Below are 115,343 nucleotides of genomic sequence, written 5' to 3'. Positions count from 1 at the left end.
ATGCGATGGTGCGCTCCGAGCAGGAGCGTGCACAGGTCTGGTGAGGTGGGCGTTCGGCAGTGTGGCGGCCGCGCAGGCCGCCGTGCTGCGTTGACTGTCTGCCGGGGTGTGCCCGGTGACGCACCGGGCTGCTGCAGCTGCGCAGGCGGTGCCTGCTGCACGGCCGTACACTCGGCGCGCGCCGGGCTTACTCGAGTGGCCTGGGCGAGGGACGCTGATAATTGGAAAACGTCTTGTAGAGCGCTGCGGCGCGCTCGTCGGCAACGGCGTTTTCGACGCCGCTCAGCCCTTTCGCTGCGATGGCGCGCGAAGCTTTGCCATCACCTACCAGATACGCCAGGCGCAGGTAGGCCAGGCTGTCGACCAGGTTCTTGTGCTGCGTGTCGCTGGCATACACCTCCGACAGGCCGTAGTAGGCATAGAGGTTGCCGGCCAGTGCGGCCCGCCGCAGGATGCCAATGCCGGTGGAGAAGCGGCCGGCTGCTGCGGTCCTGACGCCGTAGACCACCGTGGCGGCCTGGTTGCCTGCTTGCGACGCTGCGCTGAGCTGGTCCAGGTGCAAGGTATCCAGGCGTGCGCGCTCGCGCTCGGTGGGGTAGCCGTGGGTGAGCAGCCACTGTGCTTCTGCTTCGGAGTCGGCCACCAATGGCCCACTGGCCTTGCACGCGCCCGGACCCTGCGGGCACAGGTAGCGCCGTGCCTGCTGGCTCGCGCCCTGGGTGAGGGCGGTTATTCGATCCGGCGACGGTGCTGCTGCGCCGGGGCCTGCCGTGGGCGTGGGCGCTGCAGGCGCAGCCAGTGATGCCCGATCGATAGGCGCTGGCCGCTCTGTGCAGGCGGCCAGCGCACTGGACAGGGCGGCCAAAGCCAGGATGTGGGTTGTGCGCATGGGTTCCTCCATTCCGTTGAAGACTGTGGCGATGGTGCGCGATGTCGGCGCGCCATGCGACTGCGGCCTGCGGCGGTGGGCAGCGGAAGGCACTGGCCCACGGGGAGGTCGCGGCAAGCTCCCTGCCGTAGGCCCCCTCGCTCAGGCACCTGCCCCGTTGATCGCCCACTGCGCCGCAAAGGCGCGCTGGTAGGCCGGGCGCCGTTCGGCACGGGTGACATAGGCCAGCAGCTCGGGGAAGTCGTCCAGCAGGCCGAAGTGCCCGATGCGCAGCAGCACCGACGCCATCAGCAGGTCGCCGACGCTGAAGTCGCCATCGAGCCAGGCGTTGCTGCCCAGGTGCGCGGTGAGGTGCTGCAGGCGCCGGCGGATGCGCTTTTGCAGCAGCGGCATGCGCTCTGCGGTCCAGGGCTTGTCGGCTTCCAGCAGCGTGGCGGTGGCCAGCTCCAGGCTGGGCGGCTCCACCGTGTTGAGCGCGGCAAACATCCAGGCGATGGCACGGGCGCGGGCGTTGGGGTCGGCCGGCAGCAGGCCGGGGTAACGCTCGGCGATGTGCAGGACGATGGCGCCGGTTTCGAACAGCACCAGCGCGCCCTGTTCGAAGGTGGGGATCTGGCCGAACGGGTGCAGGGCCAGATGCGCCGGTTGCTTCAGCGCGGCAAAGGGCAGCAGGCGCACCTGGTAGGGCTGGCCCACCTCTTCCAGTGCCCAGCGCACGCGCAGATCGCGCACCAGGCCCTTGCCGCCGTCGGGCGAGCGTTCGAAGGCGGTGATGGTGATGGTCATGCAGACGGCTCCCTTGGGGTTAGAGCGGACTACGTTGCCGGTTGCGGCCGGTGCGTGCAAAGGGCCCACCGGGCCACGCAGCACGCGCCCGGTGGCCGGAGCGGTCACGCCCCGACCCGGCGGCGCAGCGGACCGGGCCTTGCCCGGCCCCGGGCGGCCCCATCCGGTGGCCCGGCCGCCGGGGTGGAGGCCACCGGCCTGGGGATGGAAGCGGACTGATTCAGGCAGGCAGGCGGATTGAAACAAATTGCTCCCCTGGTCTCGCCTTTTGCGTATATCGTGCGCTACGTCACAATAAAATGTGACTTGTGTCGCACTTTATTAGCGGATCAAGGATTCCGACATGACCGACAACATGCTGGCGCTCACCACGCCGTTGGCGAGCGGGCGCGGTGCGCCAGCGCAAGGATGGTTGACCCTGCCGCCGCCGTTGATGGCCTCGTTCGACGAGCGCTGCGCGGCCCCGGTGCCGCTACCGGCACCGCCCTCGGACATGCCCAGCCTCAAGCGCCTGCTGCGCAAGGGCGCGCGCGGCCTGCTGCGCACCCTGCCGTGGCGGCACCAGGACCGGCTGTACTACCTGCACACGTTCGGGCGGCTGCCGGACCTGTATGCGCCCAAGTGCTTCAACGAGAAGACCCTCTACCGCAAGTGCGTGCACGGCGACTACCCGTTGTACCGGCGGCTGGCGGACAAGTTCGCGGTGCGCGCGTACGTGGCGGCCCGGATCGGCGAGGCATACCTGATCCCGCTGCTGCTGGACAGCACCGACCCGCAGGAGTTGTTGCGCCTGCCGCAGTGGCGGCAGACCGTGATCAAGGCCAACCATGGCGCGGCGATGGTGGAGGTGGTGCGCGAGGAGCCGGACGCGGTGCAGAAACGCCGCATCATCGAGCGCTGCGGCCAGTGGCTGCGCACCGACTTCTCCGACATGGTGCGCGAGATCCATTACCGCGATATTCCGCCGCGGATCCTGGTGGAGCAGTACATCGGCGATGCGCAGCAGGTGCCGGTGGACTACAAGTTCCACATGTTCCGGCAGGTGGACGGCAGTTTTCAGTACGTGCTGCAGGTGATCTACGGGCGCTTCGAGACGCCAAAGCTGGCGATGACCTTCTTCGTGAACAACCTGCACACGGCCTTCCACCGCATCCGCGACGACGGGCGCACGCCGCCCAGCCCGCCGGCGCTGCTGGAACAGGCGCTGGAACTGAGCAAGCAGCTGGCGGGCGATGTCGACTACGTGCGGGTGGACTGGTACATCCAGCGCGGGCAGATCTACTTCGGCGAGCTGACCTTCACCCCGGGCGCAGGGCTGGTGACCGGCCTGGACCGCGGGCTGGACCGGATGATGGGCGACATGTGGGTGCAGCGGCGTGCGCCGCTGGCCCCGTGCCTTGCGACGGACGGCATCCGGGTGCGGCTGCCGACCAGGTGAGCTTGCCACCCTGCAGCAGCCTGGCTGCACGCTCACCGTGCAGGTCCGGGGCACGCTGCATTCGGTGATCGTGCTCTCCGACCGCATCGCGCCGGACGCGGCCTTGGAGGCGGTGTTGAAGACCAAGTTGTAGGGGGGCTGTCAGCGCGAAAGACGATTTCTCCGGAGTAAGCGCTCCGAGCGCATCACGTGAACCACGACGACGCGCTGCCCATCCACACGGTAGAACACGCGGCACGGTGGTTCGACGATTTGACGGTAGCGGGAGCGCTTGAGCTCCTGCGGGCGGCTCCCGCTCTCCGGGTGCTCGGCCAATTGCTCGACATGCGCAACCACCCGTCTCACCAGTGCCGCTGCGGCGGCTGCGTCCTCAAGTGCAATGTAGTCGGCAATCGCGTCCAGGTCGGCCACCGCCGGCTCCGACCAGACTATTTCAGCCATCGCGCCAGGCGTTGCTTGGCCTGCTCGTGGCTCAGGCTGCGGCCTTCCGCTACCGCCATTTCACCACGGGCGATGCCTTCGAGGATCGCCATCCGCTGCTGCAGGCGCTCATAGCTGGTGACATCGACCAGATATGCGCTGGGCAGACCATGCTGGGTAATCAGGATCGGCTCCTTGTCGCGCTCGACATCAGCGAGGAGTTCGGTGGCCTGACGCTTGAGCGTGGTGACAAGTTCCGTGCGCATGGAGTGACACTAAAGTATCACTCAGGGTGAGGCAAGTCGGCTGCGCCGGGCGAGGCGGCCGACCTGGCTACACCCCACCCAACGGCCGCAGGCACAACCAGATGGCGCACCAGTGCGACAGCGCGCCGCCCAGCACGTGGGCGTGCCAGATGGCGCGGTTGTAGACCAGCGACTTGCGCACGTAGAAGGTGACGCCCACGGTGTAGAACGCGCCGCCGGCGGCGATCAGCCAGAGCACGGTGCTGTCCAGGCCGGCGACGAACGGCTTGATCACCACGATGCCGGCCCAGCCCAGCAGCAGGTAGATCGCCACCCAGAAGCCCTTGGCGATGCCGGGCAAAAACAGCTTGGCAAACACGCCGAACAGGGCCACGCCCCACACGCCCAGGATCATCGCCCAGCGCCAGGTGCCGTCCAGGGCAACCAGCAGGAACGGCGTGTAGGAGCCGGCAATCATGACGAAGATGCCGGCGTGATCGAACTTGCGCAGCATCGGCTGGCGCTGCGGCGGGGCGAAGTTGTAGGCCGCCGAACAGCCGAACATCACCAGCAGCCCCAGCGCGTACACGCAGGTGGCCAGCAGCATGGTCTGGTTGGCGTGGGCGCGCCAGACCATCCAGGCACCGCCGACGATGGCCAGGAACAGGCCGGCGGCATGCACGATCACATCGGCACGGCGAGCGGAGCGGGTCTTGTAGTGCGGGGCGGTGAGGCTGGGGGAAACGGGCACGGCGGTTCTTCGAGAGGGGGGAACCCGCCGTGCAGGCAACGGTGACGCGGCGGGGCCACCAGAATACCCGGCTTGCTGAATCCGCTCAGTGACACAGGCTCGCCGGTTTGGCCGCGGTCTCATACCCTGAGACACCTCCCCTGTCTCATGCCCCTCTTTGGGAGCCGCCGTATGCCTCCGTTTGCCCTCGCTCCCCGCACCGAAACCGCCGAACGCGCGCTGGCCACCACCGATGGCCGGCCCAGCCGCGATGGCGCACTGCTCACGCAGCGCCTGGAACGGCGTTACCACGACCGCATCACCGGCAGCTTCACCCTGCCCGGCCGCGAGGGCCGCTATGCGCCGATCCCCGACGACGTGCCGGCCGCGCTGGCCGACGCCTTGCGCGCGCGCGGCATCAGCCAGCTCTACAGCCACCAGGCCGACGCCTGGGCGGCCACCCAGCGCGGCGAGCATGTGGCGATCGTGACGCCCACCGCCTCGGGCAAGTCGCTGTGCTACACGTTGCCGGTGGTGAGCGCGGCGATGACTTCCGGGGCCAAGGCGCTGTACCTGTTCCCGACCAAGGCGCTGGCGCAGGACCAGGTGGCCGAGCTGCTGGAGTTGAACCGCGCCGGCGCGCTGGGGGTGAAGGCCTTCACTTTCGACGGCGACACGCCGGGCGATGCGCGCCAGGCGATCCGCCTGCATGGCGACATCGTGGTGAGCAACCCGGACATGCTGCACCAGGCGATCCTGCCGCATCACACCAAGTGGGCGCAGTTCTTCGAGAACCTGCGCTATGTGGTGATCGACGAGATCCACACCTACCGCGGGGTGTTCGGCAGCCACGTCACCAACGTGCTGCGCCGGCTCAAGCGCATCTGCGCGTTCTACGGTGCCAACCCGCAGTTCATCCTGTGCTCGGCCACCATCGGCAACCCGCATGCGCACGCGCAGGCCTTGATCGAGGAACAGGTGCATGCGATCACCGAGTCCGGCGCGCCCACCGGCGACAAGCACGTGCTGCTGTGGAACCCGCCGGTGGTCAATGCGGACCTGGGCCTGCGCGCGTCGGCACGTTCGCAGAGCAACCGCATCGCGCGCATCGCGATCAAGAGCGGGCTGAAGACGCTGGTGTTCGCGCAGACGCGGCTGATGGTGGAAGTGCTGACCAAGTACCTGAAGGACATCTTCGACCACGACCCGCGCAAGCCGCCACGCATCCGTGCCTACCGCGGCGGCTACCTGCCCACCGAGCGGCGCGAGGTGGAGCGCGCGATGCGCGCCGGCAACATCGACGGCATCGTCTCCACCTCGGCACTGGAGCTGGGCGTGGATATCGGCGCGCTGGACGTGGTGATCCTCAACGGCTACCCCGGCAGCGTGGCGGCGACCTGGCAGCGCTTCGGCCGTGCCGGGCGGCGCCAGCAACCGGCGCTGGGCGTGCTGGTGGCCAGCTCGCAACCGCTGGACCAGTACGTGGTGCGGCACCCGGATTTCTTTGCCGATGCCTCGCCCGAGCATGCGCGCATTGCGCCGGACCAGCCGCTGATCCTGTTCGACCACATCCGCTGCGCGGCGTTCGAATTGCCGTTCATTGCCAGCGAGCCGTTCGGGCCGATCGACCCGCTGGTGTTCCTGGAAGCGCTGGCCGAGAGCGAAGTGATCCACCAGGAAGGCGACCGCTGGGAGTGGATCGCCGACAGCTACCCGGCCAATGCGGTGAGCCTGCGCTCGGTGGCCGACGGCAACTTCGTGGTGGTGGACAAGAGCGACGGCAAGCAGCAGATCATTGCCGAGGTGGATTACTCGGCCGCGGCGCTGACCTTGTACGAAGGCGCCATCCACATGGTGCAGAGCACGCCGTACCAGGTGGAGCGGCTGGACTGGGAAGGCCGCAAGGCCTATGTCACGCGCACCCACGTGGACTACTACACCGACAGCATCGACTACACCAAGCTCAAGGTGCTGGACCGCTTCGACGGCGGCGTGGCCGGGCGTGGCGACTCGCATCATGGCGAGGTGCATGTGGTGCGGCGCGTGTCCGGCTACAAGAAGATCCGCTATTACACGCACGAGAACATCGGTTATGGCCCGGTCAACCTGCCCGACCAGGAACTGCACACCACCGCGGTGTGGTGGCAGCTGCCGCAGGCCACGCTGGGCAAGGCGTTCGCGTCCAAGCAGGATGCGCTGGATGGATTCCTGGGCGCCGCCTACGCGCTGCACGTGGTGGCCACGGTGGCGGTGATGGCCGATGCGCGCGACCTGCAAAAAGCCGTGGGCAATGGCGACGGTGCGTGGTTTGCGGTGGCCGACCAGACCGGGCGCGGGCAGCTGCGCGGCGTGGACGAAGGCGAAGAAGGCGCGGTGGAGTTGCAGCAGGCATTCGTGCCCACGGTGTACCTGTACGACAACTTCCCCGGCGGCGTGGGCCTGAGCGAGCCGCTGTGGCTGCGCCAGGCCGAGCTGCTGCAGCGCGCCGACGAGCTGGTGCGGCGGTGCGATTGCAGCGCCGGCTGCCCGGCTTGCGTGGGCCCGGTGCTGGCCGCGCATGAGGAATGCAAGGGCGAGTCGCCCAAGTCGCTGGCGTTGACGGTGCTGGCGCTGCTGTTCGATGCGGATGCGCCGTTGCGGCATGCCACCCAGGTGGACGAGGACCTGGCGCTGGACGTGCTTGCATGCGTGTGAGTGCGGACCGGCTGCGGCTGTTGCGGCGCCAGGCCGGGCACGCCGAGGTGCGTGCACCGGTGGCGGCTGCGCAGGGCGTGGAGCCGCTGCCTGCGATGGATGCGGGTGGCGACGGTGTGGGCGGCGTGTCGCCATCGCACCCCGGTGCCGGCGCGCGTGGCGTGCCGCAGGCGACGGCACGGCAAGGCGCGCAGCGCATTCCTGCCGAGGATGCCGCGCCGGCGGGAATGGGTGCATCGCGGTTGCAGGGTGCAGGGCGCAGCGGCCTCGCGCCGCCCTGCGCTGCACCGACAAGCGCGCGCGGCGGCCTGGACGATGACCCCTCCGCGGTGGCGAGCGACGACGCCGCGCGTTCGTCTGCGCAGCCGCTGCGCTCCGCGGTGGTCACGCGTAGGCCGGGTGATGCGGCCAGCGTGAGCACCGTTGCAGGCAGCGCGCGCACGGGCGCCGCCACCGCGATGGCTGCAGCGGCAGCGCCGCCGCAAGACCCGGCAACGCCAGTGCCTGCCAACGGCCCTGGCGTCAGCGCAGAACGCCTGCGCTTGCTGCGTCGTCAGGTGGGTGGCATGACACCTGCGCCGCGCAAGGACGATGCAGTGATGCCCACGCGGGCGCAACGTCAGCCTGCGCCGGGTGCCGCCTCGCCCGGGTGGCGCCCGGCAGTGCGCGCCGACACCGCACGGCATGCACAGGCAAGCGCCGCAGACACGGCGCAGGCCCCGCACACGCAGGACATCGCAGCGGCCATGACGCGCCGCAGCTTGCAGGCGCCGGTTGCCGCACCGCCTGCGCGCGATGCCTCGGCGTTTGCCTGGGTGGAGCACGAGGTGCGCCACAGGCCGGCAGGCGCGGCGGCCGATGCGGCCGCGCGCATGCCGGCGGTGCGCGCGACACCTGCTGCGCCCGCCGCACCGCCGGCACCGCAGCGACGCACCGATAGCGCCGGCCTGCGCAGGATGATCGGCCTGCGCGAGCGCGCGGTCCCGGCGCATGCGCCGCTGCGTGTGGCCTCCACCGATCGGCAGCTGCCCGGCAACGAGATCGCGCCCGGCCTGCACCTGATCGAAGCCTTCCTGCCGCAGCCGATCCCACACGACGCATTGTCGCTGGCCTTTGCCAAGCGCGAGGACGCGGTGGACCCGATGGATCTATTGTTCTTCGACACCGAAACCACCGGCCTGGCCGGCGGCACCGGCACGCGCGCCTTCATGATCGGCGTGGCCGACTGGCACATCGACGCTGCGCAGGGCAGCGGGCTGCGCGTGCGCCAGCTGATGATGTCCACGATGGCGGCCGAAAGCGCGATGCTGGACCTGTTCCGCAGCTGGCTGGCGCCGCAGACGGTGCTGTCCAGCTACAACGGCCGCTGCTACGACGCGCCGCTGTTGAAGACGCGCTACCGGCTGGCGCGCCGCGGCGACCCGATCTCCGCGCTGGACCATGTGGACCTGCTGTTCCCCACGCGCCGGCGTTATCGCGGCACCTGGGAGAACTGCAAGCTGGCCACCATCGAACGGCAACTGCTGCGCGTGGTGCGCGAGGACGACCTGCCCGGCTCCGAGGCCCCGGCCGCCTGGCTGAGCTACCTGCGCGGCGGCAGCGCGCGCAACCTGCGCCGGGTGGCCGAGCACAACCACCAGGACGTGGTGACCTTGTCGCTGCTGCTGCAGCGCCTGGTGGCGGTGGAGGCGCAGGACCGCGAGGTGATTCCGTTGATGGACGCACCTTGAGGTCGATGCGGGGGGCATTGTTTGCCGCGTTGCTTGGTGAACGAAGGCTGGACGCGGCGTCAGTCCCGCGCCGCACATGGTTGCTGGTGCACTTCCGATACCGCAGTCGTCATCTGCCACGCGGCAAACGCCTGCTCGAATTCGGCCAGCGACAACAGGCCCATGCAGGCATGCGCGCCGATCGGCAACGCCTGCCCTGCGGCCAGCTTGCGCACCAGCAGGATCGCGGCGAAACAGGGAATTTCCGGGCCGTGCAGCATCGGGGCAGTGAGGTCCCACTGCAGCAGTAGCGGCTGGCGATCGCTGAGGTGGCCGTGGCCGGTGCCTCGCAGCTCCACGCGCATGCCACCGAGGTCGGTGCCGACGCGATCGAACCAGCGTGCAGCACGTGCAAACACGTCGGCCAGACGCGCCATCGGCAGTGGCACGCCGTGCTGGCGTAGCCAGGCGATGCCAGCAAGGCAGCGCTGCAGGAATCCCACCTCCAACGCTGCGCGGAATTGCACGGTCTGCACGCCTGGATAGCGCTGCGGCAATAAATCGTGATCGGGCACATCGCACGCGGACGCAAGCCGCGGCGCGAGCTGGGCGAACTGCACGCGCCTGGGTCTGGCCCAGCCCACCACCGTTTGCCAGCGGCCCTCATGCAGCCATGTGAACGGCGTGCCGCAGTACGACAGCACCGCACGCACGGTGGCCAGGCCCAACGGGGTGCCCTGTGCGGGCGCGATGACCATGCGGATATCGCGCAGGGCAGAAAAACGCGGCAGCAAGGCATCGATGACGGCGCTCGACAGCGCCGGCAAGGTGCTGGCGCCGCTGATGGCCACGCGCTGCGCCTGCCTTGCCACTGCATCCAGTGCCGCGGGGAAATCGCGGACGAAGGTGCGGCCGTCGGCCAGGTCGATGTAGTGCATGCCGGCCTGCAGGCAGGTGCGCGCCACGGCGTAGTCCTGGCCCTGGAACGGGCCTGCGGTATGCACCACTGCATCGGCGGCAGTGGCCGCCAGTTGCGCGGCAAAATCGCTTGCCGCGGTGTCCAGTCGGCAGGCGGTGATGCGGCCGGGTGCGACACCCGGCCACGTGGTCGCCACATCGCCGGGGTGCCGCCCGGCCGCGATCACCTGGATCTGCGCCGTGGCCGCCAGCGCCCGCACGATGCGCGCGCCGAAATGCCCGAAGCCACCCACCACCACCACCCGGTACGTCATCGCCTGCCCGCCGTCTGCGCCTGCTGCACAGTATCGGCGAGCAGCGGCACAAGCGAATCAACCATCACTGCCTGTCGCCGGCCCTGCGTGCTTGCAGGGCGCATGCGGCGCGGAGCTGGTTTGACGCAGTCACTGCAGCCGGCCGGATGGCGTTGTCTGCTCGCCGCCTGCGTGTGCACGGCTTCGGCGCGCAGCCTGCGCCGATCAGCCCTCGATCTGCGTGGCCAGCCCCTGTGCGATCGCCTCGCGCATGATGCGCCGGGCTTGCTGGTCGGCGCGGACGCTGGCAGCGGCCTGCTGGCTGGCCAGATCTGCCTGCTCGGTGGCCAGCGCCGCCTGCTGCCTGGCCCGTGCCTGCATCCGCTGTTGGGCGCCGCTGCGCTGCATGGCCTGTTCGGCCTGACGGACTGCGCGTTCTGCTGCCTGCGCCGCACGCTCGGCGGCCTGTTGCGTGTGCGCATCGGTATCGCGCAGGGATGCATTGACGCGCTTTGCGGCAGCATCGGCAGCACGTGCACCCAGCTCACCCATCTGTGCACCCAACTCGCCCTGCTGTTTGCCGAGCTTGCCCTGGCGCTCGCCCAGCGCGCCCTGCGCCTGGCCCAACGCGGTGATTGGCGCATACACCGCATTGATGCGCTTGAAGGTGTCGGGATCGCGCACGAGGTACTGCTTGCCATCCTTGCGGAACCACATCAGCTGAGCATCCTTGCCGGCCAGACGACGCACATGCTTGAGATCGTCCACCGAGCCATTCATGACGCTGTCGTTGCCCTGCAGCAGCACGTAGGCATCGCGGTCGGGGTCATGCGACAGGTTGATCTGGCCGTGCGTGGACGTGGTGGTGAAGGTCTGGCTTGCCGATGACGCCCCTGCAGCCGGTGCGGCGGCGTTTGCCGGTGCGGCGTTCGCTGCCGTAGCAGCCGGTGCGGCGGCCGCCGCGGTGGCCGGTGCAACCGTGCCGGACCTGACCGCAGCGGGCCTGGCGGATGTGGTCGTTGATGCGGCAGCAGCAGCCGGCGCGGTGGGCATCGCCACCAGGCGCAGCGGCAGCACGCCGGTGATGGCCACCGCGCCCAGGATCAGCGCCGCGCCAAACCGCGGGAACGAGGTCGGGTTCTGCAACATGAGCAATCTCCGTTTGAGGCTGAGGAAGGATGGCGAGGCGCTGGCCACGCCACCATGCGGGCGCGGTGCCACGCCCAGTTGCAGCAACAGCCGGCCATAGTCGTGGCGGCAATGCCGATGGCCTGCGACCACCGCGGCATCGCAGGCGGCCTCGCGGGCGGTGGCGTATTCGCGCGCGGCCAGATGCACCAGCGGGTGGAAGAAGAACAGGTGTTGCGCCAGCGACGGCAGCAGGCCCCACCACAGATCGCGCCGGCGCAGATGGATCAGTTCATGGGTCAGCGCCATGTCCAGATCGTCGTCGGCCATCTGCGGCAGGCGTGCGGCGGGCAGCAGCAGTACCGGGCGCCAGGGGCCGATCAACTGCGGCGAGGCGATCTGCTGCGACAGACGGATGTCCGGCGGCTGCGGCAGGCCGTGTGCCTCTGCGGCCATGCGCAGTGCGGCCACCAGCGCACGATCGGTACACGGTGCGGCAGCGCGGACCAGGGCGCGGCTGCGACGGTAGGCGCGCAGGGTGCCGAGCGCCATCACCGCAACGCCGGCAACCCACAACACGGCCAGCCACAGCGCCCAGGACGGACCGCTTGCACCCTGCAGCACGTCTGCGGCAGTCGCGTTGGCGACCGCACTCGCACCGGAGGCAGTGGCATTGGCCATCACCATCGGCGCCAGGCTGTCGCCGGCCATCAAGGCAGGCGTGGGCGTGGCGGCGGGCAACACCGGCAACTGCAGCGGCGCGTTCCACAGCAGGCCGACCACCGCCTGCACTCCCACCAGCCACCACAACCAGGTTTGCGTGGCGGCCGGCAGGCGCTGCACGCCGCGGCACAGCACCCACACCACCAACGCCAGCACGGCGGTCTGCACGCTGGTGGCGCCGAGCTTCCATAACAGCGATTCGATCAGTGGCGACATGCTCAATCCTCCTTGCGCTGCGATTGCAGCTTGGCGACCAGGGCTTCGAGCTCGGCCAGCTCGCTGTCGCTGACCTCGGCGCGCTGCGACATCCACGCCACGAACGGCGACACCGAGCCCTGCAGGGTCTTTTCCACGAACTGCCCCACGGCCGAACGCACGACTGCGTCCTGCCCGCTGGTGGCGCTGTAGCGGTACATGCCATGCACCTGCTTGCGGCGCAGAAAGCCCTTGGCACGCAGCCGCTCCATCATGGTCAGCACGGTCGAGCGCGCCAGCCCGCGCGGCTCACCGAACGCGGCCGCCACCTCACCGACACTGGCGTGCCGGTGTTCTTCGATGTGTTGCAGCAGGGCCAGCTCCTGGTCCCCGATGGTCTTGCCGCGCATGCCGCTCTCCATGACTACAGTTGTCGCTACCGTAGGCGTGACGACAGGTGTAGTCAATAGGTCGGATGGCAGGGGGCGGGCTGCCGAAGCAACACCCGGTGGACGGACTGGCGAACTGCGTCGGCTATCGCAGCGATGGCGATGGCGATGGCGATGCAACGCGACGCGACGCGACGCGCGGCGATAGCCGCTACTGCATCACGCGTTGCGGTCGCCCTGGTGCTGCTGTTGCCGTGGGTTTCGTGCAGCCGTGCTGTCTTACGTGTCTGCGCGTGCGATGCCACCACGCACACGCGCCATGCCGCGCTGCATGTCCCCTGCGCAGCACGCCGATGCACCACGGCACCGCTGCAAGCGCAGCGTTGGTGTACCTCTGCTGCCCCGCACGCGCGGCCTGCCTTCACATGCGCCACCGGGCCAGCGCGCATGATCACAACCTCTAGCGGCGCACCTGCTGCACAGGTCATGTCTCGATGCCGCCACAGCGGAAGGCTTCTGCGTTCTCCCTCTGGTGGCAGTCGATCACGCAGCCAGCCGCAACATTGCAACCGTCCCCGGTCGCTCCAGCGCCGCAAGGCGCGGCCCTGTTTGGCGACGAACAGATGCAAGCGCTGGGACAGGCGCTGGCGCAAGCCCATGTGCTGCATACCGGGCCCACGCGCGAGCTGCTGCTGGCGCAACTCAAATCCAACCAGCGCTCGCTTGGCAGCACTGCTGCGCGGTTGAGCGAAATGGCGGCCGACGGCGTGCAGTTGCACCCGGCCGCCGAATGGTTGCTGGACAATTACTACCTGGTCGAAGAACAGATGCGCCTGGCGCGCCAGCATCTTCCGCCCGGCTACAGCCGGCAATTGCCGCGCCTGCGCACGCCCACCTCGGTGGGCCTGCCGCGCGTGTATGAGCTGGGCCTGCAGGTGGTGGCGCATGGCGACGGGCGCGTGGATGTCATCACGCTGAGCCGTTTCATCGCCGCCTACCAACAAGTGGTGCCGCTCAAGCTCGGCGAGTTGTGGGCGATTCCGATCATGTTGCGGCTGGCGCTGATCGACAACCTGCGCCGCATTGCCGACGACATCATGCACGATGGACGCGACAGCCGCCTGGCGGCGCATTGGGCGGCATTGCTCAACGCCACTGCCGCCACCCAGCCCAAGGATGTGGTGGTGGTGGTGGCCGACCTGGCGCGCTCGCAGCCGCCGGCCAGCGGTGCATTCGTGGCCGAGCTGACGCGTGGCATCCAGGGCCGCGGGCCGGTGTTGTCGATGGCCAGCGCCTGGGTGGAGCAATGGCTGGCAAGCGAGGGCCACAGCGTGGAAGCGCTGGTGCACGCCGAAAGCCAGCGCCAGGCAGCCGAGCAGGTGGCGATCAGCAACAGCATCGGTAGCCTGCGGTTCCTGGACGAAATGGATTGGCGCGACTTCGTCGAGGCCATGAGCGTGGTCGATCAGACCTTGCGCAAGGATCCGGCCGACGTCTACGCACGCATGGATTTCCATACCCGCGATAGCTACCGGCATGTGGTGGAACAGCTGGCGCAGCGCCTGCAGCGCGACGAGCCGGGCGTGGCCGAGGCGGTGCTGCAGCTGGCCGCGCACGCCGATGCCGCCACGCCGGTGGCCAGCCACGTCGGCTATTACCTGGTGGATGCGGGCTTGCCGCAGCTGCGTGCCGCGCTGCGCGACCCCGCCGCGTCAGGCGCACCGGCACCGCCGCGCCCGCGCGCGCGTCGCGTTGCGCTGCCGGTCTACCTGTTGCCGATCGCAGCGATCGCGCTGCTGTGGAGCGGCGTGCTGCTGCAGGGCGTGAGCGCACTGCCGCCGACGCTGTGGTGGATCACCGCCGGCATTGCGCTGCTGGCCGCCAGCGAGCTGGGCATTGCGTTGGTCAACTGGGTGGCAACGCTGTGGGTGCGCCCGCATCCGTTGCCGCGCATGGACCTGCGTGCCGGCATCACGCCCGACTGCCGCACCCTGGTGGTGATGCCGAGCATGCTGGCCAACCACGAGGCCATCGACGAGCTGGTCGGTGCGCTGGAGGTGCACTACCTGGCCAACCGCGACGCGCAGCTGTACTTCGCGCTGCTCACCGATTTCCTCGATGCCGGGCAGGCAGTGCTGCCCACGGACATGGCGCTGGTGGCGCATGCGGCGCAGCACATCGACCGGCTCAACGCGGCCTATGCCGATGCGCACGGCGATCGCTTCTTCCTGCTGCACCGCGCACGCCAGTGGAACGCCGGCGAGGGCTGCTGGATGGGCGCAGAGCGCAAGCGCGGCAAGCTCGAAGCACTCAACCGCCTGCTCTGCGCCGACGACACGCGGCTGCAGGCAGCCAGCGAATTCCTGCAGGTGCAAGGCGATGTGGCCGCGCTGGTGCAGGTGCGCTATGTGATCACGCTCGACAGCGACACCCACTTGCCACGCGATGCGGCACGCGCGCTGGTCGGGGCGATGTCGCATCCGTTGAATGTGCCGCGCATGGATGCATCCGGGCAGATCGTCCAGGCCGGTTACGGCATCCTGCAGCCCGGCCTGGGCACCGGCATGAGCGAGGGCGGCGAATCGCGGTTTGCGCGCATGTTCGGCATCGAGCCGGGCATCGACCCGTACACCCGCGTGGTGTCGGACGTGTATCAGGATCTGTTCGGCGAAGGCTCCTTCATCGGCAAGGGCATCTATGCGGTGGCCACCTTCGAGCAGGTGCTGGCCGGCCGCTTCCCCGACAACCGTGTGCTCAGCCATGACCTGCTGGAAGGCTGCTACGTGCGCGCCGGCTTGCTCAGCGACGTGCGGTTGTACGAACGGCATCCGCAACGCTATGCCACCGATGCCAAGCGGCGCGCACGCTGGGTGCGTGGCGACTGGCAGTTGTTGCCATGGCTGTTGCCGTGGGTGCCCGACCGTGGCGGCCGACGCGCGCGCAATCCGCTGTCGTGGTTGTCGCGCGGCAAGTTGCTGGACAACCTGCGCCGCAGCCTGGTGGCACCGGCCGCCTTGGGCCTGTTGGTGATCGGCTGGCTGGCCTCGCCCACCCCGTTGCGCTGGACGCTGTGGCTGCTGGTGCTGTGGCTGCTGCCGGGGCTGTGTTCGGCGCTGTATGCGCTGGCGCATCCGCCCGAGGGCCTGGGACTGCGCCATCACGCGCGCCAGGTCGGGATGGGGCTGCGTCAGCACCTGCTGCGTACCGGCGTGGTGCTGGCCTGCCTGCCATTCGAGGCGGGGCTGCAGCTGTCGGCAATCGCCCGCACGCTGGTGCGGATGGCGATCACCCGACGCCACCTGTTGCAGTGGGCGCCCTCCAGCGAAGTGGAGCGCAGCGCGCGCAGCGGCAATGCCGAGCAACAGCTGATGGCCGGCGCCGCCTGCAGTGCGGCCTTGGTGATCGCCGCGGTGGCCTGGTGGTCGCCGCTGGCCCTGTGGGCGGCATTGCCGCTGGGGCTGGCGTGGATGGGCGCGCCCTGGCTGATGGCCTGGCTGGGCGAGCAGCCCGCCGCGCCGGTGGCGCAGCTGTCGCAGGAGCAGCGCGCCTTCCTGGGTGGATTGTCGCGGCAAACCTGGGCGTTCTTCGAGAGCCACTGCACGGCGCAGCACCACTGGTTGCCGCCGGACAACGTGCAGGAATATCCGGTCACGGTGGTGGCCAACCGCACCTCGCCAACCAACATCGGCCTGGGCCTGCTGGCCAACCTGGCCGCCTACGACCTGGGCTACCTGACGGTGGCCGGCGTGATGACCCGCGTGGCCGACACGCTGGCCACGCTGGAAGCGCTGCCGCGCTACCGCGGCCATTTCTACAACTGGTACGACACCGAAACGCTGGTGCCGTTGTTGCCGCGCTACATCTCCACCGTGGACAGCGGCAACCTGGTCGGACACCTGTTGACGCTGCGGCAGGGGCTGCTGGCGCTGGTGGATGCGCCGGCGCTGTCGATGGCGGTGTTCGATGGGCTGGCCGACACCCTGGGCGTGCTGGGCGAACAGACGCAGCCACGCAGCGCTGCTGCCACCGCCGCAGCAAGCGCGATGTCGCAGACCTTGCAGAGCATCCGCAGCCAACCTGCACCAAGCCTGCACCAGGCCGACGAAGCGCTGCGCCTGCTGTTGGCGCAGAGCGAGCTGCTCCTGGCCGCGATGCCAGGCAACAGCAAGGACGAGGAACCGTGGCCGCAACGCCTGGTACGTAGTTGCAAGGCGGCATTGGCCGAGCTGGGCCAGTGCGCCGCAGTGCCTGCCAGCGTCGATCTGCACGCTGCAGACGCTGCCGGCGCTCCGGTCGCCACGTTGCGCCAACTCGCCGCCGGCCACCACACCGCCGGCGTGCAGACCTGGGCCGCCGCGCGGGTGCAGGAGCTGCAACGGCTTGCGCATATCGCCGGGCAGCTGGCACAGATGGACTACGACTTCCTCTACAGCCCCGCCCAGCAACTGCTCTCGATCGGCTACAACGTCGACGACCACCGGCTGGATAGCGGCCATTACGATCTGCTCGCCTCCGAGGCACGCTTAGGCATCTTCGTGGCCATCGCCCAGGGCAAGCTGCCGCAGGACAGCTGGTTCGCACTCGGGCGCACGCTCACCGACACCGGTGCCGAACCGACGCTGCTGTCGTGGAGCGGCTCGATGTTCGAGTACCTGATGCCCGACCTGGTGATGCCCAGCTATCCGCAGACGCTGCTGAGCCGCTCGATGCGCGGCGCGGTGCAGGCGCAGATCCGCTACGGCGCCGCACGCAACGTGCCGTGGGGCGTGTCCGAGTCGGGCTACAACACGGTCGATACGCGGCGCAATTATCAATACCGCGCCTTCGGCGTGCCCGGCCTGGGGCTCAAGCGTGGCCTGGGCCAGGACCTGGTGATCGCCCCGTATGCCAGCGCCATGGCGCTGATGGTCGAACCGGATGCGGCCTGCCGCAACCTGCAGCAGCTGCAGGCGCTGGGGTTCGGCGGGCGCTTCGGCTTGTACGAGGCGATCGACTACACCCCGTCGCGGGTGCCGCGTGGCGAACAGCACGCGCTGGTGCGCTCGTTCATGTCGCACCACCAGGGCATGGCGCTGCTGGCACTGGATCACGTGTTGCGCGATGCGCCGATGCAGCGGCGCTTTGTCGCCGACCCGCAATTCCAGGCCACGCTATTGCTGCTGCAGGAGCGCGCACCGCGCGCCGGTGTGTACGTCAAGGGCCTGGCCGACGCAGCGCAACGCCCGGTGGCCGCCGAAACCGGCATGGCCTTGCGCATCCATCGCGACCCCGATGTGCCGCAGCCGGCACTGCAGTTGCTGTCCAACGGGCGTTACCACGCCATGCTGACCTCGGCCGGCGGCGGCTACAGCCGCGCGCGCGACATGGCGGTGACGCGCTGGCGCGAAGACGGCACCCGCGATCACTGGGGCACGTTCTGCTACCTGCGCGATGTGGACAGCGGCGCGGTGTGGTCGGCCGCGCATCAGCCCACCTGCGTGCCGGTGGAGCGCTACGAGGCGATCTTTTCCGAGGCCAAGGCCGAGTTCAAGGGCAGCCACCAGCGCTACGACAGCCATCTGGAAATCGCCATTTCCGCCGAGGACGACGTGGAGCTGCGCCGGCTGCGCATCCGCAACCGTTCGCGGCAGACGCGCGTGATCGAAATCACCACCTACGCCGAAGTGGTGCTGGCACCGGCGCAGGCCGACGAGGCGCATCCGGCCTTCAGCAACCTGTTCGTGCAGACCGAGATCCTGGCCGACAAGCAGGCACTGCTGTGCACGCGGCGCCCGCGCGGGCACGACGAGGCGCAGCCGTGGATGCTGCACCTGGTGGCCGTGCACGATGCCGACGTGGCGTCGATCTCCTACGAAACCGACCGCGCCGCGTTTATCGGGCGCGGGCGCAGCACCCGCGATCCGCTGGCGCTGCGCGACCAGGCCAGCCTGTCCGGCGCGGCCGGCTCGGTGCTGGACCCGATCGTGGCGATCCGCTGCCGTCTCTCGCTGGCACCGGACCAACAGGCGCAGGTGGACATGGTCTACGGCGTCGGTACCCAGCGCGCGGCCTGCACCGCGTTGATCGACAAGTACCGCGACCGCCGTCTGGCCGACCGCGTGTTCGACCTGGCGCTGACCCAGAGCCAGGTCACCCGCCGGCAGATCAACGCCTCGCTGGACGATGCAATGCGCTACGAGCGGCTGGCCGCGCGCGTGCTGTTCGTCGACCCGCAACTGCGCGCCGACAACGAGGTGCTGCTGCACAACCATCGCGGCCAGTCGGCGTTGTGGAGCCACGCCATCTCCGGCGACCTGCCGATCGTGCTGTTGCGCATCACCGACCCGGACAACCTGGAGCTGGTACGCCAGCTGGTGCAGGCGCACGCGTACTGGCGCCTGAAAGGCCTGCGCGCGGACCTGGTGATCTGGAACGAAAGCCAGGCCGGCTATCGGCAAGCGCTGCAGGACGCCATCCTGGGCCTGATCGCCGCCGACCCGGAGGCCAATGGGCTCGACCGCCCTGGCGGCATCTTCGTGCGCGCCATCGAACACATCGCGCAGGAAGACCGCGTGCTGCTGCAGACCGTGGCGCGCGCGATCCTGAGCGATGCCAACGGCAGCCTGGACGCGCAACTGCAACGCCACCCTGGCGCACGGGCGCTGCCGCCGGCACTGGAACCCATCCAGCAACTGGACAGCGCCGAGTCTGCGAGCAGCACGCACGCCGCCTACCTGGACACCACCCTGCAGGCCGCCGCCGAAGAAGCGGTGGTGTTCGACAACGGCCTGGGCGCGTTCGCTGCCGACGGCCGCGAATACCGCATCACCCTGGACCCGGGCACGGCCACGCCGGCGCCGTGGTGCAACGTGATGGCCAATGCGCACTTCGGCACGGTGGTCAGCGACAGCAGCCCCGGTTACAGCTGGGCCGAGAACGCGCACGAATTCCGGCTCACGCCGTGGCACAACGACCCGGTCGGCGATGCCTCCAGCGAGGCCTTCTACCTGCGCGACGAGGACACCGGCCAGGTCTGGTCGCCGATGGCGCTGCCGTGTCGCGGCAGCGCGCGCTACACGGTGCGCCACGGGTTCGGCTACAGCGTCTACAGCCATATCGAACACGGCATCGGCAGCGAGCTGTGGGTGTTCGTCGATGTGGAACGGCCGATCAAGTTCAGCCATCTGCGGCTGAAGAACCTGTCCGGGCGCCCGCGCCGGCTCAGCGTGACCGGCTATGTGGAATGGGTGCTGGGCGACATCCGCACACGCTCGCAGCTGCATGTGGTCAGCGAGGTGGACCTGGGCAGCAGCGTGCTGACCGCACGCAACCCGTACAACACCGAGTTCGACGGACGCGTGGCGTTCTTCGATGCCGACGCCCCCAGCCGCAGCATCACCGCAGACCGCAGCGAATTCATCGGGCGCAACGGCAGCCTGGCCGCGCCCGCCGCACTCGGCCGGCAACGCCTGTCCGGGCGCGTGGGTGCCGGCCTGGACCCGTGCGCGGCGATCCAGGTTCCGGTGACGCTGGCGGCCGACCAGAGCTTTGAAACGGTGTTCCGCCTGGGCGCGGCGGTGGATCGCGACACCGCGCTGGCACTGGCCCGCCAGAGCCGCGGGGGCGCTGCCGCGCAGGCCGCCTTGCTGGCGGTGCGCGCGCACTGGCAGCAGGTGCTGGGCAGCGTGCAGGTGCGCACGCCCGACCCGGCGGTGGACCTGCTGGCCAACGGCTGGCTGCTCTACCAGACCATCGCCTGCCGGTTCCTGGCACGCAGCGGCTACTACCAGTCCGGTGGCGCCTACGGGTTTCGCGACCAGCTGCAGGACAGCATGGCGATGGTGCACGCGCAGCCGGCGCTGGCCCGCGCGCATCTGCTGCGCTGCGCTGCGCATCAGTTTGCGCAAGGCGATGTGCAGCATTGGTGGCACCCGCCGCAGGACCGCGGCGTGCGCACCCAGTGCTCGGACGATTTTCTGTGGTTGCCGCAGGCGCTGTGCCGCTATCTGGAGGTCACCGCAGATGCCGGCGTGCTGGACGAGCGGGTGAGCTTCATCGACGGGCGCGCGCTCAAGCCCGAGGAGGAGTCGTATTACGACCTGCCGCAGATCACCGGCAACGTGCAGTCGCTGTACGCGCACTGCGTGCTCGCCCTGCAACGCGGCATGGCACGGCTGGGCGAACGCGGCCTGCCGCTGATCGGCAGCGGCGACTGGAACGACGGCATGAACCGGGTCGGCAAGGACGGCAAGGGCGAAAGCGTGTGGCTGGGCTTTTTCCTCTACGACGCGTTGCTGCGCTTTTCCGCTGTGGCCGTACAACGCAACGATGCGGCGTTCGCGGCAACCTGCCGCACGCAGGCACAGGCCTTGCGCACCGCGCTGGAACAGCATGCCTGGGACGGGCAGTGGTACCGGCGGGCCTGGTTCGACGACGGCACGCCGCTGGGTTCGAGCGATTCGGACGAATGCCGCATCGATTCGCTGTCGCAGAGCTGGGCGGTGCTGTCCGGGGCGATGGATCCGGCACGCAGTGCCCAGGCGATGGAGGCGATGCACCAGCAGCTGGTGGATGCCGACGCTGGCATCGTCAAGCTGCTGGTGCCCCCGTTCGACCGCACCGGGCACGACCCCGGCTACATCCGCGGCTACGTCCCCGGCGTGCGCGAAAACGGCGGCCAGTACACGCATGCGGCAGTGTGGGCGACGATGGCCTTTGCCCACCGCGGCGACAGCGCGCGCGCCTGGCAACTGGCCGGCCTGATCAACCCGATCCACCACGCCCGCGACGCGGCCGGCATGCAGCGCTACAAGGCCGAACCGTATGTGCTGGCCGCCGATGTCTACGCGGTGGCGCCGCACGCTGGCCGCGGCGGCTGGAGCTGGTATACCGGCGCGGCCGGCTGGATGTACCGGCTGCTGACCGAATCGCTGCTCGGCCTGCAGCGCCACGGCGAGCGCATGCACATCGTGCCGTGCATCCCGGCCGGCTGGCCGGGCTACCAGCTGCGCTATCGCTTCGGCAGCAGCACCTATGTCATCGACGTCACCCAACGCCCGGGCATCGCGGCGCGGCTGGAGATCGACGGGGTGGCACAGGCCGAGCTGGCTTTCACCCTGGTCGACGACGGCGCGGTCCACGCTGTGGCACTGGACTGGCCGGCAGACCCGACATGAGCACACGCAGACATACCCATACCAGCCATCAACTCGCCGACCTGGGCAAGATGTTGTCGGTCTGGCCACAGCGGGTGCGCGACCCCAGCCAGTTCTGGCCGCAGTTCGACGCCTTGGCCAAAGGCATTCTCGACCAGGCAGCCGAGGCGGACCTGCAGCGGGTGCAGCGCCGCCTGCGGCAGCTGCTGCACCGCCATGGCCTGACGCGCACGCAATAAGCGCGCCGGCAAATCTCCACGGCGGCGACATCGAGGGCTGGCACACAGGCTGCCGAGGCGAGGCAAGGCCCTGTCGCCAAGTCGTAGCGCCACTGCGCCACAACGGACCGATTGCACCGGTCCTCCCTGAGCAGGCGAGACCTGGAAGGGTGCCGTTGTTCAGCCGCGATCAGATGCTCGACTCACAAGCCTGGCGTGTCGAGCGCGCGGTGCCCTCACCGCACCAGACAGTCTGCTGGTTGCTTTGTTGAAAACCATGCGCACCGACCATCTCGGCCGACCCTTGCTCGCCGAGCGTCCCGGGGGCAGCGGCAGGCATGGCGTGCCAGGCACCGCGTTGCATGCGGCGGACAGTCTTCATGCCACGCCAACAACGGATTCTTCACGCTTGCGGCATTCTTCCGCTGGAGATCCCCGATGATCCGCACCCTCGCCCCGCTCGCTGCCGTGTTGTTGCTCTCGGCCTGTGCCTCCAACCAGGTTGCGCAGGTACAGCCCATCGACGGCGCCATCTCCGGCCAGTGCCATATCGATAAAGTGCGCGGCGCGGTCGGCCTGGCCGCTGCGGCGCAGACCATCGAACGGGCGCGCGTGGACAGCGACAGCCTGCAGGTCAGCGTGCGCCGCGGCGAACGCGCCACCGGCGGCACCACCGCCAGCGGCCTGGCCGACCCGGCCCAGGGCGCCAGCGAAAGCGGTGGCGATCACCTCACCGTCGAGACCGGCCCGAACAACAACATCACCGCGATCTACTGCGGCTGAGGCCAGTCGCCGGCTCCGGCGCTACGCAGCGCCGTCCCCCGGCAGGCGACGCACAGCGGGCACGTTGCGTCGTCTGCAGCCGCCGGGACCACCACCCCACCCAACGCCGACCAGCCGGCCAATCCGCCACTCAGCGCAATCGCGTCCATCGGCGTCAATCCGCGTCGGGTCCGGCCGCCGATGCAGGCAGCAGCATGCCGCCAGGCATCGCCACGGTGCTGGTCACGTTCCAGCGGATCAGCGATACGTTCGGCGGCAGTTGCTGCGTGCAGGCAGCTGCCCTGGACCGTGCCCTGGCATTGGCCACCGTCCGCGCCCAGCGCGCTATCGCCCTGCCGGTCGTCGCGGCTCACGTCGCCCGGCCTGTTTCCTGCCGACACCGCACACTGGATGACGCCGGACCAGCGTGCCATTGCACGCGTCGGTTGGACAACGCGTGCAAACGACCTCGGTGCATTCGGGCCGGGACACAGCAAGCGTGATCTGCCGGTTGTCCAGCGTGCGCACGATGTACCACGGCATGCCATTGCCGCTGCCGTCGGTGCGCAGCCGCTGCACGATTCATGCACTGCTTCCAAGGCGCAGCCTGCCTGTCGCACGCCCGCGCGATGCAGGCAGTTGTGCAGGCGCCGCGCAGTGCATCCGGCGATCGCCTGCAGTGGCGATCGCCCGCACATCATCCCGACGATGACGCCATCGTGCGGCGCGCACATGGCATCGCCAACGCACCGATGCTGATGACAACCTGAACTTTCGTGGCCGATTGGCAGTCAGGACAGACGGCGGACAGCGTCTTGCTTTAGCCTTGTTTTTCGCATGATTGCGCATCTGCGTCGCTGTGCGCAGATGCCGCTTGAACGAACTCTTTCAAATGTTGTGAGGATAGATGGCGCGTTCGTATATGACGTCGTTTTTTCGCGAATGGCTCACCGCACCCAGCTCCGTTGCCGCGATACTCCCCTCCGGACGCGCACTCGCTTCCATCATCACTTCCGAATTGTCGGAACAGACCGGCCGCGTCCTCGAACTCGGGCCGGGCACCGGCGTGTTCACCCAGGCGATGATCGACAAGGGCGTGCGCGAGAAGAACCTCATCCTGCTCGAGTACAACGCCGCGTTCTCTGCGTTGCTCAGGCAGCGCTTTCCACATGCACGCTTGCTGCAGATGGATGTTGCCGATCTGGAGTCGATGCCCCGCATCGATGGCTCTTGCGTCGACGCCGTGGTCTGCGGCCTGGGCTTGTTGAACATGCCGGCGCAGCAGGTGGCCGCGGTCTTGCGTGGCGCCTTCCTGCAGTTGAAGCCGGGCGGCCGGCTGTACTTGTTTACCTACGGATTCAAGTGCTCGGTGCCGGCACGGATTCTCGACGCGCTGGATCTGGAGGCCGTCAGGATCGGGCGCACCTACCGTAACGTGCCGCCCGCGACGACCTACCGCATCCAGCATCGCGCCTGTCGACGCTAGCCTCAGGCCGATGCCGCACGCCGCGCGCGCGGCCCGGCCGCCTTGCGGGGTTTGCTGCTGGTCTTGCGTGCCTTGCTGCGCGAGTCGGTCAGGAAGCGCAGCGTGGCCGCCTCCCACTGACGCTCGCCGCGCACGCCGGTGGCCATGGCCTGCAGCTGGCCGGCACGCCAGCCTTCGAACACGCATGGGTCGATATAGGCCTTGCGGCACACCGAAGGCGTGTTGCCAAGCGCATCAGCCACTTCGCGGATGACATCGTTCTGCACCTGGGTCAGCGCGCGCTCGCTCATGCGCTCTGGCAGCGGCAGCCGTGCCAGACGTTGCAGCGCGGCCAGGGTGCCGCCCCAGGTGCGGAAATCCTTGGCGGTGAAATCCTCGCCCATCGCCTCGCGCAGGTAGTCGTTGACCTCGCCCGAATCCACCGGTTGCAGCTGGCCGTCGTCATCGCGGTACTGGAACAGCGATTGCCCCGGCAATTGCTGGCATTCGCGGATCAGTTTGACCAGTTGCTTGTCGTCCACTTCGATGTCGTGGTCCTGGCCGCTCTTGCCGCGGAACTTCAGCCGCGCACGCCCGCCGCGCAGGAATTCCATATGCCGGTTGCGCAAGGTGGTCAGCCCGTAGGAACGATTGCTGCGCGCATATTCGGCATTGCCCACGCGCACCAGGGTGTCGGCCAGCAACGCCACCACGATGGCCAGCACCTTCTCGCGCGGGAAGCCCGGCAGGACCAGATCGCGTCGCAGCCGCCGGCGCAGCTTGGGCAGCGCGGTGCCGAAGGCGATCACCCGTTCAAACTTGCCTTCGCCACGCACCTGCGCCCAGTCGGCGTGGTAGCGGTACTGCTTGCGCCTGCGCGCATCGCGGCCGGTGGCCTGCAGATGGCCGTTGGGCTTGGCGCAGATCCACACCTCGGTATACGCCGGCGGAATGGCCAGGGCGCGGATACGCTGCAAGGTGTCGGCATCGGCCACGCGTTGTCCGTCCGCACTGCGGTAACTGAAGCTCTTGCCGGCCTTGCGGCGGCTGATGCCGGGCTGCTGGTCGTTGACGTAGGTGAGCCCTGCAGCGCGCGCAGTGGCCTTGGCCTGGGCAACCGCGGCCACGCTTGCCACCGCGGCCGTGGCGGCCACCGCGCCGGCAGCAACGGTGGCCAGCTTGCCGGCGGCGCTGGCGGTGGCTGCAGCATTGCGAAGAACACGTTTGGCTTTCATTGCGCACGGATCGAAGGACAGGCGCCGATTGTTGAGCCGGGCGGGACTAGGCTGCGTCAACGCCGTGGCAACGCCATGTGGGCAAGCCATGCCTGCGGGCGGGTTTTCTGCTTATGCTTGGGCTTCCCTCATTGTGCTGGAGTCATCGATGCGCGCTGTCCTGCCTACCGCCCGCCTGGCCTGTACCCTGGTCGTGCTGGCGGCATTGAGTGCCTGCGGTTCACCGCAACCGGACGAGCAGGAAGCCGTCTCCGCCAAGGCGCAGCAAGCCGCCGAACAAGCCGCCGCACCGGCACCGGCCGCCGCGCCCGAGGCACCGCCGATCGGCAGCTGCGATGCCACCCAGGTGCAGTCGCTGGTCGGCCAGGCGCTGACCGAGGCGGTGAGCGAACAGGCCCGCAACGATGCCGGCGCCAAATCGGTGCGCGTGCTCAAACCCGGCCAGATGACCACGATGGAGTTCAACGGCGAGCGGCTGAACCTGGAAGTGGACGCCAAGAACGTGATCGCCTCGGTGCGTTGCGGCTGAGCCCTGCCCCGGCGCCTGTCGGCGACAGGCGCCCAGCCCGCTGGAACAAGGCCTTGCGACCGCCCTCGTTGCAGCTGTAACGGTGTATTGCGGCACCGCATCAACTGTGGTCTAGTCGATCATCCGGTGACCTCTTCGAAACGCTCCACGGATCGAGCGCTGCAACGTCGTCGCCGCTCTCCCAGATCGCAAAGAGGCAGACATGGCCCCCCGCACTCGCCAAGGGCTCAACGACTACGGTCTCTACGACAGCGTGCGCGATGAGCGCGACGCCTGTGGTTTCGGCATGGTCGCCCAGCTGGACGACCAACCTTCCCGCTCGCTGGTGGACACCGCGATTGCGGCACTCTCGCGCATGACCCACCGCGGCGGTGTGGCCGCCGACGGGCTCACCGGCGATGGCTGCGGTCTGCTGATCCGCAAACCCGATGCGTTCCTGCGCGGGCTGGCGCGCGATGCCGGCATCACCGTGGGCACGCGCTACGCGGCCGGCGTGGTGTTCCTGCCACTGGACGACGCCGACGCCGCACGCTGTCGCAGCGAACTGGAAACCCAGTTGCACAGCGCCGGCGTGCACTTGCGCGGCTGGCGCGTGGTGCCCACCGACGACAGCGTCTGCGGCCAGCTGGCGCGCGACACCTTGCCGCGCATCGAGCAGGTCTTCGTCGATGCCGGTGCCGAGCAGAGCGAGGACGGCTTCACCCTGGCGCTGTTTCTGGCGCGCCGCCGCGCCGAGCAGGCGCTGCGCGAGGTGGCGGACTTCTATGTCACCACGCTCTCGCCCAACGGCATCAGCTACAAGGGCATGGTGCTGCCGGACAAGCTGAGCACGTTCTATCCGGACCTGCAGCGCAGCGACCTGTCCTCCAGCGCCATTGTCTTTCACCAGCGCTTTTCCACCAACACGCTGCCGCGCTGGCCGCTGGCGCATCCGTTCCGCCTGCTCGCCCACAACGGCGAGATCAACACCATCGAAGGCAACCGCCGCTGGGCGCAGGCGCGCAGCAAGGTGTGGCAGACCCCGCGCTTCGACATCGCGCAGTTCGACCCGGTGATCTCCATGCACGGCTCCGATTCGCAGAGCCTGGACAACATGCTGGAGCTGCTGATCGCCGGTGGCATGGACCTGCTGCAGGCGCTGCGCATCCTGGTGCCACCGGCAACCCAGTCGCTGGAGTTCAAGGACGCCGACCTGGCCGCGTTCTACGAGTTCTACGGCCTCAACACCGAGCCGTGGGATGGCCCGGCCGGCATCGTCGCCTGCGACGGCCGCTATGCCGCCTGCATGCTCGACCGCAACGGGCTGCGCCCGGCGCGCTGGATGCTGACCTCCGACCGCCATTTCCTGGTGGCCTCCGAGGCCGGCGTGTGGGAGCTGCCGGCCGAGCGCATCACCCGCAAGGGCAAGCTGGGCCCGGGCGAGATGATGGCGATCGATCTCAAGCGCGGCGACCTGCTCGATTCGGACGCCATCGACCGCATCAACCGTGCGCGCGCGCCGTACAAGCAGTGGCTGCAGCAGGGCGTGACCTACCTGCAGACCGAACTGATCGACCCCTCGCTGGTGGAAGAACCCTTCAGCGAGCAGACCCTGCGCAGCTACCACAAGCTGTTCCAGCTCAGCACCGAGGAAGTGGAGCAGATCCTGCGCCCGCTGGCCGAGACCGAGCAGGAAGCCACCGGCTCGATGGGCGACGACACCCCGATGGCGGTGCTCAGCCGCCAGACCCGGCCGCTGTACGACTACTTCCGCCAGGCCTTCGCGCAGGTCACCAACCCGCCGATCGACCCGCTGCGCGAAGGCATCGCGATGTCGCTCACCACCCAGCTCGGCAAGGAGACCAACATCTTCCATGCCGGCGCGGAGACGGTGAACCACGTCATCCTCAACTCGCCGGTGCTCAGCCAGCGCAAGCTGCGCCAGCTGCTGAAGATGGAGCAGTACGTCGAGCGCAACCGCCTGATCGACCTGTCCTACAGCGTGGAGGAAGGCCTCAAGGCCGGCCTGCAGCGCATCTGCCAGGAGGTGGAAGCGGCCGCGCGCGACGGTGCCGTCATGCTGTTGCTGTCGGACCGCTACCCGGTGCCGGACCGGCCGATGGCGCATGCGCTGCTGGCCACCGGCGCGGTGCACCACCACCTGTGCAAGGTGGGCCTGCGCTGCGACGTCAACCTGATCATCGAGACCGGCACCGCGCGCGATGCGCACCACATGGCCTGCCTGCTCGGCTTCGGCGCCACCGCGGTGTATCCGTACCTGGCCTACCAGACGCTGTTCGACCTGGGTCGGCGCGGCATCCTGCAGCTGAGCAAGGGCGGCGAGCAGTCGCAGATCGGCCGCCGCTACCGCAAGGGCATCTACAAGGGCCTGTCCAAGATCATCTCCAAGATGGGCATCTGCACCATCGCCAGCTACCGCGGCGCGCAGTTGTTCGAGATCGTCGGGCTGGACCCGGACGTGGTGGAGCTGTGCTTTGCCGAAACGCCCGCCCGCATCGGCGGCGTGGGCCTGGCGCGGCTGGACACCGAGGCGCGCGAGCTCACCGCACGCGCCTGGAACGACCAGCTCAAGCCGGAAGTGGGCGGCCTGCTCAAGTACGTGCACGGCGGCGAGTACCACATGTACAACCCCGACGTGGTCATGACGCTGCAGCGCGCCACCCGCACCGGCGATGCCGGCGACTGGCAGAAGTACGTCGACGCGGTGCATGCGCGCCCGGCCTCCACGCTGCGCGACCTGGTCCAGCTCAAGCGTGCCGACACCCCGACCCCGCTGGACGAGGTCGCCCCGGCGGCCGACGTGCTGCGCCGCTTCGACACCGCCGCGATCAGCCTGGGCGCGCTGTCGCCCGAGGCGCACGAGGCGCTGGCCATCGCGATGAACCGCCTGGGCGGGCGCAGCAATTCCGGCGAAGGCGGCGAAGACCCGGCCCGCTACGGCACCGAGAAGCGCTCCAAGATCAAGCAGGTGGCCTCGGGCCGTTTCGGCGTGACCCCGGAATACCTGGTCAATGCCGAAGTGCTGCAGATCAAGGTTGCCCAGGGCGCCAAGCCCGGCGAAGGCGGCCAGCTGCCCGGCCACAAGGTCAACGAGCTGATCGCCCGGCTGCGCTACGCCAAGCCCGGCATCGGCCTGATCAGCCCGCCGCCGCACCACGACATCTACTCGATCGAGGACCTGGCCCAGCTGATCTACGACCTCAAGCAGGTCAACCCGACCGCGCTGGTGTCGGTGAAGCTGGTCGCGCATGCCGGCGTCGGCACCATTGCCGCCGGCGTGGTCAAGGCCGGCGCCGACCTGATCACCGTGTCCGGCCATGACGGCGGCACCGGGGCCAGCCCGGTCAGCTCGATCCGCTATGCCGGCGTGCCGTGGGAACTGGGCGTGGCCGAGTCGCACCAGGCGCTGGTGGCCAACGACCTGCGCGAGCGCACCATCCTGCAGACCGACGGCGGCCTGAAGACCGGCCTGGACGTGGTCAAGGCCGCGTTGCTGGGTGCCGACAGCTTCGGCTTCGGCACCGCGCCGATGATCGTGCTGGGCTGCAAGTACCTGCGCATCTGCCACCTCAACAACTGCGCCACCGGCGTGGCCACCCAGGACGAGCGCCTGCGCGCGAACTACTTCACCGGCCTGCCCGAGCGCGTGGAGCATTTCTTCCGCCTGCTGGCCGAGGAAGTGCGCCAGTGGCTGTCCTACCTGGGCGTGCGGTCGCTGGACGACATCGTCGGCCGCACCGACCTGCTCGAACAGCTGGAGGTCTCGCCGCGTGCCGGGGTCACGATCGATCTGTCGCGCCTGCTCACCCATGCGCGCTACGACGGCAGCCATTGCGCCGCCCAGCGCCTGTACGAATCGCCGGACAGCCTGGCCACGCAGATGGACGGCCTGCTCGCCGATGCGATCGCCAACAAGACCGGTGGCGACCACCGCTTCCTGATCCACAACACCGATCGCTCGATCGGCGCGCGCCTGTCCGGCGCCATCGCGCGCGTGCACGGCAACCACGGCATGAGCGATGCGCCGTTGAACCTGCGCTTCCGCGGCACCGCCGGGCAGAGCTTCGGCGCATTCAACGCCGGTGGCCTGCAGCTGGAGCTGGAAGGCGAGGCCAACGACTACGTCGGCAAGGGCATGGCCGGCGGGCGGCTGGTGGTGCGTCCGCCGCGCGGTGCGCGCTTCGAGGCGCGCAGCACGCCGATCGTGGGCAACACCTGCCTGTACGGCGCCACCGGCGGCGAGCTGTTCGCGGCCGGCCGCGCCGGCGAGCGCTTTGCGGTGCGCAACTCCGGCGCGCTGGCGGTGGTCGAAGGCGCAGGCGACCACTGCTGCGAATACATGACCGACGGCGTGGTGCTGGTGCTGGGCAAGGTCGGCCTGAACTTCGGCGCCGGTTTCACCGGCGGGCTGGCCTATGTGCTGGATATCGAGCGTGACTTCGTGGACCGCTACAACCACGAGCTGATCGACATCCATCGCGTCTCCGCCGAGGGCTTCGAGAACCATCGCCAGCACCTGCACACCCTGATCAGCCGCCACCGCGAGCTGACCGGCAGCATCTGGGCGCAGCAGATCCTGGACGAGTTCCGCGACTACATCGGCAAGTTCTGGCTGGTCAAACCCAAGGCCGCCAGCATCGAGTCGCTGACCGAGTCGCTGCGCCGCGCCGCTTAGTCGTGCTCCCCTCTCCCGCTCGCGGGAGAGGGGTCGGGGGTGAGGGCGCACGCCCGGCTACCCCTCTTCCGCCCCTTCGGGGCACCTTCTCCCGCAGGCGGGAGAAGGGAATCAGCCACGGATTTCTCTATGAGCCGCAAGCAAGCCTTCCAATTCCTCGACCTGCCCCGGACCATGCCCACGCGCATTCCGGTGGAGCTGCGTACCTCCGGTGACTGGGGCGAGCTGTACGGCAAGTTCGACAAGGCCGACGCGCAGTACCAGTCCGGCCGCTGCCTGGATTGCGGCAATCCGTACTGCAGCTGGAAGTGCCCGGTGCACAACGCCATCCCGCAATGGCTGCAGCTGGTGCAGGAAAACCGCATCGAGGAAGCCGCCACGCTGTGCCACTCCACCAACCCGCTGCCGGAAGTGTGCGGGCGGGTGTGTCCGCAGGACCGCCTGTGCGAGGGCAGCTGCACGCTGGAGGAATTCGGCGCGGTCACCATCGGCGCGGTGGAAAAGTACATCGTCGACACCGCCTTCAAGATGGGCTGGCGCCCGGACCTGGGCAACGTGCAGCCGAGCGGCTGGCGGGTGGCGGTGATCGGCGCCGGCCCGGCCGGCCTGTCCTGCGCGGACCGCCTGGTGCGTGCCGGCATCGAGGCGGTGGTCTACGACCGCTACGAGCAGATCGGCGGGCTGCTGCAGTTCGGCATTCCCAGTTTCAAGCTGGACAAGTCGGTGATCGGCAAGCGCCGCGAGATCCTCGAAGGCATGGGCGTGCAGTTCCGCCTGGGCGTGGAGGTGGGCCGCGACGTCAGCATCGAGCAGTTGCTGGGCGAATTCGACGCGGTGTTCCTGGGCACCGGCGCCTACCGCTACACCGATGGCGGGCTGCCCGGGCAGGACCTGAAGAACGTGCTGCCGGCGCTGCCGTTCCTGGTGCAGAACAGCCGCATCGTCAGCGGCAACGACCCGCACGGCCGGCCGATCGCCGGCTGGGAAGACCAGATGGCGCTGCCCGATCTCAACGGCAAGCGCGTGGTGGTGCTGGGCGGCGGCGACACAGGCATGGACTGCGTGCGCAGCGCGATCCGCCTGGGCGCGGCCAAGGTCACCTGCGCGTACCGCCGCGACGAGGCCAGCATGCCGGGCTCGGCACGCGAGGTGGCCAACGCGCGCGAGGAAGGCGTGCGCTTTTTGTTCAACCGTCAGCCGCTGTCGATCGAATCCGGAGCCGACGACGAGGCGATCGGCGTGACCGTGGTGGAGACCCGGCTCGGCGAACCCGATGCCAGCGGGCGGCGCAACGCGGTACCGGTGGAAGGCAGCGAATCGCTGCTGGAAGCGGACGTGGTGATCATCGCCTTCGGCTTCTCGCCGACCCTGCCCGACTGGTTGGCCTCGCAGGGCGTGGAAGCCGGCAGCAACGGCCGCATCGTGGCGCCGGCCGACGACAGCGGCCGCCTGCCCTACCAGACCAGCAACCCGCGCCTGTTTGCCGGTGGCGACTGCGTGCGTGGTGCCGACCTGGTGGTCACCGCGGTGGCCGAAGGGCGCGATGCGGCCGGCAGCATCGTGCAGCTGCTGGGCGTCAAGGCGCAGGTCAAGGAACCGGCTGCCGCCTGAGGGCTGACCGGCGCACAGGCGACGCGCCTGTCGCCGGTTGTCGCACTGCGTGCGGGCAAGCCGCACGCTGCATGGGCGGCAGGGCCGCATGGCGCTGCCGGATGCCGCATCCACGGCACGGAACCCGCGCGTACGCGCGCGCATGCCCCGCCCGGCTCAAGACCGGGGCAAGACCCTGACTGCCCCGCCGGCCGGGCGCCTCCACGCGCACTGCCCCCCACCGCCTCGGCAAGGTCGTGTCCCATCCGGCCCGCAGCGCGCGACGACCAGGCCAGGTTATTCCCCCTCGGCGCCGCGCCGGACACGCGCCCGGCCGGTAAATGGCGGCGGCAGGCCCAAGCGCCCATCCGCCGTGCAAGGCGCTACAGGCAGCCAGGCGCTGGTAATCGGCATGCACGCAGGCCTGCAGCGATCTGCAGCCTCGACGATTGCACCCTCTGTGGAAGTGTGATTTAAGTCACATAACCGCTGTCGCCACAGCATCCGCTCCTGACCAATCACCACCGACGCGCAGGACGTTCTGCGCCGAGCTGGATGTCCTGGGCAGTGACGGCAGTCGGTTCCATCCCAGGTGCGGACAACGCCGCCACCGTGGACCCCAGACCTCGTTCACGTGTCGCCGCGCCATGCGGCGGCGAAGCCGTGGGCCTCACCAAGGAAGCAACCTCATGACGCAGCAACTCGCTACCAGCCAACAAGGACGCGACGACTGGGTGGACTGGCTCCGCGGCGCCAGCGTATTGATGGTGATCGTGCTGCACGCCTATGGCTTCGCCTTCGATGCCTACCCGGAACTGCGTGGCGGCACGACTGAGCAAGCCAGTGCCCTGATGCTGTCGATCGAGCACCTCAACCGCTCGCTGGCGCCGCTGCGCATGCAGCTGATGTTCCTGCTCTCGGGCCTGTTCGTGGCACGTGGGCTGGACAAGGGCATCGCGCCCTACCTCGGCGGCAAGCTGCGGCATGTGCTGTACCCCTACCTGCTCTGGTCGGTGCTGATCTTCGCCCTGCGCGAGGCAGGCTCGGTGCTGGCCAAGGCCGAACCCATCGCCTGGCTGGATCTGGGCAGGATCGCGGTCGGCAACGTGGCGCTGACCTGGTTCCTGTTCTACCTGTTCGTGTTCCTGGTGCTGATGCCGTTGCTGCGCCGGCTGCCGGCGCCGTGGGTGCTGGCCACGACCGTGCTCGGCTCGGTCTGCCTGGGGCCGCTGCTGCGCCAGGGTGCCGATCCGTTCTATTACTTTGCGTTCTTCTACATCGGCACGCTGCTGGCCGGCCGGGTGCCGGCACTGCTAGGGCAGGCACCGCGCTGGATCTGGCCGCTGTCGTGCCTGAGCCTGTGCGCCATCGTGCTGATCGCCAACCTCACCGCGCTGCAGGGCATCTGGATCGGCTACCTGCCGCTGGTGCTGATCGCGCTGCCGCTGCTGATCGCCGCGGCGATGTGGGCGAACCGGCAACCGGCCGCGCAGGCGATCCGCTATGTGGGCCGCAACTCGGTGGTGTTCTACCTGAGCCACTTCCCGCCCTTCATCGTGCTGGCCTACCTGCTGCCGCGCTGGATCCACGATGGGTCGCTGCTGTTCTTCGCCTTGTTGGGCACCGGCGTGCTGGCGCCGACGGTGCTGTGCCTGCTACGCACGCCGGGCCGCCTGCCTGCACTGAACCTGCTGTTTTGCGCACCCCTGCTGGCGCGCACCACACGCCCCGCGACGCCGCTGGTGTCGCCTTATCCGGCGCAGGACGGCAGGGTGGCCGTTGCGCAGGGCGCCTGACCGGGTTGATCACGTCGCGCTCCGGCGATCGATCCTAGAGGCGGTCGCCGGGTCTCATCCGGCAGCAGCGTGGGCGCGGCCACTGCCGCGTCCACGCTGTAATCCATCGCGCGACCACCTGACGTGCAGCCCTGTGGCAGGGCTGCATCGCTGCCAGGCGCGCCGGGCGATCAGGCCGCCTTGTCCAGCGTGGCCATGTCGATCACGAAGCGATACTTCACATCGCTCTTGAGCATGCGCTCATAGGCCTCGTTGATCTGGTCGGCGCGAATGGTCTCGATGTCCGAGACGATGTTGTGCTTGGCGCAGAAATCCAGCATTTCCTGGGTCTGGCGGATACCGCCGATCAACGAACCGGCCAGGGTGCGGCGCTTCATGACCAGGTTGAACACGCTCGGCGAAGGATGCGACTGCTCGGGCACACCGACCAGCACCATCGCGCCGTCGCGCTTGAGCGCATTGAGGAACGGGTCCAGGTTGTGCGGCGCGGCCACGGTGTTGAGGATGAAGTCCAGCGTGTTGGTCTGCGCGGCCATCTGCGCCTCGTCCCTGGAGATCACCACTTCGCTGGCACCCAGGCGCATGGCGTCGGCACGCTTGCTCTCGGAGGTGGTGAACAGCACCACCGTGGCACCCATCGCCTTGGCGATCTTCACCGCCATGTGGCCCAGCCCGCCCAGACCGACCACGCCCACCTTCTGGCCGGGACCGACCTTCCAGTGCGCCAGCGGCGAATAGGTGGTGATGCCGGCGCACAGCAGCGGCGCGACCGCGGCCAGGTTGTCGCTGTGCGAGATGCGCAGCACGTACTTCTGGTCGACCACGATGTGATCCGAGTAGCCGCCATAGGTGTTCTCGCCACCGCCGAACATCGGACCGTTATAGGTGCCGGTGAAGCCCTGCTCGCAATACTGTTCTTCGCCTTCCTGACAGGACGCGCAGCTGCGGCAGCTGTCGACCATGCAACCGACCCCGGCCAGATCGCCGACCTTGAAGCCGGTGACCGCATCGCCAACCGCGGTGACGCGGCCGACGATCTCGTGGCCGGGCACCGACGGGTAGCGCGTGTTATGCCATTCGTTGCGTGCGGTATGCAGGTCCGAGTGGCACACACCGCAGTAGGCGATATCGATCTGCACATCGTTGGGACCTGGCGCGCGTCGTTCGAACACGAATGGTGCAAGCGGCTGATCGGCGGTTTGGGCGGCGTACGCGTGGGCTTGGCTCATGGGGAAAGACTCCGGGATGTGACGTCTCCCGCGACAGTGCGGGCGACAAAAGTAAGCGGGCTGTAGCTTAAGACAGGCGCCCGTCGCACTCCTGCGACAGTGCGTCTTGCCGGTCGGGTTGCGCACGCGACCACAGCGGCATGGTGCGCCCTGCAGGTGTTTGCGCACGATCAAATCCGCGTTTGCCGGCGTGAATGGCGCACTAACGCCTGAGCTCCTAGGCTGATCAAGCACCATCCTGACCTGCACCATCCCTGCTGGCCGTGCCCTCCCCCTGCGGCCGCCCACGTCGATGCCGAAGGAGGCTTCCATGTTCCGCTCTCCCCCCAACCGTCCATCCTTGCGCAGTGCCGCACTCGCACTGACCCTGCTGGCCGCAATGCCGCTGGCGTACGCCAAGGAGCCTGGCCATGCTGACAAGCAATCCAGCGGCCTGAAGTATGTCGGCGTCAATCTATCCGGCGCCGAGTTCAACTCACGCAAGAAACCCGGCACCCTGTACAAGGACTACATCTACCCGACCGCGTCGGATTTCAGCTATTTCGCCGGCAAGGGCATGAATACGATTCGCCTGCCGTTCCTGTGGGAGCGCCTGCAACCGCAGCTCAGCGGCGACCTGGACCCGGCGCAACTGGCGCTGCTGAAGAAATCGGTGGCGGCGGCCAAGGCCAACAAGCAGTCCCTGATCCTGGATGTGCACAACTACGCCAAGTACAACGGCAAGCGCATCGGCAGCAGCGAGGTGCCCGCCGCCGCGGTCGCAGACCTGTGGCGGCGGTTGGCGCTGGAATTCAAGGACGACACGTCGGTGATCTTCGGGCTGATGAACGAGCCCAACGGCATTTCCGCCACCGACTGGGCAACCGCGGCGCAAGGCGCGATCAACGCGATCCGCAAGACCGGCGCCAGGAACCTGATCCTGGTGCCGGGCACCGCCTACAGCGGCGCGCACAGCTGGCGCAGCGCCAACTATGGCGGTTCCAATGCCAAGGCGCTGGAAATCCTCAAGGACCCGGGCAACAACCTGGCCTTCGAAGCGCATCAGTACCTGGACAACGACTACAGCGGCACCAAGCCGGTGTGCACCAGCGCCACGGTCGGCGAAGAAAAACTGCGCGGCTTCACCGCCTGGCTGCGCGAGAACAAGCAGAAGGGCTTTCTGGGCGAATTTGGCACGGCCAACAATGCGGTCTGCGACCAGGCGCTGGAAGGCATGCTGACCTACATGGAAAAGAACAGCGACGTGTGGCTGGGCTGGACCTGGTGGGCCGCTGGCGCATGGTGGAAGCCGGAGTACTTCTTCACCGTGCAGCCGGGCAAGGACGGCAGCGACAAGCCGCAGATGTCGATCCTGAGCAAGTACGCCCGCCGCGCGACCAGGTAACCCACGCGGGCAGGTCGATCACGGTGGTCGCAGCCGGTGCTGCGGCCACCGTTTTTTTTGCGCGTACCCCGCCCTGCCCTGCCAGGCCTCGCCGATGACATCCGCCAACGACTGGCAGCGGCGCCAGGCTTCCGGAGCCAGCGACCACTGCGGCGGATTTCCGCGGCGATTCGGCGCAGATTGCAATCGGCATGCAATGCGAGTGACCGCGCGGTGTCGCTTTACCACAACAAAGCGTGTGCATGTTCGACAATAACTGCGTAGTCGCTCACAGCTCGAATTAAGTGATACCTCGCATTCGTAGTTTGAATGTCCGGATGCGCTTAGGGTGAAACGCGATGCAGTGCCGTCATGCACGTGGCAGGTCCACGCCAGGGCGCTGCATTTCCCCCGCGAATGCTTCAGGAGTCACCCATGTTGCCCTCCCCCACCCCGATACGCCGGCTGTCCAGCCGTGCGTGGTCTTTGCTGCTGCTTGTCATCGTGCTGCTTGCAGGCATGCCGTTCGCACAGGCACAGAACCGTCTGAAGTACGCGGGCGTCAACCTGTCCGGTGCCGAAATCAAATCCTCGCAGAAGCCCGGGGTGCTCAACGTCGACTACCTGTATCCGGCCGCCGGCGATTATCGCTACTTCGCCGGCAAGCACATGAACATCGTTCGGCTGCCGATCCTGTGGGAACGCCTGCAACCCAAGCCCGGCGGCGAGCTGGACGCGGCGCAGCTGGCGCTGATCCGCCAGGCCGTGGTCAACGCCAAGGCCGCCAAGATCTACCTGATCCTGGATATCCACAACTACGCCAGGTATTACGGCAACAAGATCGGCAGCGCGCGCGTGCCGATCAGCACCTTCAGCGATCTGTGGCGACGCCTGGCGATCGCCTTCAAGAACGACAACAGCGTGATCTTCGGGCTGATGAACGAGCCTTACGGCATCAATCCGCAATCCTGGGCCAATGCGGCGCAGGCCTCGATCGACACCATCCGCAAGACCGGCGCCAACAACCTGATCCTGGTGCCCGGCGCGCTATGGAGTGGAGCGCACAGCTGGTACTCCACCGTTGCCGGCCAGTCCAACGCAGTGGCGATGGCATCCATTCGCGATCCGCTCAATCGCTACGCCATCGAAGTGCATCAGTACCTGGATAAGGACTCCAGCGGTACCAGCGCCGGGTGTGTCAGCAGCACCGCCGGTACCGAGCGCCTGCGCAGTTTCACCCAATGGCTGCGCATCAATCACAAGCAGGGCTTTCTCGGCGAGTTCGGCACCGGCAACAACGCCACCTGCAACAGCGCACTCAACGGCATGCTGGGGTATCTGGAGACCAACCGCGACGTGTGGGTAGGCTGGACCTGGTGGGCCGCCGGCGCGTGGTGGAACCGCAGTTACCCCTTCAATGTCCAGCCCGATGCGCAGGGCCGCGACAAGCCACAGATGTCGATCCTGAGCGCGCGCGCAAAACGCATCACCCAGTAGTCGAAGCAAGCGTCCGACAAGCGGCGTGCGAGGGTTGCCCATCGCACGCCGCACAGCAGGCAGCCGGCAGTGGCATGCACGCGCGGTGCATGCTGCCAGCCAGCAACCGTGCCCAGCCGCGGTGAGTACCCTCCTTACGCAACAAAACGCCAGCATGTAGCGCGCTCTAGCGCTCGCCATGCGCGCGCGCAACAGCGGTGCCGCGTCAGTGATCCGACGTCGCAGCGTTGACGGCGAGCGCATCCATTCGCCGATTTCTCGACAGCGCCATGCATGCAATGGCGGTGTGGACAAGCGTGCGCGACCGTTTTTTCAGGGCGGCGCGTTACAGCGTGCTGTTCCAGAACGTGACCCCTGCGGTAAGTGACTGCGACCGACCCTGCACATTTAATTCACATTCGATGTGATGGGCATTTAGGCACGGCAGATGCATTGATTACGGCAGGTGTGGCGCCCTTCGCGCAGATCGCACGCAACCCGCTGCGACACACCATCCCCGTCGTCTAAGGAGTTCGTTTCATGTCTGCTGTCTCTCAAACGCTGCGCACCGTTTTCCGCTGCGCCCTGCTCTGCATTCTGTTCGGCACATTTGCACCCGTTTATGCACAAACACGTGCACTGAAGTATGCAGGCGTCAATTTATCCGGCGCCGAATTCGCATCGTCCAAAAAACCCGGTGTCCTTAATAAGGACTATATGTATGCCCCGGCCAGCGACTACACCTATTTCGCCGGCGTTGGCATGAATACGATCCGCTTGCCGGTGCTGTGGGAACGCCTGCAGCCCAGTGCACGTGGCGAACTGGATCCGACCCAGCTGGCCCTGGTGCGGCAAGCCGTGGCACGTGCCAAGGCGTCCGGCATGTACCTGGTGCTGGACATCCACAATTACGGCAAATACTACGGCTACAAGATCGGCGGCGACCAGGTGTCGAACGCCACCTTTGCCGACCTGTGGCGCCGCCTTGCGCTGGTGTTTCCAAGCGACAACGCGGTGATCTTCGGGCTGATGAATGAGCCCAACGGCGTATCGGCCAGCGGCTGGGCAGGGACTGCGCAAGCAGGTATCGATGCGATTCGTGCCACCGGTGCAAATAATCTGATCCTGGTACCGGGCGCATTATGGACCGGTGCGCACAGTTGGTATTCGCCCACCAACGATGGCTATTCCAATGCAACCGCATTGGTCTCGATCTACGATCCGCTCAATCGCTATGCGTTCGAGGTGCATCAGTACCTGGATGCCGATTCCAGCGGCACCTCCAATGTCTGCGTCAGTGCCACCATCGGTGCCGAGCGTCTGCGTGGCTTCACCCAGTGGTTGCGCACCAACCACAAGCGCGGATTCCTGGGTGAATTCGGCACCGGCAACAACGCGGTCTGCAATGAAGCGCTGCGCGGCATGCTCCGCTACATCGATGCCAATGCAGATGTCTGGTCGGGCTGGACGTGGTGGGCTGCCGGCTCGTGGTGGAACGTCAGCTACGAGTACAGCGTGCACCCCTACAAGGACGGCACCGACAGGCCGCAGATGTCCATCCTCTCGCCCCAGGCCGTTCGCGCCACGCGAGTCATTCCGTAAGGTGAGGCAGATGGATTGTGCGTCAATCGAGCCGCCGCAAGGCGGCTCGCTTTTTTTGGTTTCCGCAGCGGCTGCAGGCCGGACCACCGGGCGGACCGGTCGTCGCGCGAGTGGGTCATCACCAATGCTTGAGCTCACTGAATTTTTCCGCAGCGGTTTCTGACGGTTTTCACCTGGCTGCGATAAAGCAGCGTCCAGCATGGGCGCACTTCACCGTAGGAGCATCACATGGCACATCGACTGATGAAGACCGCGCTGTTCGGCGCACTGGTGTTGGCAGGGCAGGGCGCGTTTGCGCAGGCCGCCGCCAACAAGCCGGCCAAGGCACTGACCTCCAGCGAGGTCACCAGCATGTTGACCGGCAAGGGCTATACCAAGGTGCACGACGTCAAGTTTGAACATGGCGTATGGACCGCCGACGCACGCAGCGGCGACGGCAAGGACGTGGATGTGCGCATCGACCCGGTCACCGGCCGTGTCTATGGCGACCAGACCACCTCCAAGCTCAGCGAGGCCGATATCCGCGCCGCGCTGGCGACCAGCGGCTACTCCAACGTGCACGACCTCAAGTTCGAAGATGGCCTGTGGCAGGCCGACGCCGAGCAACGTGGCGGGCAGAAGGTGGATCTGCACGTCGATCCGGAAGACGGACACGTGGTGAGCGTGGACAACGATTGACCAGGACGTGCCTGGGTCGGTGCGGCACCCACGGTGCCGCCGCCCCGATGGCGGCACGCCGTCGGCCGCACGCTTGAAGGCAGGCGCAGCACATCGACGCACGGCATCGACCGCATCGCATCGACACGCAGCGTGACGGGTCCACAACCGTCACGGCCCGGACCAACGAACGCAAAGGGCCTCCCGTCGGAGGCCCTTTGCGTTGATGACGCGACCTGGGCGTGCCGCTGCCGCCCAGCCTGCAGACCGCATCACGATGCCGTGCATCGGCTGCATGGCGCCGGGCGCGGTCGTGGGCGCGGTCAACGCGCCGGCGCCGCCTTCCTGCCCTCTGCGGCGGCGTCCTGTCCGGCAGCGGGCGCCTCGGCGCCGGCGGCGGGCTTGCCCGCCATCATGCGGTCGCGCGCCGCCTTGAACGGGTTGCCGGCATACCAGTTGGGCCAGCGCTGCCCGGCGGCCACCTCCTTGCCCACGCCATACACCGCCTGCAGGTCTTCGATGGTGCCATCGAGCTTCCAGGTGGCTGCATCGTATTCATCGCCGGGGGCGTGATAGCGATTGCGCCCGTAGTCCTCGGCGGCCGCGCGCCCGGCCGCGGTGCCGCCCTCGCGCAGGTCTTCGCCGCCATCGGCATACAGCGCCGGCACGCCGGCCTTGGCGAAGTTGAAGTGATCCGAGCGGAAATACGAGCCGCTTTGCGGCGTGGCCTCGGCATGCAGGGTGCGGCCCTGCATCGCGGCGATCGGCTTGAGGATGTCTTCCAGCTCCGAACTGCCCATGCCCACCACGGTGACATCGCGTGCGCGCCCGGCCACCGACATCGCATCCAGGTTGATCACCGCCGCGATCTTGTCCAGCGGAAAACTCGGGTTGGCCACGTAGTACTTGGAACCGAGCAGGCCCGATTCCTCCAGCGTCACCGCCACGAACACCACCGAGCGCGCCGGCTTGGGGTCCTGATGCGCGAACGCGTCGGCAATCTCGAGAATGCCGGCCACGCCGGTGGCGTTGTCCACCGCGCCGTTGTAGATGTTGTCGCCACTTTCGCCCGGATGCCTGCCCAGGTGGTCCCAGTGCGCCATGTACAGCACCGCCTCGTCGGCGTGGCTGGTGCCCGGCAGCACGCCGACCACGTTGCGCGAGGTCTTTTCGGCGATGCTGCTCTTCAGGTCCACCGACCAGCTGGCCTTCAACGGCACCGGCTTGAAGCCACGCTTGCTGGCGTCCTTGTAGGCCTGCGCCAGATCCAGCCCGGCATTGGCGAAGAGCTGCCTGGCGGTTTCGGCGCTGATCCAGCCCTGCACCGGCAGGCGCGGATCGGGATCGTCCTTGGCCGGCAGGTCGTATTGCGGGCCGGCCCAGGAGTTCTTGACCACATCCCAGCCATAGCTGGCCCCTGGGGTGTCGTGCACGATCAGTGCGGCGGCCGCGCCCTTGCGGGCGGCTTCTTCGAACTTGTAGGTCCAGCGCCCGTAATAGGTCATGCGCTTGCCGTCGAACAGCGTGGCATCGCCGGTCTGGAAGCCCGGGTCGTTGACGAACATCACCACCGTCTTGCCTTTCCAGTCCTGGCCGGCGTAATCGTTCCACTGCTGTTCGGGCGCATCCACACCGTAGCCGACGAACACCAGCTCGCTGTTGTCCAGCTTGACCTCGGCCTGGCCGGTACGCGTGCCGACCACGATGTCGGTGCCGAAGGCCAGGGTGCGGGTCTGCTCGCCGCTGCGCAGGGTCGGCGCGGTGGCCGCATCGGCGGTGGTTTCCACCATCGGCACATCCTGGAACCAGCTGTCGCCGTTGCCCGGCTGCAGCCCGATGCGCTGCATCTGGTCGCGGATGTAGGTGACGGTCTTCTCTTCGCCGGGGGTCCCGGGGCCGCGCCCTTCGAAGTCGTCCGAGGCCAGCGTCTTGACCAGCTCGGCAAAGTCGCCGCCGGTCAGCTCCGGCGAGAAGGCGTGGCGACTGACCGGCGCGCTGGGCACGCTGTCGGCTGGCGTCTGCGCGGCGGATGCGCGCGGCGCATCGGCGGGTTCACGCTTGCAGCCGGCCAGGGCCAGCGTCGCGGCCAGGCACAACAGGATCTTGCGGGGCATCGGGACTCCTCGTGCGGCGAAGGTCCCCCGATTCTAGGCGCTGGCCCCGTGGTGGGGGCGTCAGTCCCTGGGGGCCACGTCGCTGTCGAAGCTGCGCGCAGTGGCGCCGGTGACTGCGCCGATCTTCGCGGTGCGGTGCACGTACAGGCTGACCTCGCGCTCGAACGCCAGCGGGCCATCCACCACCGCATCCGGGCCGATCACCACTCGCGGCTTGCGCGCAGGCTTGAACGAGAAACTGAAGTTCGGCTTGGTGACCTCGATCCCGCCACGCACATGCGAGCGCACCCCGACGGTGATGTCGCCGTTGACGGTCTCGATGCCCTTGCCGAGCTCGGTTTCCACCAGGCCGATACTGCCGTTGACCGTTTCCACGCCGCCGCTGATCCGGCTGCCGCGTTCCACCATTACGCTGCCGTTGACCGTCTCCAGTCCGCCGGACACCACCACCTTCCGGCCCAGCGTGATCGCGCCATTGACCGTGGAGACCTCGCCGGTACGGGCGTTGTCGCCGATCTGGATGCTGCCGTTGACCGTTTCCACGCTGCGGGTCTGCGCGCCGGCGCCGATCTCGATGGAACCGTTGACGGTATCCAGGGCGCCATAGACCTTGCCGGCCTCGGCGCTGATGCGGCCATTGACCTTGCTGATGTCCTCGTCGGCCCAGGCGCTCGTGCAGACCAGGGACAACATCAGGAGCAGATGCTGGGGCTTCATGCTGAACCTCGCGCGGCGGCGGCTGGCTTGGGCGTGGCGGCGATCACACCATGCTTGGCTACAATCGCGCACCTGCCTGAAGTCATTGGACCTTTCGTTGCCCCTGTCGCCCGCCCCGCGATCGCGCCTGTCGTCTGCCCCCGCCACCGGCCGCTCCCGCGCCTGGCTGGTGGCGACGCTGCTGGCCTGCACGCTGCTGGGCAGCACCGGGGCCGGTGCGCAAAGCCAGCGCGAGGCCGAGCGCAAACTGCAGCAGCTGCGCGACGAGCTCAAGACCATCACTGCCGATCGCCGCGCGCTGGAAGGCAAGCGCGGCAACGCCGCCCAGCAGCTGCGCCAGGCCGATGAGAAGGTGGCCAGGACCTCGCGTGCGCTGAGCGAGACCGAATCGGCGATGCGCGAGCAGGAGCAGCATCTGGGCAAGCTGCAGGCGGACCGTGCGCAGTTGCAGCGCGGCCTGCAGAGCCAGCGCGTGCAACTGGCCGCGTTGTTGCGCGCCGCCGACCAGGTCGGCCGCAACGCGCCGTTGAAGGTGCTGTTGTCGCAGGACACCGTCGGCGATGCCACGCGCATGCTGGCCGATCACCGCTATGTGCAGAACGCACGCGCACAGCGCATCCAGGCGTTGACCACGCAGCTGGATGCCCTGGCCAGGGTGGAGCAGGACATCGCCAGCCGGCGCCAGGCGCTGGATGCGGCGCGTGCGCAGCAAAAGGCGCAGGCCGCGTCGCTGCAGAAGGATCGCTCGCAACAGGCGGCGACCGTCGCGCAGCTGGACGACCGCTACAAACAGCGCGCCGAACGCGAGAAAGCCCTCGGCCAGGACGCCAGGTCGCTGGAGCAGCTGCTCGCCAACCTGCGCGCGGCCGCCGCCAAGGCCGAGGCCGAACGCCGCGCCGCCGCCAGGCGCGCCGCCGCCGAAGCCGCCGCGCAGCCGAAGCGCGGCAGCGCCGATCGCCCCGAGCGTCCCGGCAAGACCCCGCCCAAGGTCATCGCCAGCGCGCCGGCACCCAAGGTCGGCGGCCTGAGCTGGCCGGTGTCGGGCAACCTGCTGGCGCGCTTCAACGCCCCCTTGCCGGACGGCCATACCAGCAAGGGCGTGCTGATCGGCGCGCCCAAGGGCAGCACCGTCACCGCGGTGGCCGATGGCACGGTGGTGTTCTCCGACTGGATGACCGGCTACGGCATGATCCTGATCGTGGACCACGGCAACGGCTACATGAGCCTGTACGCGCACAACGACACGCTGTTGCGCGACGCCGGCGCGGCGATCAAGCGCGGCGAGGCGGTGGCCAAGGTCGGCAGCTCGGGCGGGCAGGGCGTGCCGGCGCTGTACTTCGAACTGCGGCGCAACGGGCAGCCGGTGGATCCATCGAGCTGGCTGCAGCGCCGCTGAGTCCCCGGCACGCCGGACCCGCGCCGATGCATGACCGTCCCCCTACCTGGCCCCGCCAAGTCAACGCGGATTTACCGCCGCTTCGCGCATAATCCAGACCGCTCCGTTGCGGGGCGTCTTATCTCTTTGTCGGAGTGCTTCATGCGCGTAGCCGTCCTGTCCGTTGCCCTGTCGCTGGCGCTGTTCGCCTCACCCGGTTGGGCGCAGAAAGCCAGTCCCGCCGCCGCCCAGGCCACTGCGGACGATCCGGAAGCCAACGAAGCCGCCGTGTCCAAGGTGCCGCTGGACGAGATCCGCCGCTTCGTGGCGGTGTACAACGCGGTCAAGCAGGCCTACGTCGACCCGGTCGAAGACAAGAAGCTGATGCACGCGGCGGTGCGCGGCCTGCTCTCGGACCTGGACCCGCACAGCACCTATTTCGACAAGGAAGATGCCGAGGCCTTCGACGAGCAGGCCACCGGCGCCTATGACGGCATCGGCGTGGAATTGCTGCAGCAGCAGGACAACACGCTCAAGGTGATCGCGCCGATCGACGACACCCCGGCCGCGCGCGCCGGCATCCGCGCCGGCGACGTCATCGTGGCCATCGACGGCAAGCCGATCGACGCCAGCAAGGCGATGGAACCGCTGCGCGGCGAATCCGGCAGCAAGGTGGTGCTGACCATCGTGCGCGACAAGGCACCCAAGCCGTTCGACGTGACCCTGCAGCGCGAGACCATCCGCGTGGCCAGCGTGCGCAGCAAGCTGCTGGAGCCGGGCTATGGCTATATCCGCATCAGCACCTTCCAGGCCGACACCGGTGCCGATTTCCAGAAGAACCTCAAGCAGCTGCAGGCCGGCGGCAAGTTGCGCGGCCTGGTGCTGGACCTGCGCAGCAACCCGGGCGGGCTGCTGACCGCGGCGGTGCAGGTGGCCGACGACCTGCTCGACAAGGGCAACATCGTCAGCACGCGCGGGCGCATCTCCATCAGCGATGCCAAGTTCGACGCCACCCCGGGCGACCTGCTCGGCGGCGCACCGGTGGTGGTGCTGGTGGACGCCGGCTCGGCCAGCGCCTCGGAAGTGCTGGCCGGCGCGCTGCGCGACAACCAGCGTGCGCGCATCATCGGCAGCCGCACCTTCGGCAAGGGCTCGGTGCAGACCGTGCTGCCGCTGGACAACGGCGACTCGGTCAAGCTCACCACCGCGCGCTACTACACGCCCAGCGGCAAGTCGATCCAGGCCAGCGGCATCGTGCCGGAGGTGCTGCTCACCCCCGAACCGCAACCCGGCGATGCCGACGTGCCGGCCAGCCTGGCCGACTTCAGCGAAGCCACGCTGCCGGGCCATCTGCGGGGCGATGCGGAAGGCGAGGAGGGCTACACAGCCGGGGACGTGCTGCCGGGCGATGGCCCGATCGCCGCCGCGCTGGCCGAGCTCAAGCAGCCCGGCTCGGCGGCCAAGGCGCAAGCCGCGCTCAAGGCCAGGGCGCAGGCAGCGCAGAAGGCCAGGGCCGCCAAGCCGGCGGCCGACCCCAAGCCGCCTGCCGCGCGCCCGGCAGCGGCCGACAAGCCCAAGCCTGCCGACAAGCCGCGCGAACCGGCTGAAAAGGCCACGCCGGCCACGCCGGCCGAACCGACCCCACCGGCTGCGCCTGCGGACCGGCCCAAACCGGCCGAACCGGTCAAGTAATCCGGCCAGGGCGCAGCGGGTACATCACCCGCTGCGCGCCCGGCGCGATCGATAGGCGCCGGCACTGCAACGCCACTGCATGCATTTGTCGATTAACCCACTCGCCACAACGCTGGCCGGGTTTGACGTCGACCTTGGACCCTGCCACAGCGCAGACACCCTTGAACGCAAAAACGTCGGTAGGAGCGACCTTGGTCGCGACAGCCCTTCCCGCGCACGCGATCACCACGTCAACCAAGCGTTACCGCCTCACCGCACAATCGCCAACGCCTCGGGATTGACCAGGTTGCGCGGCGTGCCTGCGGCAAATGCCAGCACGTTGTCGAACGCCGCCTCGAAGTACAGCGCGTAGCTGTCGCTTTCCACATAGCCCAGATGCGGCGTCGCCAGCACGCGCGGATGCTGCAGCAACGGATCGCGCGCATCCAGCACCGGTTCGCGCTCGAACACATCCACCGCTGCCTGTGCCGGCCGGCCCGCATCCAGCGCGGCCAGCAGGGCGCCGGGCGCGATCAGCTCGGCGCGGCTGGTGTTGACCAGCAACGCATCCGGGCGCATCCGCGCCAGATCCTGCGCGGTCACCTGGTGACGCGTCTGCGCGGTCAGGCGCCGATGCAGCGACAGCACATCACTGCGTTCGAACAGCTCCTCGCGGCTGGCGGCGATGGCCAAGCCATCGCGCGCGGCCTGTGCGCATGAGGCTTCGCCGCCCCAGACCAGCACCTGCATGCCGAACGCACGCCCGAAGCCGGCCACGCGCTGGCCGATCCGCCCGTAACTCCAGATGCCCAGGGTGCGCCCGTGCAGCGCGCGCCCCAGGCCGGGGTCGCCCAGCGCCTGCCAGCGGCCCTGGTGCAGCGCGCGCTGGTACTCGCTCAGGCGCCGGCTGGCCGACAGGATCAGCGCCCAGGTCAGTTCGGCCGGCGCCACCGGCGAGCCGACGCCCTCGGCCACCGCCACCCCGAACCCGGTGCACGCGGCCACGTCCAGGTGCGCGCCGATGCGGCCGGTCTGGCTGATCAACTTCAGGCGCGGCAGCCGCCGCAACAGCGTGGCGTCCACGCGGGTGCGCTCGCGGATCAGCACCAGCGCATCGGCTTCGACCAGCCGCTCGGCCCATTCGTTGGGATCGGTGGCCAGCGCCCCCAGCACCTGCACCTCGTGGCCGTGCAGGCGCTGCAGGCAGGGCAGGTGACGCACGGCGCCCTGGTAATCGTCGGGCACCAGGATGCGCATCAACGCGGCTTGGTCGGCAACGGGAACGGCGTGACCACCTTGTCGCCGGTGGCGGCGTCGCGGATCACCGACTGGCCCTTCTTCTCGACTTCCTCGATGCGCACGATGCTCTGCATCGGCAGGTGCAGGGTCTTGGTGTTGCCGAACTCTTCGCGCAGGCGCTCTTCGGTGGGATCGACCACCAGCCCGTCGTGCACGTCGAACACCAGCTCGCCGATCTGGTTGAAGCCCCACAGATGGCTGCCGGTGACCTGGCGGGCGTAGAGCTCGTAGACCTTGCCGTGGTTGAGGAAGGTGACTTTGTACAGGGGCTTGGACATGCGGCGATTATAGGCGCGCCACCGCGCGCCACCGCGCGACGCAGCGCAAGGCCGGCGCATCACGGCGCCCAGGAGCACCCGCCGTGTGCCGATCGGCGCGCCGCTAGAAGCCGTGGCGCTTGCGCAGCCGCCGTGCGATCGCCGCGCGCACGTACAGCCCGTAGACGATGCCGAACACGAATCCGGCGATATGCGCCGACCACGCCACCATGCCGAAGGCCGGCCCGATGTAGGCAAACACCACCTGCAGCAGCGCCCAGGCGCCGATCAGCAGCGGCGCCGGCACGCGGATGAATTCCAGGAACACGCCCAGCGGCAGCACCACGCCCAGCTTGGCGCCGGGAAACAGCGCCAGATAGGTGCCGATCAACGCCGACACCGCACCCGAGGCACCGATGATCACCCGGTCCGGCGTGCCGATCGCGAAGATCGCCGCCAGGTTGGAGGCCGCACCACCGACCAGGAACAGCAGCAGCAGGCGCCACGGCCCGAGGATGCGCTCGGCCGGCAGCCCGAAGATCAGCAGGAACACCAGGTTGCCGAGCAGGTGCGACCAGTCGGCATGCAGGAACAATGCGGTGAACAGCCGCAGCACGCTGCCGTCGCGCAGCGTCGCCCACCAGTCGCCCAGGTTGGACACGCCGCTGGACAGCGCACCCCAGTCCAGCCACAGCGTGTTGCGCGCTTCGCCGGGCCGGCTGATCGACCACAGATAGGCCAGCCAGACGGTTGCGAACAGCAACGGCACTGCCCAGCGCGGGGTGGATTTCTTGCGGGAGGGGAGAGAGACGAACATCGGAGTGGCACTCTAGCGGGTTCACGCTCCTGAACCCATCCCTAACCTGTCCAGCCAATCAAAACGCGCTTCGTTATTGTTGGGTTAATCGTCGTGGGTATACTGCGTACGGCGTCGTATGTCGGGGGGGGGTCTCCGGCGCGCTCCAGCAGCCACTTGGCGCTGGGCGCGGGCGCTGTACCGACCACTGCAGTCCTTATCCGGAGAGCACCACCTTATGTCTACCGCTTCCACTCTCAGCCGCGCCACCCTGTTGGCCGTCGGCATCGCCGGCGTTCTGGCCGTTGGCCAGGCCCACGGCGCCGCCTTCCAGCTGAAGGAAAACAGCGCCAAGGGCCTCGGCCGCGCCTTCGCCGGTTCTGGCAGCGCCCCGGACGATGCCTCGATCATCGTCAACAACCCGGCCGGCATGCGCCAGCTGGACGGCCGCCTGTTCCAGGCCGACGTCAGCGCCATCAGCTTCTCGGCCAAGTTCCAGCCCGAGACGGCAACCTATGCCAATGGCGCCCCGGTCTCCGGCGGCAATGGCGGCGACGCCGGCATGATCGCGCCGGTCCCGGCGATGTATTTCCACGTGCCGTTCGGCGAGAACGACAACATGCACCTGGGCACCTCGCTGACCGTGCCGTTCGGCTTCAAGACCGAATACGACAGCAACTGGGTCGGCCGCTACCACGGCACCAAGACCGAGCTGCAGGCGATCGACTTCAATGTCGCGTTCTCCTACGACGTGAATCCGTACGTGTCCTTCGGCGCATCGGTGTTCGCCGAGCGCCTGGACATCGAGCTCGGCAACGCAGTGGACGCCGGCTCGATCCTGGCGCGCTCGCGCGTCCCCGGCTTCGCACCGGGCAATGCCGATGGCGCGCTGAGGATGAAGGGCCACAGCACCGAAGTGGGCTTCACCCTCGGTGGCCTGTTCAGCGTCGACGAGAACACCCACATCGGTTTCAGCTACCGCTCGGAAGTGGAGCACAAGATCACCGGCGCGGACGTCGATTTCACCATCCCGCCCAATGCCTCGGCGGTGTTCGCGCGCGCAGCGCCAGGCACCTTCATCGACACCAGCGGCCGCGCCACCGTCAAGTTGCCGGCCAGCGCCACGGCCAGCTTCACCCACAACGTGAACGAGCAGTGGTCGATCATGGCGGACGTGACCCGCACTGCCTGGAGCAAGTTCGACCAGGTCACGCTGGATTTCGCCTCCAACCAGCCCAACACCGTGCTGGACTTCTCCTACCGCGACACCACCTTCGCCTCGATCGGTGCCGACTACCGCATGAGCGAGACGCTGACCCTGCGTGGCGGCCTGGCCTACGACCAGACCCCGACCACCGCCGAGCACCGCGACGTGCGCGTGCCGGATGCGAGCCGCAAGTGGGTTTCGCTGGGTCTGAGCTGGCGTCCGTCGCAGCAGGCCGAGTACAACTTCGGTTACACCCACCTGTTCACCAGTGACCCGACCAGCGACACCGTCAGCGCCACCGGCGACCGCCTGGCCGGCAGCTACAACGTCAAGGGCGACGTGCTGGCCGCTTCGATCAACTACAAGTTCTGATCGTCGTAGCGCCTTTGGTGTGACGAAAAACCCCGCTTCGGCGGGGTTTTTCGTTGCGGCCGTGCGCGCGCCGCCACATGCGCTGCAGGCCGGCGGCTGGTTGCCGCTGCGCAAGTTCACCCAGCGCCATCGCAGCGGCACACTGGCCGGCATGGCGCGCATCGGCGTGCTGCGGCGCGGTCTTTTCCGGGCGACGCAGCGCCGAGACATGCAGCGGCGATGCCTCATGGCAACGCGCCAACCGAGGCCGCGTACGCCGCCCGGCGCGCTGTGCAGGGGGCAGCGCGATTGCTATCGTCGTGCGCATGAGCCAACCCGACTTCATCCAGATCACCGACGACGCCGTCTCGCGCGAGGATTGCGCCGCCATCGTGCAGCGCATGCGCGACAGCCAGCAGTTGCATCCCGGCCGCATCGGGGGCGGCGTGTTTCCCGAACTCAAACACAGCCGCGACCTGCGCATCAGCGGGGTGGCCGAATGGGCGGCGGTGGAAAACCGCCTGCAACAGGCCGTGTTCGAAGGTGTGCTGACCTACCTGCGGCAGTATCCACAAGCCCTGATCTCACCGCTGATGCTGCAGGTCACCACCGCCGACGGCAGCCCGCACCGGCTGGTGGCCGAGGACATCGCGCAGATGAGCGACCAGGCGCTGGGCGACCTGGCCCGTACCTGCCTGCGCCCGGGCGCGATCAACCTGCAGTGGTACACCGCCGACCGGGGCGGCTATCCGTACTGGCATTGCGAACTGTATCCACGCGACGCCAGCGCCGACACGCTGCACCGGCACCTGCTATGGACGCTGTACCTCAACGAAGAGTTCGAACAGGGCGAAACCGAATTCCTGTTCCAGCAACGCAAGGCCCGCCCGCGCACCGGCAGCCTGCTGATCGCCCCCACCGCCTTCACCCACACCCACCGCGGCAACCGCCCGGTCGGCGGCGACAAGTTCATTGCCACCAGCTGGATCCTGTTCCAGCCGGCAAGTGCCTTGTACGGCGGGGATTCGTGATTCGGGATTTGGGATAGGTAAGGGCAGGTCACTGCAGTACGCCGGCTGTTACGAATCCCCAATCCCCAATCTCTGCCACTAGAACAGACTGCCTTGCGGCGATTGCGGGACCGGCTTGGCCGGTGGGGCAGGGCGCCGGAACCTGCCGGTGTCCAGCGCCGGCATGGTGCGGGCGTCGAAACCGTAGCGGCGGTGGGCCAGCGCGAAGCGGCGTGCCAGCAGCTCCGCGTACACGCCCTGTCCGCGCAGGCGTGTGCCGAAGGTGCTGTCGTAGTCCTTGCCGCCGCGCAGTTGCTGGATCGTGCTCATCACGTGCGCGGCGCGTTGCGGGTGATGGGTCTGCAGCCAGTCGCGGAACAGCGGCGCCACTTCGTGCGGCAGCCGCAGCAGCACATAGCCGGCACTGTGCGCGCCGGCATCGGATGCGGCCTGCAGGATCGCCTCCAGCTCGTGATCATTGATCCACGGGATCACCGGCGCGGCCATCACCCCGACCGGCACGCCGGCCTCGTGCAGTGCCCGCATCGCGCGCAGGCGGGCGTGCGGCGCAGACGCGCGCGGTTCCAGCCGGGCCGACAGATGCGGGTCCAGCGTGGTCACCGAAAAATGCACGTTGACCAGGCCCTCGCGTGCCAGCGGCGCGAGCAGATCCAGATCGCGCGTCACCAACGCATTCTTGGTGATCAGCGTGAACGGGTGTCGGGTCTCCCACAGCACCTCGATCAAGCGCCGCGTCAGCGCGCGTTTGCGCTCGATCGGCTGGGACGCATCGGTATTGATACCCAGCGCGATCGGGCTGGGCACATAGCCCGGGCGCGACAGTTCGCGCCGCAGCAGCTCCGGCGCATTGGTCTTGGCGAATAGCTTGGTCTCGAAATCCAGCCCGGGCGACAGGTTCAGATACGCATGCGAGGGCCGCGCAAAGCAGTAACTGCAACCATGCTCGCAGCCACGATACGGGTTGACCGATTGCGAGAAGCCGATGTCCGGCGATTGATTGCGGCTGATGATGCTGCGCGCGGTTTCCTCGCTGACCTGGGTGCGCAATGCCGACGCGGCGAACTCCTCGCTGTCGTCGGCGTACCAGCCATCGTCCACCGGCTGGTGGGTGGTGGTTTCGAAGCGTCCGGGCAGATGGCCGGTCGCACCGCGGCCCTTGATCGCAGTTGCCATCGCGTCATCGTACGGCCGGCAGGTCTCAGGCACTGCGATCACGCGCACGCCACGATGAAGCTTTCAGACCCGGCGCGGCGATCGCGTTGGCCGCATGGTCACCGCAGTGGCACGCGCGCCCCGTAGAATCCGCGCATGCTCGCATCCGTACAGGGCGCGTGGGATCGGCTGGCCACCATTCCCCACCTCGAAGCGCTTCTTCTTGCCGCCTACGTGTTGTATCTGCTGTGGATCGCCAGCTGGATCGTGCTGCAGAAGCGCGAGCCGGTGGCCACGCTCAGCTGGCTGCTGTCGCTGGCCGCGCTGCCGTATCTGGGCCTGCTGATCTACTACTGGCTCGGCCCGCAAAAGGTCAAACGCCAGCGACTGCGACGCGGCCGCTCGCGCTCGGGCATGGAGAGCTACAGCAGCGTCTGCCCGCCGGACGCCGACTGCACCGAGCTGGCCAAGATTGCCCAGTCCACCACCGGCCTGGCCCCCAGCAGCGCCACCGAGGTGCACTGGCTGGTGGATGGCGCGGCCACTTACGCGGCCATCATCGAGGCCATCGGCGGTGCGCGCGACCACATCCACCTGCAGTACTACATCTTCCAGCCCGACCACAGCGGCACCGCGATCTGCGACGCGCTGATGGAGCGCGCGCGCGCCGGCGTCAAGGTGCGCCTGCTGCTGGATGCGGTGGGCTCGTCGGCGATGACCCGGCGCAGCTTGCGGGCGCTGCGCGCGGCCGGCGTGGAGACCGCCTGGTTCCATCCGTCCCAGCTGTTCAAGCCGTTCAAGCGGCCGTGGCTGAACCTGCGCACCCACCGCAAGGTGGTCGTGGTCGACGGCCGGATCGGCTTCACCGGCGGCATCAACGTCACCGACGAAGAGAACGAGCAGGTGCGCAGCGATGCCTATCGCGACCTGCACGTGCGCCTGCAGGGCCACGTGGTGCGCAGCCTGCAGCTGGTGTTCCTGGAAGACTGGCTCTACGCCACCGGGCAGGGCCGCGCCGCCTTCCACGGCCAGCAGCTCTGGCCCGAGGACGTGCCAAGCCGCGCGCAAGGCGATGTCGACGCCCAGGTGCTGATCTCCGGGCCGGATTCGTCGTGGGAGTCCATCCACCGGCTGATGGTCGCTGCGATTCACGAGGCCCGGCATCGGGTCTGGCTGGTCACGCCGTACTTTGTGCCCGGCGAGGCCGCGCGCATGGCGCTGACTTCGGCCGCCCTGGGGGGTCTGGACGTGCGCCTGCTGGTACCGCGCGTCAGCGACTCGCGCCTGGTCACCTACGCGGCGCGTTCGTATTTCGACGAGCTGCTCGAGGCCGGCGTGCGCATCTACGAATACGGCCCGCGCATGCTGCACACCAAGGCGCTGCTGGCCGACGACGACGTCTGCATCGTCGGCAGCGCCAATTTCGACAGCCGCAGCTTTCGCCTGAACTTCGAGCTGTCGATGCTGTTCCGCGACCAGGCGGTGGCCGCCGAACTGGCCGGTCTGATCGACACCGACCTGCAGCAGGCACAGGAAGTGCGCTTCGTCCGCCATCGACCGCTGTGGCGCTCGCGGCTGCCCGAAGCCTGCGCGCGGCTGCTGTCGCCGCTGCTGTGAACCGCATCGCCGCGCCCACGTGGAACCTTGCCGGGCGCGGCGCTACACTGCCGCCACTGATCGGGGAGCGCGTCATGCACTGGCTGTTTCTGCTTATGGCGTTGGGTGCGCTGGTGCTGGCCTTCAGCACGCCGCATGTGTGGTTGCTGGTGGCCTCGCTGCTGGTAGCACTGCTGTTGCTGCTGCTGTGGACGCGCGGCTGGTTCGCCTCGCGCATGGGCGATGCCCAGCGCGACACCAGCAGCTTGATCGACCCGGCCGAACTGCGCCGCCTGCGCGAGATCGCCGAAGCCCGCAAGGCCGCCGCACTCAACGCCACCCGTGATGGCGAGCCGCAGCCCTGAGACCCACGCAGTGACCACCCAGCTCAGCGTCAACGTCAACAAGATCGCGGTGCTGCGCAATTCGCGCGGCGGGCACGACCCGGATGTGGTGCAGGCCGCACGCACCTGCATTGCCGCCGGCGCGCACGGCATCACCGTGCACCCGCGCCCGGACCAGCGGCATATCCGCGCCGACGATGTGCTGGCGCTGAGCGCGCTGACACGCGAGCACGGCGTCGAATTCAATATCGAGGGCAATCCGTTTGCGCCGCCACGCGACGGGTATCCTGGCCTGCTGGAATTATGTCGTGCCACCCGTCCCGAGCAGGTCACCCTGGTCCCGGATGGCGATGGACAACTGACCTCCGACCACGGATTCGATTTTGCCCAGGACACCACCCAGCTCGCCGTGTTGATCGCCGCGTTCAAGGCGATCGGTGCTCGCGTCAGTCTGTTTGTCGATGCCGGCAATCCCGCTATCGCGCAGGCGGCAGTACTCGGTGCAGACCGCATCGAGTTGTATACCGGCCCGTATGCGCAGGCGCATCTGAGCGGCCAGCCGGATGCTGCATTCCCGCTGTTTTCCGACGCAGCGCAACGCGCAGCCGCCGCAGGTCTGGGCATCAATGCCGGACACGATTTGTCGCAGGCCAATCTCGGCGACTTTCTGAGCGCTGTCCCGGGCGTACTCGAAGTCTCGATCGGCCATGCATTGATCAGCGAAGCCTTGTATCAAGGCCTGGATGCGACCGTGCACGCCTATCTGGACATACTGCGCGGCGCATCGATCAGCGCTTGAGATAATCAAGTCGATTATGTAGATGCGTTGCTCAGTTACCAGGTATTGCATCGGGGCAGGGTTTCGGTCCCCCGATGCAATCGTTATCGATGACTTGCGGCTGATTTACCAGGCTGGTGAATCACCCACTGCTGCACGGAACTGATGCGATCCACCTGGGTCTTCTTGGCCCCATCCAGCGCCTTGGCCATCACCGCGTACTCGGCATCCGCACTGGCGACGATGCGCAGCTCCGGCTGATTGCCGGTTGCCCGGCGCATCTGTTCGATCAACCCGTGCTGCAACTCCTGCAGCATGACCGGGCTTGCAGTCCGGGACACCTGGCCGCTGGCGGCCACCCACAACGCGACTGGTGCAGGCGGTTCCGGTCGTGACAGCGCTCGCTCGCTGCGCCGTGGCAGATCCATGGTGATTGGCTGCCCCAGCATCGGCACCGTGACGATGAAGATGATCAACAACACCGCACTGTCGCCTGATCGAGCATAAAAAAACGCCACCGTTTCCGGTGGCGTTGCAGTCGCGTCATGACTGTTGTGTTGCGGTGTTGCGATGTCTTACTGCATGAAGCCGATTTTCTTCATCTGCGAGTTCTTCGCCGCAGCGAGCACCTTGGCCATCACTTCGTACTCCGCATCTTCATTGGCATCGATGCGCAGTTCCGGCTGATTGGTCGGATCGGCCTGCACCACTTCTTCCATCTTCTGCTGCAACTGCGCGACCGGGGTCGGGCTGTTGTTCCAGAACACCTGGTTGCTGGCGTCGATCCGCAACTCGATCGGCGGCGGCGGTTCGGTCGTCTGCGGTGGCGGGTTGAGCACCCGCTGCGGCAGATCCACGGCGATCGGGTAGGTCATGATCGGCGCGGTCACGATGAAGATGATCAGCAGCACCAACATCACGTCCACCAGGGGCGTGACGTTGATGTCGGCCATTGGGCCGCGGTTTCCACCGGTACTGAATGCCATGGCTTACTGCCCCTTCTCTTTGGTTGCGACGAAGCCGACGTCCAACATGCCCTGACCCTGCGCGATCTTGGTGATCTCGTTGATCGTACGCATCTTGGTCGTGCGGTCGCCACGCAAATTGAGCGGCGGCTGCGGCGTCTGCTGTGCGGCGGTGGACAGGCGCGATTCCAGGGCTTCCTTGGAAATCGGCTCGTCGTTCCAGTACAGCGACCCGTCTTCCTTGACGGCCAGGGTGATCGGCGCGGCACGTTTCTCCGCGTCTTCCTTCTGGACCAGGTTGGCCTCTGGCAGCTCCACCTTGACCTTATGGGACATCAGCGGTGCCGTAATGATGAAGATGATCAGCAGCACCAACATCACGTCCACGAGGGGCGTCACGTTGATGTCGGCCATCGGGCCACCGCTGTTTCCACTACTGAAGGCCATAACGGGCTCCGTCTAAATCGTTGCGAAGTCGTTCTTTACTACGGATTAGCGAACGCGCGAACCAGTGGCGAAGAAGTCGTGCAGGTCGTGGGCGAAGGTGTCGAACTTGGCGATCACCGAGCTGTTGACCTTGGAGAAGAAGTTGAACGCGAACACGGCCGGGATCGCGACGAACAGACCGATCGCGGTCATGATCAGCGCTTCACCCACCGGGCCGGCCACGGCGTCGATGGAGGCCGAACCGGTCGCACCGATCTTGATCAGCGCGCCGTAGATGCCCCACACGGTACCGAGCAGACCGACGAACGGCGCGGTCGCACCGACGGTGGCCAGCAGGGTCATGCCCGACTGCAACTTGGTGCTTTCGCGGGTCACGGCCTGACGCAGGGCGCGATCGACGAATTCCGAACGGCTCAGGCTCTCGCCCAGGCCACCGGTGCTGCCTTCGGCGCGCTGGTGGTGAGCAGCAGCCTGCGCTGCGTCCAGTGCGATCTTGGAGAACGGCTCGGAAGCCGGCTGCTCTTCCATGGCGCGGATGGCGTCCTGTGCATTCGGGGCATCCCAGAACGCGGTGGTGACGCGGTCAGCCGCGCTCTTCAGACGGGTGGCACGGAAGATGTTGATGACGGTCCAGTACCAGGAGGCAGCGGACATGGCGATCAGGGTGATCAGAACGACCCAGGACACGGCGAAATCGCCGGGGCTGGACGTCATTTCAGTGATCAAGTGCTCGAAGCCCATCTGCGACAGGGCGGCCGACGGATTGGAGCCCCCTGCAGCGGCGGCGATAAAGAATTCCTGCAGCATGACGCTTACCTTTGTTGTGTGTGGTGATGAAGGGTGGAGCGAAAGGAAGACAGGATCCTGGGCCGGCCGTGGCCGGCCCGTGGGATCAGTTCAGAGCAAAGTTGACCGGGACGCGGACACGTCCGGCGGCTTTCTGCCCGTTGACAGTGGAGGCATTGAACTTCCACTTGCGTGCTGCGTCCATCGCGGCACGGTCAAGGTCGCGGTTGCGGCTGGACTTTTCGACCGACACGTTGGTCACGTTGCCGCTGGCATCCACATCCACGATCAGGATGACCTCGCCCTGGACACCGGCCCGGAATGCAGCGGGCGGGTACTTCGGCGGGTTCATGTTCTTGGACGAGATATCGACACTGGCGCCGATGTCGCTCGGCGGAGTCGGAGGACTCGGCGGGCTCGGCGGCGTGACGATATCGCTGGGACGCGGTTCGGGAACATCGACAACCGGCGCTTCCGGCGGCGGCGGAACCGGTGACGGCTTCGGCGGCGACAGATTCTTGACCGGCGGTGGCGGCTTGTCTTCCGGCGGCGGCGGCGGCGGCGGCGGCGGGGGAGGAGGCGGTGCATCCACCAGGGTGACCATGGTGGTGCGCTCCTTCTCTGCCGGAGCCTTCGGCGCCACTGCAGGGATCAGCAACATCATCAGTGCAGTGAGGTGCAGGGCAATTACAAAAGCAATGCCGATAATGCGGGCCCAGCTCAGACCCTGGTTCCCGGCATCATAGTCATGCCTGTGGATAACGAGTTGTTCCGTCATGCGCCAATGGCTCTTTCAGTGGGGGCCCCGGATCACTGTGATGATCCCCAGGTTTTCGGACGGCTTTGACACCGCAGGAACCCCCAAGCTTATACCAATCCCGAGTCCTGTAACCACTAAAAACACAGGGATTTCGGGGGTTTATTTTCTTTTTTACTTCAGATTGATGATCTTCTTGGCGTCATCGGGTTTTTTGACACCCTTGGCGATTGCCTGCTGCGCGGCCTGCTTGGCCTCCGGGATGCGACCTTCCGAATGCAGCACCTTGGCCAGGTTCAGATAGGTCTCGCCGTCCTTGGAAAGCGGTGCGGCCTTTTGCCAATTCTCGATCGCCTTGGGCACGTCCTCGCTGTAGTAATACGACTGTGCCAGCGCAAGGTATGTCTGATAATCGGGTTTGAGGATGCCTTTTTGCATACCTTCGTTAATGACCGCGATAACGTCCTTTTCCTTGTTCTCGGTGTTGGCGTAGATGGAATACAACTGCTTGTACTCCTTTTCTTCGGTCAACTGCCCGGCAGCGCGCAGCTTGTCCATCACTGCGGCGGCCTTGTCCATCTGATCGGCCTGCATGTACATGCTGGCCAGGTTGAGCTGGGCCTTCTTGTCGTTCGGCGTCTTGGCGGCAAGCGCCTCGGCGGCGGCCACCGCTTCACCGGTCTGGCCGGCTTCGGCGTAGGACGCCATCAGCAACTGGTTCCAGGTGTCCTTCGGCTCGGGCGAGGCGGCGATGGCCTGCTTCAGCACCGGAATGGCTTCCTTGTAGCGCTCGGCCTGGTACAGCGCCTGGCCCTTGAGGATCAGGTCTTCCGGACGCTGCGACTTGCTCTCTTCCAGATACTTGTCCAGCGTGGCCAGGCCTTCGGCCTGCTGGTCGTCCTGCATCTGCAACTGCGCCAGCATCAGCATCGACTGGAACTGGCCGTTGTTGTCCAGCGCATTGAGGCCGATGGCCTGCTGCAGGTACTTCTTGGCAGCGGCAGTGTCGTCCATGTTGTACGCCGCCTGGGCGGCCAGCTGAGAAGCCAGCGCCTTGTCGGCTTCATTGGCCGAGCCATTGGCGAGGATTTCGTCGGCCTGGGTCCGCACGGCCGGAAAGTCTTCGCCCTTGTTGAAGGTTTCGATCAGCTTCTGCAGCTTGCTGCCCAGCTTGGACGAAGGCTTGATCGTCGGCGCGGCGCGGGTGGACTGCGGATACAGCTCCTCGGCCTTGCCGCTGCCCTTGGACTTGCGGCTGGCGCGCTCGGACGAACGATCCGACTGCGCGACCGCATCGGTGACGACGGCCCCGCCCAGCGACGCGGCGATGAACAGGGACAACAGGGCTTGCTTGCGGTTGAGCAGTTTCATGTTTCACCTCGGACGAGCCGCCGTCGGGCGGTACGAAAAGCGGAATAAACGCTGTACGAAAAATCTGAGCCGGCAAACTTAGCAGAAAGTCTCAGTTCCCGAAAACGGTTTCCATGCTGTGTTGCGACATCCGGTACGCGAGCGCTGGAATCTCAGCCGCAGCGCGGCACACGCCCGTCCTGTCGCGCTTGCTGGTAAACCGGCTGGAGCTGATCGACGTCTGCCTGCAGTTCGCGGATGCGATTGGCGGGGTCGGGGTGGGTGGACAGCCATTGCGGCTGGCGATTGCCGCTGGCGGCCATCATGTTCTGCCACAGCGCCACGGCCTGGGCAGGGTCGAAGCCGGCCTGGGCCATCAGGCGCTGACCGACCACATCGGCCTCGCTCTCCTGGGTCCGCGAGCCCGGCAGCAGGAACACGGTCTGCGCGGTCATGCCGCCGACCTGGTTGACTGCACTGGCCGCACCGTCGCCGTAGGCCGCACCGGCCAGCGCGCCAATAATGCCCAGGCCGGTCTGCGCGCCGAGCTGGCGGGTGATGCGTTCTTCGTGATGGCGCGAGATCACGTGCCCGATCTCGTGCCCGAGCACGGCAGCCAGCTGGTCCTGGGTCTTGGCGACGGTGAAGATGCCGGTGTTCACGCCGACCTTGCCACCGGGCAGGGCGAAGGCATTGGCTTCGTCATCGACAAACAGCGCGGTTTCCCAGCGGGTCTCGCGCCACTGCGGCGGCAGCTGTGCGACCAGCGCATTGACCACGCATTGCACGTAGGCATTCTGCTTGCCGTCGGTGCTGACCTTTTCCTTGGCCTTGGTCTGCGCGAAGGACTCGGCGCCAAGCTTGTCGAGCTGGTCCTGGGTGACGCCTCCCACCACCTGTCGGCGGCCGGTCGGCGAGGTTGTGGTGGCACATGCCGTCAGTGCAAGGACGGCGACAACGATCAACAGCCTGGCTTTCATTCAATCCCCCTTGAACCCTGGGGGCATTTTGGCAGGCTCGTCTTAACTTTTCGTCAAACGGCTCAGCCGACGCCAAAAAAGTACAGTGCCGCCAGGGCGGTGGCGTTGTTGACGCCGTGCGCCACGACCGGTGCCCACAGCGTGCCGGTGCGCCAGTACAGCCATGCGAACGCCGCGCCCATGCTGCCGTAGACCAGCCACAGTTGCGCGATGGCAGCCGGGCCGTTGCCGCTGACGCCGGGCACTTCATGCACCAGCGCAAAAATCGCGCTGCTCAGCACGATGCCCAGCCAGGGCCGGCCGGCGGCGAGCAGGCGGCCGAACAGCACGCGACGGAACAGCAGTTCTTCATATGCCGGGGCGATGGCCACGGCAAACACCACCAGCGCCAACGGCCATTGCTTGATGGCTTCTTCCATCAGCGGCAGGTTGGTCGGCACCGGTTTGATGCCCAGCGCAGAGGCCGCGACGCTGACCAGATTGCTGAGCAGGAACACCCCGACCGCGATCAGTGCGGTCCAGCCCCAGGTGGAAGCACGCCGCGCGGCAGCCCGCGAGGCCCTGAGTTCGCCTGCGCTCGCGCGGCGGCGCCAGTAGTACAGCAGCAGCGCCGGCGAGGCCGTGCTGACCAGCGCGGTAAGCAGTTGCACCAGCACGCCGGGTTGGCCGATCACCGCCATGATCTGGGCCGAGGAGAGCGTCAGGCCCTGCGCCTTGGCGGCCTGCGCGGCGCTGATGCCGCGGAACACGCCCCAGAGCGCGAACCCGGCCACGCTCAGCGACAGCAGCAGGCCGGTGGCGATCAGCACATCGATGCCGAAGCCCAGCAAGGGCGGCAACAGCGGGGCGGTGCCGGCAACCGGCGTCGCTGCCGGCCTCTGTGGAGGATCTGTGCGCATCGTCGTCCTGAAAAAACCGCAAACGCCGGCGCATCGCCTGTGCGATGTGCCGGCGGGCGACGGTGGCTCAGATGTCCAGGTTGGACACCTTCAGCGCGTTGTCCTCGATGAAGTCGCGGCGTGGCTCGACCACATCGCCCATCAAGGTACTGAAGATCTGATCGGCGGCCACGGCATCTTCGATACGCACCTGCAACAGGCGGCGCGTATCCGGGTTGACCGTGGTTTCCCACAGCTGCTCGGCGTTCATTTCGCCCAGGCCCTTGAAGCGCTGCACCTGGCGCCCACGCTTGGCCTCTTCCAGCAGCCAGGCATGCGCCTGGGCAAAGCTGGTGATCGGGTGGGTCTTGTTGCCGCGCACGATCTGCGCGCCTTCGCGTACCAGGTCGTGCAGGGCCAGCGAGACCTCGCGCAGCGGACGCAGTTCGCCGCTTTCGAACGCGCCCATCGGCAGCACCTGGGTGAATTCCTCGCCCATGTGCCTGCGCACCGCCACCAGCGACGCCGAGGCGCTGTCGGTGGCCGGGTCGAAACGCAGCTGGTAACGCGCCGTGCCCAGGGTGCCGCGGTTGAGCACCGCCTGCAGCGCATCCAGGGTGGGATGCGCCTCGCCTTCGGCCTGCAGCTGGTCCACGTCCAGCGGCGGCAGGTCGATCAGCGCGGTGAGCAGCGCCGGGTCGTAGCGGTGCGCATTGCGCGCGATCGCCTCGTTGGCGCTGGTGAACAGCATCAACAGCTTTTCCAGCGCCTCGCCGGTGATCGGCGGCTCGTCGGTGGCGGGGATCAGCGCCGCGCCTTCGACCGCATTGCTGGCCAGGTAGGCATTGAGCGCCGCATCGTCCTTGAGATACAGCTCGCTCTTGCCCTGCTTGAGCTTGTAAAGCGGCGGCAGGCCGATATAAATGTAGCCGCGCTCGATCAGCTCCGGCATCTGCCGGTAGAAGAACGTCAGCAGCAGGGTGCGGATGTGCGAGCCGTCGACGTCGGCGTCGGTCATCAGGATGATGCGGTGGTAGCGCAGCTTGTCCGGGTTGTATTCGTCGCGGCCGATGCCGGTGCCCAGGGCAGTGATCAGCGTGCCGACCTGGTCGGAGGCCAGCATGCGGTCAAAGCGCGCACGCTCGACATTGAGGATCTTGCCACGCAGCGGCAGCACCGCCTGGTTCTTGCGGTTGCGACCCTGCTTGGCCGAGCCACCTGCCGAGTCACCCTCGACGATGAACAATTCGGACAGGGCGGGATCCTTTTCCTGGCAGTCGGCCAGCTTGCCGGGCAGGCCGGCGATATCCAGTGCGCCCTTGCGGCGGGTCAGGTCGCGCGCCTTGCGGGCGGCTTCGCGCGCACGCGCGGCGTCGACGATCTTGCCGGTAATGGCCTTGGCTTCGTTCGGGTTCTCCTGCAGGAACTCCTGCAGCCGCGCACCGAAGGCGTTTTCCACCGCCGGACGCACGTCCGAGCTGACCAGCTTTTCCTTGGTTTGCGAGGAGAAGCTGGGGTCGGGCACCTTCACCGACAGCACCGCGATCATGCCTTCGCGCATGTCGTCGCCGGTCAACGCGACCTTGGCCTGCTTGGCGATGCCGTTCTGCTCAATGTAGGTGCTGAGCACGCGCGTCAGCGCGGCACGGAAGCCGGCCAGGTGGGTGCCGCCATCCTTCTGCGGGATGTTGTTGGTGAAGCAGTACATGGTTTCCTGGTAGGCGTCGGTCCACTGCAGGGCCACGTCCACCACGATGCCGTTGTGCTCGCCGGTCACCGAGATCACGTTCGGGTGCAGCGGCGACTTGAGCTGCGCCAGGTGCTCGACGAAGCTGCGGATGCCGCCTTCATAGTGGAAATCGTCGCGGCGGCCGTCGCCGCGCTCGTCGATCAGGGTGATCTTGACGCCGGAGTTGAGGAACGACAGCTCGCGCAGGCGGCGTGCCAGGATGTCGTAGTGGAACTCGACATCGCTGAAGATCGCCACCGCCGGCTTGAAGCGCAGCGTGGTACCGCGCTTGGTCGACGCTTCCAGCTGCTTGAGCGGGTACTGCGGCTCGCCCAGCGCGTATTCCTGCTGGTAGTGGAAGCCATCGCGCCAGATGTCCAGCCACAGGTGTTCGGACAGCGCGTTGACCACCGACACGCCCACGCCATGCAGGCCGCCGGACACCTTGTAGCTGTTGTCGTCGAATTTGCCGCCCGCGTGCAGCACGGTGAGGATCACCTCGGCCGCGGAGACGCCTTCTTCCTTGTGGATGTCGACCGGCACGCCACGCCCGTTGTCGGACACCGACACCGAACCATCGACAAGGATCTTCACCACGATATCGTCGGCGTGGCCGGCCAGGGCTTCGTCGACCGAGTTGTCGACCACCTCGAACACCATGTGATGCAGGCCGGTGCCGTCGTGGACATCGCCGATGTACATGCCGGGGCGCTTGCGGACGGCTTCCAGGCCACGCAGCACGGTGATCTTGCTGGAGTCGTAGGTACCGTTGGGTGTCGTCGGGGTGTTCTGTTCGTCGGTCATGCGTGTGCCGTTAGCTCCACAACACGGGCGCAGGCGGCAGGAGCCGCATCGCACCGTGGGAAAAGGGGGATAGCCCGGAAATTATACCAGTCGGCCCAGCCGCGCCGCGGCTGGCTACGCAGAGGGCGCCATTACGGCGACGGTGCCGTGTTCCACGTGGAACCGATGCAGGACGCTTTCCGAGTTGGTCAGGCCGGGCGGCAGTTCGGTTGCGGTCATCAGCACCTGGGCGGGTGCCGACGCCAGCCGCTGCAGCACGCCGGCCTGGTGGTGGCGATCCAGCTCCGAACCCAGGTCGTCCAACGCAATCACCGGCCACTCACCGCGCTCGTGGGCGAAGTCCTCGGCCTGCGCCAGCAGGCAGGCGAGGGCGGTGAGCTTTGCCTGCCCGCGGGAGAGCGCATCCTTGCCCGGCAATGCATCGAAGGAGGGCGCCCAGTCGGCCCGGTGCGGCCCTTGCGAGGTGTAGCCATTCTGGCGGTCACGCTCGCGCGCCAACAACAGTGCATCGGCAAGCGATACCTCGTGGCGCTTCCAGCCCGGTGCGAAGGTTAGCGCAGACAGGCCGAGCGACGGGGCGATTGCGGTGGCGACCGGAATCAGGCGGTCCTGCAGCCGCTCCAGATAACGGAGGCGACGCGATGTCAGCGTTTCGCCGGACTCGGCGAGTTCGTGATCCCAGGCATCGAGCATCCGCGGCTGCGCCCCTTGCTTGAGTAGGGCATTGCGCTGTTTGAGCGCGCGCGCGTAGCGCCGCCACAGCGCCAGGAAGTCAGGTTCCACGTGGAACAAGCCCCAATCGAGGAAGCGCCGCCGCGGTTCACCACCTCCACTGATCAGTACATGGCTCCCGGGCTCGAAGGTCACCACCGCCAGCGCGGCACATAATGCACCAAGCTGTGCCACATCCTCGCCATCCAGCCGCCCGGTCCATTCCTGGCCACTGTGCCGCAGACCTGCCCGACGCGTGCGTTCACCGGTGTCGGCGGTTCCTTCGCGCCACTCCACGAACACTTCCAGATCACTGGCCCCTTGTCGGATCAGCCCATCGCGCACGCGCCCACGAAAGCTGCGGCCATAAGCCATCAAATGCAGCGCCTCCAGCACGCTGGTCTTGCCCGCGCCGTTGTCGCCGGTCAGCAGGTTCAAGGAACTGGCGGGATGGAGGTCGACGGTCTCGAAACGACGAAGTCGATGGATGGACAACCGCACTACGTGCATCGATCGGTCTGCTCTGCGCTGTGATCCGGCATCCCGGTCGGAGCGGAGCATACGTGATCGATACGGATCCTGCGCGTGGCGACGTGGAGCAACCCACGAGCAAACAGGGGACAACCTGTGGATAAAAACACGGACTGTGGAGCGCCATGGGCTTATCCACAGCTTGCTGACTCTTCCACAGGGGTCTAGACACAGGCTTTCGAGGCACTAAAGTCCTTTAAAAACAGAGAGATAAGGTAGTTTTCGGTGAATTCTGCCCCTACCATCACCACCAAGCTCTTAAATTATTTATAGATTTAAAAGCAAAGCGCGATGTGCATAACTCAAAAACGGGGCCAGGGAACGAGCCAACCGGACGCTGCCAAGCAGTTGGGACGGAAGGAGGAAAAACGCGCACCCAGCTGAATCCATTCAGGTTAGATGTGCTTTGTCCGACGTCGACCTGGCTCGGCACAGAGCATCACGGCTCACAGAGCCAACCTCACCAAAGGATGCGACTTGCGCGGCACCAGCTCTCGCATGACGAGGACCAGTATCAGGCTCAGGGCGACGGTCAGTTTCCCTACCGACAGCCTGCCGGTAATTGGCCGTCTCTGGAGCCGGCGGTGGTCCAATCCAGGATCCAGGCGCTCACAGCACTGCGGTAAGACGGGATAGCTCGCTGCCTGTCGCAAGGACCGGGCGCCGTACTACAGCCGGATCGTTCCGACATCCACGCCGATGACAGCGGCAGAGCAGCTGCATGATCGTCGCCTGCCAATGCCTGCAGTCCTTCCACTCTCCTGACTCCCTGCGGACGAGCTGACACGTGTCCCGCCCTCGATCTCTGACTGCCGGCAAGCGGCGCGTCCACCGGCCTTGCCTGGGCCACTGCCTGGGCATTGACCTCGGCGACTTCTGCGACCACGCAGGACGCCCCAGCGGGAGCTGCGGGCCAAAGCGCTACGGCAGCGAGGTAGTCACCGCCGCTCCCATGCGGGCGGTGACTGCCCAGGCTCCGAAAAACGGCACCCAGCAGGGATTTCGCGCTTTCACTGCACAAACAAAAAGCCCGGCAGTTGCCGGGCTCTTCGTGTTCCACGTGGAACGCAACGTCAGAGACGCAGCGGCATCACCACGTGGCGTGACTTCTCGCTACTGGCTTCACGCACCAGTGCCGACGAATTCGCATCACGCAGCTGGATGACCACATGCTCGTCGCGCAATGCAGACAGCGCGTCCAACAGGTAGTTCACGTTGAAGCCGATCGCCAGATCGTCGACCTTGGTATCGGCCTCGATTTCTTCCTGCGCTTCTTCCTGCTCGGGGTTGTGCGCGCTGATCTTCAGCTGGCCCGGCGAGACTTCCACGCGCACACCGCGGTACTTCTCGTTGGACAGAATCGCAGCACGCTGCAACGACGCACGCAGCGCTTCGCGGTCGACCTTGACCTCGCGATCGGCACCGATCGGGATCACTGCCTCGTAGTCCGGGAAGCGGCCGTCGATCAGCTTGGAGGTGAAGGTCACATCGCCCCGCTTGACGCGGATATGGCTACGGCCGACTTCCAGCTCCACGTCGCGATCTGCGGCTTCCAGCAGGCGCAGCAGCTCCGTCACGCCCTTGCGCGGCACGATGATCTGGCGCTTGGCGCCGCCGGATTTCTCCAGTTCGGTCTCGCATAGCGCAAGGCGGTGTCCGTCAGTGGCCACGCAACGCAGCAGGCCCTCGCGCAGGTCGAACAGCAGGCCGTTGAGGTAGTAGCGCACGTCCTGCTGGGCCATGGCGAACGCGGTGCGCTCGATCAGCTCCTTCAACGCCGCTTCCGGCACCGCAACGCGCTCGGTGGCCTCGACTTCATCCACTGACGGGAAATCGTTGGCAGGCAGCGTGGCCAGGGTGAAGCGGCTACGCCCCGCCTGCACCGTGACCTTGTCGCCGGTCTGCGAAATGGTGACGCGGCTGCCGTCGGGCAGGGCGCGCAGGATGTCGAACAACTTGCGGGCCGGAATCGTGGTTTCGCCGTCCTGCGCGTCTTCCACCATCGTGCGCGAGATCATTTCCACTTCCAGGTCGGTACCGGTCAAGGAGACCTGTCCGTCCTTGACCTGCACCAGCAGATTGGCCAGAACCGGCAGGGTTTGACGGCGTTCAACCACATTGACCACCTGGGCCAATGGTTTGAGGAAGGCTTCGCGCTGCAGTGTAAAACGCATGTGGTTCCGTGCCCCTATGCTTTAAAAGATAATGGAATAAATCAAAAGCTTGGTGGTGATGGTAGGGCCGTTTTCAGCGGATAACCACCATAACTGTTTGTTTCCAAAGACAAATTAGCGCCTGAAAGTCATTGGACTAGTGCCCCTGGTCTGGCGGTAAAACCTGTGGATAGTTTTCCGCCCGACCTGCCAGGCAACGTTATCCACAGATTCTCCCGCATTTGACCCCAACGTTTCCACGCTTTTCTCCACGCGGGCCGTCAGCGCCGTCCCCGGCCTACTCGCTGAGCTTGCGAATCAGCTTTTCCCAGTCCTCGCGCAGCTTGCCGTCAGCCTCCATCAGCGTGCGGATCTGCCGGCAGGCATGCAGCACGGTGGTGTGGTCGCGGCCGGCGAAGGCGTCGCCGATCTCCGGCAGGCTGTGTTCGGTCAGCTCCTTGGCCAGCGCCATCGCCACCTGGCGCGGACGCGCCAGCGAGCGGGTGCGTCGCTTGGAGAGCAGATCCTTCATCTGCAGGCCGTAGTAGTCCGCCACGGTCTTCTGGATGTTGGGGATGCCGATCGCCTGCTGCTGGGCGCGCAACAGGTCGCGCAGCGTCTCCTGGGCGAATTCCACGGTGATCGAGCGGCCGGTGAAGTTGGCGCGCGCCACCAGGGTGTTGAGCGCGCCTTCCAGGTCGCGCACGTTGGAGCGCATCTTCTTGGCGATCAGGAACGCCACGTCGTCCGGAATCTCGGCGCCGCGCTCGCGCGCCTTGGCCAGCACGATCGCCGCACGGGTCTCGAAATCCGGCGGGTCGATCGCCACCGACAGGCCCCAGGCCAGGCGCGACTTCAGCCGCGGCTCCAGGCCTTCGACCTCGCGTGGGTAGCGGTCGCAGGTCAGGATGATCTGCTGGCGGCCATCGAACAGCGCGTTGAAGGTGTGGAAGAACTCTTCCTGCGTGCGGTCCTTGCCGGCAAAGAACTGGATGTCGTCGATCAGCAGCGCATCGATCTGCTGGAACTGGCGCTTGAACTGGTCCATCGCCTTGTCCTGCAGTGCCCGGATCATCGCGCTGAAGAACTGTTCCGAGCGCAGATACATCACCTTGGCGGCCGGGTTGGCCTGGCGCAGCGCATTGCCGGCGGCAAACATCAGGTGGGTCTTGCCCAGGCCGGTGCTGCCGTACAGCAGCAGCGGGTTGTGCGCGCGGTCGCCGGGCTTCTGCGCGGCCTGGATCGCAGCGGCCAGACCGAGCTGGTTGCTGCGGCCTTCGACGAAGTTGGCGAAGGTGTAGTGCGAATCCAGGTTGCCGGCAAACGGCACGATCGGCGCGGCAACCGGGGCGCTGGGCGCAGCCATCGGTGCCGGCAGTGGCTCTGGCGCGCGCGGGCGCGAGCCGACCGCCAGCGCCACTTCGCCGTTGCCGACGAAGTACGCCACCAGCTCGCGGATGCGCGGCAGGTACCGTTCGCGGACCTGGTCGACGATGAACGCGTTGGGCGCATACAGCACGATGCTGTCGCCGCGGTCTTCGGCTTGCAGGGGTTTCAACCAGGTGTGGACGTCTTCGGGCGGGAATTCGGCTTCGAGACGTTCCAGACAGCGGGGCCAAGCATCCATCAAAGTATGATCATCTGTTGCTGGCTGCGGCGCGCAGCAAGGCGCCGTGCGCGCAGCCCGGTCGTGAAAAGAGGATGCGCCAGACTAGCACCCAGGGCAGGGTTTTCCCAGACTTATTCACAGCTCCATCCACAGGGCTTGACCGCCGTCACCTCGGGTAAAGCGTCCAGGGAGTTGACCCGGACGCTGGAGGCCCTATAGAATTGCCGGTTCTATTCGTCTCCATTCATGCAGAGGGCCCCATGGCCACCAAGCGTACTTTCCAACCCAGCAACCTCAAGCGAGCACGCGACCATGGTTTCCGCGCACGTATGGCAACCGCCGACGGCCGCAAGATCCTGGCTCGCCGCCGCGCCAAGGGCCGCAAGCGCCTGAGCGCTTGATTGCCGCGCCGCTCCCTGCGGCCGAGGCAGTCCCTAACGTGAACGCATCGAACCCGTGCAGGCGATTTCCTCGCTCTGCGCGGGTTCGCACGCGTGCGCAATACACGGTCGTTTTCGATACTGCACGTCGTACCTCGGACCCCTTGCTCAGCCTGCATTGGCGCACCGGCGATACGCCGCCGCGCCTGGGCATGGCGGTGTCGCGCAAGGTCGATACGCGTGCGGTGGGCCGTAACCGGATCAAACGCGTCCTGCGCGATGCCATGCGCCATCTGCTGCCCGAGCTTGCCGGCGGCGATTACGTGATTGTGGCGCGCTCGGCAGCCGCGAAGGCGACCAATCCACAGATTCGCGACGCGTTCGTCCGTCTGCTGCGCCGTGCCGGCGCATTGCCCCTGCCTGCCGCGCCCGGCACAATGCCGCCCGCCAGGACGATGCACCCATCCTCCCTTCCCCCGACAGAGCCGGAACCCAGTTCCGACTGAGCGAGTTGCTGCCCGATGAACCAGACCCGTGTTTTCCTGATTTTTGCCTGGCTGATGGTCGCGGCGCTGCTGTGGATGGAGTGGGGCAAGGACAAGGCGGCCGCCAATGCGCCGGTGGTTGCGGCGACCCAGTCAGTACCGGCTGCGCGTGACCTGGACGCGGCAGCGCCGGCCGCCAACGTGCCGGCGGCCCAGCCGATTCCGCAGGCGGGCGTGCCGGGCACGGTGCCGGCGACCAGCAGCACTGCCGCGACGCCGGCCGCTGCCGGCGCTGCGCCGGTGATCACCCTGACCTCGGACGTGCTGCGCCTGAAGCTGGACGGCCGCAGCGTGCTCGATGCCGAGCTGCTGCAGTTTCCGCAGACCAAGAACGGCACCGCGCCGGTCAGCCTGCTGACGGAAGATGCCGCGCACCCCTACAACGCCACCAGCGGCTGGGCCAGCGAGCATTCGCCGGTACCGGGCGTGGGCGGCTTCCGCGCCGAACAGCCGGGCACCGCGTTCGAACTGGCCAGGGGTCAGAACACCCTGGTGGTGCCGTTCGTGTGGAATGGCCCCAACGGTGTCTCCATCCGCCGCACCTTCACCCTGGAACGCGGTCGCTATGCGATCTCGATCAAGGACGAGGTGATCAACAAGAGCGCAGCGCCGTGGAACGGCTACGTGTTCCGCAAGCTGAGCCGGGTGCCGACCATCCTCAGCCGCGGCATGACCAACCCCGATTCCTTCAGCTTCAACGGCGCGACCTGGTACAGCCCGCAGGAAGGCTACGAGCGTCGTGCGTTCAAGGACTACATGGACGACGGCGGCCTCAATCGCCAGATCACCGGCGGCTGGGTGGCGCTGCTGCAGCACCACTTCTTCACCGCGTGGATCCCGCAGAAGGACCAGGCCTCGCTGTATGTGCTGAACCAGGACGGCCCGCGCGACGTGGCCGAGCTGCGTGGCCCGGCCTTCACCGTGGCCCCGGGCCAGACCGCCAGCACCGAGGCACGCCTGTGGGTGGGCCCGAAGCTGGTCAGCCTGATCGCCAAGGAAGACGTGAAGGGACTGGATCGCGTGGTCGACTACAGCCGCTTCTCGATCATGGCCATCATCGGCCAGGGCCTGTTCTGGGTGCTGAGCCATCTGCACAGCTTCCTGCACAACTGGGGCTGGGCGATCATCGGCCTGGTGGTGCTGCTGCGCCTGGCGCTGTACCCGCTGTCGGCCGCGCAGTACAAGTCCGGCGCCAAGATGCGCAAGTTCCAACCGCGCCTGCAGCAACTCAAGGAACGCTACGGCGACGATCGTGCCAAGTTCAACCAGGCGATGATGGAGCTGTACAAGAAGGAGAAGATCAACCCGATGGGCGGCTGCCTGCCGTTGTTGATCCAGATGCCGATCTTCTTCGCGCTGTACTGGGTGCTGGTGGAATCGGTGGAGCTGCGTCAGGCACCGTGGCTGGGCTGGATCCAGGACCTGACCGCGCGCGATCCGTACTTCATCCTGCCGCTGCTCAACATCGCCATCATGTGGGCCACGCAGAAGCTGACCCCGACCCCGGGCATGGACCCGATGCAGGCCAAGATGATGCAGTTCATGCCGCTGGTGTTCGGCGTCATGATGGCCTTCATGCCGGCCGGCCTGGTGCTGTACTGGGTGGTCAACGGCGGCCTGGGTCTGCTGATCCAGTGGTGGATGATCCGCCAGCACGGCGAGAAGCCGAGCAAGATCATCCAGGCCAACGCCAAGTAAGTTCCAGAAGGCCCGCCGCAAGGCGGGCTTTCTGCATGTCTGGCTGCACTGTTCTGCTACGCCGGGTCCTGCGGGAAGTCATCGCCGTTGCATCGCTTGTTGCGGTGGGTTCGTTGCGGCGGCGTGTTGGCCTGGGTGGGCTATCGCAAGCAGCCTGCGGGCAACATCGGATCGATGTCTCGACGGCCGGTCCACCGCGCGCAGGGCTTAACCCATCTGCGGGAAATTGCAGCCACACTGCGCGCCGCGCCGCACAGGTGCGCCTGCAAACCACGTCGTTGACCACACGCCTTACCATCTGCCTATGTCCTCTTCGCCATCGACCATTGTTGCCATCGCCAGTGCCGCCGGAACCGGAGGCATCGGCATCGTGCGGCTGTCCGGGCCGCAGGCCGCGCAGATCGCCGCCGAGCTGGGCGTGCCGACTCTGCAGCCGCGGCAGGCGCGCTACGCACGCTTCCGCGATGCGCAGGGCGAGGTGATCGACGATGGCATCGCCTTGTGGTTTCCGGCACCGCACAGCTTCACCGGCGAAGCGGTGGTGGAGCTGCAGGGCCATGGCAGCCCGGTGCTGTTGCGGCAGCTGGTGAGCCGCTGCATTGCCCTGGGCGCGCGGCAGGCACGCGCGGGCGAGTTCAGCGAGCGCGCCTTTCTCAACGGCAAGCTCGATCTGGCGCAGGCCGAAGCGGTCGCCGATCTGATCGCCGCCGGCGACCTGCGCGCGGCACGTGCTGCGCGCAGGTCGTTGGACGGCGTGTTTTCGCAGCGTGTCGATGCGGTCAGCGACACCTTCACCCGGCTGCGCATCCACGTGGAAGCGGCGATCGACTTTGCCGACGAGCCGCTGGACACGCTGGGCGGGGCGCAGGTGCGCGATGGATTGACCCAGGCACGCAGCCTGCTCGCGCAGTTGCTGCGCGATGCCGAACGCGGGCGCAAGCTGCGCGACGGCCTGCATGCGGTACTGATCGGCCCGCCCAATGCCGGCAAGAGTTCCTTGCTCAATGCACTGGCCGGCAGCGAGCGTGCCATCGTCACCGATGTTGCGGGCACCACCCGCGACACCTTGCAGGAAGCCATCCAGCTCGATGGTTTCGAACTCACGTTGGTCGATACCGCCGGCTTGCGCGAGGGCGGCGATGCGATCGAACGCGAGGGCATGCGGCGCGCACGTGCCGAACTGCAGCGCGCCGATCTGGCGCTGGTGGTGCTGGATGCACGCGACCCGCAGGCCGCACGCGATGCGCTCGGTGATGCCATCGAGACCGTGCCGCGCCGGCTGTGGATCCACAACAAATGCGATCTGCTGGCCGAACCCGCAGCGCTCGACCGCGATGCGATCGCGGTATCGGCAGTGACCGGGCAGGGACTGGAGCAGTTGCACGCCCGGTTGCGCGAACTCGCGCTGGGCGATGGAATGGAAAGCGTGGAAGGCGAATTCTCCGCACGCACGCGGCATGTGGACGCACTGCGTCGCGCCGAGCAGCACGCAGACGCGGCGGATCTGGAGCTGGGCTTCGAACAGCTCGAACTGGCCGCCGAAGAACTGCGCCTGGCCCAGGAAGCGCTCGGCGAGATCACCGGCAAGCTGAGCGCCGACGAGTTGCTGGGCAAGATCTTTTCGAGTTTTTGCATCGGCAAGTGAGGCGGCACGGTGCAACGTGCGGCGACTTCGCTGCATCGATTGGCGCCAAAAAAATCCGGCCCCTTTCGAGGCCGGATTTCGTAATGCCATCGTTGAACCAGCGGACAATCAGAAATCGTAGCGTGCCGTCAAACGGAACGAGCGCGGCGTCTGATAATTGACGTCGTTCAGATAGTTCGGGCTGATCACGTCGCGAGATGCTTCACTGAACTCGTTGTACTCGGTAACCCTGTCGTTGTTGAACAGGTTGAAGACATCGAGCTTGATACGCAGCTTGTTGTCGGCCCAGTTGGGGATGTACGCCGCTGCCAGATCGAACGTCCAGGTCCAGGGTGTCCGCCCCTCGTCGCCACGCTGCCGCAGCACGCGCGTGCCTTCAGCGTTCAAGCAATAAAAGCTCGAGCCGCTGTAACCGCTGAGGTTGCCCTGGTCAGGCTGCGGGATGTCGTCCAGCGGGATATAGCCCTGGCAATTGATCGGGCGCCCGGACTGCAGGACCAAATTTCCGCCAAGCTGCCATTCCGGCGTGATCGTATAAGCACCGAAAAGCTTGAGCGTGTGCTGACGATCGTTCGGGGTCGGCCCATAGGTGCCATCGGTGAACAGACGGTGGTCGAAGTCCTGGGTGAGGCCGGCGTCCTCTTGTTCCAGCGTCGAATTGACGTAGCCCTCGACGTTGCCACGTGTCCTGGCAAACGTATAGGAGCCCTGGAAGTTGAACTTCTCGCCGGTGCGCTCCCAGAAGAACTCCAGAGCGGTATGCAGGCGGCGATATTCCGGCAGGCCAAGATACGAGGCCGGCAAGGTTGCCAGTTCCAGTTCGCCATCGCCATTGAGATCGACGTTGATGGTCACATCGCTGCCTGGATTCAAGAAGTAGCAGCTAGGCACCGAGCCCGGATCGAAGTCGGGGTAGCCGTTGTCGGCCGCCCAGTCGATCCAGGGATTGGTGGTGCAGGTGTCGTCCATCCCGGACTTCACTTCGCGGCGGATCATACGCACTCCCGCCATCCAGTTTTCCGTCAATTGCAATTGGCCACCGAGGATGACCTCGTCCTGGTACATCGGCGACAGGTTGGTGGACGCGACAGAGGCTGGATTCGGCGCAGTGAGCGAGCCGTTGGTCTGGGTCTGGCCAATCTGCGCACCTTGGCCAACCGGCGTGCCGTCGGCTTCGCTCCAGCCATTGACGAAGTACCAGTTGGACACGGTCGACTCGGCGCCGGTTGCGCGGATACTGGAGTTTGTCGCCACTGGGATGTAGTAGCGGCCTGCGGTACCGAACAGCTTCAAGCTGGAATCACCCAGCACGTCCCAGGAGAAGCCCAGGCGCGGCGCCATTTTATAATCGGATTCGATCCAGGCAATGCCGTCGCCGTTCTTGTTTTCGAACTTCTCACCGCGCAAGCCGAGCACGGCGAGGAAGTTTTCGGTGACCTGCCAGTTGTCTTCCAGATAAAACGCGCTATTGGTGTTTTCGTACGTGGAGCTGCTGCTCTGGAACACGCGCGAACGCGCGTACAGCGCATTGCGCGGCACCAGTTGGCCGTTGACCGTGCGGCCAGGCCGGCCTGCAAACGCGCCGGTGGCTACCGAATTACCGGGCACCGTGTAATACGCCCAGTTGATGCCACCGGCGTAGGTCTGGCCACGGTGGCTGGATTCGTACTTTTCCTGATCCACGCCGAAGCGCAACCGGTGATCGCCCAGCACCCATTCGCCATCGACCCGGAACGCTTTGCGGATGTCCTCGTCCGGCTCCGCATCGCGGTCGGCGATCATGGAGATCGTGCCCGGGTTGCAGCCGATGTATCTGTCGACCACGCTAGTGGTCAGGCCGAAGCTGTAGGCCCAAGGGCATTCGCTCCCAGCCGGATCGGCCGGCAGGCGGGAGTCGATCAGGTTGCTCAGGTAGCCGTACTGCGCCGACAGCGTGAAGTTATCGGTAAAGTAACCGGTGTATTTGAGGATGCCGATCTTGCCGCCATTTTCCATCTCGTACTGCTCGATCGGCACTTCGTGCCGGCCGACGTTGTAGCGGTTGTCGCCATTGGCGTCGGTGGCGTATTCGTAGGTGCGGTACTTGGTCTTGGCCTGGTTGTAGATGCCGGTGAATTCGACCAGGTTGCTGTCGTTGATATACCAATCGAGCTTGACCAGGCCCTGGGGGGTCGTGTCACTGACGCGCCGGCTGGTCAGCGCGTAAAAGTTGTCTTCAGTTTCCTGGCGGCCTTCCACCATTGCAAAGAAGAACAAGCGGTCCTTGACGATCGGGCCGCTGGCATACGCAGAGTAAATGGTGCTGTCGAACTGATCGTCGCTGCGGTATTGGTACAGCGGGTCTGACGCATCGGGGTCGCGTTCGCGGACGTTTTTACCTGCCGCCGCGCCCCAGTCCGGTGCCCACTCCACGCTGCCGCCGTAGTGCCATTCGTTGGAGCCGGCCTTGGTGACGATGCTGACGATGCCGCCCAGCGAGCGGCCGTATTCTGCGCCATACCCGCCGGTCTTGATCTGCAGCTGACCAATGCTCTGGAACGGCAGATTGGCGAACGACAGGAACGTGCGCATGTTCGTGACGTCGAAGCCATTGATGTAGTAGCCGTTCTCGGCCACCGACGATCCGCCGAACGAGGCAAGATTGCCCGCACCGAGCCCGCTGTCGCCCCGGACCGCGCCAGGCGCGAGCAGCGCGACCGAAGACACATCGCTGGCCACCGGCAGCGAGACCATCTGGTCGGCAGTGAATACCGTGGTCGATTCCACCGAAGAGACGTCGATGGGGTTGAACGCCTGCGCGCCGACCACTTCCACCCGATCCAGCGTAGTGGCATTGCTACCCAGCGAGACCTGCGCGCCGCTGCCCACCTTGACCTCGACCTCCCGGGTCAGCCCGTTGGAGGTAATGATGTATTTGCCCGGGGGAAGTTGGCTGAAGCTGAATCTGCCATCTGCAGCGGCGGTGGCCGAGCGGCTCACGCCCGTTTGCGGGCTCTGGATGGCGATGGTGCTGCCAGGCTGCCCACTACCGAAAATGGAGCCGACCGCGCTCTGGGCCTGGACACCGCCGGCAACGCACATGCTCAGCGCAATGCTCAAGGCACTGCGTGTGATGTTCTTGGACAAAGACCTACGAACCCCTGGACGTGTCATTCCTCTTTCTCCTGATGAAGTACCTTCACAACGCCTGCAAACCGTGGGACCCAACTGCACTGCGGCGCAGTTGAGGTGGGGAGCCACTTCGAGGGAACGCCGACCAGCCCGGCGCATCACTTTCCTGAAGGGAGTCTGAAGATTAACCCAAAATTTACAGATATGTCATTTTCCGGGAACTTTTTATGAAACAGGGCTATCGGACCAGGACCTGGTCAGCTGTTTCGTGTAGGGATGCTTATCTGATCGAACACAACCGGTTGCGATTCGCCCCTGGTGGGGGCAATGAGCACGCGTCTGACCATCCCGATAGGGATGGGCGGCTCGATCAGCAGGCGCAGCTTTGCCGCGACTGGGTCTTCGCGGTGCGGGCTGGGAGTGAGATGGCGGTCGCCGTGAACAGGCAAGCGCTACGCCGGTTGTCAGGGCTGGCGGCTAAGGGCCTGCATCGGTCATGCAGAACGTATGCAAGCAACCGGCGGCGGGCGGACGCATAGAGTGATCCAGACCAGATGGTCTCAATCGGCGCGTGGCCGAGTTACCCGATGCGTTTGCGGCCACTTAGTGTCCGGCCAGGAGAGACGTGGCCAGGAACTCGAAAAAAACAAATGATGTACAGGCGACAGATCGCTGGCGCACGTTGTTTGTAGCAGGTCGCAGGAGCCTGACTTGCTACATCACCCCAGGCAGCACGGTCTGCAGTGCAGCGTTCTCTGCCGCGCAGGCTGGCGAAGCCGCCAGCGCTATCGACTGTTTCGCGCGCGCCTTGGCGATCTCGCGACGTGCGGCGGCCAGATCCTGCTGGAACTCGGGATCGTCGTGCAGGGCGGCGACGGTGGCGGCGCCCATGATGCGACCCTGGAGGACATCGCTCTGCCAGTGCACGTTGCAGACCAGGCGGCTGTCGCCGAAGGCGCGGCCGCGGGCGAGCAGGGCATCGTGTTGTGCCGGGGACAGCTCGGCCAGGATCAGGCCCCAGCTCCAGCCGATGGCGGTGTGGCCGGAGGGGTAGGAGCCGTTCTTGCGCAGCGCCGCGTCGTCGTCGGGCGTGCACATCGGTTGGTCATTGCGCATGAAAGGGCGCGGACGTTGGTAGCGCGCCTTGGCCGCACTGGTACTGCTGCTGGCATCGCGCATGCTGCGTTCGAGCAGGCGCACCAGATGCGGGGTGCTGGCCTGGTCGATCTGCAGGCCGAGCGCACAACTGAAGTGGGTGGCGGCGGCGGGAAAGCGCAATGCGGCGTCTTGTGTGGCCAGGTTCCAGCGCGGTGTGCCGCGCAGGGTGAGCATGGCCTTGGCGACGGCTTCGTCGTTGGCGAGCGCAGTGCTGCCGTCCTGCGGCGGCGGCGGCACCAGGCGCAGGCTGTCGGGCAGTTGTTCCTTATCGAGGTATCCGCGGGCGTCGGTGGCGATCACCGAGCCTGCAGTGGCTGCCTGCTCCCGCGCGCTCGCGATGCCACCGCCTGCCACCCATGCAGCGATGGCGATGCCGGTCAGCGTCCGACGACAAGAGCGAGCGATCCGCTGCGACATGGGCAACCTCTCAGACAGCACGAATGGAAGAGTTCGCAGATTACGACGCGCAGATGACACGTGTATGCCAGTGCAACGCAGCTGCTGCGCCGGATGCGCAGCGCCTGTCGCAGCACTGTCATGTCCCGGTCGCATCGGCGCAAGACAGCTGTCGCACGCTTGCCGTCATCTTTTGACTCGCTCCCTGCCGCCCATGCCCAAGACCCATCTCTTAAGTGCCGCTGTCCTCACCGCGCTGGTGCTGTCGCCGGCCGCCCATGCTGCCGACCCCGACGTGACTGCCGATACCGGCACGAGCGTGCAGCAGCTCGATGCGGTCTCGGTGATCGGCCAGGGCGAAACGCGTCAGGTGCAGCGCATCACCCAGCAGGACATCCCGGTGTTGCCGCCGGGTACCAGCATCCAGAAGCTGCTCAACCGCATGCCGGGCGTCAACGTGCAATCCAACGATGCCTTCGGTGCCAACGAGGAGTCGCAGACGATCAGCCTGCGCGGCTTCAACGGCACGCGCCTGGGCTATACGCTCGACGGCCTGCCGCTGGGCGACAACGCCTACGGCAACTACAACGGCCTCAACATCAGCCGCGCGCTGATTGCGGAAAACTTCGGCGGCGTGGAGCTGGCCTCGGGCATCGGCGCGCTGGGCACTGCCTCCACCAGCAACCTGGGTGGCACCATCCAGTACTACTCGGCCGATCCGTCCAGCGTGTTCGGCGGGCAGCTGTCGCAGACGGTGGGCTCGGACGCCAATCGCCGCACCTTCCTGCGTGTGGACACCGGCGACTACAACGGCTTTTCGGCGTATCTGTCCGGCATCAATGCCGAAGCCGACATGTGGACGCGCCCGGACTCGCCGACCACCACGCGGCAGTTCAATGCCAAGGGCGTGTACCAGTTCGACGGCGGCAAGCTGACCGCCTTCGCCGATACCTCGCGCACCTCGCAGGCGGACTATGCGTATCTGTCCAAGAGCGGCATGGCGCGCGGCCTGGGTTGGGACTGGAATCTGTACGCACCGGACTGGAACCGCGCACTGGCCGCGGCGTACTGCGCACCGGCCACGCGGAATGCGGCGCGCTGCGGTTTCAGCGGTGGCGTGGACAATGTCGACGATGCCTATTACCAGAGCCGCGCGTTGCGCGACGACGATCTGTTCTACGTGGCCGGCGACTTCCAGCCCAACGATGCGATCAGCCTGCATACCCAGGTCTATCACCACGAAAACAAGGGGCAGGGACACTGGTGGTCGCCGGGCCAGGCGTCAAACCCGGGCACGCCGCAGGCGCTGCCGATCTCGATCCGCAGCACCAACTACTGGATCAACCGCACCGGCGGCATCGCCTCGCTCGGCTGGAACCTGGGCCCGCATCACCTCGAAGCCGGGCTGTGGTACGAGCGCAATCACCACGATGTGGAGCGCAATTTCTACTGGATCGACGGGCCGGTCAGCGACGACACATTCTTGCAGGGTCCGGATCGCCGGCTGTTCTCGCAGAACTACATCATCACCACGCGGCAGTTCTACGTGCAGGGCAACTTCAAGTTCCTCGACGAGCGCCTGAGCCTGGATCTGGGCATCAAGAGCCCCAGCACCGAAATGACCGCGCGCGAGACGCCGGGGCTGGCGGTGGAAGCACCGGTGGCGACCGGCTCGCTCAAGGCCAGCGAGTCGGTGCTGCCGCAGGTCGGCCTGGGTTATCGCATCGCCGACGGGCAGGAGGTGTTTGCCTCCTACGCGGAAAACATCGCCGCGTTCCAGGGCGGCGGCGCCGGTGGTCCGTTGCTGGTGACGCAGGCCTCGTTCGATGCCAGCGTCGGCGCGCTGGAGCCGGAAAAATCGCGCACCGTGGAAGCGGGCTATCGCGTTGTACGTGATCATTTCGAAGCCTCGCTGGTCGGCTACGACGTCACCTTCGACAACCGCCTGCTCTCGCTCAATCCCTGCGCCAGCATCCAGCAGGGCACCACGCCGGCCTGCACCACGCGCTTCTTCAACGTGGGCTCGGTGAGCAGCCGCGGCGGCGAACTGACCGTGATCTGGAAGCCGACCAGCTACCTGCAGTGGTACAACTCGGCCTCGATCAACCGTTCGACCTACGACGACAACTATGTGCAGAACGGGGTGACCATCCCCACCGCCGGCAAGACCACGGTGGATACGCCCAAGCGCATGTTCGCCAGCGAAATCGCGTTCAACTACGCCAACTGGAACATCAATCTGCGCGGCAAGTACACCGGCCAGCGCTACTACACCTACACCAACGACCAGGGCTTCGGCGGCTACACCTCGTTCGATGCGGGCGCCGGCTACGACTTTGGCCAGGCCGGCGTGCTGCAGGGGCTCAAGCTCTCGCTCAACGTCACCAACCTCACCGACAAGCGCTACGCGTCCAATCTCACCGCGTTCGCCAACAGCGATCCGAACGGCCGCCAGCTGGCATTCCATGCCAGCGCGCCGCGGCAGGTGTTTTTGACGCTGGATGCCAGGTTCTGAGGACGGGAATCGGGATTCGTAACAGCGGGGCTTGTTGCTGTTTAGGAATTCCCGATGCCGGATGATGCTGGTCGTCTTCGTGGTTGGCAGACGTTGTGACGCGTCGTTAGGTGGGCATCGACCGTGCTCGGCAACGCGACGCATCAGCGATCCATGAGACGGTAACCAGCACCTGCCACGCCGGCTTGACGATCAGGGCCAGCGTTTGATGGCAACACTCAGTTGGAGAAAGGCATGATGCAGTTCCACCGTAGCTGGCTGTTGGGGGCGATGATGGTCGGCATGAGCGGACCCGTGTTGGCAGAGGCGCCGTTGGCGAAGACGGTGCAGATCTTTGCGCACCGTGGCGCCAGCGCACTGCGTCCGGAACACACCCTGGCCGCGTATGCCAAAGCGATTGTCGATGGCGCCGATTTCGTCGAGCCGGACCTGGTGTCCACCAGGGATGGCGTGCTGGTGGCGCGCCATGAGAACGAGATCGGTGGCACCACAGATGTGGCCAGTCACCCGGAATTCGCTGCGCGCAAGACCCGCAAGACCATNGCCATGAGAACGAGATCGGTGGCACCACCGATGTGGCCAGTCACCCGGAATTCGCTGCGCGCAAGACCCGCAAGACCATCGATGGTCAGGCGATGGACGGCTGGTTCACCGAAGATTTCACCCTGGCCGAATTGAAGACGCTGCGTGCGCGCGAGCGTCTGCCGCAGTTGCGCGGCACGCGTTGGGATGGGCAGTTTCAGATCGTCACCTTCGACGAGATCATCGATTTTGTCGCCGCCGAATCAGCGGCAACCGGGCGCAGCATCGGGCTGATTCCGGAGATCAAGCACCCGAGCTATTTCAGCCGGCTGCATCTGGCGATGGAAGACAAGGTATTGGCGAGCCTGCGCGCGCATGCCTACACGCAGACCGCGCCGGTGGTCATCCAGTCGTTCGAGACCGGCAACCTGCAGTACTTGCGCAGCAAGATCGGGCGCAGCAGCAACATCCGCCTGCTGCAGTTGCTGGCCGGCGCGCAGATGGCGTTGCCCGATGCGGGCGTGGGCAGCGCGCCGCGGACCTATGGGCAGATGATCACGCCCGAGGGGTTGACGCAGGTTGCCAGCTACGCCGATGCGATCGGCCCGGACATCCGCAGCATCATTCCGCTGGATGCGCAGCAACGCCTGGGCACGCCGACCAGCCTGGTGCACGACGCGCATGCAGCAGGATTGCAGGTGCAGCCGTATACGTTCCGCCCGGAGAACTATTTCTTGGCTGCCGAAAACCGCAGCAGCGGCGCGGTGACCGCGCGTAACGACGCCGGGGCACTGGCCGAACTCAAGACCTATCTGGACACCGGCATCGATGCCTTCTTCGCNGTGACCGCGCGTAACGACGCCGGGGCACTGGCCGAACTCAAGACCTATCTGGACACCGGCATCGATGCCTTCTTCGCCGACGACCCGGGCCTGGCACGGCGCGCGTTGCAGGGGCGTGCAACGCGTTAAACACCTCTGCGGCCCGTAGGAGCGCGCTTGCGCGCGATGGGGCGTTACCGGGAACGCTTCATCGCGCGCAAGCGCGCTCCTACGGGCCTGGTGGGCGTTTGCGCGGTGGGCAGTGCAGGACCACGTCGTGTGAGCCGTCTTGCTGGGAAAATCGCAGCAGCGGCGCGGTGACCGCGCGTAACGACGCCGGGGCACTGGCCGAACTCAAGACCTATCTGGACACCGGCATCGATGCCTTCTTCGCCGACGACCCGGGCCTGGCGCGGCGCGCGTTGCAGGGGCAACCATCGCGCTAGGCAGCGCTTTTGTAGGAGCGTGCCTGCGCGCGATGGGGCGGTCCCGGTAATGCCCTGTCGCGCGCAGGCACGCTCCTACAGGAATCGGCGGCCGTTTTGGTCGTTGCTCCATGCAGGCACTAGCTGCCCGGTGGGCGCTCGCGCGGTGGGAAGTGCAGCACCACGTTGTGCGAGCCGTCTTGCTGGCGCTGCCACAGCACCGGCACCTGGCGCGGCGGCGGCGGTTCCAGTACGTCGCGTTCTGCGTTGCTCACTTCCCACGCAGCGTCTTCGTCTTCGTCCTCCCAGCTGTAGCGCGGCCTGGCCTGTTGCGGGTCGCGCAGGCGCAGCAGCAACGCGGCGATCAGGCCGGCCACCGCGCCGCCCAGATGCGATTGCCAGGACACGCCGGCTTCGTGCGGCAGGATGGTCAGCAACATGCCGCCATAGAACAGGAAGGCGATCATGCTGGTGGCGATCGCCGGGCGGTCGCGGCGCAGCAGTCCCAGCACGAACACCAGGAACATCAGTCCGTGGGTGACGCCGCTGGCGCCCAGATGCCGGCTGCCGGGTTCGCCCAGCAACCACGCGCCCAGCCCCGAGCCCAGCCACAACAATGGCAGCGCCAGGGCGGTGGCACGCGGATACACGCTGCCGGCCAGCGTGCCCAGGATCAGCAGCGCGGCGGCGTTGGCGCCCAGGTGCGCCAGCGAGCCATGCAGCAGCGGTGCGGTGAGGATGCCGAGCAGGCCGTCGGCCTGCAGCGGTGCCACCGCCCAGGCGCGCCAGTCGAACATGCCCTGGGCGGTGAACACCGCCACCAGCAGCAGCACGGCGGCGAAGCTGAAGTTGAAGGCGCGCAACACCCGGGAACGATCCAGGCGGTCTTGCGCGGTGGTGTCGGTGGCGGCAACAGGAGGCGGTGTCATGCCTCCACGGATGGCGTCGCGCCGATTTTTTACAAGCCTATCCGGCGCGGGATAAGCAGGCCCGACGACGGGATAATCCAGCCCCGCCGCCGATCGTTGGCGCAGCGGCTTGCGTGACATCACGCAGGTGGCCGAGGCGCGACACCGATTGGCTGCAGGGCCCTTGCCCGCCCACCGTCGCGGGACACGCCGTGAATCCATCCATGGAGGCTCTTACGCGGCATCCATGCCGCGTAAGGTCCCGCGACGGTGAGCAGGCAAGGGCCCGTCGAGTTGGTCGGTGCGCTTGGTTGTGAGCAGTGCATGCAGCGCGGCCGTTCCCGAATCCCAATTGCAGACTCCGGACTCCCAGCCCGTCAATGCGGGGGCCGGCTTGGGTGGCCGCACCAAACTCAGCAGATGGTGACGACCAGGATCTCGGGTAGCCGGGCTCTGGCGCGGCATCCATGCCGCTCAAGGGCCCGCGACGGTGAACGCAAGGACCTGTCGAGATGGTCGGTGCGCTTGGATGCCAGCAACACACGCGGCGCTACCGTCCCCGAATCCCGAATCCCGAATCCCGATTCCCGATTCCCGATTCCCAGCCCCTCAGTGCCTGGCCGGCTTGGGCGGCCGCAGCAGGCTCAGCACGATGGTGAAGACCAGGATCACGACCACCACCGCCAGCGAGACCAGCACCGGAATCTTGTACAGATCGATGATCATCATCTTGGTGCCGATGAACACCAGGATCACCGCCAGGCCGTACGGCAGCAGGTGGAAGCGGTCGGCCATGCCGGCCAGCAGGAAGAACATCGCGCGCAGGCCCAGCACCGCGAACACGTTGGAAGTCAGCACGATGAACGGGTCGGTGGTGATCGCGAAGATCGCCGGAATGCTGTCCACCGCAAAGATCACGTCGATCACCGCAATCAGGATCAGCACCACGAACAGCGGGGTGAACCAGCGCTTGCCGTCCTTGATCACGCTCAGCGCATGGCCGTGGTATTGCGGACTCAGGCGCAGATGCCCGCGCATCCAGCGCAGCACCGGGTTGGCTTCCAGATCCGGCTCCTTGCCGGCGGAGAACCACATCTTGATGCCGGTCAACAGCAGGAACGCGCCGAACACATACAGCAGCCAATGGAACTTGGTCAGCAGCACCGAGCCGGCGAAGATCATGATCGCGCGCAGGACAATCGCGCCCAGCACGCCGATGATCAGCACGCGCTGGCGCTGTTCCTCGGGCACGCCGAAGTAGGTCATCACCATCAGGAACACGAAGATGTTGTCGACCGCCAGCGATTTCTCGACCAGGTAGCCGGTCAGGAACTCCAGCCCGATGCGGTCGGCCGCCGCGTCGCCCATGCTGCCCTGCAGGTACCACCACAGGCCGGCGTTGAAGGCCAGCGCCAGCAGCACCCAGCCGATGCTCCACCAGGTGGCTTCCTTGAAGGTGACCTTGTGGGCACCGCCGTGGCGCATCAGCACCAGATCGACCAGCAGCGCCACGATCACCACGATCGCGAAGCCGCCCCATAACCAGACATTGCCAATGGTTTGCATAAGAAATCCCGAAAAGTGAAACGACCTGGACAGCCGATGGGCTGAGGCCTTGTGACACGGAAATCGTGGATTCCGGGTGACGGACCTTCGCCTGCGCGGCGAAGGTCTCGCTCACAACCGGCCTGGCCGGTTGCCGTTGCACCGGAGCCTGGCTGGCAGGACTCGTCATGACGGCGACAACGCTGGGAGCTACTCCCCTTCTGTGCCCGATTCTGCGTGCCGGAGGGCAGGCACGTCAATCCAGCCGGATACAATGGGCGGATGAATACTCCAGTCCCCGTCGTCCGACTCAAGAATGCCTGGCGCTCCAGCCACCCGTGGATCTTCCAGAAGCTGGTGGAAAAGCCCGCCGCCAAGCCCAAACCCGGCACCATCGTCGATGTGGTCGGCGTGGACGGGGAGTGGGTTGGCCGCGGCTTCTACAACGGCCACTCGCGCATCGCCGTGCGCATCCTGGAGACCGACCAGGCGGTGCCGGTCGATGCGGGCTGGTTCTCGCGCAAGATCGCCGCGGCAGTGAGCCTGCGCCGCGACTGGCTCAAGCTCGACGCGGTGTCCGATGCCTGGCGCGTGGTGCACAGCGAAGGTGACGGCCTGTCCGGCCTGGTGGTGGACCGCTATGGCGACCTGGTGGTGGTGGAGTTCTTCGCCGCCGGCATGTTCCGCCACCGCGAATGGATCTACGACGCGCTGCGCGCGCAGTTCCCGGGCTGCCGCTTCCACAGCTTTGCCGACGAACACGTGCAGAAGCAGGAGAGCTTCGATTTCCACGGCAACACCACCACCGAAGCGTCGGTGATCACCGAGTACGGCATCAAGTTCCGTGCCGACCCGGCCGGTGCGCACAAGACCGGCTTCTTCGCCGACCAGCGCGAGAACCGCCAGTGGCTGAGCGAGCAGGTCGAAGGCAAGAGCGTGCTGGACCTGTGCTGCAACACCGGCGGCTTTGCGGTGTATGCGGCCGCGCGCGGCGCGGCCGAGGTGCTGGGCGTGGACATCGACGAGGACGTGATCGCCATCGCCAAGGGCAACGCCAAGCTCAACAACGTGCGGCCCAAGTTCGTGCAGGCCGACATCTTCCCGTGGCTGCGCGATGCGTCCAATCGCGGCGAGCAGTTCGACGTGGTGATCCTGGACCCGGCCAAGATGACCCGCGACCGCGAGCAGGTGATCCCGGCGCTGAAGAAATACCTGGACATGAACAAGCTGGCGCTGGGCGTGGTCAAGCCCGGCGGCCTGTTCGCCACCTTCTCGTGCACCGGCCTGGTGGCCGAGCAGGAATTCCTGGACATGCTGCGACGCGCCTCGTATTTCTCCGGGCGCACCATCCAGATCCTGAAGGTGGCCGGGGCCGGTCCGGACCATCCGTTCATGGCGCATGTGCAGGAATCGCGCTACCTGAAGGCTGTTTTCTGCCGCGTGATCTAGCGCGGCGATCAATCCGTGGAGCGGCCAGTCGATGACAGCGGACGATGAGGAACGCAAGGCACTGACCCGCTTGCTGCGCGAGATCGAGCGGCCCCATGCCGGCCTGTTGGCCAGCAACTGGCCGGTGTTCGGCGTATGGCTGCTGTTTTCCGGCGCCTTCATGTACCTGTTCCAGACCGGCAGCGGCTCGCCGTTGCATCCGTTGACGCTGGCGCTGGGCTCGACCTGCCTGGGCGTGTTCGGTGCCTGGATCGTGCTGCGCTCGGTGTGGGCGCGGCAGTGGCTGCATCTGCGCGAGCACGTCGATGTGGAGAGCGTGCGTGCGCGCCTGGCCGAACTGGGTGACTGAGTCCGGCGCCTGACGGCGGGCACAATCGCCAGGCATGCGTGGTGGCGCTGGACAGCGCATGCCAAGGCACGCGGCCGGCGGATGCTGGCACTGCGCGCAGTCTTGTCGCGTGGTTCTTTTCAGCGCCGCAACCTGCGCACCGCCCGCACTGTGGCGCCGGTTGCAGCTGCACTGCCGCAGCGCTGGCCGCACCGCGCCGGCAAGCATGCCTGCAACGAGCCGCTATGATCCGGTGACCCCCACCTGTCTGTGAGATCGCATGCAGCTGCACACGCTTTCTCTGTCCGTCTCGCTGTTGCTCGCCACCGCGCTGCCTGCGCACGCGCTGGAGTTTTCCAAGGCCGAGCTGGCGCGCGCCACCGCCTTGCAACAACGCCTGGTCACGCTGGATTCGCATCTGGATACGCCGGCCAACCTGGAGCGCCCCGATTTCGATGTGTTGCAGGCGCATGCCGGCAACCGGCTGTCGCAGGTGGATTACCCGCGCATGGTCGACGGCGCGCTGGATGGCGGCTTCTGGGCGGTCTATACCGGGCAGGGCAATCGCAGTGCGGCCGCGCACCTGGACGATCGCGATGCCGGCCTGCAGCGGCTGTTGAAGATCCACACGCTGCTGGCCGCGCAACCGCAGCGCTTCGCCTTCGCCACCACGCCGGCCGATGCCGCGCGCATCAAGGCCGAGGGCAAGCGCGTGGTGTACATCAGCATGGAAAACGCCAGCCCGCTGGTGGCCGACCCGACGCTGCTGCGGTTCTATTACGCGCAGGGCCTGCGCCTGATGAGCACCGTGCATTTTCTCAACAACGAGTTCGCCGACTCGGCCACCGACCCCAAGGGGCCGGAATGGAAGGGCCTTAGCCCGGCCGGCAAGCAGCTGGTGCAGCAGGCGCAGGCGCTGGGCATCGTGATCGACCAGTCGCATGCCTCCGATGCGGTGTTCGACCAGTTGATCGCACTGTCGCCGGTGCCGATCGTGCTCTCGCACAGCGGCGCGCGTGCGGTGTTCGACCATCCGCGCAATATCGACGACGCGCGGCTGAAGGTGCTGGCCGCGCACGGCGGGGTGATCCAGGTGAATTCCTATGGTGGCTACCTGGTCGACAGCGGCGCCAGCCCCGAGCGCAAGGCCGCCGAGAAGGCACTGACCGAGCAGTACGGCGGCTGGGAGCACATCAAGATCGCCGACGGCACCGCGCTGAGCGCCGCACTCAAGGACCTGGATGCGCGCTACCCGATCAAGCGCGCCACCGAGGAGGATTTCTTCGCCCATCTGGAGCATGTGCTCAAGGTGGTCGGGCCCGAGCACGTGGGCATCGGCATGGACTGGGACGGCGGCGGCGGCGTGGTCGGCCTGGAAGATGTCTCCGACCTGCCGCGCATCACCGCCTGGCTGCTGCGCAAGGGCTATACCGAGCCGCAGATTGCCGGCATCTGGGGCGGCAACCTGCTGCGGGTGATGGGGCAGGCGCAGGCGTATGCGGCGGGGAATCGGGAATCGGGAGTGGGGAAGTAGTGCCGCGATCGGGGAGTCTGGAGTCGCAAAGGCGAGGCGGTCGAGTGTCCCCATGAAGATTGTCATCGCGCCCGATTCCTACAAGGAAAGCCTGTCCGCGCTGGAGGTGGCCAGCCAGATCGAGGCCGGCTTCCGCGAGGTGTTTCCCGATTGGCACTACACCAAGGTGCCGGTTGCCGATGGCGGCGAAGGCACGGTCGACGCGCTGGTGGCGGCCACCGGCGGGCGGGTGATCGCCGGCACGGTCAGCGGCCCGCTCGGCACCCCGGTGCCGGCGTTCTTCGGCCTGAGCGGCGACGGCCGCACCGCGGTGATCGAAATGGCCGCCGCCAGCGGCCTGGCGCTGCTGCCGCCGGCCGAGCGCGCGCCGCTGCGCACCAGCACCGCAGGCGTGGGCGAGTTGATCCTGGCCGCGCTGGATGCCGGCGCGCGGCGCTTCATCATCGGCATCGGCGGCAGTGCCACCAACGACGGCGGCGCCGGGCTGGCGCAGGCCCTGGGCGTACGGCTGCTGGATGCGCGCGGCGAGGCGATCGGTCCCGGCGGCGGCGCGCTGGCGACGCTGGCGCGCATCGACACGCAGGGCCTGGACGTACGGCTGCAGGATTGCCGGTTCGAAGTGGCCTGCGATGTGGACAACCCGCTGATTGGCCCGACCGGTGCCTCGGCGGTGTTCGGCCCGCAGAAGGGCGCCACGCCCGGCATGGTGCGCCAGCTCGACAGCAACCTGCAGCACTACGCCGATGTCCTGCAACGCGACCTGGGCGTGCGCCTGCACGATCTGCCCGGCGGCGGGGCGGCCGGCGGCCTGGGCGCGGCGCTGGTGGCGTACCTGGGCGCGCAGTTGCGGCCCGGCGTGGAGATCGTGGCGCAGGCACTGGGGCTGGATGCGCTGGTCGCCCAGGCCGATCTGGTCATCACCGGCGAAGGCCGTCTGGACAGCCAGAGCCTGCATGGCAAGACCCCGGTGGGCGTGGCGCGGCTGGCGCAGCGGCACGGCAAGCCGGTGATCGCCATCGCTGGTTGCCTGGGCAACGGCGCTGCGCGGCTGCACGGCCATGGCATCGATGCGATGTTCGCGGTGGTGCATCGCGCCTGCACGCTGGAGCAGGCGCTGGCCGAAGCCGCCGGCAACGTGCGCATCGCCGCGCGCAATGTGGCCGCGGCGCTGCAGGTGGGCAGGGCGTTGGCGCCGGTGCCTGCAGCCGGCGACAGCCGCTGACGGCTGCGCATGGATTCCATCGGCGCAGCGAAGGACTCTGCGGCGTGGACCTGGGCAACCCTGACGACTGCGTGCGCCGCGGCCTGGCCTTGCAGATGGACGACACCCGCGCCTCCCGCAGCGCCGCCGCCGCCCAGGGCGCCGACACGCCGGTGCTGCCGGGCAGGCCGCAGCGCCGGTGCGCACCGCATCCTGTGCCGCGGCGCACGAAAACCGGCGTCAGGCAGGTATGCCCGGTCCGCTAGACTGAGCGGATTGTGAGGGGGAACAAGCGAGCATTCCGTTGAGCCACTGCGACACTGCCGTGTCATCCACTTCCCGCGAGGCCGATCGGCTGTCGCGTCTGGCACTGCTGCAGGTCGTCGATACCGAAGCCGAGCCGTTCTTCGATGCGTTGGCCGCCGCCGCGCAGGCGATCGCCGGCACGCCGATCGCGCTGGTGTCGCTGGTGGACGAACATCGCCAATGGTGGAAGGCCAATATCGGCCTGCCCGGCGCCAGCGAAACCCCACGCGAGCTCGCGTTCTGCGCCTACACCATCCAGGACGATGCAGTGATGGAAGTACGCGATGCGCCGGCCGATCCGCGCTTTCGCGACAACGTGCTGGTCACCGATGCGCCGGGGATCCGTTACTACGCCGGTGCGCCGATCGTGTTGTCCGACGGCCTGCGCATGGGCACCGTGTGCGTGATCGACCAGCGCCCGCGCGCGCTGGAGCCGGCGCAGCTGGCCGCCTTGCAGCAGCTGGCCAGGGTTGCCGCCGAAGGGCTGGAGCAGCGCCGGCTGATGCTGGAGCGCGAAGCCGCCAACGCACAGCTGCAGCAACGCCTGCGCGAGAGCGAAGCGTTTCTGGAACGCACCGGCCGGGTCGCCGGCGTCGGCGGCTGGGAAGTGGACGTGGCCAGCGGCACCCTGACCTGGTCGGACCAGACCTGCCGCCTGCACGACCTGCCGGCCGGTTACCGGCCGACCCTGGCCGAGGGCATCGGCTTCTATCCGCTGGATGCGCGCGCGGTGATCACCGAGGCGGTGGACAGCTGCGTGCGCGATGGCACGCCCTGGGACCTGGAACTGCCGCTGGTCAGCGCCACCGGCCGGCAACTGTGGGTGCACAGCACCGGCTCGTTGGAGCATGTGGATGGGCGCACCCGCCTGATCGGTGCGATCCAGGACGTCACCGACCGCCATCGTGCGGTGGATGCGCTGGCCGCCAGCGAGCGCAAGTTCCGCAACATGTTCCAGTACAGCCTGGGCCTGATCTGCACCCATGACATGGATGGCCGCCTGATCAGCGTCAATCCGGCCGCGGCACGCTCGCTGGGCCGCAACGTGGACGACATGGAAGGCCGCCGGTTGCTGGAGTTCATCCGCCCCGAGCGGCACGCCGCCTTCCAGGGTTATCTGTCGCGGATGGTGCTCGACGGCCAGGACGCTGGCGTGATCGAGCTGGTTGCCAGCGATGGCAGCCTGCGCCACTGGCAATACCGCAACGTGCTGGACGTGGAGGCCGACGCCACCGTCGTGCTGGCGCACGCCCAGGACATCACCAACCAGTACCACCAGGAGAAGCAGCTGCTGGAATGGTCGTTCACCGACCCGCTCACCAATTGCTACAACCGCCGCTTCCTGGACGAACTGGACAAGCGCGACCCGGGCGTGCGCTGGGGTTGCGTCGTGGTGGATCTGGACAAGTTCAAGCTGGTCAACGACACCCATGGCCACCAGCGCGGCGACGAGGTGCTGGTGCAGATGGCCTGGTTCCTCAACCAGCCGCTGCGCACCCAGGACCGTCTGGTCCGCCTGGGCGGCGACGAGTTCCTGGTGCTGCTGCATCAACCCACCCAGGCGCAGCTGGCGGCATTGGCGCGCGACTACATGGCCGCCACCGACGACGCCCCGATCCAGTTCACCCTGGGCACCGCGCTGCGCAACGATGGCGAGGCGCTGGCGGCGGTGGTCGACCGCGCCGACCGTTCGCTGTATGCGCTGCGCCGGGCACGCCGCGGCACCGGCCTCAGCCACCAGCGCGAGTGAGCCGCTGCGTCCTGCACGCAGCCACTGCTTCGCGGCGCATGCCGTTGGCATCCGGCGGCAAGCTGGCCGCGTGCACCTGTGCGATCGAGGCCGAAGCCAGCGGCACTGCGAAGCTGATCGGCGGATGACCCTGTCCCCCTCTCTTGCACCAGCGAGCGTGCCGATGAATACGCGATCGCCTATCATGTAACCGTTTTCAACTACTTGGTTTGGAATGGATACCTTCGATCGCACCCAGCTCAGTCCCAAATGGCAGTTCCGTTTCGATTTCTTCGACCGTCACGGTGGCCCCAAGGATCCCAGTTACAAGAACGCACTGAAGACCCTGAGCTTTGGCGAGAAGGTCAAGGTCGGCATGAACTTCTATGCCTTCTTCTTCGGCATCATCTACTTCTTCATCATCGGCCTGTGGCGCAAGGCGTTGAGCCTGATCGGCATCAGCATCGTGGCCAGCATCGTGGCCTCGTTCCTGCCGGCGGCGTTTCAGAACGTGCTGTGGCTGCCGCTATCGTTGTTGACCGGCATGATCGCCAACTACGCCTATTACCTGGACAAGGTGAAGGGCAGCACCAGCTGGAACCCGTTCGAAGGCATGCGCTGGATCTGAAGCAACTGCGTCACCGGCGCGTCGGCCCCTCCCGCCGCCACGCCAGCGTCGCCAGGCCCGGTCACTGACCGGGCTTTTTTTATGGGCGGATTGCGCAATCCACGCGGCCACGCCGCGCGCTCACCCAGAGACCGAGTCGCTCCCAGAGACGCGGCCCTCTCAGCGACCAGGCCCCTCAGGCGCGAAGCCCCTCTCCCCCCGGGGCGATAAGGCACAGCTTGCGCGCCACTGGCGCGCGTGCCTGGGAGCGCCCGCGCTGCTAGCGCGGGCCGGGGCGCGGAGCGGGGGGTGGGGTGAGGGTTCGGCTCCCGATGCGCAACACGTCCAAGAGCGCCACCTTGAACCAACCGCACGCAGCGCAGACCAATCAATCCCAAGCCAACTCATCCGTCAGTGCCTCTGACACGCTTCAGAATGGCAGTACCTGACAGCGCGCAACAGGTCGCCTCAACACGTCTAAAGCACCCGCAAAACTGCCAGCACCCGCACACTTTGCTGCGCCGCGGTGTGCAGCAAGCGGTCGAGAATGCTTAACCTTGCCGACACATGGCCCATGACCGCATCCAATTTAGATCGATCCAAACACGCCAGGTCGGGCGCGAAATCGCGCTGCCGGTCGGCATTTGAACGCGGTCGTCGTGCGTCGATCGCTGCGTGGTGCAGCGATCGGCATGGATCCCCACCTGCGGCTTCAGTCGCCCTCTCCTCCGAGGTGTCTTGCATGCTCTCCGCAGTCTGGTCCGATCGTTCCGTTTCGCAGGGCGCTCCGGCGCCGTTCTGGCGCCGCGTCGCCGCCGGCCTGTGCCTGCTCGGCATGGCGGTGTGCGCGCCGCTGGCCGCGCAGGACCCGGCGCAGGTCAACACCTTCATCGGCAGCAAGGACGACGGCAATACCTTCCCCGGTGCCTCGGCGCCGTTCGGCCTGGTCCAGGTCAGCCCGATCGGCGCGCACTACGCCGGCTGGCGCTACGACGACCCCAGCATCCGCGGCTTCGGCCATTCGTTCCTGTCCGGGGCCGGGTGCTGGGAGCAGGGCGGGCAGGTCTCGGTGCTGCCGGTCACCGGCACCATCGGTCCGGGCGGCGACTTCGATACCGCCGACGCCAAGGCCTTCGACCAGAAACGCTATGCCGCGCGCTACACCCATGACGGCGAAGTGGGCCAGGCCGGCTACTACAAGGTGCGGCTGACCGACTACGGCGGCATCGACGCCGAAGCCACCGCTCTCACCCGCGCCGCCGCCGAGCGCTACAGCTTCGCGCCCGGCGCCGACACCGGCCATGTGCTGGTCAACCTCGGCCAGGCCAACGACCGCCACGTGGTGATCGGCAGCCAGCTGCAGGTGGTCGGCGACCGTGTGGTCGAAGGCAAACTGACCACGCGCAGCTTCTGCGGCGGCCACGAATACACCACCTGGTTCCGGCTGGAATTCGACCGCCCGTTTACCGCGCACGGTGTCTGGGGCGAAGACGGTGGCGTGCCCGGCGCGCGCCACGGCATGGGCGGCGAACTCAAGCCCAACGGCGCCTGGCTCAGCTTCCCGCTGGGCAAGAACAGGACCGCGCGCGCAGTGACCGTGGTCAGCGCCATCTCGCATGTGGATGCCGACGGCGCGCGCAACAACCTGCGCGCAGACGGCATGCAGGGCGGCAAGCTGCTGGGCCTGGAGCAGATGCGCCAGCGCGCGCAACAGGCCTGGCGCACGGAACTGGCCGGCCTGCAGCTGGCCGGTGCCAGCACCGACGATCGCACGGTGGCCTACACCGCGCTGTATCACGCGCTGCTGCAGCCGCTGACCGGCAGCGATGCCGATGGCCGCTATCGCGGCTTCGACGATGCGATCCACCGTGCCGACGGCTGGACCTACTACGAGTATTTCTCGCTGTGGGACACCTACCGCTCGCAGAACCAGCTGCTGGCCTTGCTGCAGCCGGCGCGCGCGCGCGACATCGGTCGCTCGTTGCTGGCCATCCACCAGCAAGGCGGCTGGCTGCCGCGCTGGGGCTATGCCAACTTCGACACCAACATCATGACCGGCGACCCGGTGACCCCGTTCCTGGTCGACCTGTGGCGCTTCGGCGCGCTGCAGGACAACGAAGCCCAGGCCTACGCCGCGCTGCGCCAGAACGCCTTCGGCCAGCCGCCGATCAACTCGCGGCATTCCGGACGCTCGGGCAACGCCAGTTATCTTGCCAATGGCTTCGTGCAGTACGACCGCGCCTTCCCCTCCAAGGGCATGGACGTGGACCCGCACCATGGTGGCTCGGCCACACTGGAATACGCACTGGCCGACTGCGCGCTGGCGCAGATGGCGCAGGCGCTCGGCCACCCCGACGACAGCGCGCTGCTACGCAAACGCGGCGGCAACTGGCACACCGTCTGGGACGCCGGCGTGCGCGATGCCGACACCGGCTTCAACGGCTTTCCACGGCCCCGGCTGGAAGACGGCAGCTGGTACGCACCCTCGGACGATCGCTACAGCCCACGCTCGCAGCACGGCTTCCACGAAGGCACCGCTTGGCAATACCAGTGGCTGGTGCAGCAGGATATCCCCGGCATGCTGCAGGCCATGCATGGCAGCGAGCAGGCCGGCAAACGCCTGGATGCGTTCTTCGCCTACGACGACCTGCTCAAGGACCCGCTCAACGCCGCACGCACGCACTGGGTGGTCGGCCCGTACAGCTACTACAACCAGTACCGCTACAACCCCAACAACGAACCGGACCTGCATGCGCCGTGGATGTACACCTTGATCGGCCAGCCGTGGAAGACCGCCACCGTGGTGCGCGCCGCCCAGCAGCTGTTCACCAACGCGCCCAACGGCGTCACCGGCAATGACGACCTCGGCACCATGTCGGCCTGGTACCTGTTCAGTGCGCTGGGCCTGTATCCGGCGGTGCCGGGCAGCGGGCAGTTCCTGCTGCATGCCCCGCGCTTCAAGCGGGTCTCGCTGGCGCTGGGCAACGGCAAGCGCCTGCGTATCGACGCCCCCGGCGCGGACGGCCGCGCGCTGCAATACGTGGACAGTGTGCGTTTCAACGGTCAACCGCAGCAGCAGGTGTTCCTGGACTGGGCCCAGCTGCAGCAGGGCGGCACGTTGTCGTTTGCGCTCACCAAGCAGGCGCCGACCCAAGGCTGGGGCACGCAAGCGAACGCATTACCCACCTCGTTCTGTGCCACGCCTGCAGCAGCGCAGTAACCGCATAAGTCCCGCCCCCTGCGCGCGCAGGCAAACAGCGCGCAGCTCAAAAAGCCCCTCTCCCTCCGGGAGAGGGGTTGGGGTGAGGGTACGGGGCAAAGCCACTGACGAATTAAACGACACGAAGCTCCGCCCGCACCCTCATCCGCCCTACGGGCACCTTCTCCCGGCGGGAGAAGGGAATGCCGGCACTGCCGCATACTTGAAAGCCCCTCTCCCCCCGGGAGAGGGGTTGGGGTGAGGGTACGGGGCAAAGCCACTGACGAATTAAACGGCACGAGGCTTCGCCCACACCCTCATCCGCCCTACGGGCCACCTTCTCCCGGCGGGAGAAGGAACTACCCAACTTTCCCCAAGCGACTATTCCGCCGTCCGTAGGCCACATACACCACCACACCCAGCGCGTTCCAGACCAGGAACCAGCCCTGCGTCGTGCTTGGCAGACTCCAGAACAGATACAGACAGCCCAGGATCGCCACCGGCCCCACCACCCACGCCAACGGCGTACGGAAGGAGCGCACACGGGTCGGCTCGCGCACACGCAGCACCAACAAACACGCCGCCACCGCCGTAAATGCCGCCAGAGTCCCGGCATTGGCCAGCGCGGCGATCTCGTCCAGCCGCGCCACACCCGCCAACGCGGCCACCAGCACCGCCGTGAACAGGGTGATCGCCACCGGCGTGCCGGTGCGCGCGTTGACCTTGGACAGGCCGCGCGGCAACAGGCCATCGCGCGACATCACGAAGAAGATGCGGCTTTGTCCGTACAGGAACGCCAGCAACACCGTCGGCAGCGCGATGATCGCCACCGCGCCGATCACCAGCGCCGCCTTGCCGTGGCCGAGTTCGCGCATGATCAGCGCCAACGGCTCCGGGCTCTTGCCGAACACGGTGAAGCTCATCGCCCCCACCGCCGACAACGCCACCAGCACGTAGATCAGCGTGCAGCCGATCATCGAACCGACGATGCCGATCGACAGATCGCGCCCCGGGTTCTTGGTCTCTTCGGCTGCGGTGGAGATCGCATCGAAGCCATAGAACGCGAAGAAGATGATTGCCGCCGCCGCCATCACCCCGCGCTCGACCCCATCCGGGCCCATCGTCTTGGGGAAGCCGTACGGCATGAACGGCTGCAGGTTGGCGCTGTCGAACGCCGGCAGCGCAATCGCCACGAACACGCCCAGCGCCACGATCTTCAGCACCACCAGCACCGCGTTGAGCGTGGCGCTTTCCTTGGTGCCGGCCATCAGCATGCCGGCGACCAGGAAGGTGATCACCACCGCCGGCAGGTTGACGATGCCGCCGGCATGCGGCCCGGCCACCAGGGCATGCGGCAGGCTGACCCCCAACCATTGCAGGAAGCCGACGAAGTAACCGGACCAGCCCACCGCCACCGTGCTCACCACCAGCGAGTATTCCAGCACCAGGCTCCAGCCCACCACCCAGGCGATGCTCTCGCCAAGCGCGGTGTAGCTGTAGGTGTAGGCGCTGCCGGCAGCCGGCATCATCGTGGCCATCTCCGCATACGCCAGCGCCGCGCAGGCGCACACGATGCCGGCCGCCACGAACGACAGCAGCACGGCAGGGCCGGCCTTGTCCGCGCCCACGCCGATCAACGTATAGATGCCGGTGCCGACGATCGCGCCGATGCCCAGCGCGATCAGGTGCGGCCAGCTCAGGCTGCGGACCAGCTGCCGGCCGGCCTCGTGCACGGTGACCTGATCGATGGATTTGCGCCTGAACCAAGACGACATGCGGACCTCGCGGGAACCAGAAGAAGGCGCGAGTGTCGCCCAACGCGCCGCAGCAAAGCTATCGGTCCCAGGTCATGCGCCGGCGCCAGCATGGCTGCGCACGCGTACCGTATCAGCTGTCAGCGCGCCACACCGGCCGGTCCCAGGCCAAGCGGGCGCCACCCGCCACCCCGCTTTTACGAATCCCCAATCCCCAATCCCCGCTCACTCAACAGACGGGCGATGCGGTGGGCGCACATTGCGATAGACCAACTGCACCGCCCACGCGCCAACCAGGCCGACTGCGCCGGCGGCAAAGTGGGTCCAGTCGAGCAGGCGCGGCGCTGCACCGTTGGCGTCATGCCCCCAGAAATTGAACCACAGCAGCACCAGCGCGGTGACCCCGATGCCGATCCAGAACCACAGCCGCGTGCCGCCGATCGCATAGAAGCCGAATGGCAGGGCTGCGCCGATCAAAAAGTGCACCGGGAAAAAATATGCCGTGCCGTAAGGCCGCATCAGGTACCAGACGATCGCCGCAAAGCTGCCCAGAAAAACGAACAGACCCAGCGCGAACAGACGGGTTTGGTTGGTGGCGGTGGTCATCGGCTGGCCTGGCAGGAACGAAGCCTCACCCTAGCGATGCGCAGGTCACGTTGAGGTCAATGCGATGCGATCCGCCGGCAGATCCGGCAATACCGCGCTGTCTTGCTGGCTTGGCGCAGCGGCTGCAGGCCTGCTCTAGGGCGCATTGCAGCCATGACGTTGGAAGCCGGCACGCGTCTTCAGGCAGGCGTGATACGCCGCCACTGCCGGCAACGCCGGCCGCGCGATCGGGCTGGCAAGCCAGCGCTGCGTGGATAGTCCCAGCACGATATCGGCCAGGGTGAAACCGGCTCCGAGCACGAACGGGCCGCCGCGTTGCAGCTGTGCCTCGAGAATGGTCATGTGCCGATTCCATTCGCGCACGCTCGCCGCAATCGCCTGCACATCGGTATGCGCCGCGCTGCCACGCACCGTCGCCATGAACGCGTAGCGCCAGGCGTTGTTGAGCTCGGTAGCCTGCCAATCCATCCACTGCTCGACCAGTGCCCGTGCAGCGGGAGCGCTCGGCAACAGGTCGGCGCGACCTGCACGCGCGGCCAGATACCGGCAGATCGTGTTCGATTCCCACAGCACCAGATCGCCATCGCGGATCACCGGCACCAGCGCGTTGGGGTTGAGCGCACGAAACGCCGCCGTGTCCAGCGATGCAAACCCGCTGCCATACGCCTGCAGCGTGTAGTCCAGCGCCAGTTCCTCGCACAGCCACAGCACCTTGCGCACATTGATGGAGGTCTGTGTTCCGTAGAGGTCGAGCACGGTCGGTCGCGGCTTGGACGGGCCGCTCACCTTAGCGCGCACGCCTGTCTGCGTGCAGCAATCCGGGCCTTGGCGCGATGCCAGGCCGCATCGCACCAGCGCCAGCTCCATCGCAGCTTCGGCTACCTGCGTCCGGCGCAGTGCCCGCGCGAACCAGCCGCACCAATACGTCCCCCCGGCAAGCCGCAGACGCAGCTCCTGCGACCGGCCCGGCTACACTGCGCGCATGTCATCCCAATCCCTGATCCTTCTCGGACTGCTTGTCGTAGTCCTCGTGTTGCAGCTGATCGCGCTGCTGCGACGTCCTTCCACCAGCGGCCTGGAGCTGGCGCTGCGTGCCGAGCAACGCGACGGCCGCGGCGAACTGCGCGAGCAGCTCGAAGGCCTGGCGCGGCAGCAGGACGGCCGCCTGGAAACCTTCGCGCGCAATCTCACCGAACTGTCCACCCGCACCGACCAGCGCCTGGACCTGCTGCGCGACGCACTCGGCGAAGACGCCCGCAAGGCGCGCGAGGAAAGCGCTCTTGCGCAACAACGCACCGGCGAGCTGCTGACGCTGCGGCTCACCGAACTGCGTACCCAGCTCGACGGCTTCGGCCAGCAGCAGGAAACCCGCATCCAGGTGTTCGGCCAGCAACTGACCGAGCTGATCGCACGCACCGACACCCATATGGCTGCCCTGCGTGACGCGCTGGCCGAAGATGCCCGCAAGAGCCGGCAAGAGGCCGGCGAGTCGCAGCAGCGCTTCACCGAGGCCCTGGGCCAACGTTTGACCGAACTCACCCAGCGCAACGAACTGCGCATCGGCGAAATGCGCGCCACGCTGGAGCAACAGCTGGCCAACCTGCAGAACGACAACGCCAGCAAGCTCGAACTGATGCGCGCCACCGTCGATGAAAAACTGCAGACCACGCTCAACACGCGGCTGGACGCCTCTTTCAAGCTCGTCTCCGAACGCCTGGAACAGGTGCAGCGCGGCCTGGGCGAAATGCAGCAGCTGGCTACCGGCGTGGGCGATCTCAAGCGCGTGCTGACCAACGTCAAGGACCGCGGCGGCTGGGGCGAAGTGCAGCTGGAAAACATCCTCGAACAGACGCTGACGATGGAGCAGTACGCACGCAGCGTGCGGGTCAGGCCCGACAGCGCCGAAGCGGTGGATTTCGCGATCCGCCTGCCGGGGCGCGGCGACGACACCGTGGTGTGGCTGCCGGTCGATGCCAAGTTCCCGCGCGAGGACTACGAGCGCCTGATCGACGCGCAGGAAAAGGGCGACCTCGACGCGATCAAGGCATCGACCGCGCAGCTGGAACGCGCCATCCGCATCCAGGCCAAGTCGATCAGCGACAAGTACGTCCGCCCGCCGCAGACCACCGATTTTGCGGTGATGTTCCTGCCCACCGAAGGCCTGTACGCCGAAGTGATCCGTCGCGCCGGCCTGGTCGACCTGCTGCAGCGCGAACATCGCGTCGTGCTGGCCGGCCCGACCACCTTTACCGCCCTGCTCAACAGCCTGCAGATGGGCTTCCGCACGCTGGCGATCGAAAAACGCTCCAGCGAGGTCTGGCAGGTGCTGGGCGCGGTGAAGAGCGAGTTCGGCAAGTTCGCCGGCATCCTGGAGAAGGCCGAGCGGCAGATCAGCACGGTCGGCAAGAGCCTGGGCGAAGCCAGCCGCAAGACCCGCACCATCGAACGCCGCCTGCGCGGCGTGGAAACCCTGTCCGGCGAACAGTCCCAGGCGCTGCTGGACGCTGACGCCAGCGATGCTGCAACCGGCAGCAACGACGACGACATCGGCGACGAGCAGGACTGATCCGGCCGCGGACGGCAACCCGGTACGGCCTGCCCCAGCAGACAGCACGCCGCCACACCACCCGCCCCCGTAGGAGCGCACCCGGGCGCGACGGGCTTTCCCGGTAAAGCCCGGTCGCGGCCAGGTCCGCTCCTACGACCGCAGGTCGGTGAGGGCGCTGCCAAGCCCCCGCCCCATCGCCACCCCAGCTCACCGCACAACCACCCGCCCGTAGGAGCGCACCCGGGCGCGACGGGCTTTCCCGGTAAGTCCCGGTCGCGGCCAGGTCCGCNGCCCGTAGGAGCGCACCCGGGCGCGACGGGCTTTCCCGGTAAGTCCCGGTCGCGGCCAGGTCCGCTCCTACGACCGCAGGTCTGCGAGGCGCTGCCGAGCCCCCGCCACATCGCCCCCCCCCAGCTCACCGCACAACCACCCGCCCGTAGGAGCGCACCCGGGCGCGACGGGCTTTCCCGGTAAAGCCCAGTCGCGGCCAGGTCCGCTCCTACGACCGCAGGTCGGTGAGGGCACTGCTGAGCCCCCGCCCCATCGCCACCCCAGCTCACCGCACAACCACCTGCCCGTAGGAGCGCACCCGGGCGCGACGGGCTTTCCCGGTAAGTCCCGGTCGCGGCCAGGTCCGCTCCTACGACCGCAGGTCTGCGAGGGCGCTGNCGTAGGAGCGCACCCGGGCGCGACGGGCTTTCCCGGTAAGTCCCGGTCGCGGCCAGGTCCGCTCCTACGACCGCAGGTCTGCGAGGGCGCTGTCGAGTCCCCGCCCCATCGCCACCCCCAGCTCACCGCACAACCACCCGCCCGTAGGAGCGCACCCGGGCGCGACGGGCTTTCCCGGTAAGTCCCAGTCGCGGCCAGGTCCGCTCCTACGACCGCAGGTCTGCGAGGGCGCTGCCGAGCCCCCGCCCCATCGCCACCCCCAGCTCACCGCACAACNCGCCCCCGGGCGCGACGGGCTTTCCCGGTAAGTCCCAGTCGCGGCCAGGTCCGCTCCTACGACCGCAGGTCTGCGAGGGCGCTGCCGAGCCCCCGCCCCATCGCCACCCCCAGCTCACCGCACAACCACCCACCCGTAGGAGCGCACCCGGGCGCGACGGCCTTTCCCGGTAAGTCCCGGTCGCGGCCAGGTCCGCTCCTACGACCGCAGGTCGGTGAGGGCGCTGCCGAGCCCTCGCCACATCGCCCCCCCCAGCTCACCGCACAGCCACCCGCCCGTAGGAGCGCACCCGGGCGCGACGGGCTTTCCCGGTAAGTCCCGGTCGCGGCCAGGTCCGCTCCTACGACCGCAGGTCGGTGAGGGNCCCGTAGGAGCGCACCCGGGCGCGACGGGCTTTCCCGGTAAGTCCCGGTCGCGGCCAGGTCCGCTCCTACGACCGCAGGTCGGTGAGGGCACTGTCGAGCCCCCGCCCCATCGCCACCCCCAGCTCACCGCACAACCACCCGCCCGTAGGAGCGCACCCGGGCGCGACGGGCTTTCCCGGTAAGTCCCGGTCGCGGCCAGGTCCGCNTCACCGCACAACCACCCGCCCGTAGGAGCGCACCCGGGCGCGACGGGCTTTCCCGGTAAGTCCCGGTCGCGGCCAGGTCCGCTCCTACGGCAGCGGTTTGGTGGGGCGGTCTTTCCGCGGCCGACGCCAAGCACGCTGTGCAGACATCGCCGCCGCGATGCTGGCAGGCACCTTTCCCAAGAAAAGCGTCCCATGGCGACCCGATGGATCCATCCAGTGGTCTGTGCGCTGCTGCTGACCGCATGCAGCGCCACCACCCCGGCCGCAAGGTCCGGCGCGGGGGCCGGCACCCCGCAGCCACCGCACGCCGACACCGCTGACATCGCCGACACCGCCGACACTGCCAACACTGCCAACACTGCCAACACTGCCAACACCGCCAACACCGCCAACACCGCCAACACCGCCGAATGCACGGCAAAGGGCGGGCAGCTGCGTCCGGTCGGCCGCATGCAGACCGTGCGCTGCGTGGTGCCGTATGCCGACGCCGGCAAGGCCTGCAGCGACAACTCCGACTGCAGCGGCGATTGCCTGGCCACCAGTATCGTGCCCACCGGCACCGCCACCTCCGGCACCTGCCAGCGCGACAGCGACCGCTTCGGCTGCCGCCAGGAAGTGGTCGGCGGCAAGGGCCAGGCCGCGTTGTGCATCGATTGATGGCGTCGAACGCGAGCAAGCACTTGCACTGACCGTCAACGATCGACCAGGACGAGTCGCCGGAGACACCCGCCGGCAGCGTGCGCCAGCGGGATCGCTCGCGCCATGGCAGCGGTTTATGCTCTCGGTTCCACCTGTCCAGGACGTACCGATGCGCCAGACGCTTTACGACATCCCCGTGGCCCGTATCGACGGTGAGCCCGCCACGCTGGCCGACTATCGCGGCAAGGTGCTGCTGGTGGTCAACGTCGCCTCCAAGTGCGGACTGACGCCGCAGTACGAAAGTCTGGAAGCGCTGTATCGCGACAAGCAGGCACAGGGACTGGAAGTGCTGGGCTTTCCGGCCAATGACTTCAAGGGGCAGGAGCCCGGCAGCGAGGCGGAGATCGCGCAGTTCTGCCAGCTCACCTACGACGTGACCTTTCCGATGTTCTCCAAGATCGCCGTCACCGGTGCCGAGATCCATCCGCTGTATCAGCAGTTGACCAGCGCACAGCCGCGGGCCACCGGCGACGGCCCGATGCGCGACAAACTGGCCGGCTACGGCATCACACCCAACCCGGTGCCGGGTGTGTTGTGGAACTTCGAGAAATTCCTGATCGGCCGCGACGGCCAGGTCATCGACCGCTTCGCCCCCGACGTGCCGGCAGACGATGCGCGCCTGCGTGCAGCGGTGGATGCGGCGCTGGCATCGGCTGCCTGAAGCTCCTCTCCACCAGGACCAGACGCCACGCGTGCGCGCCAGTAGCCCGCGTGGCCTGACGCAGCCAGCTGCATCCACTGTGTCGGTGCAATCATTGCGAAGGTGACTCAACAAGGAGCCTGTCGATGCGCCTGATCGTTGTCCTGCTGATGCTGCTTGGCAGTTCGTCATTGCACGCTGCAGAGCGTTGCCGCGACCTGCAGACAGCCCCGGAAAGTAACGCCTGCTGGAACGAGCAAGTCGGCATCGCGCAGGCACGTCTGAACGATTATCTGGCGACCGCGCGCGACCGGGCCGCGTCCACATTGGGTATTGCCGCCGACGCTTTCGACAGCGCACAGACGGCGTGGACGACGTACCGGGATCTTCAGTGCGGCAATGTGCAAACGCGCTGGCGCGATGCGACCGTCCGTCCAGCCAAAGTAGCGAGCTGCATCGTCGACCTCAACGACCAGCGCGCGCACGATCTATGGAAGCACTATCTCACCTATGTCGACCGCACGCCGTCGATCAGGCCCGAACCCGAGTTGCGTGCTGGCAAGTGAGATCGGCAACTGCACGCCGATCCTTCGGCCGGGATCGCCCGAGACGAGCCTGCGCATGTGGAGCCACATCCTTTGCCCACATCGGATGAGGGGAGCGGAAACTAAAAAGCCCGGGATCGCTCCCGGGCTTTTTACTCATGCCAGACCGCACGCTAGATCGATCAACGGATCCACTGCGGGATCGGCATCGCATCCACCGGCACGGTGTTGTCCTTGTCCTCGCGCAGGTAGTCGGGCAACTCGTTGTCCTTCTGGCGATGGCTGCGCAGGTCGCGCACGATCTGGTAGTTGCGGCGCTGCATCCATGCATCGCGGGTCAGCGCGTATTCGTCCGGTGCCTGGTCACGCAGCGAATCCAGCGACATCAGCTGCGCACGCGTATCCACCAGCTGCAGGCCCTGCAGGGCAAAGCGCGCACCGCCATCGTCGACCTGGCGCACCCACGACAGTGGAATATCGCCACCCAGGCCAACGGTGTCGCGCACCGTGCGTGGGCCAAACAGCGGCAGCTCGAAGTAACGCGAGTTACGCCAGCCCCAGGCACCCAGGGTCTGACCGAAGTCCTCGCTGCGGCGCGGAATGCCCGCCGCGGAGGCCGGGTCGAACAGACCGGCCACGCCCAGCGTGGAATTCATCACGAAGCGGCCCAGCGACTGCATCGCATACACCGGGTGGCCCTGCAGCAGCTGGTTGACCATGGTCAGCGGCGTGCCGAGGTTGTCGAAGAAATTGGTCACCCCCAGGCGGGCCGGACGCGGCACCACCTTGGTATAGCCGGTGGCCAACGGACGCGCCACGCTACGGTCCACGGCCAGGTTGAAGCGATGCATGCCGCGGTTGTAGCGCTCCCATGGATCGTATGCGGGGGCGCCGCCGGGTTGCGCAGGCGCCCCATTGGCGCCGGCCTGCGGGATGGTCGGGCCGTACAGCGCGTCGAAGTCGTCCTCGGCCGACGTGGGCGTGCCGGAGGCATCGGCGCCGGCCTGGTCGGCGGGCGCGGCGGCAACCGTGGCGGGCACGGCATCGGGCGCGGCGAACCCGGAGACCGCCGGTTGGGCAGTCACCCCGGCATCGTCGCGCACCGGCGCAGGGGCGCCCGGGACGGAATCGCCGCCGGGCGAGGGCGGGGCGGACTTGGGCGTCTGGCTGGCGCAGGCACCAAGCAGCAGGCAGGCGGCCAACAGGGAAAGGGGGCGAAGCTGGGTCATGGGGTGGCGCTCAGGCCTGGAAATCGAAAGTAGGGGACAACCGGTAGGCGGCACGCAACTCGTCCAGGCCGGACGCTTCACCCACCACCGTAACGGGACCGGCACCGCTGCTGCGCAACCGTGCAGCCAGTTCGGCCAGCATCGCCACGCCGGCACTGTCCAGGCGTTGTACGCCCGACAGCTCCAGCGTGCCAATGCCGTCCAGCTGCGCGATCGCCTGCGGCCAAGCCGCAGTGACCGCGTCGCGGTCGATCACGCCGGTGAGTACCAGCGTGTCGCCATTGCGTTGCACGGAGCTGTTACTTGCCATTGGCCGGTGCCGGAGCGACCTGCAGATTGCCGCTACGCAGCTCTGCGGCGACCTTGGCGATGCCCTTCTCGCGCAGCGGGCCGTCGAACTGGGTCTTGAAGGTCTGCACGTAGGAGATGCCTTCGATCATCACATCGAAGATCTTCCACTGGCCACCGACGTTGCGCATCATGTAATCGACCGGGGTCGGGTCGTTGCCGGCGCGCAGCAGGTCGGTGGACACCTTGACGCCGCGGTTGCCCGGCAGTGCGCTTTCGGACTTGGCGCGGAAGGTCGGCTTGCCTTCGAAGTTCAGCAACGCGGTGCCGTAGCGCTGCATCAGGTTGTCGGCCAGCGCATCGGCGAACAGCTTGACGTCCGCATCGGAGGCGCCACGGCCGTTGATGCCCAGCACCAGGCGGGCCGAATAGTCGCGGTCGAAGGCCTTGGTCAACTCGCCATTGATGTACTCGCGCAGCGCGGCCGGGTTGCTGCGGAACTCGGCGCGGCGCTGGTCCAGCGTAGTCAGGATGCGGGTGCTGCTGTCGATGACGGTCTTGGTGGCCGCGCCTTGCGCAGGCGCGCTGGCGGCAGCCGGCTGCGCCAGCACGGTGGCCGGTGCGCACACCAGCAGGGTCGAGGCCAGGACGGCGGAGAGCAGGGTGGTCTTCATTGGTGTGGTTCCGTAGAGGGAGGAGCGGGCTGGGCAGGCGCGGGCGCCTGGCCATCGGTGGCGGCCGGGGCATTGCTGCCACCACTACCGCCACCACTGAACATGTACTTGCCGACCAGCTGCAGCAGATCCACTGCCGGCTGGGTGAAGCCGATCTCTTCGCCCGGCTTGAGCGTTTCCGGGTCGCCGCCCGGCTGCAGGCCGATATAGCTCTCGCCCAGCAAGCCGCTGGTGAAGATACCGGCCGAGGTGTCGGCGGGGAGGTCCTTGTATTTGGTATCCAGCGACAGCGTCACCACCGAATCGAACCTGGTCGGGTCCAGGCTGATGTCGGACACCTTGCCGATGGTCACGCCGCCAATCTTCACCGGCGCCTGCGCACGCAGCTGGCCGATCTGGCTGAAGCGCGCGGTCAGCGTGTACTGGCTGGACCCGAAGCCCCAGCGTTGATTGGTCGAGGCCACCGCCAGCACCAGCAGCGAGGCCAGGGTCAGCAGCAAAAAGGCGCCGACGGCGAATTCGAGTCGTGGTCCACGCATGGCCATGGGCTATCTCACCTAAACAACATTGCAGAAAGGACGAAGTTGAACATCAGCACCAGCAGCGAGGCGTTCACCACCGCGCGGGTGGTGGCGATCGAGGTGCCTTCGATGGTCGGCTCGGCATGGAAACCCACGTAGGCGGCCACCAGCGCGGCGGTGCCGCCGAAGATCGCCGACTTGAGCATCGCCACGCCAAAGTCGTCCCAGAAGTCCACGCTGTTGCTCAACCCCGACCAGAATGTGCCGTTGTCGATCCCCAACACGTGCACGGCTTCGAAGTAGCCGCCGGTGATGGCCAGCGAACAGAACACGCCGGTCAGCAACGGCACCGTCAGCACCGCCGCCCAGAAGCGCGGCGCCACCGCCTTGGCCACCGGATCGATGGCCATCAGCTCCAGCGCCTTGATCTGGTCGGTGGCGCGCATCAGGCCGAGTTCGGCGGCGATCGAGCTGCCGGCGCGGCCGATGAACAACAGCGCGGTCAGCACCGGTGCCAGCTCGCGGTACAGCGACAGCCCCAGCAAGGTGGACAGCGCATCCGACGCACCGTAGGTGGTCAGCGTGCGATACCCCTGCAGGGTCAGCACCAGGCCGACGAAGGCGCCGCCGACGGCGATGATCGGCAGCGAACGCGCGCCGACCTTGTAGATCTCGCGCACCAGCTCGGCGATGAAGTCGCGCGTGGGCAGCGAGCCGCGCAGCACGGTCAGCGAGAACAGCCCGGCGCGGCCAAAGGCGCGGATCGATTCGACCATGGCCATCAGGCAGCACTCCGGTCGCGCCGCGGCGCCGCGTCGAAGGCGATCGGCCCATCCGGCTGGCCATGCAGGAACTGCTGCACCAGCGGATCGGTACTGTACTGCAGCTGCTCCGGCGTGCCGGCGAACACGATGCCGCCATTGGCGATGACCACCGCCTGGTCGCTGATCGGCAGGGTTTCGTGCACGTGGTGGCTGACGATGATGCTGGTCAGGCCAAGGCTGTCGTTGAGGCGCTGGATCAGGCTCATGATCACGCCCGAGGCGATCGGGTCCAGCCCGGTCAGCGGTTCGTCGTAGATCATCAGCGGCGGGTCCAGTGCCAGCGCACGCGCCAGCGCCACGCGCCGCGCCATGCCGCCGGACAATTCGCGCGGCCAGGCATCGGCGGCCGCCAGCAGGCCCACCGCATGCAGCTTCATCTGCACCAGGCGCTGCAGCACCGGCGCCGGCAGGCGCGTATGCGTACGCAGCGGCAGCGCGACGTTGTCGGCCACGCTCAGGTCGGTCAGCAGGCCGTTGCCCTGCAGCAGCACGCCGACATTGCGACGCATCTCCAGCAGTGCACGGTTGCCATGCGGGATCGCGTTGCCGAACAGGGTGACCGTGCCGGCGACCGGACGCAGCTCGCCGGTCAGCGCGGCCAGCAAGGTGGACTTGCCGCTACCGGAAGGACCGAGCACGGCCGTGATGCTGCCGCGTGGCACCTCGAGCGAGACGTCGCGCAGGATCGTGCGACCGCCGCGATCGATGCGGACACCGGACAACTGCACGACAGGGGATGCGGACGCCGTCATCGAAGCCTTTAACAGAATTCCAACGCGATAGAGTAGCCCTCACACGGCTGAACATAAGCGAACCGGTGCGTGCAGTATTATCGCATTCATGCCGCGGGGGATGTGGCCGACCATGTCGACATCTGCGTAACAGCGTGTCCCGCAACGCACGAACTGCCGCGCGGCATGGCATCGCGGTTGAACATACGCGGCGGTAGGGTTTACCTACTGAGAGCCTGCGGCATCATGCAGACGCGAGCACGGCAGTGGAAAGGCGCACGCAGATCGCAATGACGCTACTGACCTAGCTGTCGCGTAGTGGGTCTTGCGTCTCTTTTCCGCAGCTGACTCAGCAAGTGCGCCATGCGTGGATAGATGAGATCGGCATCTTTCTAGCGTCGGTAGCAGTAGCCTCCGGTAGACGCCCGACCCCGCAGCTGCGCGTGGAATACCAGCGCGACTTCCAGGGCCGCGGCGGTGCCACGCTGAGCTATGCCGATCTGTCTGGCGGGCCGTTCTATCGCGCCGGCCAGAGCGCGTTCGACCGCAACCGCCTGATGCCCGGCATCGGTGCGGCGTTGCTGACCGAGCAGGGCCTGTCGACGCGGCTGGAATACCGCGGCATCACCGACCGCGACAGCAACAACGATCAGACCTGGATGATCAATCTGGAAAAGAAATACTGATCGCGCCGTACGCGCCGCACGCGCCGCAGGAAAGGCAATGCGATGGGCCGGGCACTGCGCGGCCCATCGCGTTTGTGACCAGTGCCGTGGAGGCAGGTGGAGCGCAGCGATTGCGCAGGCGCATCGGCACCGGCAGGCCGGCATGTCAGGTCCGGCGCTGGGCGGCAGCAATCCCGTCATTGACGTCTGTCTGGACCAGACCGGCTCGTCCCGGTTGCGTGGCGTTGGCCACGTGCGTAGGCAGCAAGCACCCTCGGCGAATGCGTGAACATTCGCCCATCCCGCGCGCCGACGACGCGATACCGACCGCTGGCACTGGCCGCGCTCGCTCGATCATTGCTGCCTGTCCATTCCACGCACGCCGCGCCCCTGCGCACCGGGAGCGAGCACATCGACTGGCCTGCGCCATGCAGGTCAACGCGCATTACCTCGGCATCCGGCACAATGCGCCCACGCATGCACGCCACTTCCGCGCCCGATTTCCGCCTCTATCCCTCGAATGCGCTGGATACGCTGGCCGCCTTGCTCGCCCAGGAACTGCGCCGGCCGGTGCCGGAGCAGCCGTTGCTGCAGCCGGAGGTGGTGCTGATCCCGCAGGTGGCGATGCGGCGCTGGCTGCAGTCCACGCTGGCGGCCGAGCACGGCGTGGCGGCCAACCTGGAATTCCTCACCCCCGGCGAATTCGTCGCGCGCGCGCTGGAAGGCAATCTCGGCCCGGCCGACGACGATCTGGACATCGCCACCACGCAGTGGCGGTTGTATGCCGCGTTGCAGGCCGACCTGGGCAGCGATGCGGCATTGGCGCCGTTGGCCGGTTATCTGTCCGATGGCGATGCGCTCAAGCCCTGGGCATTGGCCGGCGAGCTGGGCAACGTGTTCGAGAAGTACCAGGCCTGGCGACGCGACTGGTTGCTGCGCTGGGAAGGCGGCGCCGACCCCGATGATCCGCAGGCGCGCCTGTGGCGCAGCATCGCCTCGGGGCGGCAGTACCGCGCGCGCCGCATCGGCCAGTACCTGGATCGCTACGCGCGCCCGGATGGTCCGCTGCCGCAGGGCTTGCCCAGGCGCCTGTTCGCCTTTGCCATCCTGAATATTTCGCCCGACGTGCTGCGCGTGCTGGCCACCCAGGCGCGTGTGGGCACGCTGCATTTCTACCTGCCCACACCCACGCAGGGGTACTGGGGCGATCTGCAGACCCTGTGGCAGCGACGCCGCGAAGACGGTGCGGTGCAGCTGTTTGCCGGGCAGGTACAGGAAAACCCGCTGCTGCAGGCCTGGGGCGCGGCCGGGCGCGACTTCATGGCCTTGGTCGGCGATTACGAGGTGGTGCATCCGCTGGCCGAGATCGCCGTCTACGCCGATCCGCTGGAGTCCGGGCGCCGCGCACTGGCCGACGGCGGCCTGGGCGACAGCCTGCTGCGCCGCATGCAGAGCGACCTGTTCCATCGCCGCGCGCCAGGCGTGCCTGCGGCATTGCCGACGGTGGATCTGCACGACCCCAGCCTGCAGGTGCACGCCTGCCACACGCGGCTGCGCGAGTTGCAGGTGCTGCACGACCAGCTGCGCGCCCTGCTTGACGACCCACGCTTCGACCCGCCACTGCAGCCGCGCGAGATCGCGGTGCTGTCGCCGGACATCGACCCGTACGTGCCGTACCTGGACGCGGTGTTCGGCAGCCACGGCAACGACGACGCGCTGCCGTACGCGCTGGCCGATGCCAGCCCGTTGGCCAGCGAACCGTTGGCCGAAGTGTTCCTCACCTTGCTCGGCCTGCCGATCGCACGCTTCGGCCTGCACGAGATTCTCGACCTGCTGGCCAGTGCACCGATTGCCGAGGCCGCCGGCCTGGATGAAGCCGGGCTGGAACGCCTGCGCGGCTGGCTGCATGCGGCCGGCGCGCGCTGGGGGCTGGATGCGGCGCATCGGCGTCAGCACCAGGCACCGGGCGACGACGCCTACACCTGGCGCTTCGCGCTGGACCGGCTGCTGCTCGGCCATGCCAGCGGCGCCGATGAGCAGATCGAGGGCGTGGCGCCCTGGCCGCAGCTGGAAGGCAGCGCGGTGGCCGCACTGGACACGCTGTTGCACTTGCTGGGCGTGCTCGAACGCCACCAGTCCGTATTGGCCAAGGCGATGACGCCGGTCCAGTGGCGCGAGCGTCTGCTCGGTTTGCTGGAAGAGCTGATTCCAAAAGCGCCGTCGGCACCGCGTGCGCAGCGCGCGCTGGATCGGCTGCGCACCTTGATCGACCAATTCGCCCGCGATGCGGTGCGTGCCGAGTACGCCGGCACGGTGCCGGCCGAGGTGGTGCGCGCGCACTTTGCTGCGGTGCTGGGCGAATCGGACACGCGCGCGCCGCTGCTCACCGGCGGCATCAGCTTCGGCCGCATGGTGCCGATGCGCCTGCTGCCGTTCCGCGTGATCTGCCTGCTCGGCATGAACGATGGCGACTTCCCGCGCCGCGACCCGGCCGCCGGGCTCAATCGCCTCACTGCCGAGCTGGGCACCGAGCGCCGCCGGCATGGCGACCGTTCAACCCGCGAGGACGACAGGTTCCTGTTCCTGCAGTTGTTCGCCTCCGCGCAGGAGGTGTTCTACCTGAGCTATCTCGGCGCCGATGCGCGTGATGGCAGCGCGCGCGAACCGTCGGTGCTGGTCAGCGAGCTACTGGGCAGCGCCGCGCAGTACCACGCCGACCCGCAGGCGATCGCCACGCTGGTGGTGGAGCACCCGTTGCAGCCATTCGCCGCCGCCGCCTTCGGGGCGCCGGGCGATCACGGCGCCGACCCGCGCCGTTTCAGCTATCGCCGCCAATGGCGGCCGTCGGTGGACAGCCTGGTCGGCCAGCGCCAGCCGCTCGCGCCGTGGGTGGCCGGTGCGTTGCCGGCCGACGACCGCGCAGTGCCGGGCAGCGTGTCGATCGATGACGTGCGCCGCCTGTTTTCCGACCCGGCCGGGCAGTTCCTGCGCCATCGCCTGGGCATGCGGTTGCCCGACCCGGCCAGCGAAGACAGCGATCTGGAACCGCTCGTTGCAGCGACGCGCGGATTGGAGCAATACAGCTTGCAGCAGCACGCGTTCGAAGCAGCGGTGGCCGGCGAGACCGACGGCCTGTATGCGCGCCTGCGTGCCCGCGCGCTGCTGCCCTCCGGCCCGCTTGGGCGCCGCGACCTCGATGCGCTTCTGACAACCCTGCGCCCGTACGCCGAGGCATTCCGGCAATGGCGTGGCGAGGCGCCGGCGCAGTCGCATCGGCTGCAGGTGCAGATCGGCCAGACCCAGGTGCACGGCCGCGTGCCCGGCTGGTATGCGAGCGGGGTAGGGCGGGTGCAGGTCGGCGCGCTCAACGGCCGCAGCGCGATCCGCCACGGCCTGGAATGGCTGCTGCTGCGCGCCGCCGGCGAGCACGCGCCGTATGTGCGCTTCTTCGACCACGAGGACGGTTTAGGCCCGCATCCGATCGACGCTGAACCGCTGTCGCAGGCGCGGGCACAGGACGCGTTGGCCGCACTGCTGCAGCTGTATCGGCACGGCCTGCAGGCGCCGCTGGCATTTGCGCCCTACAGCAGCTGGAAATACCACCAGGCCGCGCGCGGCGACGACCTGGACAAGGCCATCAAGGAGGCCGCCGGGCAGTGGCAATCCAGCTTCGGCTGGAGCGAATCGCACAGCCCGGAACTGCGCCTGGTCAACCGCGGCCGCGACCCGTTTGCCGATGCACAGCGCTTTACCGAGTTCGCCACCACCAGCCACCGCGTGTACGACCTGCTCGAACGCGGCAACACCGACGCCACGCTGGATCCGCAGCGTCTGCTCGAGAGCTGGCGCCACTGGCACGGCGCGCAGGAGGAGGCCGAATGAGCGCCAGCCCGGTCACCGACCCGTACCTGCACCTGCCATTGGAGGGCGTGCGCCTGATCGAGGCCAGCGCCGGCACCGGCAAGACCTTCACCCTGGCCACGCTGTTCACCCGGCTGGTGGTCGAGCGCGGCCTGCGCATCGGCCAGATCCTCGCCGTCACCTTCACCGAGGCCGCCACCCAGGAACTGCGCCGCCGCATCCGCGAGCGCCTGGTGCTGGCCGCAACCCTGGTCCCCGACGCTCCCGTAGGAGCGGCCTTGGCCGCGACCGACCACGCCGACAACCCGTCGCGGCCAGGTCCGCTCCTACGAGAAGCGCCCGACGTCCTGCTCACTAGCACTCCTCCCCCCGTAGGAGCGGCCTCGGCCGCGACCGACCTGGCCACAACGCCGGCGCCTGATGGCGCATCGGCTCTTGTAGGAGCGGCCCAGGCTGCGACCGACTTCGCCAACGACCCGTCGCGGCCAAGGCCGCTCCTACAAGAGCCGCCTGACGTGCTGCTCACCCGCGCCATCCTCGCCACCCACCTGGCCAGCGGCACCGAGACACCGGCCGCCCTGCGCCGCCGCCTGCAACAGGCGGTGGAAGAAATCGACCTGGCCGCGGTGTTCACCATCCACGGCTTCTGCGCGCGCGTGCTGCGCGAGCACGCGCTGGAAAGCGGCCAGGCTTTTGCCGCGCCGGAGCTGCTCGCCAACGACCGCGAGCTGCTGGGCGAAGTCGCCGCCGACCTGTGGCGCCAGCGCGCCGCCGACGCCGCAACGGCCGAAGACCTAGTCGCGCTGTGGTCGGGCGGCCCCGAGGCATTGGCCAGCGATCTGCGCGCGCTGGTGCGCCATCCAACGCTGCTGCCGGCGGCCGCCACCACACCCGACGATTCCGCTGCGCTGCTGCAGGCCGTGCAGGACGCCAGTACCGCACTGGCCGCCGCATTCCAGGCGCATGGCACCGCGTTTTTCGACACCATCATGGCCGCCATCGACGGCGGCATCCTGAGCAAGGTCAGCTACAAACCGGAGTGGCTGGCCTCGCTGTGGCATTGGTTCGACAGCTTCGCCGCCGCGCCCTCTGTCAACACCGCGCCGCATCCCAAACTGATCAAGCTGACCGCTGCGGAACTGGCGGCCGGCACCAACAAGAAGTTCGTCGAGCGCACCCCGGCCTCGTCGCTGAGCCACGAGATCGACGGCTATCTCACCGCGCAGGCGCGTGTCGAAGCATGGCGCACCCGTCGCCGCATCCGCCTGCTGCACGCGCTGCGCGAGGATGCCATCGCACGGCTCGCCCTGCTCAAGCGCCAGCGCCGCGTGCAGACCTACGACGACCTGGTCGATGGCGTGGCGCACGCGCTGGAAGGCGCGCAGGCCGGCACCCTGGTCACGCGGCTGCGCGCGCAATACGCCATCGCGCTGGTGGACGAGTTCCAGGACACCGACGACCGCCAGTGGGCGATCTTCTCCAATGTGTTCGGCGAAGGCCCGCTCGCACGCGCCGCCGGCCTGGAACCGGCGCTGTTCCTGATCGGCGACCCCAAGCAGGCCATCTATGGCTTCCGTGGCGGCGACGTGCGCACCTATCTGGCTGCTGCAGTCACTGCCGAACTCGCCCCGCCGCTGAGCCACAACTTCCGCTCGCGCCCCGGCGTGCTGGCGGCCATCGACGCGCTGTACGCGCAGGCCGGCTACACCGACGCCTTCCTCACCGATGGCATCGCCTTCCACCCGGTGCGGCCCGGCACCAAGCGGGTGGATGCCGACCTGCAGCGCGATGGCGCCACCGCCCCGGCGCTGACGCTGTGGCGGGCCCCGGAACCGCCGCCGCCCATTAAAGGAAAGCCCAAACCCTGGAGCGCCAACCGCGCCCGCGAGCTGGCCACCGCCGCCTGCGTGGCGGCGATCCGCGGCTGGCTGGCCGGTGGCCGCGACGGCACTGCCACCGTCATCGGCCGCCCGGTGCAGGCCGGCGATATCGCCGTGCTGGTGCGCAGCCACGGCGAGGCCACGCGCATGCAACAGGCGCTGGGCGCGGTGGGCATCCCCGCGGTGGCGGCCGGCAAACAGAGCCTGTTCGCCACCGACGAAGCGCTGGAACTGCTGGCCCTGCTGCAGGCCTTGCTCGACCCGGGTGACGACAGCCGCCTGCGCGCTGCCCTGGCCACCGTGCTGATCGGCGCGGATGCCGCCGCCATCGCCGCGCTCGCCCACGATGGCGAGCGTCACCGCCGCTGGCAGCAACAGGCGCTGGACTGGCGCGAGCGCTGGCAACGCGGCGGCCCGCTGGCCTTGATCGGCGAGCTGGGCGCCGCGCACGGGCAACGCCTGCTCGCGCTGACCGACGGCGAACGCCGCCTCACCAACTACCTGCAACTGGCCGAACTGCTGCAGGAAGCCGACGCCCGCGCGCTCGGCCCGCACGGCCTGGTCGACTGGCTGTCGCGCCGCATCGCCAATGCCGACGACAACGACGAAGCCCAGCAGCTGCGGCTGGAATCGGACGCGCGCCGCGTGCAGATCGTCACCCTGCACAAGAGCAAGGGCCTGGAATATCCGCTGGTGTTCCTGCCGTACATCGGCATCGGCCGCAGCGACAAGGGCGCCGGCCGCCATTGCGTGGTGCATGCGCCGGAGCTCGGCCGCCAGCTGCACTGGAAGACAGACAAGGAAGACCCAAGCTGGAGCGCCGCCGAAGCGGCCTGGAAGCAGGAACAACGCGCCGAAGACGCACGCCTGCTCTACGTCGGCCTGACCCGCGCCGAGCACGCGCTGTGGATCGCCAGCGGCCCGTTCCACCAGCACGAGCGCACCGCCCTGTCCGGCATGCTGCGCGCGCTCGACGCGCTGCAGGGCGCGGCCGGCGAGGGCGCGGTGGTGGTGGACACGTCCACGCCGCCGGCTACCCTGCCGCGGCTGCCGCCGCCGATCGAAGCGCAGGTGCCGCCCGCGCGCACCCCGCAGCGGCAGATCGCCCCGGACTGGTGGGTCTACAGCTTCACCCAGCTGGCCAACGCCGATGCCGGCGCCGCCAGCGACCCGATGGCCAGCGCCACGGTGGTCGGCAGCGGCGGCAGCGACGAGCCGGCCGGCAGCGAGGCGGTGGCAGTCGCCGCTGCCACCGAGGCCGAGCCGTTCGACCCGCGCTTTGCCGGCAACCGTTTCGGCGTGGTGATGCACGACGTGTTCGAGCGCTGCGACTTTGCCGCCTGGCAGGCGTGGCAGCCCGGCCAACCCGCGCCCGAGGGCCAGGCCGCGCCCATCGTCGAGGCCCTGCAACGCGGCGGCTATGCCCAGGACGAACTCGACGACGGCCTGCGCCTGCTCACCGCGCTGATCGGCCACACCCTCACCGTGGTGTTGCCCGAGGGCACCTCCCTGGCCGCGGTCCCCGGACCGCAGCGCCGCAACGAGATGGAATTCCACTTCGCCATGCGGCCCACCCGCGTCGATGCGCTGCTGGCACTGCTGCACCGGTTTGGCGTGGTCGGCGAGCGCCAGGCCTTCGGCGCGCGCCAGCGGCTGGAAGGCC

Annotated in this window: 83 protein-coding genes and 3 pseudogenes (2 of these 86 running past the window's edge); 45 read left to right on the top strand and 41 right to left on the bottom strand. The window is 67.3% G+C overall.

Annotated elements, in window-relative coordinates; all coding sequences use genetic code 11:
• Window positions 1-44, top strand: partial view of a M13 family metallopeptidase gene (locus C0541_RS04170; protein WP_115046026.1) — the 3' portion only. 2,041 nt of this gene lie to the left of the window's left edge; 44 of the gene's 2,085 nt are visible here — the last part of the coding sequence; its start codon lies off the left edge, out of view; its stop codon occupies window positions 42-44.
• A gap of 143 nt (window positions 45-187) precedes the next feature.
• Here the strand turns inward: C0541_RS04170 and C0541_RS04165 are convergent, their stop codons facing one another.
• Together C0541_RS04165 and C0541_RS04160 are read right to left on the bottom strand one after the other, a co-directional pair.
• Entirely contained in the window at window positions 188-889 is a 702-nt protein-coding gene (locus C0541_RS04165) for a hypothetical protein (RefSeq protein WP_429001330.1), read from the bottom strand.
• Window positions 890-1,030: 141 nt separating this feature from the next.
• Window positions 1,031-1,675 carry a glutathione S-transferase family protein gene (locus C0541_RS04160; protein WP_115046023.1) on the bottom strand — a complete coding sequence of 215 codons (645 nt, stop codon included), beginning with the start codon at window positions 1,673-1,675 and terminating at the stop codon, window positions 1,031-1,033.
• 343 nt (window positions 1,676-2,018) lie between these two features.
• On the opposite strand from C0541_RS04160, the gene C0541_RS04155 reads away from it, so the two are divergent.
• Window positions 2,019-3,113 carry an ATP-grasp fold amidoligase family protein gene (locus C0541_RS04155; protein WP_429001329.1) on the top strand — a complete coding sequence of 365 codons (1,095 nt, stop codon included), beginning with the start codon at window positions 2,019-2,021 and terminating at the stop codon, window positions 3,111-3,113.
• Window positions 3,114-3,254: 141 nt separating this feature from the next.
• Here the strand turns inward: C0541_RS04155 and C0541_RS04150 are convergent, their stop codons facing one another.
• The 3 genes from C0541_RS04150 to trhA form a co-directional block, all read right to left on the bottom strand.
• Complete coding sequence (locus tag C0541_RS04150) at window positions 3,255-3,554, bottom strand: type II toxin-antitoxin system RelE/ParE family toxin (RefSeq protein ID WP_104585946.1); 300 nt, start codon at window positions 3,552-3,554, stop codon at window positions 3,255-3,257.
• Window positions 3,542-3,799, bottom strand: a complete 258-nt coding sequence (locus C0541_RS04145; protein ID WP_104585948.1) for a type II toxin-antitoxin system Phd/YefM family antitoxin — start codon at window positions 3,797-3,799, stop codon at window positions 3,542-3,544. Before C0541_RS04145 ends, C0541_RS04150 begins: the two co-directional genes overlap by 13 nt.
• A 67-nt stretch (window positions 3,800-3,866) precedes the next feature.
• Window positions 3,867-4,529, bottom strand: a complete 663-nt coding sequence (gene trhA / locus C0541_RS04140; protein ID WP_115046022.1) for a PAQR family membrane homeostasis protein TrhA — start codon at window positions 4,527-4,529, stop codon at window positions 3,867-3,869.
• A gap of 171 nt (window positions 4,530-4,700) precedes the next feature.
• Between trhA and C0541_RS04135 the strand changes: the two genes are divergently transcribed.
• On the top strand, window positions 4,701-7,202 hold the full coding sequence (locus tag C0541_RS04135; RefSeq protein ID WP_161959871.1) for a DEAD/DEAH box helicase: 2,502 nt from the start codon (window positions 4,701-4,703) through the stop codon (window positions 7,200-7,202).
• Window positions 7,193-8,932: a ribonuclease H-like domain-containing protein gene (locus tag C0541_RS04130; protein WP_193725861.1), complete on the top strand. Its 1,740-nt coding sequence runs from the start codon at window positions 7,193-7,195 to the stop codon at window positions 8,930-8,932. The genes C0541_RS04135 and C0541_RS04130 overlap by 10 nt, the downstream gene beginning before the upstream one ends.
• 59 nt (window positions 8,933-8,991) lie before the next feature.
• Here the strand turns inward: C0541_RS04130 and C0541_RS04125 are convergent, their stop codons facing one another.
• From C0541_RS04125 to C0541_RS04115, 3 genes are all read right to left on the bottom strand, one after another.
• The gene (locus tag C0541_RS04125) at window positions 8,992-10,143 is read right to left on the bottom strand and encodes a saccharopine dehydrogenase NADP-binding domain-containing protein (RefSeq protein ID WP_115046019.1); all 1,152 of its coding nucleotides are present in this window, start codon (window positions 10,141-10,143) and stop codon (window positions 8,992-8,994) included.
• Between the two features lie 204 nt (window positions 10,144-10,347).
• Entirely contained in the window at window positions 10,348-12,189 is a 1,842-nt protein-coding gene (locus tag C0541_RS04120) for a M56 family metallopeptidase (RefSeq protein ID WP_115046017.1), read from the bottom strand.
• Between the two features lie 2 nt (window positions 12,190-12,191).
• Window positions 12,192-12,590, bottom strand: a complete 399-nt coding sequence (locus C0541_RS04115) for a BlaI/MecI/CopY family transcriptional regulator (RefSeq protein ID WP_193725860.1) — start codon at window positions 12,588-12,590, stop codon at window positions 12,192-12,194.
• A 461-nt stretch (window positions 12,591-13,051) separates the two neighbouring features.
• Here C0541_RS04115 and C0541_RS04110 point away from each other — a divergent pair, with 461 nt between their 5' ends.
• The 4 genes from C0541_RS04110 to C0541_RS04080 all read left to right on the top strand — a co-directional run bounded on the left by C0541_RS04110 (window position 13,052) and on the right by C0541_RS04080 (window position 24,157).
• Window positions 13,052-21,712, top strand: coding sequence for a glycoside hydrolase family 94 protein (locus C0541_RS04110; protein WP_115046015.1), 8,661 nt, complete (start codon window positions 13,052-13,054; stop codon window positions 21,710-21,712).
• Complete coding sequence (locus tag C0541_RS04105; RefSeq protein ID WP_115046013.1) at window positions 21,709-21,930, top strand: hypothetical protein; 222 nt, start codon at window positions 21,709-21,711, stop codon at window positions 21,928-21,930. Before C0541_RS04110 ends, C0541_RS04105 begins: the two co-directional genes overlap by 4 nt.
• Window positions 21,931-22,347: 417 nt before the next feature.
• On the top strand, window positions 22,348-22,692 hold the full coding sequence (locus C0541_RS04095) for a hypothetical protein (RefSeq protein ID WP_016901594.1): 345 nt from the start codon (window positions 22,348-22,350) through the stop codon (window positions 22,690-22,692).
• Window positions 22,693-23,593: 901 nt separating this feature from the next.
• The gene (locus C0541_RS04080) at window positions 23,594-24,157 is read left to right on the top strand and encodes a class I SAM-dependent methyltransferase (RefSeq protein ID WP_238601255.1); all 564 of its coding nucleotides are present in this window, start codon (window positions 23,594-23,596) and stop codon (window positions 24,155-24,157) included.
• A 2-nt stretch (window positions 24,158-24,159) separates the two neighbouring features.
• Here C0541_RS04080 and C0541_RS04075 read toward each other — a convergent pair whose 3' ends face one another.
• Window positions 24,160-25,461 (bottom strand): DNA topoisomerase IB, encoded by a 1,302-nt coding sequence (locus tag C0541_RS04075; RefSeq protein WP_193725858.1) that lies wholly within the window; start codon window positions 25,459-25,461, stop codon window positions 24,160-24,162.
• A gap of 58 nt (window positions 25,462-25,519) precedes the next feature.
• On the opposite strand from C0541_RS04075, the gene C0541_RS04070 reads away from it, so the two are divergent.
• From C0541_RS04070 to C0541_RS04055, 4 genes are all read left to right on the top strand, one after another.
• Entirely contained in the window at window positions 25,520-25,900 is a 381-nt protein-coding gene (locus C0541_RS04070) for an I78 family peptidase inhibitor (RefSeq protein WP_115046001.1), read from the top strand.
• 202 nt (window positions 25,901-26,102) lie between these two features.
• On the top strand, window positions 26,103-30,575 hold the full coding sequence (gene gltB / locus C0541_RS04065; RefSeq protein WP_115045997.1) for a glutamate synthase large subunit: 4,473 nt from the start codon (window positions 26,103-26,105) through the stop codon (window positions 30,573-30,575).
• A gap of 129 nt (window positions 30,576-30,704) precedes the next feature.
• Entirely contained in the window at window positions 30,705-32,186 is a 1,482-nt protein-coding gene (locus C0541_RS04060; RefSeq protein WP_115045995.1) for an FAD-dependent oxidoreductase, read from the top strand.
• 668 nt (window positions 32,187-32,854) lie between these two features.
• Window positions 32,855-33,961, top strand: coding sequence for an acyltransferase family protein (locus C0541_RS04055; RefSeq protein ID WP_115045993.1), 1,107 nt, complete (start codon window positions 32,855-32,857; stop codon window positions 33,959-33,961).
• 170 nt (window positions 33,962-34,131) lie between these two features.
• Here C0541_RS04055 and C0541_RS04050 read toward each other — a convergent pair whose 3' ends face one another.
• Window positions 34,132-35,190: an NAD(P)-dependent alcohol dehydrogenase gene (locus C0541_RS04050; protein WP_115045990.1), complete on the bottom strand. Its 1,059-nt coding sequence runs from the start codon at window positions 35,188-35,190 to the stop codon at window positions 34,132-34,134.
• Window positions 35,191-35,500: 310 nt separating this feature from the next.
• Here C0541_RS04050 and C0541_RS04045 point away from each other — a divergent pair, with 310 nt between their 5' ends.
• The 4 genes from C0541_RS04045 (at window position 35,501) to C0541_RS04030 (ending at window position 40,309) form a co-directional block, all read left to right on the top strand.
• Complete coding sequence (locus C0541_RS04045) at window positions 35,501-36,574, top strand: glycoside hydrolase family 5 protein (protein WP_115045988.1); 1,074 nt, start codon at window positions 35,501-35,503, stop codon at window positions 36,572-36,574.
• A 486-nt stretch (window positions 36,575-37,060) separates the two neighbouring features.
• Window positions 37,061-38,050: a glycoside hydrolase family 5 protein gene (locus C0541_RS04040; protein WP_161959947.1), complete on the top strand. Its 990-nt coding sequence runs from the start codon at window positions 37,061-37,063 to the stop codon at window positions 38,048-38,050.
• Window positions 38,051-38,569: 519 nt separating this feature from the next.
• Window positions 38,570-39,631, top strand: coding sequence for a glycoside hydrolase family 5 protein (locus C0541_RS04035; RefSeq protein WP_115045983.1), 1,062 nt, complete (start codon window positions 38,570-38,572; stop codon window positions 39,629-39,631).
• A gap of 228 nt (window positions 39,632-39,859) precedes the next feature.
• Window positions 39,860-40,309, top strand: a complete 450-nt coding sequence (locus C0541_RS04030; RefSeq protein WP_161959869.1) for a PepSY domain-containing protein — start codon at window positions 39,860-39,862, stop codon at window positions 40,307-40,309.
• Window positions 40,310-40,611: 302 nt separating this feature from the next.
• Here C0541_RS04030 and C0541_RS04025 read toward each other — a convergent pair whose 3' ends face one another.
• Window positions 40,612-42,402 carry a M28 family metallopeptidase gene (locus tag C0541_RS04025; protein WP_115045978.1) on the bottom strand — a complete coding sequence of 597 codons (1,791 nt, stop codon included), beginning with the start codon at window positions 42,400-42,402 and terminating at the stop codon, window positions 40,612-40,614.
• A gap of 60 nt (window positions 42,403-42,462) precedes the next feature.
• Window positions 42,463-43,119: a hypothetical protein gene (locus tag C0541_RS04020; protein WP_115045975.1), complete on the bottom strand. Its 657-nt coding sequence runs from the start codon at window positions 43,117-43,119 to the stop codon at window positions 42,463-42,465.
• Between the two features lie 97 nt (window positions 43,120-43,216).
• Between C0541_RS04020 and C0541_RS04015 the strand changes: the two genes are divergently transcribed.
• Entirely contained in the window at window positions 43,217-44,515 is a 1,299-nt protein-coding gene (locus tag C0541_RS04015; protein WP_193725857.1) for a murein hydrolase activator EnvC family protein, read from the top strand.
• 141 nt (window positions 44,516-44,656) lie between these two features.
• A complete protein-coding gene (locus tag C0541_RS04010) occupies window positions 44,657-46,186 on the top strand; it encodes a S41 family peptidase (protein ID WP_115045972.1) in 1,530 nt (509 codons plus the stop codon).
• 249 nt (window positions 46,187-46,435) lie between these two features.
• On the opposite strand, the gene C0541_RS04005 is transcribed toward C0541_RS04010, so the two are convergent.
• The 3 genes from C0541_RS04005 to C0541_RS03995 all read right to left on the bottom strand — a co-directional run bounded on the left by C0541_RS04005 (window position 46,436) and on the right by C0541_RS03995 (window position 48,538).
• Entirely contained in the window at window positions 46,436-47,422 is a 987-nt protein-coding gene (locus C0541_RS04005) for a D-2-hydroxyacid dehydrogenase family protein (RefSeq protein ID WP_115045970.1), read from the bottom strand.
• Window positions 47,422-47,742 carry a DUF1820 family protein gene (locus C0541_RS04000; protein ID WP_115045967.1) on the bottom strand — a complete coding sequence of 107 codons (321 nt, stop codon included), beginning with the start codon at window positions 47,740-47,742 and terminating at the stop codon, window positions 47,422-47,424. Before C0541_RS04000 ends, C0541_RS04005 begins: the two co-directional genes overlap by 1 nt.
• 103 nt (window positions 47,743-47,845) lie before the next feature.
• Window positions 47,846-48,538, bottom strand: a complete 693-nt coding sequence (locus tag C0541_RS03995; protein ID WP_115045965.1) for a rhomboid family intramembrane serine protease — start codon at window positions 48,536-48,538, stop codon at window positions 47,846-47,848.
• 217 nt (window positions 48,539-48,755) lie between these two features.
• On the opposite strand from C0541_RS03995, the gene C0541_RS03990 reads away from it, so the two are divergent.
• Together C0541_RS03990 and C0541_RS03985 are read left to right on the top strand one after the other, a co-directional pair.
• A complete protein-coding gene (locus tag C0541_RS03990) occupies window positions 48,756-50,096 on the top strand; it encodes an outer membrane protein transport protein (protein WP_115045963.1) in 1,341 nt (446 codons plus the stop codon).
• A gap of 305 nt (window positions 50,097-50,401) precedes the next feature.
• Entirely contained in the window at window positions 50,402-51,106 is a 705-nt protein-coding gene (locus C0541_RS03985) for a 2OG-Fe(II) oxygenase (RefSeq protein WP_115045960.1), read from the top strand.
• Between the two features lie 78 nt (window positions 51,107-51,184).
• Here C0541_RS03985 and C0541_RS03980 read toward each other — a convergent pair whose 3' ends face one another.
• Complete coding sequence (locus C0541_RS03980; RefSeq protein ID WP_115047245.1) at window positions 51,185-52,279, bottom strand: PA0069 family radical SAM protein; 1,095 nt, start codon at window positions 52,277-52,279, stop codon at window positions 51,185-51,187.
• 135 nt (window positions 52,280-52,414) lie between these two features.
• On the opposite strand from C0541_RS03980, the gene cls reads away from it, so the two are divergent.
• From cls to C0541_RS03965, 3 genes are all read left to right on the top strand, one after another.
• Window positions 52,415-53,875, top strand: coding sequence for a cardiolipin synthase (gene cls / locus C0541_RS03975; protein ID WP_115045957.1), 1,461 nt, complete (start codon window positions 52,415-52,417; stop codon window positions 53,873-53,875).
• Between the two features lie 74 nt (window positions 53,876-53,949).
• Window positions 53,950-54,219, top strand: coding sequence for a hypothetical protein (locus C0541_RS03970; RefSeq protein WP_115047243.1), 270 nt, complete (start codon window positions 53,950-53,952; stop codon window positions 54,217-54,219).
• A gap of 10 nt (window positions 54,220-54,229) precedes the next feature.
• Window positions 54,230-54,997 (top strand): pyridoxine 5'-phosphate synthase, encoded by a 768-nt coding sequence (locus tag C0541_RS03965; protein ID WP_115047241.1) that lies wholly within the window; start codon window positions 54,230-54,232, stop codon window positions 54,995-54,997.
• An 83-nt stretch (window positions 54,998-55,080) separates the two neighbouring features.
• Here C0541_RS03965 and C0541_RS03960 read toward each other — a convergent pair whose 3' ends face one another.
• From C0541_RS03960 to dnaA, 12 genes are all read right to left on the bottom strand, one after another.
• On the bottom strand, window positions 55,081-55,458 hold the full coding sequence (locus tag C0541_RS03960) for an ExbD/TolR family protein (RefSeq protein ID WP_238601254.1): 378 nt from the start codon (window positions 55,456-55,458) through the stop codon (window positions 55,081-55,083).
• 93 nt (window positions 55,459-55,551) lie between these two features.
• Window positions 55,552-55,962, bottom strand: coding sequence for an ExbD/TolR family protein (locus C0541_RS03955; protein ID WP_011035269.1), 411 nt, complete (start codon window positions 55,960-55,962; stop codon window positions 55,552-55,554).
• A gap of 3 nt (window positions 55,963-55,965) precedes the next feature.
• Window positions 55,966-56,388, bottom strand: a complete 423-nt coding sequence (locus C0541_RS03950; protein WP_115045952.1) for an ExbD/TolR family protein — start codon at window positions 56,386-56,388, stop codon at window positions 55,966-55,968.
• A gap of 45 nt (window positions 56,389-56,433) precedes the next feature.
• Window positions 56,434-57,195: a TonB-system energizer ExbB gene (exbB, locus tag C0541_RS03945; protein WP_005912445.1), complete on the bottom strand. Its 762-nt coding sequence runs from the start codon at window positions 57,193-57,195 to the stop codon at window positions 56,434-56,436.
• 85 nt (window positions 57,196-57,280) lie between these two features.
• Window positions 57,281-57,952: an energy transducer TonB gene (locus tag C0541_RS03940; RefSeq protein ID WP_115045950.1), complete on the bottom strand. Its 672-nt coding sequence runs from the start codon at window positions 57,950-57,952 to the stop codon at window positions 57,281-57,283.
• 153 nt (window positions 57,953-58,105) lie between these two features.
• On the bottom strand, window positions 58,106-59,302 hold the full coding sequence (locus tag C0541_RS03935; protein ID WP_115045947.1) for a tetratricopeptide repeat protein: 1,197 nt from the start codon (window positions 59,300-59,302) through the stop codon (window positions 58,106-58,108).
• Between the two features lie 152 nt (window positions 59,303-59,454).
• On the bottom strand, window positions 59,455-60,261 hold the full coding sequence (locus tag C0541_RS03930; protein WP_115045942.1) for a M48 family metallopeptidase: 807 nt from the start codon (window positions 60,259-60,261) through the stop codon (window positions 59,455-59,457).
• Between the two features lie 62 nt (window positions 60,262-60,323).
• The gene (locus C0541_RS03925; RefSeq protein ID WP_115045940.1) at window positions 60,324-61,160 is read right to left on the bottom strand and encodes a CPBP family intramembrane glutamic endopeptidase; all 837 of its coding nucleotides are present in this window, start codon (window positions 61,158-61,160) and stop codon (window positions 60,324-60,326) included.
• Between the two features lie 67 nt (window positions 61,161-61,227).
• A complete protein-coding gene (gene gyrB / locus C0541_RS03920; protein ID WP_115045938.1) occupies window positions 61,228-63,672 on the bottom strand; it encodes a DNA topoisomerase (ATP-hydrolyzing) subunit B in 2,445 nt (814 codons plus the stop codon).
• A 114-nt stretch (window positions 63,673-63,786) separates the two neighbouring features.
• Window positions 63,787-64,893 (bottom strand): DNA replication/repair protein RecF, encoded by a 1,107-nt coding sequence (gene recF / locus C0541_RS03915; protein WP_115045935.1) that lies wholly within the window; start codon window positions 64,891-64,893, stop codon window positions 63,787-63,789.
• Between the two features lie 1,094 nt (window positions 64,894-65,987).
• The gene (gene dnaN / locus C0541_RS03910) at window positions 65,988-67,088 is read right to left on the bottom strand and encodes a DNA polymerase III subunit beta (protein ID WP_104650390.1); all 1,101 of its coding nucleotides are present in this window, start codon (window positions 67,086-67,088) and stop codon (window positions 65,988-65,990) included.
• Window positions 67,089-67,365: 277 nt separating this feature from the next.
• Window positions 67,366-68,694, bottom strand: a complete 1,329-nt coding sequence (dnaA, locus tag C0541_RS03905; RefSeq protein WP_115045932.1) for a chromosomal replication initiator protein DnaA — start codon at window positions 68,692-68,694, stop codon at window positions 67,366-67,368.
• Window positions 68,695-68,936: 242 nt separating this feature from the next.
• On the opposite strand from dnaA, the gene rpmH reads away from it, so the two are divergent.
• The 4 genes from rpmH to mnmE all read left to right on the top strand — a co-directional run bounded on the left by rpmH (window position 68,937) and on the right by mnmE (window position 72,944).
• Entirely contained in the window at window positions 68,937-69,077 is a 141-nt protein-coding gene (rpmH, locus tag C0541_RS03895; protein ID WP_002805908.1) for a 50S ribosomal protein L34, read from the top strand.
• A gap of 38 nt (window positions 69,078-69,115) precedes the next feature.
• The gene (gene rnpA / locus C0541_RS03890; RefSeq protein WP_115045927.1) at window positions 69,116-69,562 is read left to right on the top strand and encodes a ribonuclease P protein component; all 447 of its coding nucleotides are present in this window, start codon (window positions 69,116-69,118) and stop codon (window positions 69,560-69,562) included.
• A 15-nt stretch (window positions 69,563-69,577) separates the two neighbouring features.
• Window positions 69,578-71,299 carry a membrane protein insertase YidC gene (gene yidC / locus C0541_RS03885; protein ID WP_115045924.1) on the top strand — a complete coding sequence of 574 codons (1,722 nt, stop codon included), beginning with the start codon at window positions 69,578-69,580 and terminating at the stop codon, window positions 71,297-71,299.
• Between the two features lie 304 nt (window positions 71,300-71,603).
• Window positions 71,604-72,944, top strand: a complete 1,341-nt coding sequence (mnmE, locus tag C0541_RS03880; protein ID WP_115045922.1) for a tRNA uridine-5-carboxymethylaminomethyl(34) synthesis GTPase MnmE — start codon at window positions 71,604-71,606, stop codon at window positions 72,942-72,944.
• A 108-nt stretch (window positions 72,945-73,052) separates the two neighbouring features.
• Here mnmE and C0541_RS03875 read toward each other — a convergent pair whose 3' ends face one another.
• On the bottom strand, window positions 73,053-76,097 hold the full coding sequence (locus C0541_RS03875) for a TonB-dependent receptor plug domain-containing protein (protein WP_115045919.1): 3,045 nt from the start codon (window positions 76,095-76,097) through the stop codon (window positions 73,053-73,055).
• 672 nt (window positions 76,098-76,769) lie between these two features.
• A complete protein-coding gene (locus C0541_RS03870) occupies window positions 76,770-77,630 on the bottom strand; it encodes an acid phosphatase (RefSeq protein ID WP_115045917.1) in 861 nt (286 codons plus the stop codon).
• Window positions 77,631-77,823: 193 nt separating this feature from the next.
• Between C0541_RS03870 and C0541_RS03865 the strand changes: the two genes are divergently transcribed.
• From C0541_RS03865 to C0541_RS03855, 3 genes and pseudogenes are all read left to right on the top strand, one after another.
• Entirely contained in the window at window positions 77,824-80,124 is a 2,301-nt protein-coding gene (locus tag C0541_RS03865; RefSeq protein WP_115045915.1) for a TonB-dependent receptor, read from the top strand.
• 234 nt (window positions 80,125-80,358) lie between these two features.
• Window positions 80,359-81,617: pseudogene (locus C0541_RS03860) on the top strand (glycerophosphodiester phosphodiesterase).
• A 149-nt stretch (window positions 81,618-81,766) separates the two neighbouring features.
• Window positions 81,767-81,913, top strand: a pseudogene (locus C0541_RS03855) (glycerophosphodiester phosphodiesterase); the annotation flags it as partial.
• A gap of 119 nt (window positions 81,914-82,032) precedes the next feature.
• On the opposite strand, the gene C0541_RS03850 reads toward C0541_RS03855, so the two are convergent.
• Both C0541_RS03850 and C0541_RS03840 read right to left on the bottom strand, forming a co-directional pair.
• Window positions 82,033-82,821 (bottom strand): rhomboid family intramembrane serine protease, encoded by a 789-nt coding sequence (locus C0541_RS03850; RefSeq protein WP_115045912.1) that lies wholly within the window; start codon window positions 82,819-82,821, stop codon window positions 82,033-82,035.
• A 588-nt stretch (window positions 82,822-83,409) separates the two neighbouring features.
• Window positions 83,410-84,366 (bottom strand): TerC family protein, encoded by a 957-nt coding sequence (locus tag C0541_RS03840; RefSeq protein ID WP_115045905.1) that lies wholly within the window; start codon window positions 84,364-84,366, stop codon window positions 83,410-83,412.
• Between the two features lie 261 nt (window positions 84,367-84,627).
• On the opposite strand from C0541_RS03840, the gene C0541_RS03830 reads away from it, so the two are divergent.
• The 8 genes from C0541_RS03830 to C0541_RS03790 all read left to right on the top strand — a co-directional run bounded on the left by C0541_RS03830 (window position 84,628) and on the right by C0541_RS03790 (window position 94,719).
• Window positions 84,628-85,794: a class I SAM-dependent rRNA methyltransferase gene (locus C0541_RS03830; RefSeq protein WP_115045903.1), complete on the top strand. Its 1,167-nt coding sequence runs from the start codon at window positions 84,628-84,630 to the stop codon at window positions 85,792-85,794.
• A gap of 31 nt (window positions 85,795-85,825) precedes the next feature.
• A complete protein-coding gene (locus C0541_RS03825) occupies window positions 85,826-86,143 on the top strand; it encodes a hypothetical protein (protein ID WP_115045900.1) in 318 nt (105 codons plus the stop codon).
• Between the two features lie 259 nt (window positions 86,144-86,402).
• Complete coding sequence (locus C0541_RS03820; protein WP_115045898.1) at window positions 86,403-87,656, top strand: dipeptidase; 1,254 nt, start codon at window positions 86,403-86,405, stop codon at window positions 87,654-87,656.
• A gap of 52 nt (window positions 87,657-87,708) precedes the next feature.
• Window positions 87,709-88,878 carry a glycerate kinase gene (locus C0541_RS03815; protein WP_115045895.1) on the top strand — a complete coding sequence of 390 codons (1,170 nt, stop codon included), beginning with the start codon at window positions 87,709-87,711 and terminating at the stop codon, window positions 88,876-88,878.
• A 44-nt stretch (window positions 88,879-88,922) separates the two neighbouring features.
• The gene (locus C0541_RS21640; RefSeq protein WP_115045893.1) at window positions 88,923-89,123 is read left to right on the top strand and encodes a hypothetical protein; all 201 of its coding nucleotides are present in this window, start codon (window positions 88,923-88,925) and stop codon (window positions 89,121-89,123) included.
• A 38-nt stretch (window positions 89,124-89,161) separates the two neighbouring features.
• Window positions 89,162-90,913, top strand: a complete 1,752-nt coding sequence (locus C0541_RS03805) for a sensor domain-containing diguanylate cyclase (RefSeq protein ID WP_115045890.1) — start codon at window positions 89,162-89,164, stop codon at window positions 90,911-90,913.
• A gap of 214 nt (window positions 90,914-91,127) precedes the next feature.
• Window positions 91,128-91,520 (top strand): DUF2628 domain-containing protein, encoded by a 393-nt coding sequence (locus tag C0541_RS03795; RefSeq protein ID WP_115045886.1) that lies wholly within the window; start codon window positions 91,128-91,130, stop codon window positions 91,518-91,520.
• 721 nt (window positions 91,521-92,241) lie between these two features.
• A complete protein-coding gene (locus tag C0541_RS03790; protein WP_115045884.1) occupies window positions 92,242-94,719 on the top strand; it encodes a GH92 family glycosyl hydrolase in 2,478 nt (825 codons plus the stop codon).
• A 338-nt stretch (window positions 94,720-95,057) separates the two neighbouring features.
• Here C0541_RS03790 and C0541_RS03785 read toward each other — a convergent pair whose 3' ends face one another.
• From C0541_RS03785 to C0541_RS03775, 3 genes are all read right to left on the bottom strand, one after another.
• Window positions 95,058-96,473, bottom strand: coding sequence for an amino acid permease (locus C0541_RS03785; protein WP_115045882.1), 1,416 nt, complete (start codon window positions 96,471-96,473; stop codon window positions 95,058-95,060).
• Between the two features lie 204 nt (window positions 96,474-96,677).
• Entirely contained in the window at window positions 96,678-97,058 is a 381-nt protein-coding gene (locus C0541_RS03780; RefSeq protein WP_115045880.1) for a hypothetical protein, read from the bottom strand.
• A gap of 135 nt (window positions 97,059-97,193) precedes the next feature.
• Window positions 97,194-97,814 (bottom strand): glutathione S-transferase family protein, encoded by a 621-nt coding sequence (locus C0541_RS03775; RefSeq protein WP_115047237.1) that lies wholly within the window; start codon window positions 97,812-97,814, stop codon window positions 97,194-97,196.
• Window positions 97,815-98,088: 274 nt separating this feature from the next.
• Between C0541_RS03775 and C0541_RS03770 the strand changes: the two genes are divergently transcribed.
• From C0541_RS03770 to C0541_RS03745, 4 genes are all read left to right on the top strand, one after another.
• Entirely contained in the window at window positions 98,089-99,624 is a 1,536-nt protein-coding gene (locus C0541_RS03770; protein WP_193725883.1) for a DNA recombination protein RmuC, read from the top strand.
• Window positions 99,625-101,315: 1,691 nt separating this feature from the next.
• On the top strand, window positions 101,316-101,780 hold the full coding sequence (locus C0541_RS03755; RefSeq protein ID WP_115045875.1) for a hypothetical protein: 465 nt from the start codon (window positions 101,316-101,318) through the stop codon (window positions 101,778-101,780).
• 151 nt (window positions 101,781-101,931) lie between these two features.
• Window positions 101,932-102,483, top strand: a complete 552-nt coding sequence (locus tag C0541_RS03750) for a glutathione peroxidase (RefSeq protein WP_115045873.1) — start codon at window positions 101,932-101,934, stop codon at window positions 102,481-102,483.
• 125 nt (window positions 102,484-102,608) lie between these two features.
• Window positions 102,609-103,028, top strand: a complete 420-nt coding sequence (locus tag C0541_RS03745) for a lysozyme inhibitor LprI family protein (RefSeq protein ID WP_115045870.1) — start codon at window positions 102,609-102,611, stop codon at window positions 103,026-103,028.
• Between the two features lie 161 nt (window positions 103,029-103,189).
• Here C0541_RS03745 and C0541_RS03740 read toward each other — a convergent pair whose 3' ends face one another.
• The 6 genes from C0541_RS03740 to C0541_RS03715 are packed head-to-tail and all read right to left on the bottom strand — an operon-like array spanning window position 103,190 to window position 107,295.
• Window positions 103,190-104,236 (bottom strand): MlaA family lipoprotein, encoded by a 1,047-nt coding sequence (locus tag C0541_RS03740; protein WP_115045868.1) that lies wholly within the window; start codon window positions 104,234-104,236, stop codon window positions 103,190-103,192.
• Between the two features lie 10 nt (window positions 104,237-104,246).
• Complete coding sequence (locus tag C0541_RS03735) at window positions 104,247-104,546, bottom strand: STAS domain-containing protein (RefSeq protein WP_115045863.1); 300 nt, start codon at window positions 104,544-104,546, stop codon at window positions 104,247-104,249.
• The gene (locus C0541_RS03730) at window positions 104,536-105,198 is read right to left on the bottom strand and encodes an MlaC/ttg2D family ABC transporter substrate-binding protein (RefSeq protein WP_115045861.1); all 663 of its coding nucleotides are present in this window, start codon (window positions 105,196-105,198) and stop codon (window positions 104,536-104,538) included. The genes C0541_RS03735 and C0541_RS03730 overlap by 11 nt, the downstream gene beginning before the upstream one ends.
• Complete coding sequence (gene mlaD, locus C0541_RS03725; protein ID WP_115045859.1) at window positions 105,195-105,743, bottom strand: outer membrane lipid asymmetry maintenance protein MlaD; 549 nt, start codon at window positions 105,741-105,743, stop codon at window positions 105,195-105,197. Before mlaD ends, C0541_RS03730 begins: the two co-directional genes overlap by 4 nt.
• 8 nt (window positions 105,744-105,751) lie before the next feature.
• Complete coding sequence (locus C0541_RS03720) at window positions 105,752-106,501, bottom strand: MlaE family lipid ABC transporter permease subunit (RefSeq protein ID WP_055852470.1); 750 nt, start codon at window positions 106,499-106,501, stop codon at window positions 105,752-105,754.
• Complete coding sequence (locus tag C0541_RS03715) at window positions 106,501-107,295, bottom strand: ABC transporter ATP-binding protein (RefSeq protein ID WP_115045855.1); 795 nt, start codon at window positions 107,293-107,295, stop codon at window positions 106,501-106,503. Before C0541_RS03715 ends, C0541_RS03720 begins: the two co-directional genes overlap by 1 nt.
• 401 nt (window positions 107,296-107,696) lie before the next feature.
• Between C0541_RS03715 and C0541_RS03710 the strand changes: the two are divergent.
• The 3 genes and pseudogenes from C0541_RS03710 to recB all read left to right on the top strand — a co-directional run.
• Window positions 107,697-107,960: pseudogene (locus C0541_RS03710) on the top strand (autotransporter outer membrane beta-barrel domain-containing protein); the annotation flags it as partial.
• Window positions 107,961-108,416: 456 nt separating this feature from the next.
• Complete coding sequence (gene recC / locus C0541_RS03705; protein WP_115045853.1) at window positions 108,417-111,821, top strand: exodeoxyribonuclease V subunit gamma; 3,405 nt, start codon at window positions 108,417-108,419, stop codon at window positions 111,819-111,821.
• Window positions 111,818-115,343 carry the 5' portion of an exodeoxyribonuclease V subunit beta gene (recB, locus tag C0541_RS03700; RefSeq protein WP_115045851.1) on the top strand. It continues 401 nt past the right edge of the window, so the window shows 3,526 of its 3,927 coding nt (coding positions 1-3,526); the start codon lies at window positions 111,818-111,820; the stop codon falls past the right edge of the window. The genes recC and recB overlap by 4 nt, the downstream gene beginning before the upstream one ends.

It is taken from the genome of Xanthomonas arboricola (assembly GCF_003353015.1).
GTDB classification, from domain to species: domain Bacteria; phylum Pseudomonadota; class Gammaproteobacteria; order Xanthomonadales; family Xanthomonadaceae; genus Xanthomonas; species Xanthomonas arboricola_E.
This window is presented reverse-complemented; position numbering and strand designations above follow the sequence as displayed.

Excerpts from the sequence above, each read along its gene's own strand:
- mlaD (WP_115045859.1), bottom strand. The coding sequence starts at position 105,743 with ATGGCCATGCGTGGACCACGACTCGAATTCGCCGTCGGCGCCTTTTTG.
- C0541_RS03755 (WP_115045875.1), top strand. The coding sequence starts at position 101,316 with ATGGCGACCCGATGGATCCATCCAGTGGTCTGTGCGCTGCTGCTGACC.
- C0541_RS04150 (WP_104585946.1), bottom strand. The coding sequence starts at position 3,554 with ATGGCTGAAATAGTCTGGTCGGAGCCGGCGGTGGCCGACCTGGACGCG.
- C0541_RS04125 (WP_115046019.1), bottom strand. The coding sequence starts at position 10,143 with ATGACGTACCGGGTGGTGGTGGTGGGTGGCTTCGGGCATTTCGGCGCG.
- dnaN (WP_104650390.1), bottom strand. The coding sequence starts at position 67,088 with ATGCGTTTTACACTGCAGCGCGAAGCCTTCCTCAAACCATTGGCCCAG.
- C0541_RS03820 (WP_115045898.1), top strand. The coding sequence starts at position 86,403 with ATGCAGCTGCACACGCTTTCTCTGTCCGTCTCGCTGTTGCTCGCCACC.
- C0541_RS03795 (WP_115045886.1), top strand. The coding sequence starts at position 91,128 with ATGGATACCTTCGATCGCACCCAGCTCAGTCCCAAATGGCAGTTCCGT.
- C0541_RS03715 (WP_115045855.1), bottom strand. The coding sequence starts at position 107,295 with ATGACGGCGTCCGCATCCCCTGTCGTGCAGTTGTCCGGTGTCCGCATC.
- C0541_RS04120 (WP_115046017.1), bottom strand. The coding sequence starts at position 12,189 with ATGTCGCCACTGATCGAATCGCTGTTATGGAAGCTCGGCGCCACCAGC.
- C0541_RS04005 (WP_115045970.1), bottom strand. The coding sequence starts at position 47,422 with ATGCGCATCCTGGTGCCCGACGATTACCAGGGCGCCGTGCGTCACCTG.
- C0541_RS03980 (WP_115047245.1), bottom strand. The coding sequence starts at position 52,279 with ATGGCAACTGCGATCAAGGGCCGCGGTGCGACCGGCCATCTGCCCGGA.
- C0541_RS03925 (WP_115045940.1), bottom strand. The coding sequence starts at position 61,160 with ATGCGCACAGATCCTCCACAGAGGCCGGCAGCGACGCCGGTTGCCGGC.
- C0541_RS03970 (WP_115047243.1), top strand. The coding sequence starts at position 53,950 with ATGCACTGGCTGTTTCTGCTTATGGCGTTGGGTGCGCTGGTGCTGGCC.
- mnmE (WP_115045922.1), top strand. The coding sequence starts at position 71,604 with ATGTCCTCTTCGCCATCGACCATTGTTGCCATCGCCAGTGCCGCCGGA.
- C0541_RS04105 (WP_115046013.1), top strand. The coding sequence starts at position 21,709 with ATGAGCACACGCAGACATACCCATACCAGCCATCAACTCGCCGACCTG.
- C0541_RS03990 (WP_115045963.1), top strand. The coding sequence starts at position 48,756 with ATGTCTACCGCTTCCACTCTCAGCCGCGCCACCCTGTTGGCCGTCGGC.
- C0541_RS03875 (WP_115045919.1), bottom strand. The coding sequence starts at position 76,097 with ATGACACGTCCAGGGGTTCGTAGGTCTTTGTCCAAGAACATCACACGC.
- C0541_RS03780 (WP_115045880.1), bottom strand. The coding sequence starts at position 97,058 with ATGACCACCGCCACCAACCAAACCCGTCTGTTCGCGCTGGGTCTGTTC.
- C0541_RS04050 (WP_115045990.1), bottom strand. The coding sequence starts at position 35,190 with ATGAGCCAAGCCCACGCGTACGCCGCCCAAACCGCCGATCAGCCGCTT.
- C0541_RS04075 (WP_193725858.1), bottom strand. The coding sequence starts at position 25,461 with ATGGCTTGCCCACATGGCGTTGCCACGGCGTTGACGCAGCCTAGTCCC.
- C0541_RS03830 (WP_115045903.1), top strand. The coding sequence starts at position 84,628 with ATGAATACTCCAGTCCCCGTCGTCCGACTCAAGAATGCCTGGCGCTCC.
- C0541_RS03950 (WP_115045952.1), bottom strand. The coding sequence starts at position 56,388 with ATGGCCTTCAGTAGTGGAAACAGCGGTGGCCCGATGGCCGACATCAAC.
- C0541_RS04070 (WP_115046001.1), top strand. The coding sequence starts at position 25,520 with ATGCGCGCTGTCCTGCCTACCGCCCGCCTGGCCTGTACCCTGGTCGTG.
- C0541_RS04020 (WP_115045975.1), bottom strand. The coding sequence starts at position 43,119 with ATGAAGCCCCAGCATCTGCTCCTGATGTTGTCCCTGGTCTGCACGAGC.
- C0541_RS04000 (WP_115045967.1), bottom strand. The coding sequence starts at position 47,742 with ATGTCCAAGCCCCTGTACAAAGTCACCTTCCTCAACCACGGCAAGGTC.
- recC (WP_115045853.1), top strand. The coding sequence starts at position 108,417 with ATGCACGCCACTTCCGCGCCCGATTTCCGCCTCTATCCCTCGAATGCG.
- C0541_RS04165 (WP_429001330.1), bottom strand. The coding sequence starts at position 889 with ATGCGCACAACCCACATCCTGGCTTTGGCCGCCCTGTCCAGTGCGCTG.
- C0541_RS04025 (WP_115045978.1), bottom strand. The coding sequence starts at position 42,402 with ATGCCCCGCAAGATCCTGTTGTGCCTGGCCGCGACGCTGGCCCTGGCC.
- C0541_RS04055 (WP_115045993.1), top strand. The coding sequence starts at position 32,855 with ATGACGCAGCAACTCGCTACCAGCCAACAAGGACGCGACGACTGGGTG.
- C0541_RS03825 (WP_115045900.1), top strand. The coding sequence starts at position 85,826 with ATGACAGCGGACGATGAGGAACGCAAGGCACTGACCCGCTTGCTGCGC.
- C0541_RS03735 (WP_115045863.1), bottom strand. The coding sequence starts at position 104,546 with ATGGCAAGTAACAGCTCCGTGCAACGCAATGGCGACACGCTGGTACTC.
- C0541_RS03850 (WP_115045912.1), bottom strand. The coding sequence starts at position 82,821 with ATGACACCGCCTCCTGTTGCCGCCACCGACACCACCGCGCAAGACCGC.
- rpmH (WP_002805908.1), top strand. The coding sequence starts at position 68,937 with ATGGCCACCAAGCGTACTTTCCAACCCAGCAACCTCAAGCGAGCACGC.
- C0541_RS03865 (WP_115045915.1), top strand. The coding sequence starts at position 77,824 with ATGCCCAAGACCCATCTCTTAAGTGCCGCTGTCCTCACCGCGCTGGTG.
- C0541_RS03745 (WP_115045870.1), top strand. The coding sequence starts at position 102,609 with ATGCGCCTGATCGTTGTCCTGCTGATGCTGCTTGGCAGTTCGTCATTG.
- C0541_RS04135 (WP_161959871.1), top strand. The coding sequence starts at position 4,701 with ATGCCTCCGTTTGCCCTCGCTCCCCGCACCGAAACCGCCGAACGCGCG.
- gyrB (WP_115045938.1), bottom strand. The coding sequence starts at position 63,672 with ATGACCGACGAACAGAACACCCCGACGACACCCAACGGTACCTACGAC.
- C0541_RS03940 (WP_115045950.1), bottom strand. The coding sequence starts at position 57,952 with ATGACGGAACAACTCGTTATCCACAGGCATGACTATGATGCCGGGAAC.
- C0541_RS03730 (WP_115045861.1), bottom strand. The coding sequence starts at position 105,198 with ATGAAGACCACCCTGCTCTCCGCCGTCCTGGCCTCGACCCTGCTGGTG.
- C0541_RS04045 (WP_115045988.1), top strand. The coding sequence starts at position 35,501 with ATGTTCCGCTCTCCCCCCAACCGTCCATCCTTGCGCAGTGCCGCACTC.
- C0541_RS04010 (WP_115045972.1), top strand. The coding sequence starts at position 44,657 with ATGCGCGTAGCCGTCCTGTCCGTTGCCCTGTCGCTGGCGCTGTTCGCC.
- C0541_RS04035 (WP_115045983.1), top strand. The coding sequence starts at position 38,570 with ATGTCTGCTGTCTCTCAAACGCTGCGCACCGTTTTCCGCTGCGCCCTG.
- C0541_RS03930 (WP_115045942.1), bottom strand. The coding sequence starts at position 60,261 with ATGAAAGCCAGGCTGTTGATCGTTGTCGCCGTCCTTGCACTGACGGCA.
- C0541_RS04145 (WP_104585948.1), bottom strand. The coding sequence starts at position 3,799 with ATGCGCACGGAACTTGTCACCACGCTCAAGCGTCAGGCCACCGAACTC.
- C0541_RS03935 (WP_115045947.1), bottom strand. The coding sequence starts at position 59,302 with ATGAAACTGCTCAACCGCAAGCAAGCCCTGTTGTCCCTGTTCATCGCC.
- dnaA (WP_115045932.1), bottom strand. The coding sequence starts at position 68,694 with ATGGATGCTTGGCCCCGCTGTCTGGAACGTCTCGAAGCCGAATTCCCG.
- C0541_RS04130 (WP_193725861.1), top strand. The coding sequence starts at position 7,193 with ATGCGTGTGAGTGCGGACCGGCTGCGGCTGTTGCGGCGCCAGGCCGGG.
- C0541_RS03955 (WP_011035269.1), bottom strand. The coding sequence starts at position 55,962 with ATGGCATTCAGTACCGGTGGAAACCGCGGCCCAATGGCCGACATCAAC.
- C0541_RS03750 (WP_115045873.1), top strand. The coding sequence starts at position 101,932 with ATGCGCCAGACGCTTTACGACATCCCCGTGGCCCGTATCGACGGTGAG.
- C0541_RS03840 (WP_115045905.1), bottom strand. The coding sequence starts at position 84,366 with ATGCAAACCATTGGCAATGTCTGGTTATGGGGCGGCTTCGCGATCGTG.
- C0541_RS03870 (WP_115045917.1), bottom strand. The coding sequence starts at position 77,630 with ATGTCGCAGCGGATCGCTCGCTCTTGTCGTCGGACGCTGACCGGCATC.
- C0541_RS03785 (WP_115045882.1), bottom strand. The coding sequence starts at position 96,473 with ATGTCGTCTTGGTTCAGGCGCAAATCCATCGATCAGGTCACCGTGCAC.
- C0541_RS03985 (WP_115045960.1), top strand. The coding sequence starts at position 50,402 with ATGAGCCAACCCGACTTCATCCAGATCACCGACGACGCCGTCTCGCGC.
- C0541_RS04060 (WP_115045995.1), top strand. The coding sequence starts at position 30,705 with ATGAGCCGCAAGCAAGCCTTCCAATTCCTCGACCTGCCCCGGACCATG.
- C0541_RS04095 (WP_016901594.1), top strand. The coding sequence starts at position 22,348 with ATGATCCGCACCCTCGCCCCGCTCGCTGCCGTGTTGTTGCTCTCGGCC.
- C0541_RS03720 (WP_055852470.1), bottom strand. The coding sequence starts at position 106,501 with ATGGCCATGGTCGAATCGATCCGCGCCTTTGGCCGCGCCGGGCTGTTC.
- cls (WP_115045957.1), top strand. The coding sequence starts at position 52,415 with ATGCTCGCATCCGTACAGGGCGCGTGGGATCGGCTGGCCACCATTCCC.
- C0541_RS03790 (WP_115045884.1), top strand. The coding sequence starts at position 92,242 with ATGCTCTCCGCAGTCTGGTCCGATCGTTCCGTTTCGCAGGGCGCTCCG.
- C0541_RS03740 (WP_115045868.1), bottom strand. The coding sequence starts at position 104,236 with ATGACCCAGCTTCGCCCCCTTTCCCTGTTGGCCGCCTGCCTGCTGCTT.
- C0541_RS04110 (WP_115046015.1), top strand. The coding sequence starts at position 13,052 with ATGCCGCCACAGCGGAAGGCTTCTGCGTTCTCCCTCTGGTGGCAGTCG.
- exbB (WP_005912445.1), bottom strand. The coding sequence starts at position 57,195 with ATGCTGCAGGAATTCTTTATCGCCGCCGCTGCAGGGGGCTCCAATCCG.
- yidC (WP_115045924.1), top strand. The coding sequence starts at position 69,578 with ATGAACCAGACCCGTGTTTTCCTGATTTTTGCCTGGCTGATGGTCGCG.
- C0541_RS03995 (WP_115045965.1), bottom strand. The coding sequence starts at position 48,538 with ATGTTCGTCTCTCTCCCCTCCCGCAAGAAATCCACCCCGCGCTGGGCA.
- C0541_RS04030 (WP_161959869.1), top strand. The coding sequence starts at position 39,860 with ATGGCACATCGACTGATGAAGACCGCGCTGTTCGGCGCACTGGTGTTG.
- C0541_RS03815 (WP_115045895.1), top strand. The coding sequence starts at position 87,709 with ATGAAGATTGTCATCGCGCCCGATTCCTACAAGGAAAGCCTGTCCGCG.
- C0541_RS04160 (WP_115046023.1), bottom strand. The coding sequence starts at position 1,675 with ATGACCATCACCATCACCGCCTTCGAACGCTCGCCCGACGGCGGCAAG.
- C0541_RS04155 (WP_429001329.1), top strand. The coding sequence starts at position 2,019 with ATGACCGACAACATGCTGGCGCTCACCACGCCGTTGGCGAGCGGGCGC.
- recF (WP_115045935.1), bottom strand. The coding sequence starts at position 64,893 with ATGCACGTAGTGCGGTTGTCCATCCATCGACTTCGTCGTTTCGAGACC.
- C0541_RS04115 (WP_193725860.1), bottom strand. The coding sequence starts at position 12,590 with ATGGAGAGCGGCATGCGCGGCAAGACCATCGGGGACCAGGAGCTGGCC.
- gltB (WP_115045997.1), top strand. The coding sequence starts at position 26,103 with ATGGCCCCCCGCACTCGCCAAGGGCTCAACGACTACGGTCTCTACGAC.
- C0541_RS04080 (WP_238601255.1), top strand. The coding sequence starts at position 23,594 with ATGACGTCGTTTTTTCGCGAATGGCTCACCGCACCCAGCTCCGTTGCC.